Below are 91,924 nucleotides of genomic sequence, written 5' to 3'. Positions count from 1 at the left end.
GAACTTTACTGACGGCAGCTTGGAACTTTACCGGTGGCAGCTTGGAACTTTACTGGCGGCAGCTTGGAACTTTACCGGTGGTAGCTTGGAACTTTGCCGGAGGATGCTTGGAACTTTGCCGGAGGATGCTTGGAACTTTTCCTCCGACAATTTGAAACTTTGCTGACAAGTTATAAAGGAAATATTTTAATAATATTTATTCATCATATTGGCTTAAGTCAAAGGGATATTTAAATAATATAAACTGGTTTGTTCGATAGCCTTGGTTACTATGAGTAGGGGCGGTGGGATAGGCTAATGTTAATAATCCATCTTTAACAAGTGGAGATAGGTAATCACGCCCTAATGACTTAGGATGCCGATCTAATAGTTTAGAGAGATCTCGCATAGTTAAGTAATTGCGCATTGCAAGAACTAAAATCATAGACATTACTTGTGATTTTTTTAATTTGCGCTTATTTGCTTCTCTTAATTCTTTCGATATTTCCATTAGTTCAGCCCACCTGAATTCTTTTCGAAGTTCTTTAGCATCACTAAGGGTAGAAACTAAATCTTTAGGATTTGGGAGGTCAAAATTAAACTTTTCACCTTTGATGAACTCGTAAAAGGTTTTAGTCTCTCCCTCTTCATTCTTAAAGAAATTCTCTAAATTACCTAAAAAATGCTCACCTTTAGCTTCCTCAATAAACTTACTCATCTCTGATATTTTAACATCTAGTAATTCAATTTTATCAACATTTTTTGAATCATTGCGTTCAATAATTAATTTTTTTAAATTTGATTCTTCTGTTTCTATAGTCTCTAATAAAAATGTTTTGAATCGTTCCTGATAGGATTCAAGAAAATTGTCATTAATAAAAATATCATAAAAATACTCTCGTTCTATAGGTTGCCCATTTGGTAAGAGTTCGTCATCAGAGTCACTTTTTAAATCTTGAATAGTTGATTTAGGAAGATTAAAGAATGTTTTTAATCTCTCAATACCTTTCTCGCTATTAGGTGTTACAAGTGAGTGGATAGGTGAAAAATAACGCTTATTTCGAGGGGTGCCATCTGAATTTAATATACCTAATTTTACCAATTTAGCTAACGATAGAGTTATTTTTCTGCTCTCTGCTGGAGTTTTTTTTCGTAGACTTTCGTGACTAATCACTTGATTTGTAATTGACTCAGATACTATAAAAATTTCTAGTTGATTTAATTTAGATATGTTTTTTCCACAAACTTGGTTTACCTTATCTAGAACATGTCGTGGGATCATTGTTTCTGTATACAACTCTAGGGTTGTAATATTTTGTTCTCTTTCTTCTTTTAATTGAGGTTCAGACCAATATTGTGATTTCCAGCCACTAAATATTTTGGGCAATCCGGAGCCAGCTCTTTCTCCTAGTCCAGCCATTAAGAACATTTGATGTAGATATTTGTTACGGCAATCACTTAAACCGCCACTTTTTGCAGTGGAGAGCGGTATTCTAATATTTCCAGGATTTCTAAAATAAAATAGCCCATTCTTTTTAACTATTTTAATTGGTGTCTGACCACTGTAATTTGCATGCACTAAAGTGTTTACCAATGCCTCTCTTAATGCCTCATGTACAGGGCTTTCTTCCGTTCTATATCCATCTTTGTCAATATTGAATGGAACTTTCAAATCTTCAGTTAGTCTTAAATATACTTTTTTATAAAAATCAAATATATTCCCAGACCAAGTACCATCAGGGATTATCCTATCAATCCAACGGTCATTAGAGTCGTCTTGCTCTTGGTATTCGATAAAATAATTAGGCATAGCTTCTTGTATTGAAGACCACTTTCCAAACATCAGTAGCCCTGCAGTTGTTAATCCCTCTTCTCCTGTTTTTCTGTCTTTTCTCCAGCCATTCAATGCCTTTACAAATTCAAAATCATCATATTCTAGCCAAATATGGTTTGGCTTTAATCTTGATAGAGAAGTTCGAAACGATTGTAGCGTTTTATGGTCTAGGTCATCGATAGTAAACCCATGGTGAATTTTATCATCTAGGGTATCTTTATTTTGTTCCGCTAACATAAGTTTTACATCAGTTTCACTGCATTTAATGTCCCCTTCATTTAAGCGAATGTAAGTACCGGAAAGTGGATTCCCATTAATAAATACAGGTCGCTGTTTTGTGTCTGCTTGGGGGATTTCAATGATAATTATATTTTTATCATCTATTTTTTCTACACAAACGTGAGAGTTATCTAAAAGATTTATACTAACTTTTTGCTTGTTATTTAGAGTATTAAATAAATCTTTTTTTACCTTTTCAATATCGTTTATACCTACTGCTAAAAATGAGCCTTTTTTTTCTTTGATGCCTAAAAACACTCTACCGCCATAGGTGTTAGCCATTGCAGAATAGGTTTCCCAAAAATCATGCGGTACCTCACCATTTCCATCCTTTCCTTGAGCTTGCTTACACTCAATGTCTACGCCTTCTACAATATTTAAAATATTCTCTATCGGATTCATACGAAACTCTTTTTGAAATAGATAATAAGAAAATGTGCAATGTATATTACTAAATTCACTTGAATAGTAAAAATTATCAAAATCGAGTTTGTACAAAGTAAATTTAAGTTTGGCAAATTTCACTATTTTTGATTACAAGTAGCATAGTTGCTCACAAAATATTATTACTCAAAATAACCTCACAATTTCGCATCAAATTGCACAAATTTAGCCTTAACTTATTTTCTGCTTGGTACCTGTACTGGTGCGGGTTTTGGTGATCGGCACAACTGCACAAAAAAGCACACCTTTTGTGTGCGGGCGAGGCGGGGGAGCAATCGCGCGCTTTGGGTTGTAGGTGGGGTAGTTTTTTCGCACGTTTGAGGTATAAAAAAAGGCGCTTTTTTGCGCCTGTGTGGGGTAGGTTGATGCGTTTTAATTTAAAACGAGGCTAGCTATAGGTAATAATTGAAAGCAGTGTGATAGCGTACAGCTTGATACAGAGGATAAGTATTTTTATCTCGTTATCACTTGCTACCCAGGGCATCTAACAAAGCGTACGTATTGAAGCGTACAACCTCTTCGCCTAGCCATTCATTGATTGATTTCAAGCTTTCAATGATGGGGGATAATTCATTGATAGAAAATACTTTAGCGGCTTTTTCTATATCACCAAAGTTACTTGAACCACTTGGTACGATACCCATAAGTTGAGGGGGCACGCGGTGCATGGCGAGCAAGTCATCGCGGGTTGTATCTTTCACGCTCATAAATTCATCTTTTGCCGCAATTTGGCTAAATGGTAATATTTGAATCCCGTCTTTCTTACCGCCGGCAGCGTAGACAAAGAGATTTTTAAACGCCCCGCCTTGCCGTGATTTCTGCAACGATTCTTTTAAATCATTGACACCGTTGGGATCGGCGAGGGTGTCATTAAGATAAACAATCACACCGGCGTGCGAACCATTTTCATAATAGTTAACACGAAAGGTTGTGGCTGAACGGTTGAGGGTGGCAGAGATAAGGCCGGCGAGATATTCAGGCAGGCCGTATACTTCCTGGTTAATATCGGGATTGATTAAGTGAAAGACATGACCGCGTTTAAATTCGTGAGCGTCACGAAAGTTTTGGACGAAAAAATAGTTATCCAGGTCAACACCACGGCGAGTATATTTAGCCGGCGATCGTTTTAGCTGCAGTAAACCGCCCAAGCGATTAATGCGCTTCTCAAAATAGGCATTACCGAACACCAGGTAATCCAATACATAAGCGCTCATTTCTTTATAGGTCAGTGCCTTATGCGGAATAAAGCAACTCATTATCACATTACGCTTAAAAAATAGCGGTGATTGGTGATGCACTGCAGAATGAAAGGCGCGCGCAATACCGTAAAAATCCAGTGGCGTTTCGTACCATCTACCGTTTTTAGCACACTCCATGCAATCAAGCAGATCATAGGCGCCCATAATGGGGATAGGGTTATCAAAAGTGAACGCGGCACATTGATTTTCGGGGGGTAAATTTGTTGTGTTGGTGACAACGGGTAATTCAGTTTCCATTTAAAACTCCGATATGCAGGAACCTTCATTTGCAGTTTCACTGCCAATAGGTTCGCCATATAAAACATTCATGATTGACCAGGCAATGTCACCGTGATCAACGCCGCGTGTTCTTTCCGATACGTAGGTAACAATGCCGCCGGGGGTGATTACCTTTTTAATTGTCATAAACGATGAGGCAATGTGTTGTGCGCCCGCATCATATTCAAGGCGACCATTACGGATTAACATTTGTGTTTTAAGGACCATTAACCGTTTAACTGGTGCGGAGTAACCAATCATAGTTGCCGCTGGATAGAATTTTTTAACCAATTCATAGACGGCTTCACCCGTCCCGCCAGTGCCGTCAACCGTGATCCCGATAACGTTATAGCGCAGGGTTAATTTTTTGATTTCTTCAGCTTGTTTTTCAAAGGCCATACCACGAAAACGCAGGGCTTCAACGACTCGCCATTTACCTCCCGTGACTGCAGGTGGAGAAAGAACAGCAATCCCTAAGCCGTCACCATTGCCACCGGTGCCTGTTGGGTCAGCACCGATATGTACCGGTTTATTGCCAAGAGGGCGGTTGGTATACGGTTTCCAATCAGGCCAAACGTCACGGTTATACCCGTCAACACCACGTGCAAAAAGCTCGTTGTAATCAAAGGCCCGTTCACCGGCTTTAACAAACTGGCAGTTATACAGGTTTTCAAAATCATCAGGGGTATTTTCACTTTCGATTTCTTCCAGGGAAACCAGGTCAAAACCAGAGTTAAGCGCATCATGAATCGTAACGATTTGCCGCCAGATGTTATCACCGCCTAATTGCCCGTTTTTTAATGATTTATGGCTGGTATCAATGAGAATTTTTTTACTTTCAGCGCGTGCATTATTGAAGAAATCCCCCGTCCAGAACGGATAGGCTTCATGTTCTTCTGACGAGGGTGTCGAAAAGTAAGTACGGCGCAAACCAATTTGCGTTGCCATTGCTGCAGCGACTTTACGCAGCTCCATAAAATTCGCTGTCCAAAAGAACTCATCAAAATGGAGATCGCCAGTGTATGACTGTGCAGTAGCCGCCGATGTGCCAAGGAAAAACAGCGTTGCACCATTGGCTAAAATAATTTTATCGCCGCCTTTTAATTCAACACCGACAAGCCGTGCGAGGGCCTGAATAAAAACTTTAAATTGCAATGCCTGGGCGCGGCTAGCCGATAGAAATATTTGGTTATTACCTGTTTCTAGGGCATGAATTAATGCCTCCCTGGCAAAATACCAAGTCGCCCCGATTTGCCGTGACTTTAAAATCATCCGGTTACGGCGGTGTTTCTGTTTGTACCATTTCTTTTGATGCTCATAGAGTGAGTCCAGCACGAGGTCTCGCAATTGGTCTATTTGTTCATCGGTGAAATGGTTTTTCGGGGTTTTCGGTTTCTTTTCTGTTTCGTGCTGCTCATTCGATTTATTAAAGCGTTCTAGCTGACGCCCTAGAAAATCAATGACTTTGAAATCATGAGCGGTCAAATTCTCTTTTGACATTAAACGCAATATACGTACGTGGGTCTCACCGCTAAGGCGTTGCATTACCTCGGTTTCATCCCATTTATCGCGCCGGCGCCACGAATAAATAGTGTTCGCACTCACATTTAAGTGAGTGGCAATTTGTGAAATGCTGTAGGCCTGCCAGTAGAGGCTTTTCGCTTCCTGTCTCGGATCGCGTAATGAGTCTGTCATCATGTATCAACTTTCCCACATCGCGCGCGTAGTCCTCCACGGTTTTAACTTGTCACATTGACACGACAAGGCAAAGGTTTTGAATCATAAACAATCACTTGCGAAGATATAAGTACACAAAATTGTCGCTATCTTCGGAGTGAAAACCCAATGTCAAAGGACAATAAAACACTGAAAGTCATCGTCTGTACGGAGGGCGGAACGCTTAACGGCTTTGCTGTATCGCGTGACCAAATCCAGCAGATGGCGGACAACTACAGCCCGCAGCTTTATGCAGCACGTATTAATTTAGAACACATCACCAGTATTTTCCCTGATAGCCAATGGCGCCATTTTTCCATGGTTGATTCAGTTCGTGCAGTTGAATTGGAAGATGGACCATTAAAAGGAAAATTAGCCTTAGAAATTACTGCGACCATTGATCCCGTAAAAGACGCTGGATTATTAGCGCTTAATCAAAGTGGTCAAAAAATATTTTCCAGTATCGAATTTTTACCGGATTGCCCGAATGATGCAGCAAAAGGGGCCTATCTCACAGGTGTTGCATTAACAGACACACCAGCAGCGTTTGGTACGCAAGTCATCAAACTGAGTAACCGCGAACGTGGCTTACCAGTTGATGCCAATAACACTTATACGGCATCACTGGAAACCGTTGTAAAGCTCACTGCAGCGGCAGTGAAAGATAAAACTGATAAACAGTCATTATCAGAGCAATTCTTGGATGGACTAAAGAAAGTATTAGGTATTCAGCGTGATACAGCATCACAAGAAATTTCCGCGCTTAGAGAGGGAATTAACCTCACCGCAACGACATGTGCCAATGCATTAAAAGAAGTGGAAACTCTCACGGCGAAAAATGAAGCTCAAGCGGGTGATATCAGCAAGCTTACGCAGGAAATTGAAGCGCTGAAAACGCAATTGAGTAACACAGATGCGGGCGGTGAACAACGTCAACTTTCCACCGGTAACGGCGGGTTTGTTCAGTCTGAGTATTAATTAAACCCGACTATTAAGGAATGGCCTCAATGTCATATACACCACAAGTACAAAAGGCTTATTTATCGTATTTGGATAATCAAGCGCGTCTAAATAACACCGTAAGAACGGATGATAAGCTGCAGTTTTCTGTTGAACCGTCTGTTCAGCAAAAAATTGAAAAAGCGGTAATGGAAAGTCACCCATTTCTAAAAGAAATCAACTCATTCGGTGTCACAGAGCAAAAAGGCGAAACGATTTTAATCACTGTTAATAAGCCTATTGCGGGTCGCAACACCTCGACAAATGATCGCCGTGAGCCACAGTCGGTTCATGATTTAACGGCAAATCGATATTCATGTGAGCAAACCAACTTTGACACCATGATTTCTTATACGCAGTTAGATGCCTGGGCGGGTCATCCAGAGTTTCAGAATTTGATTAATCAGCAAATTTTACAGCGTGAAGCTTTAGACCGCTTGATGATTGGTTTTAACGGTGAGAAATGTGCGCTGAAATCTGACCGTAACACTTACCCATTACTGCAAGATGTCAATATCGGTTGGCTGCAATTAATGCGTGAACGTGCACCACAACGCGTGATGAAAGGGATCACCGTAACCTCTCGTGATGAGGACGGGAAAATTATCACAAAAGGGCAATATGCCAATATTGATGCAGTTGTTTTCGATGCTGTTAATAGTTTGCTTGATCCGTGGCATAGGCAGGCAGTGGGGCTTGTTGCAATTGTTGGTCGCCAACTGGTCACACAGAAAAACTTCAAAGTTATCAATCAGCACAGTCAGCAAAATCCAAATATGGAATTGCTCGCCGGCAATGAATTGTTAAAACTCAGTGCCCTGGGTGGCATCCCAACGGTTCAAGTGCCTTATATGCCTGATGGTGCGGTGTTTATCACCACCATGAAAAACCTGTCGTTGTACTGGCAGAAAGGCAAGTTAACCCGCTTTATCAAAAATGAACCGGAATATAACCGTATTGCAACTTACGCACAAAGCAATGACGGTTATGCGGTTGAAGATTACGGCTTAGGTTGTCTGATTGAAGATATTACCTTTGCCGGTGCTAACAGCGGCGAGTAACAGTATGACCACCGGTGTCATTGTGGCACCGGTATTTTTCACGGGGAACATGCAATGGAACAACTTACGCCGGCGCAAAAACATTGGCGCCAAGTTATGGCAGAACGCCGAGGCGATGAACATACAGCCGAAGATATGACGGCATACGAACAAATTTTACACCGTTTACGTCATGACCAAACACGCCTTAGCCATATTCAAGGTACGGAATTTAAGGTTGAGTATAAAAAAACAATACTTGAACAGTATGAGCCTTGGATTGATGGCGTGCTATCGGCTAACACAGGGCAATCAGATGAAGTATTTACAACTCTCCTTGTTTGGCAAGTTGATTGTGAAAATTATGACCGTGCGCTTGATATGGCTGATTACGTTCTCGCCTATAACTTGCCGTTGCCAGAACGTTATAACCGCACACCGGCAACGATGGTGATTGATGAAATTTGTGATAGAGCACTGACGCTGTTTGCTGCAGGTGTTTCTAAAGAAAAATTAATTTCTATCAATGTATTACAGCGCTTATGTGACCTAACTAAATCATACGATGTGCCTAATGAGGTTCGGGCAAAACTCTATAAATCATTGGCTTATACATTGCGTTTAAATGATGACATTAACGACAAGTCACGCGCGGTTGAGCTGATGCAAAGCGCATTGTTACTGCATGAAAAAGTGGGTGTTAAGCGTGATATTGAGTTACTGCAGCGAGAAATCAAAAAAGCCACAGTAAAACAAGATGATGCCCCAACGCAAGAGCCTGAAAATAGCGAAAAGCCAGAGCCTAAAAAGGCGGTAGCGAAGAAAACCACCACGAAAAAGACAACAACGACACGGAAAAAAGCCGCGTCTTAACCGAATGCACCCCCGTGTGCCACGGCGGCACGATGAAACAGGGTAAATAACGTTGTTTCATCGTCCACCGCCGTTTTTTATTGAGGTGACAAATGAACGGGCTAGTTGCTAAAAAAACCATTGCACCAACGGATGAAACCATCGATATCAATGACCAGGGCGAAACAGTTAAAACCATTCCTTTTTACCCTGAGATTAAGCTTTCGGATCTCCGCTGGGCGATGCGTATCAATGGCACAGTCACAACAGCCAGGCTAAAACACGCCACCACGAATGCGGTTATCTATGTCAATAATTTATTAAGTCACTGGCAAAGTCAGCAATCGGTTGATGCATTGGAAAAAATCCCGTCACCGCCGGTGAATAACGAAACCAATCATACCTTTTTGTATCGTCATGCGGTGTACAGCTACACAAAAGCATACTTGATTGAAAACTATCGTGATATTGACACCACGCGAGATGGTGAAAAGCACGCTGAGGCGCTGAGCACTCAAATTGATGATTTAAAACGTGATACCCAAAATGCAATCCGTGATTTGACCGGAGAGAAACGCATGATTGCGGAGTTAGCATAATGAAAATTCAGGCGCATCAAGGCGATACCGTAGATTTGTTGTGTTTCCGATATTACGGGCGAACACACGGTGTTGTTGAGCAGGTTTTAGAAACTAACCCTGGGTTGTGCCTGACAACTGAATTAAACGCGGGTCAGTGGGTGGATATGCCCGATATTACCGAGCCTAAACAGAAAGACATTATTCAATTGTGGGATTAGGGATGGACGAATTTTACAGCGAACTTCACAGCAAGCTTACTTACTTTTTCGCCACCGTTGGCGCGTTCTTTTCTGGTTTCACACTTTATGAAGTTGGCTTTCTATTTGGGCTCATTGTCAGTGTTGTTTTGGGTGTTCTGAATTATTTACTTAATCGCCGTTCACAGCAAAAAAGGACGGAAATATGGGCCGATTATGTGAACACCTTAAAAACACAAAGTGAGCTCGGCAATGCCACCGAGTCAGTTAAAGAATTTATCACAGCACCTAAACAGGATTTGTAATGCGACAAAATAACGTGAACTTATTCAGTAAAGCCATGATTGGCTTGTTATTAGGTGGTGCTGGCGCAACTGCAATCCTTGACCAATTCCTTGATGAAAAAGAAGGGAACTTGCTGACGTCTTACCAAGATGCGGGCGGTATTTGGACTATATGCCGCGGTGTTACACGAATAGACGGTAAACCCGTACAAAAAGGCATGACGATGACCGATGAGCAGTGCGCCAAAGTTAACCGTATTGAAGCGGAAAAGGCGGTTAACTGGGTGTTGCATAATGTCAAAGTGCCATTAACAGACGCGCAAGTCGCCGGTATTGCCAGTTTCTGCCCCTACAATATCGGCCCTGGTAAATGCTTTACTTCGACATTCTATAAAAAGCTTAATAGCGGCGATAAAAAAGGGGCTTGCCAAGAAATTAAACGTTGGATTTTTGATGGTGGTAAGGATTGCCGCCAAACAAAAGGCCAGAAAAACGGCTGTTACGGGCAAGTATTACGCAGGAATCAAGAATCAGCGCTAGCGTGTTGGGGGATTGATGATGAATAAAAGCGGTCTTTCAACATACCTTATTATTGGGTTGGCCTTGTTGGTGATAGTAGGCAAATGGCACTACGACAAAAAGATAGCGGTACAAACGGCAATGCATGAAACAACCATCACCGCGATAGCCCTTGAGGCTAAGATGCACAGTGATGCAGTGATTGAACGTATGAAGTCAGCACAACGTACCGCCGCTGAATTAGATGTGGAATATTCAGGAAAACTTGAGCATGAACTTAATGAAAATGATCGCCTTCGTCGTTCCCTGGCTAATGGTGATAAGCGGTTGCAGTTCGCCAAAGCCGACCTTGCTACCTGTAAGTTGTCAGCAAGTCGAAATACCAGCAGCGGCGGCGTGGGCGATGGAACCGAAATCCGACTCTCTACAGAAGCTGAACAGCTTGTTCTCGATATCCGAGCCGGAATTATCAGTGATCAAGCCAAACTAGATTATTGGCAGGCCAGAGCGATAAGGCTTGAAAAACAATGCAGGTTAATACCATGAAAAAATTTTTCTGTGTTGCTGCAATATTGATAGCTATGTGTGCTCTTTGGGGATTTAGTTTTTATATTTCAATAGATAACACATGCAAGATTGACAAGCCGAGCCTAGAAAAACGTTGTGTTAGAGCAATTGAATATTATCGGGGGCGATGATGTTAAAACCTAAGTTATTAAGGGAGTTTATCGCAAAAAGCGATCCCTTTTTTCAGCAAAGTGCCGAAGCACTTGAAGTCTATGTGACCGAGGGGCAAGTCATCGCCACCGGAACGGCAAGCAATTCATTTTTGTATCGTTACAAATTGAATGTATTGGCTATGGACTACCCGAACCCCTTGGATAATTTAACGTTGCCAGTAATGAAGTGGGTTCGTGAGCAACAGCCTGATTTGATATTCAACCCAGATAAGCGCGAAGCCGGTATTCGTTTTGATGCCGATATTTTAGATAACGATACCGCCGATATTTTGATTGTTTTACAAGTAACGGAACGTGTCACCGTTGACAGTTCTAGCGGTAAGGATGTGATCACACACTTACCAGAACCGAAATTTCAACCCAAATAACGTGGGGTAAATCGTGAGTAATGAAAATTCACTATTTGCACAGCTAGATGATGAATTATCACGGTTGCTTTCAACAACAAGCCCCGCTTATCGTCGCCGGTTATCTGCCAGGCTGGCAAAAGCGATCAGAACAGACCAACAAAAACGGATTCGTAGCCAAAAAAATCCGGATGGGTCAGCCTACCAGGCACGAAAAACAAAAGTATTACGTTCAAAGCAAAGTGTTGAATTTTTATATAAAGGCGAGGTTCGCCGGTTGCGTAGTTGGCGCAGTACGAAAGGCCGTAATGGTCGGATGATAAAGGGATTTGATGAGGAGCGCGGCGCGCTAAGGTCATTCTATCGTAGTGATATTGACCGATTTTTAGCGATTAATTTATCAGAAACACGGCGCAGCACAAAGCGACCTGATCCCATGTTTCAACGGTTACGTACCGCCAGATTTTTACGGATGCAATCCACACCAGCCGCTGCCGTTGTTGGTTTTCAAGGCCGTGCCGCCGCGATTGCAAGGCAGCACCAATACGGACTAACCGGAACAATTAACGAACTGGCAAAAACGCAGTATCCGCAGCGTGAATTATTGGGGTTATCACCTCATGAGCGAGTGGGATTACTGGAAATCATTTACCAGGATTTAATGAGTGCAAAATGAGCATTACTGAACTTGAGCGCCTAATTTCAAACATTTTTCGGGTCGGTATTGTTGAAAAAATCGACCTGGAGAAGAAAGTGTGCCGTGTGAGAACGGGGGAAAATCTCACCGATTGGATCATGTTTGGTGCAGACCGTGCCGGCGCGGGTCGTTCTTGGTGGGCGCCAAGTGTCGGTGAGCAAGTATTGATTGGGGCCATTGGCGGTGAATTGAGCACTGCATTTATTTTGTGCTCGTTGTATAGCGTTGATCATGATGCGCCAAGCCATTCGGCAGAGGCTATGCACAAGACATTTAGTGATGGTGCGGTGATTGAATATGAGCCAGCCACGGGGCAATTATCTGTGACCGGTATTAAAAAAGCCGTCGTTAATGCCAGTAATGCAATTGACGCAACGGCACCAACCGTCACGGTTAATGCGAGTAGTCAAATTAATTTAAATACGCCAAAAGTCGTGTGCTCAAACAATCTAACTTGTACCACGTTGAATGTTGAAAAAGGCGGTGAAATGACCGGTAACTTTAATCATAAAAATGGCAGCATTAAATCGAATGGCATCACTTTGCATGACCATAAACATGGTGGTGTTGAGCGCGGCGGCAGTCAAACGGATGGCCCTCAATGATGTATAGCGGATTTGACAGAAACACAGGGCGGCAAATTAATGATGATGCACATATTTGCCAGAGCATTAATGACATTTTAATGACGCCGGTTGGTTCGCGAGTGATGCGCCGCGAATACGGTTCGCTTTTGATGGAATTGATTGACCAGGCAGATAATAAGCCACTGCGTTTAAAAATAATGAGTGCATGTTATATGGCGTTATTACGTTGGGAACCTCGCGTGAGTTTGCAAAAAATTGAAGTAAAACAAAATGAAAAGGGCGTTACAACGCTTTATCTGCAGTGCATGAAAAATGACGGTCAACCACTAATGACAACTATCCCCGTGAGGTAAGCCATGCCAACCATTGACTTAAGTTTATTGCCGCCGCCGGATGTTGTGGAATCACTTGATTTTGAAATTTTATTTGCAGAGCACAAGGCGGCATTGATTGAAGCAACGCCAGAAGAACAGCGAGCCGCTATTGTACGAACATTAGAATTAGAGTCTGAGCCGCTAGTTAAGCTATTACAAGTCAACTGTTATCGCGAATTGCTTTTACGGCAACGTGTGAATGAGGCGGCTAGAGCTTCAATGGTCGCGTTTGCAACAGGGGCAGACCTTGATCAGTTAGCCGCCAATAATGGCGTTAAGCGCTTGGTGCTATTTGCTGGTGATGAAACTGCTATTCCACCTATTCCGCCGGTGTATGAATCTGATTCTGATCTCCGCGTGCGTATACCAGGTGCATTTGAAGCGTTAAGTGTAGCGGGTCCAATTGGCAGTTATGAATATCATGCCCGTAGCGCTGATGGTCGTGTCGCCGATGCATCCGTAATTAGTCCAAAGCCGGCTTATGTCACTGTTACGGTGTTATCCCGTGAGGGGAACGGCACCGCACCGGTTGATTTGATTGAAAAAGTGAATGTGGCTTTAAACGATGAAGATGTTAGGCCAGTGGCTGACCGTGTGACCGTCCAATCGGCAAAAATAGTGAATTACGAAATTGAAGCCGTGATCTATTGCTATCCGGCTCCTGAATATGAACCCATCACAGAAGCGGCAGAGGCGCAATTAAAGCGTTATACCACACAACAACACCGGCTAGGCCGTGACATTGTACTGAGTGCTATTTATGCAGCCTTGCACGTTCAAGGTGTTCAGCGGGTCGAAATTAAGAAACCTACCGCCGATATTAAATTGGATAAAACGCAGGCCAGCTACTGCACCAATATTAATGTGATGTTAGGTGGTTCCGATGAGTAGCCAATTGTTGCCTGTTGGTTCATCAAAGCTGGAAATTGCAGCGGCTGAGGCTTGCGCTCAAATTGAGAAAGTCCCTGTTCCTATTCGCGAATTGTGGAACCCTGATCTATGCCCTGTACATTTACTTCCCTATTTAGCCTGGGCGTTCAGTGTTGACCGTTGGGATAAAAACTGGACTGAAAAAGCCAAGCGTGACGCGATTAAATCCGCGATGTTTATTCATAAACACAAAGGCACGATTGGCGCATTGCGCCGTGTTGTTGCTCCTATTGGCACGTTAATTAATGTCGATGAATGGTTTGAAGATGGTTCAGAAGTGGGCACGTTCAAACTGGATATTGCATTAAGAGACACGGGGATTGATGAAGAAACACACATTGAATTAACCAATATCATCAATGATACCAAGCCAGTAAGCCGAAAACTCACCAATATCACACTGCACTTAGAAACTGAAAGTGTGATTAATGTTGGTGCTCTGGTCGAAGATGGGAGTTTAACGACAATTTACCCTTATTCACCTGAGTGCATTTATTTGGATGCCATTCAGTCTATGGCTGTTTCATTATTTGGTGGCGACATTTTATCTGTTTACCCGCCGCAGCCCCCTCAAATTATTGTCACAACGCATTCATATAGTGCTGTTGCTTTATATCATGCTGACGTTATGGAGATCTCTAATGTCTAAACCGTATTATTCTATTTTAACTAATATAGGCGAGAACTTAGTCGCTAAAGCAACCGCATTAGGAACTAAGTTAGATTTGACAACAATGGCGGTAGGGGATGGGAATGGAAAATTACCTGCGCCAGACCCTGCACAAACAAAACTAATTAATGAGAAGCGCCGCGCCGCGGTTAATTCATTGGAGATCGATAAAAATAATCCCAATATTATTATTGTTGAACACATTATCCCCGAAACGGAGGGCGGTTGGTGGGTGCGTGAAATTGGGTTATTTGATTCTGAGGGGAATTTAATTGCAGTGGGTAATTGCCCTGAAACCTACAAGCCGAAGATGATTGAGGGCTCTGGACGCACTCAAATCATCCGTATGATGATAGTTGTCAAATCGACAGAGTGTATAGAGTTAAAAGTAGATCCATCTGTTGTGCTGGCAACAAGAGAGTATGTTGATAATATTGAAAGTAATATTAATTATAAATTTAATGAATTAGAAGAGCTAGAGTCATCTAAGGGTATTTTGATTAGTAAAGTTGAAGGTATTGTACTTGATACTACTACAGATAATAGAAATGCAATTTTTAGCTCAAGAGAACAAGTTTATATTCCGCGTGGTATAACTGTGCGCTGTAACCTACTTCCAGATGATGATGTGACTATCTTTAATGGAGAAGGAAAGTTGCTTACTCGTGACATATGGGGTAATGAGCATATTTTTGATGTAGCGCTCGCAACGGACAGAACCCAAAATCATTCTGTTAAATCGCGGGTCAATTCAATTTTATTACAAAATAAAAACCCTAGAGTTGGGTTGGTGGGCGACTCTATAAGTGAAGGAAAGGGTAGTGATGAGTGGAAGCAAAACCCCATAGATGAAAATGGGAATCTAAAATCAATAAATTATGATCACGATGCAGAGGGAGGGAAGCAAGGTTATTTTTCAGTGTTTAAAAATGCATCTAGACATGCGACTGGGTTAAATCCAAACCGTGTAATTGAAACATGTAATGCGTCATCATCGGGTAAAAAGTTAATTGATAATTGGGCTTATAAAAATATAGATTATGGTTTTTTTCAGAACAGCGCATACAAAAATAAAATACCAGATGTTGTTTTGTTGGCCATGGGCCACAATGATGTTATTACGTCAGAAGAGTTAGTTAACAAGTATTTAGATGAATTTGATAAGTTTATAAGAAAATGTTGGGGGTACGGCTCTTACGTCGCATTGATATCAAACTCTATGTGTTCAGTTCGAAATGATAGTACCGAGGCATTTAAAGATGCAGTTTGTAAAAAGTATGGCATCGAATGGTTTGATATAGGCTCAGCTCTAATTGATTATGCATACAACGGGAGAGCGAGTTTTTCAGATATTTTTTATGAAGGCCCAAAAGATCAAGATTATGACTTTACGCACCCTAAAGTAATAGGCCATCGTTTTATGGGATATCAACTTATTAATTTGATATTTGACACTCGAATAACAACAATAACTAGTGATGAAATTATTACCGGTTTTAGAACTGCTAAGCACATAAGTTATGACGCTACTAGCCGTGAAGCGTTCAATACAATAACTCTAAATGATACGTCTGAAAGATTTCTAATCGATTTTGGCGGGGTTAGTCGATGCACTGCACCAAAAACACCAACTTTTGATTTTATTATAGAAAATAAAGTGATTGGAGGGGCATTAAATATAGTTATACCTTTGCCGTCCCCGCATAATAAGCCTGCATCAGTCATATTAATGAATGCGAACGGTACTTATCAAAACACTGTCAGTGGCGATGATTCCAACTTGACTGGCTACTATGTCATGCGTTTGATTGATTTAGACTACGGCCCAAATATTATTAGGGTCTATTATACAGGAACATCATCAACAACAGGTTATGCACCATTTTTATCGGTATCAAAGACGGTTAAAACATCATGTTGTAACCAATATTATTCAGACATTCGTAAAGATGAACTATTACCTATCACAAATGTTGATAATAAATCAAGCTATTACAATGATAAATACGATTATTCAATTGGTAATAGGGTTGCAGATAGAGTCTCAGATACATTCAGAGGGTACGTTAATTTTCATGCAAAGTATGTGAAAGGTATGAGGATCTGGATTGCGTATAAACCTGATGTATCATACAGAAATGGCTATTATGCTGAAATTTTGGACGAAAAAACAATCATAGTAAAAAAAGCTGAGGATGATAGTAGCGTAGCAACACTAGATAATATTAATACATCAGATGGGTCAGTAAGATTCCAAATAAAATATGATGGGAATAAATTATTTATGTTATCAAATGCCGTTCAATCAGTAAGCTTTCCAAGACGTGGAGGACTTATCTATTTAGAGAATAAATCAGATTCAGCCATTGCCGACTACTGGATTAATGTGGCATCAAATTTTATAAACTAAACGTGATGAAAAATAGTTAAGGGGCTTTCGCCCCTTAACTATTTATAAACTAAAGTGAAAGTATATCGTTTAAATCCATGCCAGCTAGTTTCTCTCTTGAATCCTCATTAACCCTGGTCAACGTGATCGTAAATTCAATTCGTTTGGCTTTACCGTCACCGAAAAATAACGTCCTGCCCTCGCTCATACTATCCATGACATACATACCATAAATTAAGCCTGTACCCTCAATCAGTGGGTAAGGGCGCCCGCGATAAGCGGATGTGCGTAATAGTTCCAGGGAAATATCACCGCCGGTCACTTCGGGTACCAATACACCGGTTAATGTGATCTTATCTTCACCGGCGCCAATGTATTGATACGATGCCGAACGACCAATAAGGTCATTTTTGGCATAACGCCAATTCATCGAACGTTGTAAGTTTTGATACGGTATGGTTTCCAACATAAAAACAAACATACCAAAAATCATCATCATAATGATTATCCTATATCGGTTAAGAGAGAACGCCGGCGCGTATCAGTTTCACGTTTAAGTTTTTCCAGTTCCTGGCGAACAATGGAGGCGATACTTTTGGCATCTTTCATATCAACACCGTGAAAATGGAATTCGTATTTATCCCCATCCTGCTTAATATCTTGCTTAACAGGGCGCTGCATTTCCATTTTAGCCGGCGCAACGTCAGAAGCTGCGAGCACATTAGGTACTGATACCCCGCGCACGGTTGGGTCTTGGTAAAGCCCATCGACTGCTTTAATGGCAGGGAAGTTTTTAAAAACAATTTCACCCAGTTTATTTGGGTCCCGTACTTCTTTATCGGGCGTAGAGATACCGCCACCACTAGAACCTTTGTTTTTGGCTTCGCCTGGGTTGTAAACATCTGTTCCAAATTCAGGTGCTTTTACTTTTGGTGGTGTGATATTGCCGTTTTCGACATTCTCATTGTGTTTCGCCGTTTCTTTGCTTGTTTTGGTTTGCTCCTGGTTTCCTGCTTTGATAACGGCGGCAATACCCTGCAGCGGAGAGCTAAACGAATCCATAACAGCTTTAGTTTCCGCTGTTAGTTCAACCGGCTTCATTTTATTAATCTGGTTTACCGTGTCATTGGCAACCTGCGGCGCCATGCCTAGCGCTTCAAGTATCCAGTTAATCCCTTTGGCAACCATCGTTATTGGTGTCATTAATGCAGAAATGGCGAAACCAACAACTTCACCAAAGGTTTTGCCCGCCTCAGTACAATCTTTTAGTGCTTCATCGGAGGCTTTAATAGGCGCAAATAATTCAGATAACCATTGCCAAACTTTTTTAACGGCTGACCAGATAGCATCAAAAATAGGAGCAACGGCAGAAAATGCGCCGCTGAACGCCTCACGGATTGGTGCAAGGCCTATCATGAGTCCATCAAAGAAACCACCAAAGAAAGCCTTAATGTGATCCCAATACTTGTAAATTGTGAGCGCAGCAATGACCAGAGCGGTAACAACTAAGCCAATTGGACCAAACATTGTTGTTAATGCAACACGTGCAATAGAGCTACCGATTTTTATCACATTGAAGAAATTAGAGAATGCACCTTGAGCACCTAATAGGCCTTGCCCTCCCGTTAAGAGTGTGAGGCTTAAACGCAAGGCAGCAAATGGGAGCATTACTGCAGCGGCGCCAATTGCCAATGTTCCTAATGCTGCAGTCAGGCCAGCAATGATTAACCCTGCTTTTATCAACATAGAAGTTAATTGCGGGTGCGCTTGCATCCACTTGCCAATACTGGCGACAGCGTTGGTTATGCCTTGGGTCAAACTACGTAGCGGGGAATCAACGCTTTCTTGCATTTGAATGCCGAGATATTCCCAGGCGGATTCCAGTTGTTTCAAGTCACCTTTTAAGTTATCAATTTTTATTTTTGCATTTTTATCGGCTTCGCCAAGTGCCCCTTGGTTGGCTTTGAGAAGTTCGTCATATCGCCCGCTGAGAGTAGCATCAATGACGGCGCCCATACCCACCATCGCCTCTTCACCGAAAATGTCTTTTTTAATGCGGATCTGGCTAGCCTGGTCATATTTTCGCAGCGCCTTACCCACATCTTTTAAAATATCGCCGGTATCACGTAATTTACCGTTGGCATCCTTTACAGAAACGCCTAGGGCGCTCATAGCGGCTTGCCCTTTGCCTAATGGGGCTACGAGTCGAGATAAGCCCGCTCGCATGGATGTACCCGCCATAGAGCCACGAATACCGTTATCAGCCATTGTACCCGCCATTGCTGCCATGCTTTCAAGGCTAACGCCAAGTTGTGCAGCAACGGGGCCCGCATACGTCATCGTTTCGCCGAGCATTCGTAAGTCAGTATTGCTTCGGGTGAATGTGGCGGTAAGGACGTCTGATACACGGTTCATTTGGTCAGCATCAAGTTTGAACTGTGTTAGAACGTTAGAGCCAATGTCTGAGGCTTCGCCGAGATCCATATCACCGGCTAAACCCATATTTAGAACACCAGGCAAAGCGGATTTAATGGCCTCGGGGGTAAAACCTGCCATTGCTAGAAACTTTTGACCGGAGGCAACATCCGTTGATGTATAAGCTGTACTTGCGCCAAGTTCACGCGCTTGTTGGCGTAGCATCGCCAGTTGAGGCGAATTTTTATCTAGTCGGGTGAGGGCTTGAACACCTGACATACCCTCGTCAAAATCACGACCAGGTGCCATGACGCGCGAGGCTGCATAAAGCGCCCCGCCACCAGTAGCAACCGCAGTTGCACCGCCCATTGCTAACTTATTACGGGCTTCTTTGGCTTTTTGATATTGAGATTGTGCGCGAGTTACAGCCGTAAGCCGTTGCCGCTGCATGTCAAGTTGTCGGTTATATGCTTCTGTTCGTCTAGTGATTTGGGCGGTAGCGTTATCGCTATTGCGAATAGAAATACCGTGTCGGTATAGCTGTGCTGCAGTCGCTTGTAACTTTCGTTTTTCACTATCCAGTGAGCGGCCTAGACGGTCACGGGCAAGCCTCGCTTGATCGAGTGCGCGTTTTTGTTCTTCGGTACGTTGATTTAATGCGGGGTAACTATCACGTAGTGCCTTAACTTTCGTTTTTGCTTCTTCATACGCCGTATTGTTGCGTTTAACAGACTGTGACAGTCGGTCAAATGTACTAGCTTGGCTTGCCAGGTTTCGAATACTGTTTTGTGTGGTCCTGATTTGAGAAGCAAAACCGGCAGCGCTGCGTTGTGCAGCACTAACCGGTGATGTAAGACGATTTACGGCGCTGAGAGATACCCGAATGTTGAGATTGCGATCTGTCATTCGTTTTGTCCTATGCGAGCCGCCGCGAGCCTATGCCACTTTATCAATTCTGAAATTGTCATTTCATCAAAAGAAGCCGGAGGCCAGTGAAACACCATCGCAATATCGGCGATGATGTCATCAATATCGATTGCGGGTATTTCGGGGATTAGTTTTCCTGTGCGTCCGTCTCTTCGAGTGGGGCACTCGGCGCTAAAAAAGTGGCGACCTCATTGGCTAACTGAGCAAAACAATCAATTGGCATTGAGGCAATGTCATGTTCCGTGAGGCGAGGTTGAGTGACGCGAGGTAACAGCGTGATCAGTGAGTTAACATCACCGGTTGCGACTTCCCACAATTTTAAACCACGCAATGCACCCGCTTGGCGCATTGTATCTGTGATCGTGACTTCTGTAATTTCACGTCCACCTTGGATTTGTACAGGGCTATTAAATTTAACAATAGACATTATTTATTCTCCAACAAAAGAGGGTATTAGCGCCAAGCATGACGCTATCAAAAATCAGTGACCAATATTGGCGCGGTGCTCGGCAAGGCGGTCTGTACCGCCAACAATCCATTTCATATTGAGCAAATCAATCTCAATAAGCGTTTCACCATCTGCAGTGATCTTGCAGTAGGTATTTTTCAGCGTGTATTTATGCTGAGTGTTATCACCCGCTTTTGCGGTTCCCTGGTCAAGTTCGTTGAAGCGTCCACGGGTTTGAAGCTCATAAGCCGTGGTTTCACCCGTTGAATCATCGTAGTAAGAGCCAGCGAAACGGAACTGTGTACCGTCAATCGTGCCGCCCCAATCTTTGATAAGTTCAATATTTAACCCACCCATCGTGATATCCATATCTAACGCGCCAGCTTCAAAACCGAATTGCGGTGCAATGGCGCCGAGCATTCCCCCACCTTGGTAATCTTCCGTTTTTAACGTAAGTTTCGGGGGCGTGACCTCTTCTACTTGTCCAAGGTAGGTTTGACCATTAATGAAAAGGTCAAACAGATAGAGTTTTTTAGGCATTCCCATGTGTTACGCTCCTGAGCCTAATTGGTCGAATACGGCGAAATACTCATCGGTGAAGGTCTGCTCTAATCCAAGACGCTCAAGCGGTGGTACTGGCGTGTATTTATATTTAATGATGGCGTGACCATCACGTAATTGGGTTGTTGGGTTTGCCGATGGGTCATACCAGCAATTAAAACCAAGTAGGCGACCTTGTGTAACCAGTTGATCCCCTTTCTTTTGAATGCCGTCAATCACATCTTTTATCAATGATGGAGTGAGTGGCTTATCAACATACGCAAAATGCGCCTCTGCGATCATTTCAGCTAAGATTTGCGCCGTGCGGGTATATACTTCAAAAACATAAATATCTTCATCGCACGTACGGTTGCCCCAAAAACGATAACCTTGGTACTTAATTAAGGTGGTGATGCCTTTTTCGTTAAGGTCGTTTGAGTCAGTGTCTTTGTCTTGCAGTGACCAGTAAACATCAGCAGAGATGCCGAGAACGCCATTAACCGGCACGTTAGAAAGTGATTTATGCCAACCTTGCTCATCATCAATACGAGCACGTAAGCCTGCAGCAATAGCCGGTGCCGCAATCACTTCATTTTTACCTGTTTCAGTGTTGAACCCTAAGTAATCAGGGTAAATCACCATGACTTCACGCTGACTAAAGTCTTTGCGGTATTCTTTCGCCTCTGAAATGGTGACGCAGCCATTTGCAGAAACATAAGCAAACGCTTTGAGTTTTTCGGCAAAGATAGCCATTTGCAGCGCAACGGGTTTAGTGTCTAGCCAAGGTGCAATAAGAATGCGTGGCTGTTCATCCACTTTCGCTTTAGCAGTTAACCAGGCATACATACCGGTATAACGTCCGTCAGCACCATTACCACCAATCACAAGCTGGTCTTGTGTTTTTGTTTCGCCATTTTCGGGTTTAACGTTGGCAGCATCGGCAACACGAACTACAACCACTTTAGGGCTACACTGGTCAGAAATCGCTTTGAGCGTTTTATACAATGTGCCGGTTTTACCTGCTTTACCTAACACATTATTAATACGTGTAATTAATACGGGCGTATCGAGAGGAAACAAGCTTTCATCCGCATCATCACCCGTACACACAACACCAATGGTTGAGGTGTTTAAGTCACGAATTAATGTGGTGAGTTTTGTTGTCTCTTTGACTTCCACGCCGTGATGATAAGTCATAATTGAGCCTCACTAGAATAATATCAGTCACACTATTGTCTTAATAAAAACCTGTAAAATCATGCAGTTTGACTTGTCACATTCACACGACAAGGAAAAGCTATACCAACTCGCGCGCGCGATGTGGGAAAGTGTCGGCATGCGGGGAGGAGTTTATGTTTGAACAATATTTTGATTCTGAGTTAGTGAAGCAACCGGCGTTTGATATCACGATAGGCGGTAAGCAAATACTGAGTTTAAATGATCGGTTAATTGGCCTGACGATAACCGACAATCGCGGGTTTGAAGCTGACACGCTGGAAATCACCATTGATGATACTGACGGAAAAATAGAACTGCCGCCGCGTGGTGTTGAGGTTAGTATCGCGATTGGTTGGTTGAGAGAGCCATTGATACACAAAGGTATTTTTACCGTTGATGAAATCAGTCATAGCGGGGCGCCTGACCAGGTGATCATCACAGCCAGGTCTGCAGACTTTCGCCAAGAATTTAACGTTAAACGCGAATATAGCTGGCATGATATCAAAGTCGGTAAAGTTGTGAGTGCTATCGCGGGGCGCTATAACTTAACACCTGCAGTCAGTAAACAGTTAATTGATATTGAAATCGACCACGCAGACCAAACAAACGAGAGCGATATTAGTTTTTTATCCCGTATGGCTGAAATGCTCGGGGCCATTGCGACGATTAAAAATGGTAACTTACTGTTTATTATTCCTAACCGTGGGCTAACACAAAGCGGAACGCCAATACCCGAAGTGGTGATTAAGCGTGATGTGGGCGACAAGCACAGCTTTCGAGTCGCAGACCGTGACGCCTACACTGGCGTTAAAGCCAATTGGTTAGATTTGAATTTTGGTAAAAAGCCCGCAACGAGTGTTAAGCGCAAAAAGAAAAAAACGACCAAGCCCCAAAAAGAGAAAAAGGCGAAGTCTAGCAGTAAAGAGGGCGAGTATTTAGAAGGGGCAGAAGGTAATGTTTACGTGTTGCGTCAGACCTATAAGACCGAAGAGACCGCTAAACGGGCAGCAGCGGCAAAGTGGTTAAAACTGCAAAGAGGCGCTGCAGAATTTAATATTACCCTCGCAAGAGGGCGCGCCGATTTATACCCAGAAATGCCAGCGGCGGTGGTTGGTTTTAAAACGGTTATTGATAGCCACCGGTGGATAATTTCCCGCGTAGTGCATCAAATCAGTGATAACGGATTTCAAACACAATTAGAATTAGAGTTAAAAATTGATAATGACAATATGGTAGACGGTGATAATTCAGCCAATTGATATAACGTGTTATAATTAGGTTAGGCAAACCCAAGAACCAAGGCTTTACAATGGCGTTTAATTGTCCAAAATGCGGCGCCGCATCTTACACTCGTACGAGTGAGCCAGTAACCGAAGAAACAAAACGCAGTTATCACCAGTGTCAAAATGTTTTATGTGGCTGTACGTTCACGACATTACAAAGTGTCGAACGCTATTTAACGATACCCAACCCTCAACCGTTACCGGCTGATTTTAAATTACCTGGTGATGCATTTCCGAAAAGTCACTATGGCGAGAATCAACTTTCGTTGTTGATATAGAAATAACCCCTCATGAGAGGGGTTAAGATTTTTATTGAGGAATAACCTCTAAAATATCGCCTGTCGCTAAATCCACCTTAACCTTTATATTTTCTTTAACAATTGCACCGTAGGAATTTTTACCTTTGAAAATGGTACTAACGACTGCATAAGGCGGCTTTGCATCAAAAACAAATCGGTAATCCGTTTCATCGTGCTTGTAGCTGCTGTCATCATCCATATTATTTTTAATTAATTTTTCGAGTGGCCTATATGCACCACTAAACTTACTGAAATTTGACATAAAAGTATCAAGGTTTACTCGGTCATTTAGTGACTTTGGATCGCGCATAAAGTCAGCATAACACCAACCTAGAGTATCATTAAGGTTTAGGTCAGGGGATTTAGTGTAAGAAATTTGACTAATACAGTTATAAAAGAGGTCGGTATCTTGCGGGTTTAATTGTTTGTGTTCTATGTAGTTTTTGATAATTTTCGTGCGGTCCTCTTTGTGCTCCATTTTATACTTTGATAAAGTTAACTCTTTATATTTAAATGGTTTTTCTTTTGTTATTTCAGGTTCTTTTTTTTCTTTGGTCAAACTAGATTGATCATCTTCTCTTGTTGGAACCGCCGTACTAGAGGGTTTTGGGTATAATATGGAACCCAAAATAGCAGCACCAATAAAAACAGCCAAGTAGACAAGCGATGACATTTTCCTGTTTGGCATGAAAACCAGTTTAGGTTTTATCAAACCTAGGATGAATGCGAGAAATCCAATAGATGATATTGCAACAATGATTTTTTCCATTTGTTCACCGTATGTTTTAAGTAAAATCTAGCATATGGTCATGTATGAAATTGAAAATAGCAAGCCGCTCAAAAAAAAGCGGCTTGTTGGTCAATAATGGTCGATGTGGACGGAACGTGGACAGTGAAAATTATAAATCTTTATATAACAATTGATTATGATTCAATAACGAACACCATCCCTGTCTTTTATAGCCCCTGCTAGGGGCTTTTTTTTTATCGCAACACTCGCTTTTGATTTATAGTTGTTAGCTATAGTTAGCAATTCAATCAGGGTCGCTATGATAAAATAACGTATCCATCAAAAGCAGGGTTCACCTTATGATTCAGATATTAACAACACAAGATTATCGCAATATGCCTTGGAAAAATGGCCAAGGTTCAACCCTTGAAGTGGCTCGTAGTCATGGTGAGGGTTTAGATGACTTTGATTGGCGAGTGTCGATTGCTGATGTAAAAACGGCGGGGCCATTTTCTCATTTTATGGGGCGGCAGCGTATCATTGGTGTACTAGAGGGGGATGGGCTTATTTTACATGTCGATAATAATGCGCCAGTTGCACTAAAATCTAAATCATTCTTTGCTTTTTATGGTGAAAGTGACGTACATGCCGAACTAATTAACGGCCCCATTCGTGATTTTAACTTGATTTATAACCCTGAAAAATATGCCGCTCGGTTACAATGGGTTAATTCAACGTCAGTCAATTCTTGGCATAGTGATGCCAACGAAATTTTAATATTTAATAATAGCCATAGTTTAAATATGGAAATCAATTTAGAAAACGTTTATTTAAATCAATCTGAAACCTTATTGGTTAAAGGGAATGAGCGGGTCTTGAATTTTAGTCTTGAACAAAATAAGGAAAGTGATTTTTGTATAATTGAGTTATTTATTAGGTAGTTGCAATTTATGATGACTCTATATTTGCATATTTTCTGTGAATTAAATGTTTAAAGTGTTATTTGTCAGAATAATGTTCTGACAAATTTACAATTTTAATAAAAACATTATCAAATTCATATATTGAATAATTATGGCTTTATTCCTATTGTTATTTTCCGCAGAATTTATAGGCTTTAGCATTACTAAAAAATATAATACTTATATATTCTAAAGGAAAAATGTTCTATGAAAATGAAGGCACTTGTGGCGGTCGCTGTTTCTGCTGTCATCTTAACGGGCTGTAAAAACTTAGACCAAGGGATGCTGACTAACTCTGGTATGCAGTTATTCCAAGCAGCAACATTGAGTGATTCAGATGTTAAACAGCTAAGCGATCAATCTTGTAAAGAGATGGATGCACAAAACAAAATTGCTCCCGCTTCTAGCAAATACGCTAAACGTTTAGATAAAATCGCAAAAGCACTAGGTAATGAAGTTGACGGTACTCCAGTAAATTATAAAGTTTATCTGACTAGCGATGTGAATGCGTGGGCGATGGCAAATGGCTGTGTCCGTGTATATAGCGGCTTGATGGATGTTATGAATGATAACGAAGTCGAAGGCGTTTTAGGCCATGAAATGGGCCACGTTGCATTAGGTCATACACGTAAAGCTATGCAAGTTGCATACGGTGCCGTAGCAGCACGTACAGCAGCTGCATCAGTGGGTGGCGTTGCAGAACAATTAAGTGCATCTCAATTGGCTGCTCTAGGTGAAAAACTGGTTAATTCTCAGTTCTCTCAACACCAAGAAAGCCAAGCAGATAACTTCTCTTATGACCTGCTGAAAAAACGTGGCATTAAGACGGAAGGTTTAGTGACTGGTTTTGAAAAACTAGCCAAAATGGGTAGCCAAGAGACAAGTATGTTTGACTCTCACCCACCATCAAGCGAACGTGCGCAAAATATTCGTGACCGTATTGCGGCCGACAAAAAATAATTATTAATTTTGTCTACTCAGTGTAGCGGCGTAAATACATGCCGCTACACCTTTGTTATTCCCTGCTGTTTGTCTTAGTATCGCTGTCCTTATATTATTTGATGATATAAATCAGAACTTACCCCGTTGTACTCTTGTTATTGACTCTCTATCTTAACCAATTAACGATATTCAGTTTTTTTCGTAATTTTGCAGTTTTACTTGTGATAAAACGCTAGCAAGGAAAAAAGATGGAAAAAGTGCAGAAAATTTCTCTTCTCGCGAAGGGAATGGGCATGTTGTTATCGGGAACTTGTCGTTTATTAACAGGCGTTCGCACTCGTTGGGTGGGCTGCCAGCCATCAATGACCCCCCGTATTTATTATGCAAACCACTCAAGCCACCTTGATGGCCTAGTTATTTGGTCTGGTTTACCCCCTCTTATGCGCCATTTTGTTCACCCTGTAGCGGCGAAGGACTATTGGGATAAAACACCTTTTCGCCGCTATCTTGTTAATAAAGTCTTTCGTGCAGTATTGGTGGAAAGAAAAGGGGACAAACCTGCACAAAATGCTATTTTGCAACCGCTTGAGTCGGTATTGGATGCTAAGCATTCTTTGATTTTATTTCCTGAAGGGACAAGGGGTGATGGCGAAACGTTGAGCCAATTTAAAAGCGGCCTTTATCACCTTGCGAAAAAATACCCTGACGTTGAAGTGGTTCCCGTGTATTTGGAAAACTTAAATCGGGTATTACCTAAAGGCACCAAACTTGTTGTTCCAATAATTTGTTCTGCAATGGTGGGTCAGCCATTGGCACCTCTAATGGAAAATGAAAATAAAACGGTGTTTTTGCAACGCGCAAAAGCAGCACTTGAGGAGTTGATGCCATGAGTATTTGGGACAGTGAGCTCGTTTTATTATTATCTGGTGTATTTGGTATATTAGTGTTTGCGAGTGTGATCGGCGGCATTTTAGCTTATCGCTATTCTGGTGAGAAAAGTAACCCAACCATTGATAACTTAAATGCGCGTATACGTGCATGGTGGGTTATGTGCATTATCTGTGTGCTTGCCGTTGTGTTAGGTAATATTGGTGTGGTGATCTTATTTGCCTTGATATCATTCTTCGCACTAAGAGAGTTTATTACGTTAACGCCAACACGTAGAAGTGACCATGAAGCCCTATTTTGGTGCTTCTTCGTGTTCATTCCGTTGCAATACTTGCTTGTTGGTATTGAATGGTATGGGTTATTTTCGATTTTTATTCCTGTTTTTGTCTTTTTGTTTTTACCGACCCGAATTGCCTTAGCTGGGGATACTTTTCATTTTCTTGAACGTACCGCTAAAATTCAATGGGGAATGCTAGTCGCTGTTTTCTGTTTAAGCCATGTTCCTGCTTTGTTGATGTTAAATATTGAAGGTTATGAAGGGGAAAATGCAAAATTATTACTTTTCTTGATCATCGTGACGCAGATTTCAGACGTGCTTCAATATGTATTTGGCAAACTGATGGGTAAGCACCCTATTGTGCCAAAACTAAGCCCAAACAAGACGATAGAAGGTTTTGTCGGTGGCATTTTATCTTCTGTGTTGATCGGGATATCCCTTTATTGGGTGACACCTTTTAGCTGGTGGGTTGCCGGGCTGATGTCATTGGCGATCACGATTATGGGGTTTGTTGGTGGTTTATGCATGTCAGCGATTAAGCGGGATAGCGGAATTAAAGATTTCGGCGCTATTATTGAGGGGCATGGGGGGATGTTAGATAGAATTGACTCACTGTGTTTTGCTGCTCCAATTTTTTTCCATTTAACGCGATATTACTATACATAAAGGTATTTCGTTTTCGTTTTTGTTCGTTTATTCAAAAGCACCGTAAGGTGCTTTTCTTTTGTTTGACAGATACAGCATAGGATGAATTTAAGTGTTATCATCAATACTTAATTTTTATTTCAAACTAAGATGCGATCTAGGGCTATAGCTGGTTAGTCTAGGGCATTACATTTATTTAGTGCTGAAATATTTACCTATTGGGGTCATCAGCTAGAATTATGTAAACTAGATCACAATAAAGCATAAAAGCTTGATGGAAAGCAGAGGCATAATCACCTATTTGCCGTATTATTTGCTAGGTGAATCAATTCAGCTTTGTAGTTAAACGCAGTTAGCACGAAAAAATTAAGTAACTCAATGAGTTTATAGATTTGCAATTTTATATTCATTAATCAGAGGTCATCATGGTCAAGCAGATTAAAAGAATTGGGGTTTTAACGAGTGGTGGTGACGCACCGGGCATGAATGCAGCGATCCGCGGCGTGGTACGCGCAGCGCTAGGCGAAGGCTTAGAGGTCATGGGTATCTTTGATGGGTACCTCGGGTTGTATGAAAACCGAATGAAACAATTAGACCGATACAGTGTGTCGGATATGATTAACCGTGGTGGTACTTTTTTAGGTTCAGCACGTTTCCCACAATTCCGTGATGAAAAAGTGCGCGCTGTTGCGTTTGAAAATCTGAAGAAAAACCATATAGATGCATTAGTGGTTATCGGTGGTGATGGTTCATATTTAGGGGCTAAGTCACTGACAGAAGCTGGTTTCCCATGTATTGGCCTGCCGGGGACAATCGACAATGATGTCGCGGGTACGGATTACACTATCGGTTATTTTACTGCGCTTGAAACCGTTGTTGAAGCGATTGACCGCCTACGTGATACCTCAACATCCCATAAACGTATTTCTATTGTTGAAGTGATGGGGCGCTATTGTGGTGACTTAACGCTATCCGCAGCCATTGCCGGCGGTTGTGAGTTTTTGGTATTACCAGAACAGGAAATGGCATTTGACCGTGAAGAGCTGTTATCAGAGATTAAACGCGGCATCGAAAAAGGCAAACGCCATGCGATTGTAGCTATCACTGAGCACGTTTGTGATGTTGGTGAATTAGCAAAATATATTGAACAAGAGACGCATCACGAAACACGTGCGACGGTTCTTGGCCATATTCAGCGCGGTGGCTCCCCAGTGGCTTATGACCGTATTTTAGCTTCTCGCATGGGGGCTTATTCAATACAGTTGCTGCTTGAAGGCTATGGCGGGCGTTGTGTTGGTATCCAAAATGAGAAATTAGTACACCATGATATTATTGATGCTGTAATGAATATGAAAAGGGTCTTCAAGAAAGACTGGTTCGATACAGCGAAAAAATTGTATTAATCCCTCTGTAATTGCAAATCTCTCCTGCATGGTTGGTTTCTACTGTGCAGGTTTGATGCTATTTTTCGCCCTAGACAGCTAGGTTGTTGAGTTAATATTCGTTTTGTAGTCTTGTTGCGACCCGCTTGTTTTTTATTCTACATATTCCCCATACGCATAAGTTTTTCTTTTTAATTATTTCTCGTAATTGATTCTATCTGTCAGCCTCTTCCTTATCTAAAACTTGATGGGGTAAAAGATGACGCATTCATGGCAGGTGACAAAGTCTCGATTGGCAGCAGCGTTGCTATTAGTATTAACTACAGGCACTTGGGCGAAAAATATTCAGTTGTTGAATGTATCTTATGATCCAACCCGAGAGTTTTATCAACAATATAATCAGGAGTTTAGCGATTATTGGAAAAATAAAACCGGTGATAGTGTGACTGTTCGCCAATCTCATGGTGGGTCAGGTAAGCAAGCGATATCGGTGATGAATGGCTTAGAAGCAGATGTGGTGACATTGGCATTAGCTTATGATGTGGATGCTATCGCGCAAAGTGGCCGTATTGATAAAGACTGGGCCAAAAAACTTCCTGATAACTCAGCTCCTTATACATCGACTATTGTTTTTTTAGTCCGCAAAGATAACCCCAAAAATATCCAAGATTGGGATGATTTAATTCGTCCGGATGTTTCTGTGGTGACGCCTAACCCGAAAACATCTGGGGGGGCTCGTTGGAATTATTTAGCCGCATGGGGCTATGCCTTAGATAAAAACCAACAAGACTCTGAAAAAGCAAAGCAATTTGTAAAGCGGCTCTATCAAAATGTTGAAGTATTAGACTCCGGCGCTCGTGGTGCAACGAATAGCTTTGTTGAGCGTGGGATCGGTGATGTATTGATAGCTTGGGAAAATGAAGCGTTACTCGCTATCAATGAATTAGGGGAAAATGGCCAGTTTGAAATAGTGACACCCAGCATTTCTATTTTAGCTGAACCAACAGTCGCTGTGGTGGATAAAACCGTTGATAAACGAGACCGCAGAGTTGTTGCTGAAGCTTATTTAGCCCATTTATATTCCTTACAAGGGCAGGAAATCGCTGCGAAAAACTATTATCGCCCACGAAATAGTGAAGTTGCTAAAAAATATCGTCAGCAGTTTCCTGAGCTTAAATTGCTGACCGTCGATGAAAGCTTTGGCGGATGGCAGGCGGCACAAAGCACGCATTTTGCCAATGGTGGGGTGTTTGATGAAATTATTCAGCGTTAATACGTTTTATATTTCACACTGTAGTGCTGTTGGCTACGTTGATTAACCACTGGTGTATGCATCTAGGGGATGCTTAGCGCGAACTATTTTGAGTCTAACTAATAATCAGTGGGATATCATTCCTAGCCTGTGAGGGGCAGACTAGGAATGAGGTTAATTTATTGCCACTGATATTTCACACCTAATTGGCCAAGATAGAAGGTTTGGCGGTTGTTGCTTCCAGAGGTGATCCCTGCATTTTTAGGGTTTTCCCAAGTGCTTGGCTCAACGGCGAAGCCACCCCAAAGAGTGAGTTTTGGTGTTAAGTTATAGAAAACTTGAGTCCCGACGCGATAGCCATCCTTCACTTTTTGCGTTGTACGTTTGTTACTATCATAGTTATGTTCATTTAAATAGTAGCGAAAATAGGGCATAACGCTCCAATCTTGGTTGAGTGTTATTGGGAAGTAGCCGCGAATTTGGTTTTGTTCCCACGTCTTATTGAAGTCTTTATCCCATGTCCAGTCGGTATACATATACACTTTTGCGGTTGCAGAATCATTGATTTTATAGACTAAACCGTGTTCAGACTCCCACTCATAACTATTCGCTGCATGGAAATTATCGTAGTGGTATATCGCATCCCAGAAGTTAAATGCCCATTTGTCGTTAAAGTTATAGGTTCCACTAGGCATTAACCAAAACATGGTATTCGATGGGCGTGCTTGTGTACCTGGTGCAGAATCATTTGATTCTTTTCGGTAAGTTACATTTAAGTTGAACTGCCCAATATCACTTGAATACATTTTTCGCGTTGCACCAATTTGTGTACGGTTACGAATAAACGAATCTTTTGAAGTTGAAAAGTCGTGGTTATAGCTACGTAATGATTCCTTGTGCTCAAGGAAAAAGCTCCATTTTGACTCTGGGTTAACTAAAAATAGCTGGCCTATCATGCTGGTTTTATCAAAAACTTTGCGATCATTAGTATTATGGTGGCCTTCAAATTTTTCGAGTTCCATATATACGTTAGAAGATATTCGCCAATAATCATTGTTTACTGGCTCTGCCGCAAAAGCAGATGCTGTTAGCCCAGATAGTGCGGTAAGAAATAAACCATTCAGTGAAGTTTTCATTTTAACCCTTTATTTTTTTATGTGTTTTTTATTTTTAGTGCCGTTATGACGGACGTGAGTATCTAGCCTTTATACCGTGGAGGTATAAAGGCTAATTTGTTAATAAGAATTAATATGTGGTGTGGTAGTTTTCACCATGACCATAAGGGAATAGGATTTTGTCCCCTTGTGGGTTTTTGATATTGACGGGGAGCAACCCTTGAGGTGGGTTTAGAGGTTGTGCAGCGCGGTTAGCAAACAGCGTACGTAGCCCGCTACGGATATTAGTTTCCAACGAATTGCGGTTATTATTAGTCACATCGAAGCCAGTGATCCCATAAATAGCAATGTTAGCTTTAACATCATTTAAATAGGCAATGTCATATGGATTACGTGAAGAAATAACAACAAGCGGTATATTTGCGTTATTAGCAGCATCAATAATTAGCTGAGCATTTGTTGGGGTATCTTTCAGGTTATAGGTTGTCAGTAAAATTAAATCTTGTTTTTTAACGATATCTCTAGCCTCGCTTTTTGATAGCGTATTTTCATTTAGTTTTATTACATTGTCGCTGCTATTAATGATTACGTCTGTTTCTTCCGCAATATCACTTAACTGTTTCTGGATTAACGCATTACGTGGTTTTTCATCAGAAATAACTAAGATACGGTTTTGAGGTTTTAGCTGGTAGGGCAGAATATTATCATTCTTAATTAATGTAATTGCTTGTTCAGAAACCATATTTTCTAGGTCTTTATGGCTTTTAGACGCTACAATTTGTTTAGCCTCAGTGAGGTTAATAGGCTGCGCCGTAATTTCTTGTTGAAGTTTTTTCAAGACGACTCGTTTCGCCGACTCATCAATACGTTTTTTTAACTCAGGGTTTTTCGCCGCTTGTGTTTCTAAGTAACGATACATGTTATCTAGGCGTGTAATTGCTTCTGTATCCCACATCTTTATTGGCATTAATACAATATCGGAACCCGCTAACAGTGATGTTTCGACGGCCCAATTCATGTCAAAGTTGTCAGCTATTGCCCCCATGTCCATTGCATCAGTGATAATTAGCCCATCATACTTTAGCTCATCGCGTAAGATACCGTGTAAAATAGGTTTGGATAAGGTTGCTGGGGTGCCAACTTTTTTCCCCGCCAACGTTGTGATTTTATGGTCATCAAGGGCAGGGACAATAATATGAGCGGTCATGACCGCATCTGCGCCATGTGCTAAAGCATATTTAAATGGGGCGAGTTCAGTAGAATGCCACGTTTTTGTATCAGAATTCACCACAGGTAAATCAACGTGGGAATCGGCGGAAACATTACCATGTCCTGGGAAATGTTTAATAGAAGTCAGTAGGTTATATTTATGTATCCCTTTTATATAGCTGGTGGACAATGTTTCAACTAGGTTTTTATCATCAGAATATGAGCGGACACCAATCACAGGGTTATTTTGGTTGTTATTAATATCAACGACAGGGCCAAAGTTGATGTTAAACCCAAGGCTAGATAACTCATATCCGTGGATCATCCCTGTCAGTTCAGCAAGTGCCGGGTTACGAGTCGCGCCTAAGGCCATATTTCCCGGCATTTCAGTCCCAACTCTCAAGCGTGTTACATATCCGCCTTCTTGGTCGGTACCGATAAATAAGGGTAAATTACTACGAGATGATTGTAATTGATTAATAAGTTCAACGGTTTGTGGTGTATCTATTAAGTTTTCACGGAATAAAATAACAGACCCTAAATGGTATTGGTTGATCACTTTAGAGACTTCATCATTCATAGCAAGGAATGGGGCTGGGTCACCATTGCTATCGTTATTCCAATATCTGAAATCCAACATAAATAACTGGCCGATTTTTTCTGCTTCAGACATGTTATTAACGATTTCTTCAGCTGATTTTTGTTTATTTTTCCATAAATCATTGAGCTGGGCTTGTGTCATTGGGTCGGCGATTGACCATGCACTGAAAAGGCATGCAGCCAGTAAGGTAAGCTTTTTCATATTATTTTCTCTAGGTTATTTTTCGAGGAATAATAAGTGCCAAAATTTATTTATGATGTGAGAAAAATCACAGTTGATACTATTCTTCATTTTAAGGTAATGGGAATAGCGAGGAAATAGTGACTTAGATATAGCAGATTCATTTGTATGATATTAAACAATAATTATCCCGGAATAGTTTATTATTACCTGGAATAATTTCATTTTGGTATTATTTCGTTGTGTGACCTAAGCCTTAAATATGGTTAAATAGTATATATATCTTTGTATCTTGTTTATGCTTTATTGTTTCATCGGGCAATTTAGTTTTTATTTGATTTAATTTTATAAAATTAGTAAATGGCGAGCAAAAATATTAAAGCCACATATAAAAGCAACGTGGCTTATTTTTCTGTAAAAAATAACTAAGCCCTATGAATTAAGGGTTACCAAGTATATTTTACCCCAATTTTTCCAAGATAGAGTACTTGTTTATTATTATCGCCAGAGGTGATGTCATTCTTTTTAGAATATTGCCATGTAGTGGGTTCGTAAGCGGCACCTCCCCATAACGTTAATGAGGGAGTAACATGGTATTCCACATCAGCACCAATTCGGAAACCATTTTTAGCTTTTTGCGTTAAGTAATGGTTTTCATCATAAGTGTGTTCGCTTAAATAGTAGCGAAAGTAAGGTGTAAACTGCCAATTGTCATTAAGAGTAATGGGAAAATATGCCCGAAGCTGTGACTGCATAAACCGGTCACTGAAACTGTTATCCCATAGTTTATCTATATAAACGGTTAGTTTGGCTTTCAATGCATCGGAATGTTGATAAGTGAGACCATATTCTGTTTCTGCTTCATAACTATTGGAATTAAAATAGTTACTATAGTAAAGATAAGAAAGCCAAAAATTAAATGACAAATTATCGTTAAAATAATAGTTACCTGATGGCGTTAATGCATATAAGCGATTTGATGAGCGAGCTTTGGTGCCTGGAGCAGAGTCATTGGATTCTTTACGATAGCGGAAGCTAAGGTCGAGATCAGATTGTTTTGATTTAACCAATTTCTTTGTGATATCAAATTGGGTTCGGTTGCGAATATAAGCGTCCCGAGATGGGCTAAAATTACGCCCATGGTTTCTTAATGATTCCCTGTGTTCTAGAGCAAAATGCCAGTCTGATGCGGGGTTGGTTAGCTTTAATTTCCCAACAGTGCTGATTTTGTCGTAGACTTTATTGTTGAATGCATCACGTTGACCGCGATATTCTTCTATTTCTAGATAAACATTGGTTTTTATATGCCAAGCATCCTGTTTTTTTTCAGAAAAGCAAATAGTCGGGAATATAATTATGATGCTATAAATTAGACTAACTATATATTTCATATTTATCCTTTATGATGAGATGAATAATCATTGTTGATTTTTTAAGTTGGATAAATCTGAATTATATTTTATTTTTAGTCTACTGTTATTATTTGATTTATGAGGAATGATATTTGTAATGGAAAAGAGTAATGATATTTAATTAATTGATTTTAATGGTTTTATTTTTACTTTGTTTATATTTGAATGTTGTCTTAATTATGCTATCTGGTTTTTCTTAATCATTTGTTTATTAATTAATTTGAAGATTAATTTTAATTGTTTTAAATTTAAATAACTTCAGGTTTTAAATCTAAAGCTATATTTTATTATGTGAACAAAAAGTATTATAAAGTATTTAATATATTCCATTAAATATAACTATTATCTAATAAAAAACCGCCAATAAATGGCGGTTAAGAATAAACATGAATAACCTAATAAGGTTATTTAGTTTTTTTCGCTTCAGCTGCTGCTTTTACAATGACTGCAAATGCGTCAGCTTTTAGTGATGCACCACCAACTAAAGCGCCGTCAATATCTGGTTGAGTAAATAACTCAGCAGCATTACTTGCATTCACAGAACCACCGTATTGGATGATCACTTGCTCAGCAATTGCAGCATCTTTTTTCGCAATATGAGTACGGATAAACTTATGAATTGCTTGTGCTTGGGCTGGAGTTGCGGATTTACCAGTACCGATAGCCCAAATTGGTTCATAAGCAATTACTGCACCTTCGAATGCTTCTGCGCCTAATGAATTCAGTACAGCATCGATTTGGCGAGCACAGACTTCTTCAGTTTTACCTGCTTCATTTTCTGCTTCTGTTTCACCAATGCACAGAACTGGGATTAAACCTTGTTCTTTTAATACAGCGAATTTTTTAGCAACAAATTCATCACTTTCATTGTGATAGGTACGGCGCTCTGAGTGACCAATAATAATGTACTTGGCACCGACATCTTTCAGCATTTCAGCAGATGTTTCGCCTGTGAATGCGCCAGACAGGTTAACGTCAACGTTCTGTGCACCTAATGCAATACGGCTACCTGCCAATGCATGTTTAGCTTGAGTCAGGTAGATTGCTGGTGGCGCAATTGCTACATCGCAGCCATCAACGCTGCTAAGTTCATTACGCAGACCTGCGATCAGGTCATTGACCATATGGGTGCTGCCGTTTAGTTTCCAGTTACCCATTACCAATGGATGTCGCATGTTGTTTCCTCCAACCAGAGAGTTTGAATGATTAATCAATAAGTTATTCATTACGCGCTGATGTTGTACGCGCAACGTGACAGTTTTGTCGCCATTCACCTTTCGTATTATAAGAACAATAGATGATAATAGCTTTGCTTTTTATCATGCTTATTCTGAGAGCGTGATCACTATCCGTTTAGGGCGTTTGTTGTTCTAGCTTAATCGGTTCAACAGCAAAAGTAAGCACATTATTGTCACTTTTTACTAAAATATACCTCAATACCCCGAAGCGAGCTTCTTCAGCCCGGTTTGTGTTTTTGTCTGCCATAATTTTATTTAATGCCTCAGTGAGTTCAGGAGCTTTATCAAGTGGGACATCGGGGGCAAATTGGTGGATAATTGCGATGGTATAGCGTTCCATTAACTGTTGGTTTGCTTGTGCTTCTTGGCTATTTTCTGCGGGGAGTAGCGTAATTTGTAAGCTCTTAATTTTTTCGCTTCCACGCTCTAAAACCGCGGATGAGTATATGTATTGGTTTATACGAGAAGCTGCCCGAATATAAGGTGCGGAAATGTCTTGGCTGGCAATCACTTTATATTCGTGAAGATATAAATCTTTATAAGTTTGGTTAAATTGATTGCGCAATTTAGGAATGGTGAGGTCAAAAGAAGGGGAATCAGGAGCTAAATAGGCGACTTCAACGTCGGTATCTGGCATTGTTGGCACTTTCTGAGCCAAGACCAATTGTGGCACACTAAGCGCAAAAATGGTTATGATGGCGTATATAGAACGAAATAAGGTTTGGGGCATTTTTTTGACACTCATTCTTTGGGTTTTCATATTGTATCAGGATTATAGGTAATGACATTACAACAATGGGCTTTTTCCTTCAAAGGTCGTATCGGTCGCCGGCCATTTTGGGTAGGTATTGCCGCCACTTTTATTTTAATAACGGCTGTTGCACTATTACAAAATGTATTTTTATTGCCTGAAATATTCTCTTTAGTTTTCTTTATTGTATTACTTTATCCCCTAGCAGCGATTTTTGTGAAGCGTTTACATGACAGAGGTAAGTCAGGGGGCTGGTTCGGGTTAATCGTACTCGCATTTGCCCTGTTTTCGATAGATGTCAGCCAATTTGAGCCGATATGGCAATGGGGAATAGGCCGTTTTTTACCTTTGCTAATTACCATGATCATGGTTTTAGATTGCGGCGCTTTTTTGGGAATGGAAAGTGCGAATCAGTATGGTGAGAAAACAGAACCCGTTGAGTATCTATAGCGTGAGGCTATGGAGCCAAAACTACCCTGAGCATCTCTCAGGGTAGTACTTTTACATGATTGCTAACGTTGCGGGTCTATTGGGCCTGTTTACCAGTATTGTTCACTAGAAATATGGCCGGGTTTTCGGCGTAGGTGCTTAACCATCCCGTGGCTATTTTTCAGCATTTCGCGCGTATCTCTTACCATCTCAGGGTTACCACATAACATGACATGGCAGGTATCAGGAGAAAGGGTTACACCCACTGCATTCTCTAGCGCATGGCTTTCAATGAGAGCGGGGACACGCCCATGGAGAGAGTTTGAGCACTGTTCACGGCTCACGACAGTGACAACCTTAACTTTCCCATGAAATTGTTGTTCTAAAGCTTTCATGAGAGGCAAATAGCTTAAATCTTTTGCAAAACGTACTGCATGTAGCAAGATGATATTATCAAAACGCGCTAAGTCTTTACCTTCTTGTAAGATGGATAAAAACGGCCCGATGGCAGTTCCGGTTGAAAGCATCCATAAATTTTTGCATTCTGGTATTTCATCCAAGACAAAAAATCCGGCAGCTTCATCCGTGATTTGTAAGGTATCGTTAGGCTTTAATTTTGCAAGTTGTGGGCTTAATTTCCCTCCAGGAACAATCACAAAGTAAAATTCAAGCCGGTTATCGCTCGGTGCGTTAACGTAGGAATAGGCTCGTTGAACTCTTTCTCCCTCGATTTCCAGTGCTAATTTAGCGTATTGTCCGGCTGTAAAAGGTTTAATTGGCGCCTCAATGACAAGGCTAAATAATGCATCAGTCCAAAATTTGGCTTCAATGACTTTCCCAGTTACCCAATTTGCCATAAATTCCACCTCTTAGTATTTCAAAATAAACTAACTAAAACGACATATTGATTACATGAATTAGCTAGGGAATGGATCATTAGGATTTAATACTAAATCAGTTCACTATTTATGCTTATCGATAATGTGTCCCAGTGATTTATTCTTAAATATGGCTTATTTTCAATTTCAATGTACAGTTATCTTGACAGTGTTGGCGAATATTACTGCCATTGTTAAATAAACTAAAATGTACTGCTACTACGAATAAAGGGTAATTTTTGTTATCTTAATCACAGTAGGACAAAATCTGTTGTTTGTTATTTACCTGAAGCAGGTTTAAAGCGCAGAACAACAATTAAATATTGATAATTTAATGTCTAAATAGTCGCTGTATTATTTTTAAATAATACAGCGTTATTGTGTGTCCGGATTGTCTATCCGGGGTTTTGATATATTTGAGAGAAAAATGAGAAAGCTGGAACATTTCAATCTGTTATTAATGTTAATTGCATTAGCGGCTGTCGGCCAAATGACACAAACTATTTATGTCCCTGTGATAGCTGAAATAGCGGTGTATTTTAATGAGCCTTCCGGGGCTGTTCAGCAGGTAATGGCCGCTTATTTATTTTCTTATGGTTTTTCACAGTTATTGTATGGTCCGTTGTCCGACCAAATTGGCCGCCGACCTGTTATTTTGTTCGGTTTGACAATTTTCTTATTTTCCACCATCTTGGCGATTTTTGCTCCAACCTTGACGACATTAACAGTTGCCAGCGGTTTACAGGGGCTAGGTACTGGCGTAGCTGGTGTGATGGCGAGGACCATGCCGCGTGATTTATATAAAGGCACTGCGTTGCGCTATGCAAATAGTTTATTAAATATGGGGGTATTAGTTAGCCCATTATTGGCACCCATGTTTGGTGGTATATTAGCCCATTTTTGGGGGTGGCATGCCTGTTATATTTTCCTGTTTATCTTAGGTGCATCAGTGTTATTAAGTATGTACCGTTGGCTACCTGAAACCCGCCCAGTTTCGCCTGAAAAACACAGAATGGTTGATTCATACCGAGCGCTATTATCAAACGGCTCATTTTTATCGTATTTAGCAATGCTGATAGGCGCGTTAGCAGGGATAGCCGTGTTTGAGTCGAGTAGCGGTGTATTAATGGGGGGAGTTTTGGGGTTAAGTAGTATCACCGTGAGCATTTTATTTATTCTGCCGATCCCTGCCGCTTTTTTTGGTGCTTGGTATGCAGGGCGTGAAGGAAAAACCTTTTATCACCTGATGTGGCACGCCGTATTAATTTGCCTGCTGGCAGGTATCATGATGTGGCTACCAAGTTGGTTTGGTATTATGAATACATGGACATTGTTGGTGCCAGCCGCCGTCTTTTTCTTTGGTGCTGGGATGCTATTTCCTTTAGCAACAACGGGGGCAATGGAGCCATTCCCTTATTTAGCGGGTGCTGCCGGAGCGCTGGTAGGGGGATTGCAAAATGTAGGTTCAGGGGTTGCAACATGGATCTCTGCATTGTTACCACAGGATGGGCAGTTTAGCCTTGGGCTTTTAATGTTTTTAACATCCATACTGGTTTTATTGTGTTGGCTGCCATTAGCTAAACGGATGGGTCATACAGAACGAACTGTTTAATGGATAAAATAAAGTGGGAAACGATAGGTTGTCCCACTTTATTTGCAATCTTAGGCGGCAGTGTCGTTAGGTTTATTGGGTGATTAGGCGATTAAAGGCGAAACAATCTGCGTAGGTTGTGGCAGTATTGCTCCATGAAAAAGCGATAAGTTATCCTTTTGATCAATTGTTGATAGCAGCGCCGGTTGTTCTGCTATTGAGTTAAATTTGACTGGGCGGTCATAATTTACAAACGCGGTATTTTCTGCCAATTGGTCTATGCTGTTTTGGTAGAGCCAAATTGAGCTAGGTGCCACGTTATCCTGCAAGTGTTGGTCGATATACACTTTGATTCCAACTAATTCTAAGCCCGGGGTACTGTCGATGGTTCCGTTGATAGTCAATATGTCTTGGTCTACAGAAAGATACCAGCGTTCTTTTGGTGTATATTCTTCAATTCTACCCTGCTCATTATAAAGCTGTAGTGTTACCCAATATGTATGTTCGCTATTAGTTAGGCCAAGTTGTTTAATGTTAACCAGTTGATGAATATGTACATCAGATAGTAAGTTTCTTTCTGAGGGGACATTAAGTTGGCGATTAGAAATAAAACGTTTATCTACTTGAATATCAAGGTGGTTAATCGGCTTAAATTCGTGTATGGCCAGTTGTATTTCATCCTCACCAAATGGGTCACTTAATGAAAAATCCTGTTGGTGTAATTGGCCGTTTTCGACCCAGCTAGCGCGTAGTTTACTATGTTTATCAATACGCGATAAATTTACCTGACCCGTCTTAGCATTAACCAAATCATGTTCGGTTGCAGACCAAAACAGCTTAGTGCCACGCCAATAATTATCTAGCTGTAATTTTTCTGGTAGCGTTTGCCCATTACTGTTAAAAAACAAACGATTTGCCAGTGATTCAGGGTTTTTATATTGAAAAATGATTTTTGCTGCATCTTTGTTGCCCGCTTCTTTAACTTCCAGTTTAACCAATTCCCCCTTGTCAGCAATTTTTAAGTTCAATTGGTTATCAAATATAAAAATATCTTTTGTTTCAGAGAGTAAGCCGTGGTGCGTTGCGTAAGTAACTTTGAATGAATAGTCCGAGTAGTCATCATCAAGAGATTTTGTGATGAATTCATCATGAGGGGTATTTATGGTGCTAGCGATTGTTTTGATGATATTCAGCCGACTATAAGGATGAAGGGTACCATCCGCCATTCGCGTAAATTGCCTATGTAGCCAATATATTGGGGTATCACGCTGAATATAGTGTTTAGAGTACTTGTTTTGATGAGCTTTTTGGATGAGAAAATCTTGGATTTTTGCTACGAAATAATCAGAGTGAGGAAGAAAAGCATCGTTATTGGCTAAGAGTTCCATAGACGAGGTGGGGTACATTGCTGGCTTGACCTCAGTAACATCACCGTTAACCGATAGCCGCTTATAGGTAATATACCGTTGCTGTTGTTGGTCATAGGCAATGTTTACCCCATTGCTATGCTCTTTAAATGGGTATACTTCTTTATTATTAGTATGCGGTAAGCCTAAGCCATGGCCATATATTTCATGCCATAAAATCCCCGAATCTGCCAATCCCCCGCCATAATTGGGTGAAGCTATCCCCAACAACCAGAAAAAAGCACCATCAGGTATTAAAGGCTCGATAGCGGAGTAATGAAATTCAAAATTGAATGAGGTTAATTTTGCTAATTTGAAGCTATTCATGTATGCCCAATGAATCTGTGAAGCGGTAAATTGCGGAATTACTTTGGGGTTATCATATTTAGGGTTTGACAGAATACGGGTGGTAAGGTAGCCATTAATATAAGGGTTTAGTGCTGGGGACTGCGAAACAGCTGGGTAACTATAGAGAGTAAAGTGTTTGATTGGTAGCCTAGCGGCGGCTTCTATCCCCCAACTTAGGGGGGAGTAGGTGTAAGTGCCATGCCCTTGTTGATAAAGGCTAGTAGTATGGATATGTGAGGTTATTGAGTGATTGGGTTTTACGTTTAATTGAAAATTACCATTTTCCTCGGTATAAGGCATAAGAATCGGGGTATTATCGGCTAAAATGCGAATTCTAACCTCCGGTTGTACCCACTCGCTTTTTAATGGGGCGGTATAGCTTTGATGATGCAAATCATTAGCAGGAACACTCATTTTTATGGGAATTGGTAATAACGTTTGCGGTAGCCTTTCGGGGCCCACTAACCTTACTCGGCCTAGTTCTTTTCCCTCCTTTGTGCTGACTATCGCGACAAAATCAGGTGATTTCGCGGAAGATTGACTAGTCACATCGACTTTAACCAATGCCCAACGGTTGGCGGATAAACAGAAATAGGGGGTATCTGGTGCCTGCAGGTGAGTCTGTGCGAGTTGAATATTATGTACTTGCATGTCATGGGGTTTTGGGTGTTTTTTGGGGCTGGGCTCATTATAGATAGGGTCTTGGATGGTAAAGGTTTTTTTCCCAGGGATGGAAACCAGTGGAGGGGCTTCCATTTGTAATTGAACGGATATTGGGGCAGAGATATCCCCATTTTTCATTACGGCAACAAAATCAAATTGCTCTACTCCGTGGTGATTAAAGTGATTATCTGGCTGGTATTGCCATTTCCCGGTTCTCTCATCTAGCAAAACGTCGCCAAATTGTGGTTTTTCAATTAACTGATACTCCACAATGTTTTCATCTGTAGGGAGATCGCCTGTGACGGCACCTACGATGAAAGGGTCTAATGATGATGTTGGGTTTTCAACAATAACAATAGGGAGGATTTGTTCTTGATAACCAAATTGGAGGAGGTCGAGCTTCCGGTTTTGTAAATCAGTAATATTTAACTGATATGTCTTTTTATTCCAGTTGACACGAATGTCACTATCATCAATGTGCTGGTGGATATAGTCTTGCAGGTATTGTGCAAATTGTTCAGGGGAGGTGAATTGGGTTTCTGTCAGTTTAAACTCTTCACGATAAATCTCAGTAATATGGCTATCTTTATCCGTGAGTTTTAGTGAAAGGTGTGTCCAGTTATTAATTTGGTCTTTATCAATGCTAATGGATTGAATAATTGCATTATCTTCTATTTTTTTATAAACGGTATTGGGAACATCAACATAGGGAACAGGCACGTTTCTTTTTAATTGAAATTGGGAAATGCAAATACCTTCTCCAACAATTATTATTTGGTTATTTTTATAGCTGACTTTTACTAATGGGTGGGATAATAGACTCAGTTGATGGTTGATCTTATTTTCAATTTCTTGGGCTAATTCAGGCCAAGAAGACCGTGATATTAATGCGATGTCATCTAATTTTAGAATTATATTTTGATGTTCACTGCTAAGGACAATTGAAAAATATTCTGATTGTTGAAGGGTTTCATCTGTTAACAGTATTGAGTTGATCGCTGAATGAGGTAAGGAAACCACTTGTTGGAAGCCATGTGGGTTAAATGATGGTGTATTTTTGTTTGTTTTGGCTATGTCAGTCTTAGATTGGATATAGCTAAAGGCACTTTCTGGAATACGCTCTATTGGTGATTGCCCTGAACGATATAATAAGTCAAATTCAGGTGGTGATGTTTCTGTAATTGTCTTAATGCTAAAATTTATTGTGCCATTTTTATCTATATGCCCAAGGGAGATAGCCTGATGTTCATTCGAAGGTATAATATGAATGTCTCTTGGGCCTATGCTTAATGTCGCGCACTCCTGTAATAATGAAGTATCTAGGTATAAGGTCCAGTCACCTGAATCGGTAAACGTTATTTCCCCGCTATAATTCCAACCAGTTCGGTAAGTCTGTTCGGTAATTACCGAGTTCTGCTGCGAAAAATTGGAAATGATATGGGTATTTTTTTCAATATCATTTTTACCTTTAATTTGGTAAGTGCTAACTAATATTCCTTGTGGCGCATTATTTTCTTTTTCAGTTTTTGCACTGTTTTTATCATTAACATCAATTAATGAAAGCTCATTGATAAATTTTTTCATTGATGGAGAGGGGGGAACATCGTCATTTTCAATGATGAGTAAGCTACCGCCAGTCAATTCGAGGTAATGGCGTAGTAGCTCGACTTGTTTATCATTACTGCTAGATGAAACAACGACCGTATCATAGTGGCGGTGCCATTGCCCACTGGGTAATAAGAGGTCTGCGATTTGGTCTGCGGCACGTGCATCCCCCTCTTGCCATTTAGTTGGTGAATTAGAACTATCAACAAATAAATTATGGCTGGGGTGGAATTCAGAGCCTGAAAATTGAAACTGTTCAACGGTGCTCAGTACATAATTGGGCTTGTTTCCACCGGATAAACGCGGCGAATTCATTAACCAATTGAAAAAAGTAAAAGTAGCTTTGCTGGTGGTAGATTGGCGCGGGTTTTCTTTTAATCCACGAATTAAGTCAGAATCGTTTTTTATTATTGCTACTCGGCTGTTTTGTTTATAATAGCCAAACTGTAGTTTTTTTTGCTGTATTTGTTCTGAAACAAGCGTAGATGTGGTTAGTTTATATAAATAATTTGTAGGTTTCTTGAGGTGTTCCATACCCATTTTCCTTGAAAGAATAAGTAATAATACATGTAGTTCAAGGTGATTTTAGATAAACTCATATGGGCTTTCTAATTTATTATTAGTCTGATTATTGGCTTTCTATTTATTAGCTAATTGGTTTTCCCTGCCTTGTCTCACCATTCGAAAGTCAATAAATTGATTTTCCTCGTTTATTTTCAAAAACTATTCAGTTTACTGGCAAACACAATATATCAGTTAATCGTTTAAGGCAGTGCCGAAGCACCGCCTTAAAAAACAATAAAGTGTTAGTGGCAATAATTAACCACGGTCTTCCCACTCTTGAGCTCGTGCTACTGCTTTTTTCCACCCTTCATATTTGAAATTACGTTCTGTCGTTTCAATACCAGGCTTAAAGACACGCTCAATAGTCGCTTTGCTTTGTAGTTCATCAAGGTCATTCCAGAAACCAACGGCTAACCCTGCAAGATAAGCAGCACCTAATGCTGTACTTTCACGAACTTCTGGGCGTTCAACAGGGGTCCCGAGAATATCCGCTTGAAATTGCATTAGGAAGTTATTGGCGACAGCACCACCGTCAACACGTAGTGCTTTTAAACGTTCGCCAGAGTCTGCTTGCATTGCGTCAAGTACGTCACGAGTCTGGTAGGCGATAGATTCTAGCGTTGCGCGAATAATGTGATTACGGTTAGCACCACGGGTTAAGCCAAAAATTGCTCCTCGCGCATAAGGGTCCCAATAAGGGGCTCCTAACCCTGTAAAAGCAGGAACGACATAGACACCATTACTGTCTTTCACTTTAGTGGCAAAATATTCGGAGTCAGTCGCTTCATCGATTAATTTTAGCTCGTCGCGTAGCCATTGAATGGAAGCGCCCCCGACGAAAACCGCACCTTCAAGTGCATAGTTCACTTCACCTTTCGGACCACATCCTATGGTCGTTAGTAAGCCGTGATTAGAGCGTACCGCGGTTTCTCCGGTATTTAACAGCAAGAAACAGCCTGTTCCATAGGTATTTTTCGCCATGCCAGGCTTGACGCACAGTTGGCCGTACAGCGCCGCCTGTTGGTCACCCGCCATTCCTGAAATTGGGATACGCGTTCCACCTTTCCCCCCAATATTGGTTTGGCCATAAACCTCTGATGATGGACGAACCTCTGGGAGCATGGCGCGTGGAATATTTAGGGCTTTAAGAATTTTATCATCCCATTCTAGGTTGCGGATATTAAACATCATAGTACGGGATGCGTTGGTATAGTCGGTGACGTGGACACGGCCTTGTGTCATTTTCCAAACTAGCCATGTGTCAACGGTTCCAAACAGTAATTCCCCTTTTTCTGCGCGTTCACGAGCCCCTTCTACGTTGTCTAAAATCCATTTAACTTTTGTGCCGGAAAAGTAAGGGTCAACGACAAGGCCTGTGTTTTGGCGAATATATTCTTCTAGATCACGGTCATTTTGTTTGAGATGAGTACAAAAGTCAGCTGTGCGGCGGCATTGCCATACAATCGCATTATAAACAGGCTTACCTGTTGCTTTCTCCCAGACAATAGTCGTTTCTCGTTGATTAGTAATGCCAATCCCAGCGACTTCATCAGTTCGGATATCTGCTTTGGCAAGAACTTCAACTAAGGTCGAACTTTGTGATGCCCAAATTTCCATAGGGTCATGTTCTACCCAGCCTGGCTTAGGATAAATTTGTGTGAATTCACGTTGTGAAATACTAATAATATTTGCATCGTGGTCGAGTACAACCGCTCGTGAACTGGTTGTGCCTTGGTCAAGTGCGACAATATATTTTTTCGCAATAGTGGTTTCTGTCGTCATAATTTAAGCCTGTTCCGAAGATTTGGTGTTTTTAACGGATAACTTTTCTGTTTTGGTCTCTTCTTCACATACCATGCACGGTAGGTGGCGACCAATAAGTTTACGATAGGCGAATGCCCCTAGCAGACCACCAACAATAGGTGCTGTCAATGGTACAAGAAAATACGGTATATCACGGCCACCTGTGAGCGCGATGTCACCCCAGCCTGCAAGATAAGCCACAACTTTCGGCCCAAAATCGCGAGCAGGGTTGAGGGCGAACCCTGTTAGTGCACCAAATGAACCGCCGATAACTGCGATTAAAATACCAATTAATAGTGGAGCAAGTGGGCCACGAGGTACGCCATTACCATCATCAGTTAGCGCCATAATTAAACACACTAAGATGGCAGCAATAACCACTTCAATGAAGAAGGCATGAGGAACGCTGATTTGTGGTGCAGGGTAGGTAGAGAATACCCCTGCGGTAAATAAGCTTTCTTGTGTACCCCTAATAATATGGTGAACTTGGTCGTAATCGAAAAAAACGGGGGAATACATAGAGTAGACTAATGCTGCTGCAAAGAAGCCACCTAGCATTTGTGCGATGATATAAGGGATCACTTTGCGCTTATCAAAACAAGCGAATAGCCATAGTGCAAGGGTCACCGCAGGGTTTAAGTGAGCACCTGAGGTTCCCGCTGTAAGATAAACGGCTAAGGCAACACCGAAGCCCCAGATAATACTGATTTCCCAGAGACCAAGTTGCGCCCCTGCAATCCTAACTGCGGCAACACAGCCTAAACCGAAAAATACTAGCAGTGCAGTGCCTAAAAACTCTGAGATACACTGACCAGTGAGTGATGTAGTCGTCATTTGGCTCATATGTTTCTATCCTACGAAAATGAAAATTATTGTAATGTTTTTTTAGTTAAGACTTTCTAATCGAAAATCATTAGCTGTAAATTTATCGTTAAAGAACATAAACGAGAAATATCGAAATTGAAAAATGTGTGTTACATCACTAAAGCGAAAGAAAACAACCAAAAATAGTGACGAGTTCGACCTTTATGGTGTGATCTGACCAGTATTTTTTATCAATGGTTATTAGTATTCAGATGGAAGGAACTGGACACAGGGGATCATGCTACTTACAATCGTGTAAAAGCAGATAAGGGAGACCTAACAAATGTCATTTGAAGTATTTGAGAAACTCGAGTCCAAAGTTCAACAAGCGATTGATACAATCACGTTGTTACAAATGGAAATTGATGAATTAAAAGATAAAAATGGTGCACTAAGCCAAGAACTAGAAACGACAAAGTCAGGTACTGAGTCTTTAGTGAGAGAAAATGAACAACTCAAACAAGAGCAGCAAGCATGGCAGGAAAGGTTGCGTACTTTGTTAGGGAAGATGGAAGAAGTGTAATTTCTCGTCATACTTCGCGTTGTAGGGGTGTTGGCTTCGTCTCTTCGCCCTAGTCACATACTTATGTATGCTCCTAGGGTCTTATCGACTTTGCCGCCTACCTACAACACGAATTATTTAGAGAAACGTTCGTCATACCTTGCGTTGTAGGGGTGTTGGCTTCGTCTCTTCGCCCTAGTCACATACTTATGTATGCTCCTAGGGTCTTATCGACTTTGCCGCCTACCTACAACACGAATTATTTAGAGAAACGTTCGTCATACCTTGCGTTGTAGGGGTGTTGGCTTCGTCTCTTCGCCCTAGTCACATACTTATGTATGCTCCTAGGGTCTTATCGACTTTGCCGCCTACCTACAACACGAATTATTTAGTGTAATTTCTCGTCATACTTCGCGTTGTAGGGGTGTTGGCTTCGTCTCTTCGCCCTAGTCACATACTTATGTATGCTCCTAGGGTCTTATCGACTTTGCCGCCTACCTACAACACGAATTATTTAGAGAAACGTTCGTCATACCTTGCGTTGTAGGGGTGTTGGCTTCGTCTCTTCGCCCTAGTCACATACTTATGTATGCTCCTAGGGTCTTATCGACTTTGCCGCCTACCTACAACACGAATTATTTAGAGAAACGTTCGTCATACCTTGCGTTGTAGGGGTGTTGGCTTCGTCTCTTCGCCCTAGTCACATACTTATGTATGCTCCTAGGGTCTTATCGACTTTGCCGCCTGCCTACAACACGAATTATTTAGAGAAACTTTCGTCATACTTCGCGTTGTAGGGGTGTTGGCTTCGTCTCTTCGCCCTAGTCACATACTTATGTATGCTCCTAGGGTCTTATCGACTTTGCCGCCTGCCTATAACACGAATTATTTAGAGAAACTTTCGTCATACCTTGCGTTGTAGGGTGTTGGCTTCATCTCTTTGCTCTAGTCACATACTTATGTATGCTCCTAGGGTCTTATCGACTTTGCCGCCTACCTACAACACGAATTATTTAGAGAAACTTTCGTCATACCTTGCGTTGTAGGGTGTTGGCTTCATCTCTTTGCTCTAGTCACATACTTATGTATGCTCTTAGAGTCTTATCGACTTTGCCGCCTACCTACAACACGAATTATTTAGAGAAACTTTCGTCATACCTTGCGTTGTAGAGTATAAAAATAAGGGCTGCAATAATTTGCAGCCCTTATTTTTAGAATTTTTAACGGATTATGCGTCGATATTGTCATCTTCGATAAAACCGTCGTTCTCAGACGAGGTTAATGGCTCTTCAGAAAGAATAATGCCGGTATTATCCGCATACAGATAGTCACCAGAGAAGAAGGTGACGCCACCAAAATTGACGCGGACATCACTTTCACCAATGCCCTCATCAGGGCAACCTGCTGGCATAGCGGCAATAGCTTGGATGCCAAGGTCAAGTTCCATTAGTGCATCGACTTGGCGAACCGCGCCATAAATCACAATGCCTTCCCAATGGTTGTCAACAGCAAGCCTTGCTACTTCGGCGTCAATAAGCGCTTTACGGACAGAGCCACCGCCATCAACTAGCAGAATACGGCCGGTACCGTCTTCTTCCAGCAAATCATACAGTAGGCCGTTATCTTCAAAGCACTTAACTGTAATGATTTGACCGCCAAATGAAGTACGCCCACCAAAGTTGGAGAAAAGAGGTTCTACCACATTAACGCTTTCTTGGTATATATCGCAGAGTTCGGAAGTATCATAATTCATAGGATTTAGGTCTTTTTTGCTGCAAGAGGTAGCCAGTATATCCCTTTTGAACAGTACTTGGCAAAGTTACCCGCCTAAAAATAGGCGGGAAAAGTCAAAAAATAGGCAAATAATGATGATTACTTGCTCATCACCACGCCAATAGAGAATAACACGTTGGTGATCAGTGCCGCTTTTACCATATTTTCAAGTAAAGGGCGCATACCTTCTGGTGTGGGGTCGCTAAGAACACGGCGTAAATGGTTCATCAATACTGGCACCGCAAGTAAGAATAGCCAGCCACTCCAACCTTGTAAGTAAATCAGGTTGAAAAACACTAAACATAAAATGGCAACGATAATAATAATTGCGTGGTAAATGCGTGCACCCTGCGGCCCTAAACGCACAGCTAATGTATTTTTACCTGCTTTGATATCATTTTCGATATCACGCATATTATTAATGTTTAATACGGCAACTGATAGCAACCCGCAAGCTGTGGCGGGTAACAGGGTGATGATATTGAAACTATTTGCCTGTAAGTAGTAAGTCCCAATCACGCTTAGCCAGCCAAAGAAGATGAGTACCGATATATCCCCCAGCCCTAAATAGCCATAGGGTTTTTTACCAACAGTGTAGGTAATGGCCGCAACGATGGCAATTAACCCTAGGGCTACGAAACCGATAGCATCTTCGGGTTTTTCACACGCGACAATAATTAACAGTAACCCAGAAATACAGGCCGCCGTAATATTGATTTTTAACGCTTTTTTCATGTCAGCTTGCGTGATAACGCCTTTTTGCATACCACGTAGTGGGCCAATACGCTCTTCGGTATCAGAACCTTTTACAGCATCACCATAATCATTGGCAAGGTTAGATAAAATCTGTAATAGTCCAGCGGTAATAAGGGCTAAAAGCGCCACAGGCCATTTAAAGTTGCCTGTTAAATAGGTTAGAGCGGAGCCTGTGACAATCGCAATCACCCCGAGAGGGAGGGTTTTGGGGCGTAGGCTTTCAATCCAAGCTTGTTTACGGCTTATTGTATTTGGTGAGTTCATTTAATTACTTCACAGGTTCATACTTGTCATATTTCAAATTGTAGTGATCTTGGCTGTACTTTATTGCTTTAGTCACATACTCGTATAGGTTACTTGCTATATTCCAGCTACTTTAGTCACATCGGGCTGATGTTATTTTGGTTTTCTACAATCTGAATTATTTAAAGTCGTGTTCTTAAAAATTTAACTAGCCTATCGCAATGATAAATATTGTTGAATTTCAAAGCAGTAGGATTAATATTTCATAGAAAAAAGTGCAGCGATAAAAGCTGCACTTTAGTCGATGTATATTAAGGATACATGAAAACCTGATAATTAATAAGATTATAAAATAAATCTACTCAGGTCTTCGTCAGCAACCAGTTCGTCTAAGTGTTGTTTGACGTACTCAGCATCGATTTGGATAGTTTGGCCATTACGGTCGCTTGCATCGAAAGAAATATCTTCCATTAAACGTTCAAGTACCGTGTGCAGACGACGAGCACCAATGTTTTCAGTTGACTCATTCACTTGCCATGCTGATTCTGCAATTTTACGGATACCGTCTGCTGTAAATTCAATATTGACGCCTTCAGTTGCCATTAGCGCTTTATATTGCTCAGTTAAGGAGGCATTTGGTTCTGTCAAAATGCGGACAAAATCTTCAGTGGTCAGTGCTTGCAGTTCAACGCGAATAGGTAGACGACCTTGCAGTTCAGGGATTAGATCTGATGGGCTAGATACTTGGAATGCACCTGATGCAATAAAGAGAATGTGGTCGGTTTTTACCATACCGTGCTTAGTCGAAATGGTACAGCCTTCGATTAATGGTAATAAGTCACGCTGAACCCCTTCACGGGATACGTCTGGACCTGAGCTTTGACCGCCACGTTTACAGATTTTGTCGAATTCATCGATAAACACGATACCGTTTTGCTCTACGGCTTCAATAGCTTGTTCTTTTAGCTCTTCTGGGTTAACTAATTTAGCGGCTTCTTCTTCCACTAATAGTTTAAACGCCTCTTTGATTTTCATCTTACGAGGCTTTTGTTTTTGACCCGCTAAATTTTGGAACATGGATTGTAACTGGTTAGTCATTTCTTCCATGCCCGGAGGCGCCATGATCTCAACCCCCATTGGGGTGGCCGCAACTTCAATCTCAATTTCTTTATCGTCTAACTGGCCTTCACGTAATTTTTTACGGAATGTTTGACGCGCAGGTGATTGTTCATCAGTGGGTTCAGATTGACCCCAATTGTTTTTTGCAGGTGGGATCAACACATCTAAAATACGCTCTTCGGCCATTTCTTCTGCACGATAGCGGTTTTTTTCGATAGATTGTAAACGCACCATTTTGACGGCAGAATCAGTCAAATCACGAATAATAGAGTCAACTTCTTTACCCACATAACCGACTTCTGTAAATTTTGTCGCTTCAACTTTGATAAACGGTGCATTCGCTAATTTTGCTAAGCGGCGAGCAATTTCAGTTTTACCTACCCCTGTTGGGCCAATCATCAGAATATTTTTTGGGGTAACTTCATGGCGTAACACTTCATTTAACTGCATACGGCGCCAGCGGTTACGCAGAGCAATTGCTACAGAGCGTTTGGCTTTGTTTTGGCCAATAATATGATTGTCGAGTTCGCTGACAATTTCGCGTGGAGTCATTTCGGACATGCTAGCAATCCTTATGATTTTGAAGAAATTTCTTCAAAGTTGACATTGTGGTTGGTGTAAATACAGATGTCGCCAGCAATGGCGAGTGCTTTTTCGGCAATTTCTTTTGCGCTCAAGTCTGTATTTTCTAACAGTGCACGTGCTGCTGATTGCGCGTATGGACCACCGGAACCTATGGCAATTAAGTCATTTTCAGGTTGTACCACGTCACCATTACCCGTAATGATAAGCGAGGTGTGTTCATCTGCGACAGCGAGCAACGCTTCTAGCTTGCGTAGCATACGGTCTGTACGCCAATCTTTTGCAAGCTCAACGGCCGCTTTAGTTAAATGGCCTTGGTGCAGTTCGAGTTTACGCTCAAACAGTTCAAAAAGTGTGAATGCATCTGCGGTGCCACCGGCAAATCCGGCAATGACTTTGTCATTGTATAAGCGGCGAACTTTGCGGACATTGCCTTTCATGACGGTATTACCCATCGTCGCCTGTCCATCACCACCAATTACGACCTGGCCATTACGGCGAACACTTACGATTGTTGTCATGAGTTAGCCCCTGGTTTTATTACAAAAAGAATGCAGCTGGTTTTAATTTCCAAAAGATAAAATTCAAGTGGTAGCTGTTTAATTAGCTAGCACTTGAATTGTGTTGAAGATAAAAACAACCGCTCATGAGTACATTAAAACAGTACATGGGGTGGGAGGTTAGGATTTTCAACCCCCTGAAGCACGAAGAATGCAACCTGATACACCGACACCTGCTGCTCGGTCACGCATTTTCTCTGCGGTTGACTTGGAATAAGGGCCTAATACGATACGGTGCCAGCCACCGCCACTAGAGATACGGCTTTCAATACCTGAAAAGGCGAGTGTTGCTTGTACCGACTCTGCTTGTTCTGCTGTACGGAATGACCCGCATTGAACTAACATATTTTGCAGATTATTCGCTGGTTTTTTATCCGGTACATTTTGTGACGATGAGGGCGGTGCCGCTGGTCGAGATTCTACTTTCGGTTCGTTATTCACAACAGGCTTACGTTGAACTGGCTCTATAGGTTGAGCCGGTTCATTGATAATGACCTGAGACCGCGGCACTGGTTTACCGTTAGCAGGGATTTCTTGTAAGTTAGTTACCGGTTGGCGCCGGTCAGAATCGATTTGCTCTAATAATTGACGTTGTTCAGGTGTTAAATCTGATGGACGCAGAATATTAGTACCGGTATTAGGCTGCTGAGAGCTTGGTATATCAACACCGCGGCGCTCGAGTTCTTTAATATAGCGCCAGCGCTCTTCAGGTTTGGGCGGAAGTGTGCTGCCCGTAGGTGCAGTTGGTACGACAGATTGTGGTGGTAGGGTATCCTTTTTATTTTGGGTGATATAAAACAGGCCACCAACGAATAGCACGACAATCACCACAGCAACGACCAAAGTAGTCATTGGCAGTCCCTGTGCTTTTTTCGATTTACCTTTGCCTTTTTTACGAGCGGATGAGCGCCCTCGAGCTACATAATCTTTTTGTGCCACGCTATTAATTCACTAATTATTAATTGTTGTCGTCATTTGGCTTAACATGTTACTTAACCTGAGTGGCTTTGACTAGGGGCTGTTCATCTTTGCTGATGATTTTTACAGCGCGTTTTGGTGTTAAAACCAGCTACATGGTTAGGTTTAGTACAACCATGCTCGGTAAGCTACATAATTCAGAAAAATAGACCTTCGGGTTCGATTAAATGTAATTTTTCTCTGTGTTAAGCACTTCTTGCCTAGGTGACTGTGACTAGACGGTGAATCGCTCGCCTTGAGCAAAATACATTTAATACGAATAAAAATGTACCATTAAAGTTCAATAACCCCTAGCTTTTAGGCGCTTTTGTACTCTCTCTAATGATTAAATCAGAATCTAGGAGACGAGACCCTGGGGTGACATTGTTACCGTGGATCTGTTCTAGTAACAGTTGCATAGCATGATGGCCGATTTCAGTACGCGGTTGGTCGATAGTCGTTAATGCGGGTAAAGTGTATTTTGCTTGTTCTAAGTTATCAAAACCAACGAAAGAAAGGTCATCTGGGAGTTGTAACCCCATTTTCTTCGCTTGCCACATAGCCCCTATGGCCATGATATCACTGTGACAAAAAACGGCAGTTGGGGGTTCAGGAAGTGAAAGTAACGTTTTCATGGCTTCTGCGCCACCTTCGTGCGTAAAATCGCCGCGAATAATATAGTTTTCGCGTAACTTTTCGCCAGTACGCAACATCGCCTTTTTATAACCTTCTAACCGATACTCACTCAACGGCATATGAGAGGGACCTGCGATACAAGCAATCAGCCGGTGGCCTTGCTTTTGTAGGTAATGGGTCGCGTTAAATGCTGCCGTAAGGTTATCAATATGAACGGTAGGGAGCTTTAATTCAGGGGCAAACTCATTCGCCATAACAATTGGCGGTAGGTTTTTTTGTTCTTCAGTGGAGACATCAAAGGGGATATTAGAGCCGAGTAATACCATACCATCGATTTGTTTGGTAATAATCAGGTTAATAAAGGCATTTTCTTGTTTTTGTTGATGTTTGCAATCACCAATTAGCACAAAATAGCCTTCTTGTGCTGCAATTTCTTCGATACCACAAACCACGTCGCTAAAGAAAGGGTCACGGATATTCGGAACGAGTACAAGAATAGTTTTTGATTCATTGCGCTTATAACTTCTAGCAAGGTTGTGGGGGTAATAGCCAACATCCATCACGGCTTGCTCGACCTTTTGCCTTGTCTGCAAAGAAACCTTTTCTGGGTTCATCAAGGTTCTAGAGACTGTCGCTGTCGAAACGCCCGCAGCACTGGCAACGTCTTTCATTGTTGCCGTATTATTGTGTTTTTTACTTTCCACAACGCCTTCCTTAGATTGATTTAATCGTTTGCTTTTTTTTGAATGGCGAAAGCACGTCATTATTTATGATTAGAAGTTATTCTAATTGGTTTCACAATAATATCTGTTACCTAGTTTGCATAAAAAGTGTGACTTACGTCATTTTTTAGAGCTGCTTCGCAAATTTAAAAAAAATTTGAGAGGAAATTCCTAAAAATCGGCTGTTGAAACACAGAGATATCTAGAGATACTTTGTTCATGAGTATTCAAATTATTAATTTAAGGAATGAGGTTAGCAATCAGTCGGGTCGACGTCCACATTCCATTTTACTTTACGGCTTTCTGGCTGCTGAAGGATTTCAGGCAGTAGTTTTGCCATAAATTGCTGCAAATATAACCGTGAAGGGTGTTGGAGCAATAATTGCCAGCGGAATCGTCCACCTCGTTTGGCTTGAATCGACGGCGATGGCCCTAAAATCCACAGTTTAGCGTCACTTTGCGGGTGCTCTGCGATATATTGCCGTACATTTTGCAAAAAAAGGCGTGAATCTTGGTTATTGTGATCTTCGGAGCGGATCAAAATATGGTTAGTGTAAGGTGGTAACATGGCGATACGGCGCTCTTCCATTGCCTCTTTTGTGAAAGCGTCATAGCCGTTTTCAAGTAAATTGAGTAGCAGAGGGTGCTCTGGGTGGTGAGTCTGTAAAAAAACGTCCCCTTGCTTACCAGCTCGACCCGCACGGCCTGAAACTTGTACATATAATTGGGCAAAACGCTCAGCTGCACGAAAGTCACTCGAAAATAGTGCGCCGTCAACGTCTAATAGCGCGACTAAGGTAACATCTGGAAAATGGTGGCCCTTAGCTAACATTTGCGTGCCGATAAGGACCCTTGCCCCACCTTCGTGAACTTGGTTTAAATGTTGCTCAAGTTCGCCTTTACGACTAGTAGTATCACGGTCAATACGGGTCACTGGCGTGTCAGGGAAAAGCTCCGATATCCCCTCTTCAAGTTGCTCTGTTCCCATACCTACGGGCACCAAGTGGGTTGACCCACATTGTGGGCATTGGCGAGGGATCGGGCGTTGGCTGTCGCAGTGATGACAACGTAATTGGTGAAAATTCTGATGTAAGGTGTAGTAATGATCACAGCGTTGGCACTCGGCAATCCAGCCACATTCATGGCAAATCAGTGCCGGGGAATAGCCCCGACGATTTAAAAATAAAATCACCTGATTATTTTTCGCTAAATGTTCTTTAATATGTTGGATTAGTAAGTGTGATAGGCCATATTTTAAGGGTTGGCCTTTTAAGTCAATTAGATGTTGTACTGCAGGGTGAGCATTCCCAGCCCGAATAGTGAGGTTTAATTGACGATACTTATTTTGTTGAACATTAAAAAGGGTTTCCAGTGACGGTGTTGCGGTCCCCATCACAATCGGAATATTATTTTTTTTGGCGCGAAAGACCGCGAGGTCTCGAGCATGGTAACGCCAGCCATCCTGTTGCTTATAAGAGCTATCATGCTCTTCATCGATAATGATGATGCCTAAGTGGGCAAATGGGGTAAATAGGGCAGAACGAGTGCCAATAATAATTGCATTTTGCCCTTGTTTAGCTCGTAGCCAAACGGCTAAACGTTCACTGTCATTTAACCCCGAATGTAGAACATCTACAGGGGCATTGAAACGCTCACGAAAACGGCTAATGGTTTGTGGGGTTAAGCCAATTTCGGGAACGAGAACTAAAGCCTGTTTACCTTGGGAAAGCACATTTTCTAATACGCTTAAATAGACCTCTGTTTTACCGGAACCTGTGATCCCAGCAAGCAGCCATGGTGAGAACTCGTCATCTTGTGCACGGATCGCTCCGACCGCGGTGGCCTGTTCGCTGTTAAGGCGTAGCCTTTCGCCACATATTGTAAAGTTAGGTTGCCATTTTTCCGCAGTAGGCTGAACAGGGTGTAGTTCTATATAGCTTTTCTTTTTTAAGGCTTGTAAGGCACTTTCGCTGATTTCAAGTTCATTGACCTGATGGCGATACACAGACCGGCGACGTAAAAGGGCGAGTGCTTGCTGCTGCTTAGGTGAACGTTTTAGCTCATTAAGGTCAACCGCAAGGCCTAACTCAGTAACTTGCCATTGCCAAATAGGGGTGAATTCTGCGGCTTTACCTTGGCGCAGTAATGTCGGTAGGGCGTGGAAAAGAACCTCACCAATTGGGTAATGGTAATATTGGGCAGACCATAATAATAATTGCCAAACATCGTCAGGAAATAGAGTTTGCTGGTCAAGAACCAGTTCGATAGCTTTGAGCTTGTCTTCAGCAAATTCACTTTTATCGCTATGTTTAACCACAACCCCCAGTGCTTGGCGCTTGCCAAACGGCACCATGACACGGCTCCCAATGACGGGAAGCGCCATGTTATCAGGGAGGCGATAATCAAATGTGCGATTTAAAGGAACAGGTAATGCCACCTGAACGACGATCATAGCTGGATTTCCGTCTGTTTTTTATGCGATGATAATAATAAGAGCGGACTAGAGTAACACAAAATTTACTCGGTTTTCATTGCGTGATAAACAGAATTTCTGTATGATCCGCCGCCTTTGGTAGTTATTTTTGCCAATAATATTAAATTCAATCAACACGACGTGTGGTGTCCGGCGTTAGGGCTGGAATGGCGACACGGCCTTAATAGAGGTTCTCCCATGAAAAAAGGTATTCATCCTAAATACGAAGAAGTTACTGCAACTTGTTCTTGCGGTAATGTTATGAAAATTAATTCAACTGCTGGTCACTCGCTGAACCTGGACGTTTGTGGTAATTGCCACCCGTTCTATACTGGTAAACAGCGTGATGTTGCGACTGGTGGTCGTGTTGATCGCTTTAACCAACGTTTCAGCATCCCAGGTTCTAAAAAATAATCGAACTTGTGAAATGCAAAAAAAAGGGAAAATATATTTTCCCTTTTTTTATGGGTAGAATAAACCGTTAGAAGCGGTAAACCACACCAAGCATAATGTCATTGCTTCTGACTTTCACTTTTGATTTATCTTTGGCACCGTCAGTGTAAGAGCTCACCTCAGATTTACCTGCATCTAAGAAGCGGTAGCTTAAATCTAATGATAGATTGTCATTGATTGCATACTGTGAACCCAATCCTAAACTCCAAGCAAAATTACTATTAGTTTTTGATTTAGACGATGAACTATATTCGCTACCACCGGAATTCGTTTCAGAGTAGGAATACTGTGCTTTATGCTTAATGCTCGCTAACCCTAAGCCCACAGATACATAAGGTGTGAAATTAGTTTCATTTTTGAAGTCATAGTAGGCATTGACCATGAAAGTATTTAGCGTGATATCATTTTTTGCATCATCACTATCTGAATAGAAAGAACCATTGCCATTGTCCCAAGAGCTACTCGCTAGATTATATTTGGAAGATGCTTTCCCTCTAAGGGTTATATCGAGCTCAGTACGAAGAGGTAAAGAGGTCATATCATATAAGTCATAACCAACAGCAAGGCCGCCACCGAACACGCCTTTGGTTTTGCTTCCACCACTGGCACGATCATACTCACCAAGGTCATCAATACTTTCCCATTTTTGGTCGGAAAGTTTTAAGATTGATGTTCCCATTTTACCAGAAACATAAAAACCACTATTCGATGCCATCGCTACGCTAGAAACGACGCTTAAAAGAGATACTGCAATTATCTTTTTCATTAAAAATACCGTTTAGTTAGTTTATTGGAAATAAGGTTTTATTATAAGTCAAATTAAGCGTTTGATTTAAGATAAGTTAAAATTGGGTGAAAAACGATATGATTATCGTTATTTTTTGTTAATAGTTGATAATTAACGGTTTCATGGTGGGTTTATGGTGGTTGTTAGTATTTTATTTTGTTTAAACGCGGCCAATATTTAAGAACGCACTCTTTATGGGGTGCGTTTTAAGCGTATTTAGCGTTTTTTACACGGGGCTGGAGCATATTGTGTCTCTGCGGGGAAAGGGTTTGCTTCGCAGTCGGCTAATTCTTCCCGAACTTCAAAAATCGCAAAACCAATTACGCCAATATTCCGTTCGTCACCTTGAACATTTTGATTTACATAAGAATCTTCTGGTGCTGAGAAGCGAAAAGCGGCGACTTGGTCCTGATTCTTGCGGAAGCCTTCAATGGTGACCTCATGTTTGGGACGGATCAAATATCCATTATTTTGGTATGAACCTGCACGGCCATTTAGTACGTCAATACCATCAACGGTTGTGACCACTTCGTAGGTTCTATTTCTATCGGTATTGGCGATAGTCAATTGATAACGCTGTCCCTCTTGGGCGGGCAAAATATATTGTCCTTGGTTATTACGGTAAATTGGCATTTTACGGTCATTTCCATCAGTGATTTTGATCTCTATGGGGGACAACGGAATATAATTGATGGTTTGAACATGGCTTGGGACACGTTCACCACGGTAAAAGATAATGGCGGTGTCAAAAGGTGTGTTGGTTAAACGTGAGGCTTTGACCGTTTGTACAGCAGAATTAACATCTTCCCCCCATTTTGTCCCTAATTTTTTCGCTGATAAATCGCTATTAGCAGTTTCTTTATATTCTTTGGTATAACTAGTTGAGTGGTTTGTGCATCCTGCGGTGATGAGTAGTGCTCCACCGAGTAAGCCGATTAAGACCTGATTATATTTATTCATTACACTATCCTTAATAATTCTAATTATTGGGTGTGGTTATAGATTGGTGTGATGAAGTGTAGAGAAGTTGGGGAAATAAGCCTGCGGGCAATTCTGAAAGTGAACTAATTCAGAGAAATCTTGGTGTTAGGTGTGAGACCAAAGAAAAATTTTAGCGTGGCTTGGGATGAGCGATTAAGTGTAATCACCTTTAGATAAGATAAGAAGAGCGCTACGCCACTGGCAGGGAATACCTGTTTGCGACGTAGTGAAAAACGTATTGCATTACTGAGGCAAAAATTGAGTTAGTACTCCCACGTTTCTGGGTCGATACCTAATTCACGCATGATTTCTTTTGCCGCTTCAGGGATTTCGTCATTACGTTCTTTGCGTAAATCTTCGTCATTCGGCAGCGGTTGCCCCGTGAATGCGTGCAAAAATGCTTCGCACAGTAATTCACTATTTGTAGCGTGACGTAAGTTATTAATCTGGCGGCGTGTACGCTCATCAGTTAAAATTTTTAGTACCTTCAACGGGATAGATACTGTAATTTTTTTTACTTGCTCACTCTTTTTGCCATGTTCAGCATACGGACTGACATATTCACCATTCCATTCAGCCATGAGTTACCTTGGATATTTTCAGTAATAATTAAAAATAATATGCATATTCTTTTTAAGAGAAACTTATTCTAAGCTTCAAATAGGGCGTGTCTGCATATAAGTAAGAAGAAACTTGTACTAGTTTACCACAATTTTTCCTGTGAAATTAACCAGCTAAGTCTATTTGTGCTATTGATTATCAATGAGCACATAATCATTAAGGCTGATTATTCCATTACTTGATATAAACGTAAAGAGGTTTAGACGTCTAGATATGTTGACGTCTAAACATCTCATGGGTATGATTTGAGCAATCACAAATCAGGAGAAGCGTTTATGGCCTACAAACCGTCAACTATCGCAATTCATAATGGATTAAATGAAGATCAACAATTTGGTTGCGTTGTGCCTCCCATTTATTTGTCCAGTACCTATAATTTTACTGACTTTAACCAGCCGCGAGTTCATGATTATTCACGTCGAGGAAACCCAGGGCGGGATATAGTACAAAAAACATTAGCGCAGCTCGAAGGGGGAAGTGGGGCTGTAATGACGAATAGCGGTATGTCTGCGCTTCATCTGTTATGTACGGTATTTTTACAACCGGGTGATTTACTTGTAGCTCCCCACGATTGTTATGGGGGAAGTTACCGGTTATTTAATAGCCAAAGCCAGCGTGGGGCTTATCAAGTACAGTTTGTCGACCAAAGTGACGAAAGTGCATTGCAAAAGGCATTAGATAAAAAGCCTAAATTGGTGTTAATCGAAACACCGAGCAACCCACTATTAAGAATTTTTGATATACAGCATATTGCTCATTTGGCTCATGAGGCAGGGGCATTAGTCGTTGTTGACAATACATTTCTAAGCCCGATTTTACAGCAACCGCTTTCATTAGGGGCGGATTTCGTTGTCCACTCATGCACTAAATATCTTAATGGCCACTCAGATATTGTGGCTGGAGTTGTTATTGCCAAAGATGAAAAATGGGCAATAGAATTAGCGTGGTGGGCAAATAATATTGGTGTTACTGGAGGGGCTTTTGATAGCTATTTACTATTGCGAGGGATTCGAACCTTATCGCCACGTATCTTACAACAGCAGAGAAATACACAAGAAATCGTAAAGTATCTTAAATCACAGACTTTAGTGAAAAAATTGTATTATCCTGAATTGGAAGACCATCCAGGGCATCAAATTGCACTTAAGCAGCAAAAAGGTTTTGGGGCAATGTTAAGTTTTGAATTTGCTGGTGATGAATTACAACTACGTCGTTTTCTGAGCGCCTTGTCTTTATTTACATTGGCAGAATCATTAGGTGGTGTAGAAACCCTGATTTCTCATACGGCAACAATGACCCACGCGGGGATGTCCGCTGAAGCTCGAGCACAAGCCGGTATTACGGATAGCTTGCTGAGAATTTCGGTCGGGATTGAAGACCCTCAGGATTTAATTACAGATTTAGAGCAAGCATTTCAGGTTGCGGCACAACGTTAGCGGAGTTTTTTGATGAGTGTACTAACAGCGGTTGAGGTGGCACCTTGCCACCGCCAGTTACATAAGTTTGGAGGTAGTAGTTTAGCGGACGCGAAGTGTTATCAACGAGTTGCGGCTATTATGGCTAACTATAGCCAACCCGGTGATTTAATGGTGGTTTCCGCTGCGGGTAGTACAACCAATCAACTAATCAATTGGTTGAAATTAAGTCAGATTGACCGTATTTCGGCTCATCAAGCTCAGCAAATATTACGCCGCTATCAACTGGATTTAATTGAATCTCTTTTGCCAGAACCAAAAGCAAAAGAATTAAGCCAATTATTCATTCAGGATTTAGAACGACTCAGTGTTTTACTGGATAAGCCGAATAGTGATGTCACTTACGCAGAAGTCGTCGGTCATGGTGAAATTTGGTCTGCGCGCCTTATGTCTGAAGTATTATCTCAAGCTGATATGGCAAGTTCTTGGTTAGACGCGCGTTTATTTTTACGTGCTGAACGCGCTGCACAGCCTCAGGTAGATGAAATACAATCACGGTATTTATTACAACAACAATTAACTCAATTACCTAATCGACGTATTGTTGTTACTGGCTTTATCTCCCGTAACCAGCAAGGCGAAACCGTATTACTCGGGCGCAATGGTAGCGACTATTCAGCCACACAGGTTGGTGCGCTCGCCGATGTTGATAAAGTCACCATTTGGAGTGATGTTGCAGGGGTGTACAGTGCAGACCCTCGTAAGGTTAAAGATGCGTGTTTATTGCCTTTATTACGTCTTGATGAAGCTAGCGAATTGGCGCGTTTAGCGGCGCCAGTTTTACATACTCGTACCTTGCAGCCCGTTTCTGTCAGTAACATTGATTTGCAATTAAGGTGTAGTTACCAACCAGAGCAAGGCTCAACCAAGATAGAGCGTGTATTAGCATCAGGAGCTGGGGCTAAAATTGTCACAAGTCACGATGATGTTTGCTTAATTGAACTACGTATTGCTGCAGGGCGGGATTTCAAACAAATCTGTAAGGATGTGGACTTACTATTAAAACGGGTCCAATTACGTCCATTAGCTCTTGGTATTCACCATGACCGTGCATTACTTCAATTATGTTATACCTCAGAACTTGTTGAAAGTGCGTTGAATGTCTTAGAGGAAGCCGGGTTACCGGGGTCATTATCACTGCGTGAAGGTTTTTCTTTGGTTGCTTTAGTGGGGGCGGGTGTTGGCAAAAAACCCCTGCATAGCCACCGTTTTTATGAGGAGTTGAAGGGGCAGCCTGTTGAATTTATTTGGCATTCTGAAGATGCGATTAGCTTGGTTGCCGTATTGCGTACAAACCAAACTGAACATTTAATCCAAGGTATGCACCAAAGCTTGTTCCGTGCGGAAAAACGTATAGGGTTAGTACTCTTTGGTAAAGGGAATATTGGCGCGCGTTGGTTGGAACTTTTTGCAGCGGAGCAACCTAATATTTCTGCTCGTAGTGACTTTGACTTCGTGTTGGCTGGTGTGGTGGATAGCCGCCGTAGTTTATTAAATTATCAGGGGATCGACCCTAGTCGCGCTTTGGCATTTTTTGATGACGAGGCGGTGGAACATGAAGATGACAACTTGTTTTTATGGATGCGTTCTCACCCTTATGATGATTTAGTTGTCTTAGATGTTACCGCCAGTGAAACTTTGGCTGATAGCTATGTTGATTTTGCCAGCTATGGTTTTCATGTTATTAGTGCTAACAAAATTGCAGGGGCCGCACAAACAGCTCAGTATCGCCAAATTCGAGATGCATTTTCAAAAACAGGTCGTCACTGGCTTTATAATGCGACAGTTGGAGCTGGGTTGCCGATTAACTATACGGTGCGAGATTTAAAAGAAAGTGGTGATGCCATCCTGACGATTAGCGGTATTTTTTCAGGGACATTATCATGGCTATTTTTGCAATTCGATGGCTCGGTTCCGTTCAGTGAGTTAGTTGAGCAAGCGTGGCAACAAGGTTTAACAGAACCTGATCCACGTATTGACCTTTCTGGGCAAGATGTGATGCGCAAGTTAATTATTTTAGCCCGTGAAGCTGGTTACGATATAGAACCTAATGACGTACGTGTTGAGTCATTAGTCCCTAAACAAGCTCAAACCGGCTCATTAGATGAGTTTTTTGAAAATAGTGCTGTGATCAATGAACAGATGCAACAGCGCTTAGAAGCGGCACAGGAAATGGGGTTAGTACTTCGTTATGTTGCGCGGTTTGATGCAGTAAAAGGTAAAGCTAAAGTGGGTGTTGAGGCAGTACAACCGAATCACCCATTGGCTTCATTATTACCGGGTGACAATGTATTTGCGATAGAAAGTCGCTGGTATCGAGATAACCCATTAGTAATAAGAGGTCCTGGGGCAGGGCGAGATGTGACTGCTGGGGCTATTCAATCTGATTTAAACCGCCTTTCTCAATTGTTGTAATCATTGTTTAAATGTATTGGTGCTTTAAATGTAAATTTGGCACCAATACATCATGAAAATTTTTAATCTACAGCCTTCTTTTCTGTCTTTTTATTCTGATGATTTAATTCTTAAGCATTATTCATGTCTTAAAAGTGCTGAATCGACGATATATTGCGCTGAAACAATACTTAAATAAGAAAAATTAATAAAAATGAATCTGTAATTAAATTTCAGAAAAATCCCCCAAAGTCATTTTTTTCTGATATGAATATACATTGAAGGGTAAATTTAGCGGTCTGCATCACAAAATGATAATTCTAACGCAGCCGACTGAAATTTTGTTACAGGAAACAGGTAGCAGTCTGTTAACCGTGAGTCATGCGGGATGCATTCTGCCAGAAGCACAAGGTCAGGAGTCTCATGAATCAGCAATATTCCGCAATGCGCAGTAATGTCAGTATGCTAGGTAAGTTACTCGGCGATACCATCAAGGAAGCTTTAGGCGAAGACATACTCGATAAAGTAGAGTCCATTCGTAAGCTTTCTAAATCTTCCCGTGCAGGTAATGAAGTTCAGCGCCAAAAACTGCTGATGACATTACAAAACCTCTCTAATGATGAGTTGCTACCCGTCGCAAGGGCATTTAACCAATTCTTAAACCTAACAAACGTCGCTGAGCAATACCACAGTATTTCACCTCATGGTGAAGCGGCAAGTAACCCCGTCGCATTGAAAAATCTGTTTGGCCGCTTAAAAGAAAAAAGCTTTACTGATACAGACATTCAAAAAGCAGTTGAACAGCTTTCTATCGAATTAGTTTTAACCGCTCACCCCACTGAGATCGCACGTCGGACGTTGATCCACAAACTGGTTGAAGTAAACACCTGTTTATCTCAGCTTGATCATGATGATATTGCGGACTATGAGCGCAATAATATTATGCGGCGCCTACGCCAATTAGTCGCTCAATCATGGCATACCGATGAAATTCGTAAAATTCGTCCAACGCCAATTGATGAAGCGAAGTGGGGTTTCGCAGTGGTCGAAAATTCACTGTGGGAAGGGGTTCCTGCATTTTTACGTGAATTTAACGAACAACTCGAAGACTCGATTGGCGCTGTTTTACCTGTTGAAGCCAATCCAATCCGTTTCACGTCATGGATGGGCGGTGACCGTGACGGTAACCCAAATGTGACGGCGGATGTTACTCGTCAAGTTTTACTGCTAAGTCGCTGGAAAGCAGCAGATTTATTCCTAAAAGACATTCAGGTTTTAGTTTCTGAACTGTCCATGACGGAGGCAACCCCAGAGTTACGTGCATTAGCTGGAGGCGATGATGTGGATGAACCGTATCGCCAAATTGCTAAAAATTTGCGTAGCCAATTATTCTCAACATTAGAATATTTAGAGCGCCGTGTAAAAGGTGAGCAAGCCTTGCCTCCCGCCGATTTATTGACAGATAATGCCCAGTTATGGGACCCGTTATATGCCTGTTATCAATCGTTAATTGCCTGCAATATGAAAATTATTGCCAATGGGCAACTGCTGGATACCTTACGTCGTATTCGTAGTTTTGGCTTACAGTTGGTACGTATTGATGTCCGCCAAGAAAGTACTCGCCATACAGAGGCTATTGCAGAACTCACACAATATTTAGGGCTGGGGGATTACTCACAGTGGTCGGAAGAGGAAAAACAGCAATTTTTACTGTCCGAGCTGCAATCACGCCGCCCATTAATTCCACAAGATTGGCAGCCTAGCCCAGAAACACAAGAGGTATTTGAAACCTGCCGTGTTATTGCGAATGCGAAGAATGATTCGATTGCGGCTTATGTAATTTCAATGGCTAAAGTACCTTCAGATGTCTTAGCAGTTAAATTATTGCTTAATGAAACTGGTGCTTCAGTTCGTTTACCGGTCGCACCATTATTTGAGACCTTAGAAGACTTAAATAATGCCGAAAGCGTAATGCAAAAACTGCTCAGTATTGAATGGTACCGCGAGCTGATCGATGACCGCCAAATGGTGATGATTGGGTATTCAGATTCAGCTAAAGATGCAGGGGTAATGGCAGCATCGTGGGCACAATACAGGGCACAAGATGCGTTAATTAAACTGTGTGAAAAAGAAGGTGTGACACTGACCCTGTTCCACGGACGTGGTGGCACTATCGGTCGTGGGGGGGCTCCGGCTCATTCTGCATTGCTGTCTCAGCCTCCGGGGAGTTTAAAAGGTGGCTTGCGTGTTACAGAACAAGGGGAAATGATCCGCTTTAAATTCGGGTTACCACAAGTCACTATCAGTAGTTTAGCAATGTATACAAGCGCAATCCTAGAAGCTAATCTCTTACCGCCACCAGAACCGAAAAACGAGTGGAAATCGGTGATGGATTCATTATCGGATGTTTCTTGTGCAATGTACCGTGACTATGTACGTGAACAGCCTGATTTTGTTCCGTACTTTCGTGCTGCTACGCCTGAATTAGAACTAGGCAAGTTGCCACTAGGGTCAAGGCCAGCGAAACGTCGACCTACTGGTGGTGTTGAAACATTACGTGCTATTCCTTGGATTTTTGCATGGACACAAAACCGCTTGATGCTTCCTGCTTGGTTGGGTGCGGGCGCAGCACTGAAACATGTCATTGAACAAGAAGGCAAACAAAACATTCTTGATGAAATGTGGCAGCAATGGCCATTCTTTAATACACGTATAGCTATGTTAGAGATGGTTTATGCGAAAGCAGACCTATGGCTGGCGGAGTACTATGATCATCGTTTAGTGGAAGAACGTTTATGGCCGTTGGGGCAAAAACTACGTGATCAGCTGTCGGAGGATATAAAAAGTGTGCTAGCGGTTTCGAAAGACGAAGCGTTAATGGCGGACTTACCGTGGATTGCTGAATCTATTGCACTACGTAATGTCTACACTGACCCGTTAAACGTTTTACAAGCCGAACTATTACACCGGTCTCGCCAACAAGAACACCCAGACCCACGCGTAGAACAAGCGCTGATGGTCACTATTGCAGGGGTTGCTGCTGGGATGCGTAATACGGGCTAGGGGTATTACAGCCGTATTTAAGAAAAAAGCTGCCAATTCATTCGGCAGCTTTTTTTATCTTTATTTCATCTTACTTAGGGGAGTTACTATCTTGCTTATCATCATGCACTAGATGATAGGTAGAACGCGCTCTAGGGTGAATAAAGAAGTGGTTAACTGGTGCATTATGCGTTTTGATATGTACCATCGCCACATTGGTTTTCTTACCTTGTTTGCTATGGAATGCATAAATTACAAATGGCAGTAAGAAGATAATTATAAAGCTGACGGCAAGTAGCGTGACGTAAGTATTATCACTTGCTCCGCCGGGTAATGAGCTTGGTGGGAAGAATGAAACAATAAACGCTAAGATAGAAATAATAAACCCAGCGGAGGCAACAAGTAATTTAACACCTTTGCCACCAGGGATATTAAACGCTCGTTTCTTCTCAGGTTGCTTGCAGACTAAATGCATATAACCAAGGAATAACATAAAGTAGCTACAGAGATAAATAACGACCGTCAGTGCCAATGCAATAAGGAATGACATATTCCCGCCGCCGCCAGTATTGGTGAGGACGATAATCGCGACAGTTGTAATTAATAATTGAGAGACAACCAGTGTGACTGGGACGCCATTTTTATTCACTTTGGCGAAACTTTGCGGCAAAATTCCTTTCTGTGCCGCAACGTACATTCCTCGCGAAGGCCCTACAATCCATGAGGCTATTTCCGCTAAGACACCAAGCAATAATAAAGCTGCAATAATTCGCACTGCCCATTCAAGGGAAGAATTAAAGTGTGTAACAAGTACGTTGAATGTCTGAACTACACCGGCAGACAGGTTAATTTCACTATTTGGGATAGCAACAGCAACAGATAACCCGCCAATAGAGCTTAAACAAATGGCTGCTATCATCAGTAAAAACATGGCTGCTGGGTAGTCTCTACCTGGGTTTTTCATTTCGTTAACGTGGGTTGCGGAAGCCTCAACTCCCATATAACTCAAAATAAACGCAACAAAAACGACCAATGTCCCTATTTGGGTAAAATCAGGAATAAAGGTTTTTTCACTGATTTCAATGGCTAAAGGGGCACCGCTGGATAAATAACTAATGGCTAAAAACACTAAAATGAGTGCAGGAAGTAAAATACCTAAAAAGAAACCTACTTTAGCGATGGTCGCAGTATATTTGGTCCCGCCAAATTGAGTGAAAGCTAGCACCCATAAAATGACTAATGCCCCGATAGTTTTGGTTACAGGGTCCGTATTCAATTCTGGCCAATTTAGAATATAAGATAGGGCCCCTAGCACAAAGTACAGCATTGGGATAAAGCCAATAGCAATCTGTAGGTAACCAAATGAAATTGCAGCAAATCCCCAGCGCTCACCTAGTGTATTAGAAACCCATGCGAACACACCGCCTTCTTCCCAACCTTCCACTGTCGCCATTTCTGCGGCACATAATGCGACAGGAATGAACCATAACAATCCGCCTAACAATAGGAAAAAAACTAAACTAAAACCAGATGTTGCAAACGTTGGGTATTCATATACAGCCATTACCATTGAGGCTGTAATGGCAAAAAAACCCAGTAATGTGAGCTGTTTTGCGGCTGGAGCTGTCGTTGTTGTCGCCATACGAGTTCTCCTAAAGTCTATAAACAATCAGTCTTACAGGACTGATCCCAATAGAAGCCAAAGAACATGACATTCTTTGGCTAATAAATAATAGAGCTAATGACTAGCTAATTAACTGTGGTTAAAACCGCCGCCTTCATCTTCTGTTAGCGGTTTATTGACTGGGTGTTTTTCGAAATAATCTAGCGTGCGTTTAAAATCTTCAATTAACAATGCGGCTAAGTCTAAACTTACTCCGTGACGAACTAAGATACGTTGAACAACGAGGTCTTCACGGTTTGCTGGCATTGAATATGCAGGGACTTGCCATCCACGACTACGTAGTTTATCTGCTATGTCATAGAGGGAATAATTGCTGGTGGTCTCGCCTTTTTTCAACTTCCAAGCCAACGCTGGGATACCTTTTTGGCTATCACCATCGAAAATCATTTCAAATGGACCTAACTTTTCGATTTCGCGGGCTAGGAATTGCGCAGTTGCGTAGCAAGAATTATGAATTTTTGCATAGCCTTCACGACCGAGCCTCAGGAAGTTATAGTACTGAGCGATAATTTGGCCACCTGGGCGAGAGAAGTTAAGCGCGAAGGTTGGCATATTGCCACCTAAATAGTTTACATTGAAAATTAATTCTTCAGGTAAGTCTTGCGCTTCACGCCAGACTACCCAGCCTGCGCCTAATGGGGCTAAACCAAATTTATGTCCGGAAGAGTTAATCGATTTTACGCGAGGTAAACGGAAATCCCATTCTAAATCTGGCGCACAAAATGGTGCTAGGAACCCACCGCTTGCACCATCGACATGGATAGGAATATCTAAGCCCGTTTCTTTTTGTAACTTATCTAATGCATCATGAACTGCTTTAACAGGTTCATATTGGCAAGTAAATGTTACACCTAACGTTGGTACTACACCAATCGTATTTTCATCTACACGTTTAAGCACTTCCTCAGGGTTCATAATCAGGCGGTCGCCTTCAAGTGGGATCTCCCTGAGTTCAACATCAAAGTAGCGGGCAAATTTATGCCAACATACTTGAACAGGGCCACAGATCATGTTTGGTTTGTCTGTTGGCTTTCCTGCTGCTGCACGTTTTTTACGCCATTGCCACTTTAAGGCTAGCCCTCCAAGCATTGCTGCTTCAGAAGAACCGATGGTCGAGCAGCCAAGGGTATTTTCTGCATCTGGCGAATGCCAAAGATCCGCTAGCATATGTACACAACGGTTTTCAATTTCGGCAGTTTGTGGATATTCATCTTTATCGATCATATTTTTATCGATAGATAAGTCCATTAAGTCACGAATTTCATCATCTACCCAAGTTTGGCAGAATGTTGCTAAATTTTGACGTGAATTACCATCTAACATTAATTCATCTCGCACTGCACTAAATACATTGCGAGGTTCTTGTTCTTTTGATGGAAATTTAGTTTTTGGTAATGATTTTGATAACTCTAATGACGCATAAACGTCATCCATCCCATTATATTTTGGATTCAATGAACGATTACTCATATTTTAATTTCCTCAATAACCAAGTGGTAATTATGTGATATTTAATATTGAGAGCAATATTAAATATACGCGCTCTTCTTTAAATATCCAAAGATTTAAACTAAAAAAAATTAATTGAATAGCCATTATCTTAATTAGAATGAAATTAAGGTTATAACTATGGCAGATGGGGGGAAGTAATATATTTAATATTGGTTAGGTGTCTTTTTAAGTCATGTATACTCTGAAATTTTAGCTGCTTAACTCATCATGAGTGAAAATTTTGGGGTTAACTTCTGTAAATTTATTCTTTATGAGTTAGTTTGTCGTTATCTGATGATGCTAATTAGTGTTGGGTTTTTATAACATATTAAATGGATTACATATTTCATAATTGTGATGATTATTAACGAATAATTCAAATTTAGTTTTCATTAAATTTAAATTTAATGTGATGCTCTAAAAAAGATTTAACGCTAAATTCCCCCTTTCTGCTTTATTTTTATATTCATTTTGTTGGATATAAACGCCAGAATGTATTATACCTTAAATAAGTCAGGTTAATTTATTAAATATCATGGGTTTTATTCATCGTAATTATGGTAATAGGCAAATATATTATTTGATAAGGCTGCTAACATGTTAGAAAAAAACACAAATCCTCGCGCGTTTGCTTGTACATCTCTGGCAATCACAGATAAAAATAATTACGTTTATCACGGTAGAACATTAGAGTTCTCTTCAGATGAACCTGAGTCAATTTTAACTTATTACCCGAAGAACCATATTTTTCAGCGTAAAGCCCCTGATGGCTCTTTAGGACTAAAGTATAAAGTGAAGTATCCTTTTATCGCAATTACTGCACCAGTGAGTATTTTAGGGGAAAGGGATGTTCTTGAGGGCGTTAACTCCGGAGGGTTAGCTTTTAGTTTAAATATGATCACAGATTCTGAATTAGCCCCCCTTAACCCCAAAAAATATACTAAAGCAGTACCGATTGCATCAATTGGTGAGTGGGCATTATCTCAATACGCCACAGTCGCTGAGTTGAAAAAAGCGATCCCTAAAACGGCATTTTGGTCACAAAAATTATTACTGCTGCGTAATATGCCAAGCCCTTTTCATTATGCTTTTTATGACAGAACGGGGGCGTGTATCGTGGTTGAAGTATCAAAGGGGGTTTTGCACGTTTATGACAACCCAACTCGCTGTATGACGAATGGCCCTGAATTTCCTTGGCATCTCACTAACCTTAATAACTATACCCAACTCTCAAATGTTGATGTGTCATCAAGCACGTTAGGTAATATGAAACTCTCCCAGCCTGATAGTGGTATCGCTCTTGCTGCAGTGCCAAATGCTGACACCTCTGTTGGGCGGTTTGTTCGGGCAGTTTATTATTCAACTTACTATCATAAAGTATCAGACCCCAATGTTCAGCTCGTAGAATTAGGGCACGTCATGAATAAATTTGACCGGCCTAAAAATGCCTCTGTTGATCCATTATTAGGGGAAGATGATATCTTCAAGCTTTACCTAACCGAGTTTTCAGTTTGGACAGTATTGACTGATTTGCAGCGGGGGATACTCTTATTTAGAGGGTATAACAATTTAAATTATCAAAAATTTACGATAGAACAATTTGAGAATGAGCAACAACCCGTATTCATTCACGTTAATGTTCCTAACCCAGCCTTGGTTTAGTCTATTTATAGGGTGAGGGGCAACTAGCCCCTTTAATGAACTTATGTGCTGTAAACTCGCCCTTTAAGGCCTAACTCCTAACGTATGACAGATTGCATAAGTAAGTTCAGAGCGGTTAAGGGTATAAAAATGGAAATCTTTCACGCCTTCTCTGCTCAAAATTTTGACCATATCCATGGCGATTGACGCACCAACAAGGTTACGGCTTTCAGGGTCGTTGTCTAACCCTTCATACATTTTGCTCATCCATGCGGGAATGCGTACATTGGTTAATTTGGCAAAACGCTCTAACTGACGGAAATTAGAAACGGGTAAAATACCTGGGACGATTTCAACGTCGATACCCGTTGCAACGCAGCGATCGCGAAAACGGAGGTAGCTTTCAACATCAAAGAAAAATTGGGTGATTGCACGGCTAGCACCTGCATCAATTTTCTTTTTAAGGCTAATTAAATCTGCTTGGGCACTTTTCGCTTCAGGGTGAACCTCTGGATAAGCAGCGACTGAAATATCAAAGTCGGCTTCACCTTTTAATAGTTCAACCAAATCAGTTGCATACATATCGGGTTTATTGCTGTTATCGGGTAGGTCGCCACGTAGAGCTACGATATGGCGTATACCATTATTCCAGTAGTCACGTGCAATGCCTTTTAATTCATCACGGCTCGCATCGATACAGGTTAAATGAGGGGCTGCAATTAAACCTGTTTTATCTTTGATATCTTTAATAATGCTATGGGTTCGATCGCGTTCACCTGAGTTGGCACCATAGGTCACTGATACAAATTTAGGTTTTAAGGTTTTGAGTCTATCGATAGATTTCCAAAGTGTTTGCTCCATCTCTTCACTGCGAGGTGGGAAAAACTCAAATGAAACATTAATTTGGCCATCTAATTCAGCTAAGTTTTGATTTAGCGCTTCGCGCTGGTTTGCGTGAAAAAAACTCATACCCTGTAACCTCGCAATTTGCAGACTCATTATTATCTTTGTGAGTTATGATCTTTATAAATAATCACATCCATGTACGCGTCTATACGTTTAGACGGCTAAATAGAGATTACCGGATATTGGTCGATAGTCAACCCTTAAATTAAATATAGACGCTGAGGTTTTTTCAAAGGTAACAGGAAAAAAATTCATGATAAAAACGCATGGCGCTAAATATAGCCATGCGTTTTTAAGGCAATCATTGATTTTGTTTAGTAAAACAGAAGTGTTCTATCATTTGGCTAATTAGCTGACGAGTCGGTTCTATAAAACGCATATCAATAAACTCATCAGGTTGGTGTGCTTGCTCAATCGAACCTGGGCCAAGTACTAAGGTCGGGCACAGTTCTTGAATGAATGGCGCTTCAGTACAGTAATTTACGGTATCTGCTTTTTGCCCTAGTAACTGTTCAATCACAGCAACCATTTTGTGATCTGTTGGGCATTCATAGCCAGGAATTGGTGGATGCATTGATTCTATTGCTATACGGCCTGGCCATTTGGTGCTGACAGGCTCAAGGGCATGATTTAACATTTCATCCAGATCTTGCAATGTCAGCCCTGGTAGTGGGCGAATATCCATATGCAACTCACAACAGCCGCAGATACGGTTTGCCGCGTCCCCTCCATGAATGTGCCCAAAGTTCATAGTTGGGTATGGAATAACAAAAGCAGGGTTATTAAAACGCTCTTTCAATGTATTTCTGAGCGTCATCAAATGAGAAATCGATTCATGCATTAATTCAATCGCATTAACACCACGCTCTGGGTCACTGGAATGCCCTGATTGCCCAGTAATGCGAATGGCGTTCGATATATGCCCTTTATGTGCTCGTATAGGTTGTAAAGACGTAGGTTCACCAATAATAGCAAAATCAGGGCGTAGTGCTGTGTTAGCCGCAAAATAACGTGCACCTGCCATTGACGTTTCTTCATCAGCAGTTGCTAAGATATGCAGTGGGCGTTGGAGTTTTGTTAAATCCATATCTCTTAACGCATCAACAATAAAGGCGAAAAAACCTTTCATATCTGCGGTACCAAGCCCATATAACTTACCATCGTGCTCAGTCAGCTCGAATGGGTTTTTACTCCAACGGCCCTCATCGAATGGTACTGTGTCGGTATGGCCACATAACATTAGCCCACCGTTACCCTCACCGATAGAAGCGAGTAAGTTGTATTTATCACGTGTTTCCGGCACAGGTTGGATGTTAACCGAAAAACCGAGAGTTTCTAACCAACCACCTAAAAGTTCCACAAGGGCTTTATTGCTTTGATCCAAATGAGAATCAGTCGCACTAATCGATGGAGTGGCAATTAATTGACGATAAATCTCAATAAATGCAGGTAATTTAATATTCACTGTTGACAGCCTTTATCCATAATAGTATCAATATTCATGCACTTTATTTGAATAAAAATACACATTAAACTGTTTGGGTCACGAGTACAAGGTAGAAAGCATATGTTGAACACACTCATTATCGGGGCCAGTGGCTATACTGGAGCAGAATTAGCCGCTTATTTGCAGCGTCACCCTGAAATAAATCTTCAGGGATTAATGGTTTCCGCGCAAAGCGCAGATGCAAATAAACGTTTTTCTGATTTGCATCCTCAGTATAAGGGTATTATTGACCTTCCGGTACAGCCATTAACTGATGTTGCAGAGGCTGCGAAAGGTATTGATGTTGTTTTTCTCGCTACTGCACATGAAGTGAGCCATGACATCGCGCCTCAATTTCTTGATGCGGGTTGTGTGGTGTTTGACTTATCCGGTGCTTATCGCGTTCAAGACCCTGCGTTTTATACGCAGTACTATGGCTTTGAACATACAAATACCGAATGGTTAATGCAAGCGGTTTACGGTTTAGCTGAATGGCAGGCGGATAAAATTCGACAAGCTCAGTTAATTGCTGTTCCGGGGTGTTATCCGACGGTGTCTCAGTTAGCGCTGAAGCCATTAATTGATGCGCAATTACTGGATGACGCAATGTGGCCAGTAATTAATGCAACTAGCGGTGTTTCAGGTGCGGGCCGTAAGGCATCGATGACCAACAGTTTTTGTGAAGTTAGCTTACAGCCATATGGCATCTTTACGCATCGTCATCAGCCAGAAATTGCGACTCATTTAGGTCGGGATGTCATTTTCACTCCTCATCTGGGCAATTTTTCACGAGGAATATTGGCGACTATCACCTGCAAAGTAAAAGCCGGTGTGACCGCAGAGCAGGTTGGTAAAACTTTTAAAGAGGCATATCAAGGCAAACCGTTAGTCCGTTTGTATGAAAAAGGTGTTCCAGCATTGAAATCAGTTGTTGGTACGCCATTTTGTGATATCGGCTATGTATTGAAAGGGGAACACCTGATTTTAGTCGGTACAGAAGATAACCTGCTTAAAGGTGCTGCTGCACAAGCCGTTCAGTGCATGAATATTCGTTTTGGTTTTAATGAAACTCAGTCATTATTTTAATAAGGATCAAACCCATGCAACCCTTAGTGATTAAATTGGGCGGAGTGTTACTTGATAGCACCGAGGCACTTGAAAAGTTGTTTACGGCAATCCAAAGCTATCGCCAGCGACATCAACGTGAGCTAGTGATTGTTCATGGTGGTGGGTGCTTAGTAGATGAACTAATGCAAAAACTACAATTACCTGTCGTGAAAAAACAAGGGTTGCGTGTCACGCCTGCAGACCAAATCGATATTATTACGGGTGCCTTAGCGGGAACAGCTAATAAAACCTTGCTAGCGTGGGCGATAAAATATCAGTTACCTGCGGTAGGTTTGTCGCTGGGTGACGGTCAAAGTGCCATAGTGACTCAATTAAATGAAGAGCTAGGGCATGTTGGAAACGCAAAGCCAGGTAACTCTAATTTATTGAAATTACTTTTGAATTCAGGTTATTTACCAATTGTTAGCTCGATAGGGATCACCCCAGAGGGTGAATTGATGAATGTGAATGCTGACCAAGCAGCCACCGCTATCGCGCAAGCATTAAATGCAGATCTGGTTTTACTGTCTGATGTGAGCGGTATTTTGGATGGTAAAGGCCAGAAAATTGATGAAATGACGACACAAAAAGCCCAAAAATTAATTGAGCAAGGCATCATCACTGATGGAATGATTGTTAAGGTGAATGCTGCACTTGATGCCGCAACGGCCTTACAGCGCTCGGTTGATATCGCAAGTTGGCGTCATGCAGAACAACTTCCTGAGCTGTTTAATGGGACAGCTATCGGAACTCGGATCTTGGCATCATAAATGAGCCATGGAAATAAATATTAATTGAGCGGAATAGGTACGTTATGAAAAAGGGCATTAAAAAAATCGTATTAGCATACTCAGGTGGTCTCGATACATCGGCAATTATTCCATGGTTGAAAGAAAACTATGATGACTGCGAAGTGGTTGCTTTCGTTGCTGACGTAGGGCAAGACAGAGAAGACTTAGTCGGTGTTGAGAAAAAGGCTCTGCAATCAGGCGCATCTGAGTGTTACGTTGTTGACCTGCGCGAAGAATTCGTTAAGGAATATATTTACCCAGTTCTTAAAACAGGTGCGTTATACGAAGGTAGTTATTTATTAGGTACCTCAATGGCTCGTCCTATTATTGCAAAAGCCCAAGTGGAAATTGCCTTAAAAGTAGGGGCTGATGCGGTTGCCCATGGCGCAACAGGTAAAGGGAATGACCAAGTACGCTTCGAAAGCACCTATACTGCGCTTGCGCCGCAATTACAGGTGGTTGCTCCATGGCGTGAGTGGGATCTTCGCTCACGTGAGGCGCTGCTCGATTATTTAAAAGAGCGCAATATCCCAACGACTGCTAGCCTTGAAAAAATTTATAGCCGTGATGAAAATGCGTGGCATATCTCTACAGAAGGTGGTGTATTAGAAAGCACATGGAATGCAGCAAACCAAGACTGCTGGGTATGGACAGTTGACCCACAAGATGCGCCAGATGAAGCTGAACTGGTGACCGTGGGCGTGAAACACGGCGAGGTAGTTTCAGTTAATGGTAAAACATTATCTGCACTAGGTTGCCTAGAAACACTGAATACGCTAGGGGCAAAACACGGTGTTGGCCGTATCGATATCGTTGAAAACCGTTTAGTCGGCATGAAATCTCGCGGTTGCTATGAAACCCCAGGGGGCACCATTATGATGGCGGCTCTGCGTGGCGTTGAGCAATTAGTTCTGGACCGCGATAGCTACAAATGGCGTGAGCAATTAGGCTTAGAAATGTCTTATGTGGTTTATGATGGGCGTTGGTTTGCGCCATTACGCCATTCGCTACAAGCTGCGGCAGAATCATTAGCACAAGATGTCACCGGTGAAGTTGTTCTGAAATTATATAAAGGGCAAGTCACGGCAATTCAGAAGAAAGCGGACAAGAGCCTATATTCTGAAGAATTCGCCACATTTGGTGAAGATGAGGTATATGACCATAGCCACGCAGGCGGGTTTATCCGTCTTTATTCCCTGTCTTCACGTATCCGTGCGTTGAAAGAACAGAATAAAGCTAAGTAACCTATACTCGTCATACTTCAAGTTGCAGTGGCGTTGATTGTACACATTGACTTGTCGCTTAGCTGCACCTCGAATTATTGGGAATATAACAGGCTAGATCCCCGGCAGCGTTTAGTGCTGTCGGGAGCAAAACTTATTTTATCAATCAGGTAGGGATTAGTTATGGCACTATGGGGTGGGCGTTTTAGCCAGCAAGCGGATCAACGGTTTAAACAGTTTAATGATTCATTGCGTTTTGATTATCGCTTGGCGCAACAAGATATTATTGGCTCAGTCGCATGGTCAAAATCATTAGTCACCGTTGGTGTACTGACTGAGAGCGAACAACAATCTTTAGAACAAGCGCTAAATGCATTGTTAAAAGAAGTGCAAGATAACCCTGAAATTATACTGCAAAGTGATGCAGAAGATATTCACAGCTGGGTTGAAGGTAAACTGATTGATAAAGTTGGTGATTTAGGTAAAAAATTACACACAGGTCGTAGTCGTAATGACCAAGTGGCGACAGATTTAAAATTATGGTGTAAAGACCAAGTCGCATTATTATTAGAAGCGGTCACTGAGCTACAAAAAGCATTAGTCATCACAGCCGAAAATAACCAAGACGCAGTGATGCCAGGCTATACTCATTTACAACGCGCTCAGCCCGTGACATTTGCCCACTGGTGTTTAGCTTATAGTGAAATGTTAGCGCGTGATGAAAGCCGCTTAAAAGACACACTAAAGCGTCTAGACGTTAGCCCATTAGGGTGTGGTGCATTGGCGGGGACAGCGTATGATATTGACCGAGAGCAACTTGCCTCTTGGCTTGGTTTCGCATCTGCGACACGTAATAGTTTAGACACCGTTTCAGACAGAGATCACGTACTCGAATTATTATCTGATGCCAGCATTGGCATGGTGCATTTATCGCGTTTTGCTGAAGATTTAATTTTCTTCAATAGTGGTGAGGCAGGCTTCGTTGAGTTATCTGACAAAGTAACCTCGGGCTCTTCATTAATGCCACAAAAGAAAAACCCAGATGCACTCGAATTGATCCGCGGTAAATGTGGGCGAGTTCAAGGCGCATTAACGGGTATGATGATGACGTTAAAAGGGTTACCGCTTGCTTATAACAAAGACATGCAAGAGGATAAAGAAGGCTTATTTGATGCATTAGACACATGGTTAGATTGTATGCATATGGCAGCGTTAGTCCTTGATGGTATTCAAATTCGTCGCCCACGTTGTGAAGATGCAGCAAAACAAGGCTATGCAAATGCGACTGAGCTGGCGGATTATTTAGTAGCGAAAGGCGTTCCATTCCGTGAAGCGCACCATATTGTGGGTGAAGCGGTTGTTACTGCTATTGCTCAAGGTAAAGCATTGGAAGAAATGGCATTAAGTGATCTGCAAAAATTCAGTGATACTATTCAATTGGATGTGTATGAAATTTTATCGCTGCAATCATGCTTAGATAAGCGGTTAGCAAAAGGTGGGGTATCTCAGAAGCAGGTGGCGAGTGCGATTGTGGAGGCAAAAACAAGGTTGGGGCTTTAATCGGTCATTGTCACCAGAAAATGGGGGGTAGCATGACTACCCCAATTCCCATAACACAGTTCTATTAAATATATTTAACGGTTAGCATGCCTAGTTGTTTCTCTTCGTTAACCCAATTGTATGAATATTCATTTCTGCCATCATTAATAACCTTCCAGCCACTTTTTTGAGTAATATTATTTAGCTCAATACTCTCGGTGGTTAATTCTGTATTATTATTCATACAATGTAATTTAATCTGTGTCTCACTGATATCATTTGTACAATTCGGATGGACAATTGCGCCATAGAAATTAATGGTGCCAGAATCTTGATTCTGAGCGGCATAAGCACTAAATATACTAGAGGCTGTCATTAATAATAAAGCTGTTATTGAACAATGAAATATTTTTTTCGCCATTGAATTTTTCATAATAGAATCCTATAATTTAATTTTGTTTAAAATCAGTTTGTTATATTATCTTGGTTATTTAATAAAAAAGTCGTTTAATGATTATGCATGTTGTACTGATAATAGTGCATGGCCTTTATCTTCATTAGTCCATTTAAATAGGTAAGTGCTATGGTTATTATCTAATTTTTTCTACTCTGTGGGTTTTTGCTCTTTAGAGAAATTAATTTTGCTTGTTTCTGTTTTATTTTTTCATTATTAAAATAATTTAAATTTGTTTTATTATTGATGTCATAAGTACAGGGTGAAGCAAAAATAGCAGCTTTAAAATTAATTGTTGTTTGATTCTCTTTAGTTTATACATTTGCTGTGAATAATGAAGTAGCGACTAAAGTTAACGCTAATACTGAAGAGATATTTTTAATAGTCATGATATTAACTCCTAATTTAAAGTCTATATGGTTTGGTTGATTTTAATTTGTTCATGTCTTGCTATAGAAGAATTATAAAACGAAAAACGCGTTAAAGGTGTAAATGTGAAAATTCAAATGTGTGAAAATATAATAGAAATAGGGGATGTATAGAATCTATTCAGTTTAATGTTCTATAGTGGAATTTTTATCATCATCTATTAATTTGCCTTTTTGGGTTTTTAATGTTCTGAGTTTGTGGTTTTATCTCTCTTTTTGGTGGTTTAATCTGCTGTGGTTTTTTTGATAGTGACAGCGAGTAGAGCTCTATTTATATATAAAGTAGTCAGGTTACATTGAGATTTTGAATTAACTTTCAAACAGAAACTTACAAAGATTAATAATAAATGAAAACAAATATAACAAAATGTTTCTAAAAAAAGGCTAACCAAGCCCATTTTTAAACTTTTGGAGAGTAAAGCTACCTTGTTTTTCGAGTTATTTCGCTTAAAACTACATTGTGATTAATATAAATGTTTCAATATTACATCCAATTATATTGGAACTCTCCAAATTGATGTTTGACGTCTTTATTTTTGCTTGCTTGCCCTATTAGTTGTTGCTCATGTTAAGGCGCAATTCTTTTTTGTACTTACAAAAAGAGAAGGCTAAATGGGGTGTCTCTTTACTAAATTACATTGCTGATCTCTATTACGCCTTTTGTTGTTATTTGTTTTCAGCAGCTTCATTTGCTTACTTGGCCGTTTCAGCTCTCTTCAATACTCAGTTTTGTTATCATTAACATGCGGTATAGGGTATCGACAGTATGGCGACATTCTTTAATTATTTAATGAGGTATTTTTAACTTGTGAGGGGATAAAGTGTGGTAATAGTAGCATCCATAGTATTTTAGCTCCTCGTGTCATTATCACGGATGAAAGCTTTTTAGAAGCGACTAGACTGGATATAAACTATTATTTGGGGGAGGTTTGTTTATGTACTCATATAAAATTGAAGAAAGGTTTACTTTAATTTGATGTCATAAATACAATTTATAATTGTTTGATTCCTATTTTTTTTTGTGAAAAATGGAGGGAACAGAATTGAGTCATTTTATTTCTAAATGTTACTATTTATTTCAATGAATGGGTTATTTATGCTGAAATGGGATGAAACACGGTGTTTTTTAATATATCAATAGATATAACAAACTAATATCGATATAGTGATTGGTATTATCTATCTTTGGTTTGGCAAAGAATTCACGAAAGGAAATAGGAATATGAATATTCGAGATTTGGAGTACCTTGTTGCACTAGCTGAACATAAACACTTTAGACGTGCCGCGGATTCTTGTCATGTTAGCCAACCAACATTGAGTGGACAAATTCGTAAGCTAGAAGAAGAGCTTGGTGTTATGCTACTAGAAAGAACTAGTCGTAAAGTTCTTTTTACTCAACAAGGTTTATTACTCGTTGAACAGGCTCGAACTATTTTGCGAGAAATAAAAGTACTGCAAGAAATGGCCGCGTTGCAAGGCGAGAGTATGTCTGGCCCATTGCATATCGGTTTGATACCTACAGTGGCACCGTACTTATTACCACATATCATTCCTCAATTGCACCAAGCACACCCTAAATTAGAAATTTACTTACATGAAGCACAAACTCAGCAATTACTGGCTCAGTTAGATAGTGGTAAATTAGACTGTGCAATTTTAGCGGAAGTGAAAGAAACAGATCCTTTTATTGTTGTCCCTTTATTTGAAGAACCCATGAAATTAGCTATCTATGAAAGCCATCCATGGCATGGGCGTGACACCATTGAAATGGGTGAATTATCAGGTGAAAAGCTATTAATGCTAGAAGATGGCCATTGTTTGCGTGACCAAGCTATGGGCTTTTGTTTCCAAGCGGGCGCTAAAGAGGATACGCATTTTAGGGCGACTAGTTTAGAAACGTTACGCAACATGGTCGCGGCAGGAAGTGGGATTACACTATTACCTGATTTAGCGGTACCAAATGAAGTTTGCCGTGATGGCGTTTGCTATTTGAATTGTATTGAGCCAGAACCGAAACGTACGATTGTTTTAGTTTATCGTCCGGGGTCTCCATTAAGAGGTCGCTATGAGCAATTAGCAGAAACTATTTATAACTCGATGGATCACTATTATAAGAATCGAGTTTAGGAATAAAGCTCGCTAATTGTTTACATCTCAAAAAGATATGATGGTTGCCAGAAAAACAGGCAACCATAATTGCACATCACTAAAATAAGCGGTTTAAGCCATTTAATGCAGCGACACGGAAAGCTTCTGCCATAGTAGGGTAATTGAATGTGGTATTAACGAAATATTCAATGGTATTACCTTCACCTTTTTGTTCCATAATAGCTTGGCCGATATGAATAATCTCAGCCGCCCTTTCACCGAAACAGTGAATACCTAATATTTGTAGCGTTTCTCTATGAAATAGTATTTTTAAACTGCCGACATTCATCCCAGCAATTTGAGCTCGAGCTAAATGTTTAAATTGCGCTCGGCCAACTTCGTAAGGTACTTTCATTGCCGTCAGCTCTTGTTCTGTTTTACCAACAGAACTAATTTCAGGAATGGTATAAATCCCCGTTGGAATATCCTCAACTAAATGTGCATTACCTAAACTACCGCCGATTGCACGAGCTGCAATTCGCCCTTGGTCATAGGCAGCAGACGCCAGACTTGGGTAGCCAATCACATCACCAACAGCATAAATGTGTTCATTCGTTGTTCGGTAGGCTTTGTTGACTTTAACTAAACCACGGCCATCCGCTTCGATTCCTACATTGGCGAGACCTAAACCGTCAGTATTACCTGTTCTTCCGTTGGCGTACAGTAAACAGTCAGCTTTGACTTTTTTACCTGATTTAAGGTGAACAATGACCCCATCATCTAAACCTTCAATCTTTTCATATTCTTCATTATGGCGGATCACAATGCCACTATTCCAAAAATGATACGACAAGGCATCAGACATTTCTTGGTCAAGAAAAGCCAGTAGGTGATCGCGAGTGTTAATTAAATCAACTTTGACTCCCAATCCACGGAAAATAGATGCGTATTCGCAGCCGATAACCCCCGCACCATAAATAATGACATGGCGAGGTTCATGGGTTAGGTTGAGAATGGTATCGCTGTTATAAATTCGGGAATGGTTAAAATCTACGTCAGAAGGGCAGTATGGGCGAGACCCTGTTGCTATCACAATTTTATCTGCACTTAAAACATCGCAGCTTCCATCTGCATAGCGGACACTCACATGTTGCTCATCAATAAAAGTTGCTTCACCAGAAAACATTTGGCAACCATTACGCTCATAAAACCCTTGTCGCATACGCGTTTGTTGGCTAATAACTGTTTCGGCATGCCTGAGGATTTCAGAAAAAGAGGAGCTTAAGTTACGGGAATTATCACTATAAAGGGGGTTCTGGTTGAATTCGATAATACGGCTAACTGCATGGCGGAGGGCTTTTGAGGGAATGGTTCCCCAGTGGGTACAGCCTCCGCCGACATTATTATAACGTTCAATAACAGCAACGTTTTTTCCTTGTTTTACCAGTCCCATGGCAGCGCCTTCACCACCAGGGCCGGAACCAATGACTATTGCATCAAAATGGGTAAGTTGCATAAGGTAAGACCTGTTTTTAATACGAAGTGACTACATTATAGTAACATCAGTTGCTTCCTTAACCTAATTTCTCTTTTTCCATCGCCTTCTTTTGCATATTCAAAACACGGATTTATGTCTGTTTATTTAAACCCATTCGTTTGCCGTTTTGCGATAAATTAGAAATTCTGGGGGAACAATATCGAGTGCATTTTTGGTAAAACTATTTTTTCTTGTTCGGGTAGGGTGTAGTGGTGAAGATGATGGTTTCTATATAAGAAAACAGCAAAGATAGTAAGCGAAATTCTGAAAATGGCTAAATTGTAATAAAGAGTCGATTTTTGTCTCAACCAGATGAAGAAATTTCAGGTATGCTAGGGGGTGAATAGCACTCCTTATTTACATCTTTGATGTAATTATTAACGTTTAATGACATAGAAATTAGGATCACCGTGAGCAACACTATTGGCGTTAGAGCAAAACAAAAAGAAAAAACACGTCGTTCACTCGTCGAAGCTGCTTTTAGCCAATTAAGTGCTGAACGGAGCTTTACTAGCCTTAGTTTACGGGAAGTCGCTCGGGAAGCGGGTATTGCGCCAACTTCATTTTATCGCCATTTCAAAGACGTTGATGAACTTGGTCTGACAATGGTAGATGAGAGCGGTCTGATGTTGCGCCAGCTGATGCGTCAAGCACGGCAGCGTATTGCGAAAGGTGGGAGTGTGATCCGCACATCAGTCTCAACTTTTATGGAGTTTATTGGTAATAACCCAAACGCCTTTCGGTTATTATTGCGAGAGCGTTCCGGTACCTCGGCTGAGTTTCGTGCTGCAGTGGCAAGGGAAATTCAACATTTTATTGCTGAATTAGCGGATTACCTTGAATTAGAAAGCCATATGCCGCGTCATTTTACTGAGATGCAATCAGAAGCAATGGTGACAATTGTATTCAGTGCTGGTGCTGAAGCGCTTGATATAGATGAAGAAAAACGAAGAAAACTTGAAGAACGGTTGGTATTGCAACTAAGAATGATCGCTAAAGGCGCCTACTATTGGTACCGCCGTGAACAAGAACGACAGAATCAAACTGACCCAGACCTAACCAAATAATAAGGAGAATCAATGACGGATCAAAAAAGTTACGAAAGAAGTACATTACTGCTGGCACTTGTAATTGGGCTTGCGACTCATGGGACTTTCTCTACGTTGTTTAACTCATTAGTCGATTTTTCTTTTTTTCCCATTTTAACATTAGTACTCGCTGTTTATTGTTTGCACCAACGTTATTTACACCAAGCTATGCCGATGGGGTTACCAAAATTTGTTGCTGGTAGTTTCTTTGTTGGGATATTTGGCTATGCCGCGATTTTACGTGTTCAAAATCCAGAGGTTGGCTCAAATTTTATTCCCTCGACTATCATTGTGATTTTAGCTTTATGGATGTATGTCAGTTGGAAAGCTCGTAAAAAAGAACAACAAGAATTAGCGTTAGAACAAGAAATTGAAAATTAAAGTGAATTAATAAACTAAAAAACGCCGTATTATACGGCGTTTTTTGTCGCTGCTATTTTCTAACGGCGGGTTAATAACACACCGCTTTCCATATGGTGGGTATAGGGGAATTGGTCAAATAACGCTAGTTTTTCAATTTTATGGGTTTGGGTCAGTTCATTGAGATTATCGCATAAGGTTTCAGGGTTACATGAGATATAGACAATGTGGTCATAACCTTGAACTAGTTTTACAGTTTCTTTATCTAACCCACTACGTGGTGGGTCAACAAAAATGGTATTGCATTGATAATCTGCAAGTGAAATTCCTTCAAGGCGTTTAAATTCACGCACACCTTGCATTGCTTGAGTAAAATCTTCAGCGGACATTCGGATAATCTGCACATTTTCAATATTATTTGCTTCTATATTATATTGAGCAGCAGCAACCGACGGTTTGGCAATTTCAGTCGCTAATACCTGTTTAAAATTTTGCGCTAAAGCCAATGAAAAGTTCCCATTACCACAATAAAGCTCTAATAAATCACCTGTTGAATTTTTTGTTGCACCAATAGCCCATTCCAACATTTTTATATTGACCTGTGCATTCGGTTGAGTGAAGCTATTTTCTACTTGGCGATAAACCATATTTTTACCATTTACAGGTAAAACTTCATCAATATAATCATTATCTAACATGATTTTTGTCTTTGATGCTCTACCGATAAGCTGTACATCAAACCCTTTTTTAGTCAGCGTTTCTTTTAACGCCTTAGCTTCAATGACCCACTCTTCACCTAATTTTTTATGATATAGCAGTGAAACAATCAGCTTATTACTCAGTGTGGATAAATAATCGATTTGGAATAACTTGTGGCGTAGCAACTCATTGGGCTGAATTAATGGTAACAGCGTTGCCATCATGTCATTAATTAGCTGACTTGCGACCGGAAATTGTTCGATACGAATGCGTTCTTTCGTCTCTTTATCAAACATAATATGAAACAGGTCATCGCCTTCATGCCAAATTCTAAATTCTGCACGCATCCGGTAATGGGACGTCGGTGATGAAAAAATTTCAGGTTCGGGAGCATTAAAAGGAGCCATCATAGCTTTTAAGCGGTCAGTTTTCTCTGCGAGTTGCAGTTCGTAGTCTTCTGTATGCAACGTGTTTGGCATGTTTGGCCCCATAAAACAGTAAAAAATTCGTATCAGGGGCGAAATTGTAGGGCAAGTAGCGAAGATGTCCAGTTTTCATTATTCATCCGTAGACACTGATTGTTATTCCTCTTAGGATAATGCCTTGAGTGAGCAGGGAATTTGGTTGGAATCCAAAACTGACGCGCAACGGTAAAAGTCCGATACCTGCCACACATCTAATCGCTTCGTTGAATATTCGCGCGGATCTTATATTCAACCTCGCGGAATCTTAATTTAATTGATTTTCCGAGTGTAATCATAATGAATAATAAAAAGTTGCTGCCGTTATCGGCCGCTGCTCTGGCAGTGCTATGTAGTATTCCTTCTTTGGCAAGTGGAAATAGTCAATCTGATCAGCTAGTTGTGTCAGCAAACCGTTTTGAACAACCTATCTCTTCTATATTAGCTCCTGTTACGGTCGTGACCCGTGAAGATATTGACCATTGGCAATCTAATACCGTGGTTGATGTATTAAGGCGTTTGCCAGGTGTGGATATTGCGCAAAGTGGGGGAATGGGTCAACAAAGCTCACTATTTATTCGTGGAACTGAATCTCGCCATGTTTTGGTCTTAATTGATGGTGTTCGTTTGAATCAAGCGGGTATTTCAGGCTCATCTGATATGAGCCAAATTCCAATTTCTCTGGTACAGCGCATTGAATATATACGCGGAGCACGCTCAGCGGTTTATGGTTCTGATGCTGTTGGTGGTGTAGTGAATATTATTACTCGCCGTGATAACGATGGCACAACTTTAAATGCAGGTATTGGCTCACACAGTTACCAAAACTATAACGGTTCGACTCAGCAAAAGATTGGTGAAAATACAACCGTAACAGCTGCCGGAGCTTATACTCATACCAAAGGGTTTGATTTAGCGCCAAAAGATGTTAGCCCAAGACAATATGATAAAGATGGCTTCCTGAGTAAGTCATTATGGTTAGGCATTGAACATCAATTTTCTTCAGAAATATTAGCGTATGCAAGAGCGTATGGTTATGACAACCGTACAAATTATGACGTATCCGAGTATGCAGGATTAAGTGTGGATACCCGCAAGCTTTATAGCCGTACTTATGAAACCGGTTTGAAATATCATCAGGGTAAATATTCGTCATCATTGATGGGGAGTTATGGTTATTCAAAAGATTACAACTTTGATCCTAGAAAAGGACAATATAGTGAATCTGCAAATCTTGATGAGTCCAAACAGTACAATATTCAATGGGGTAATAGTTACCTATTAGATAAAGGTAATATTAGTGCGGGGGTTGATTATCAACGTCAAAGTATTGAGCCTAGCAGTTATGCGATGATCAGTGAAAAACAGACGTTAAATAACACCGGGATATACCTCACAGGGCAATATGCGATTATTGATTCTGTAACAGCAGAAGCCGCTATACGTTCTGACCATCACTCTGAATTTAATTGGCACACAACATGGCAATCGGGCCTTAGTTGGGAGTTTTATGAGGGTTATAAACTTATTGGTTCATATGCAACTGCCTATAAAGCACCTAATCTAACCCAATTATATGCGTATTCTTCATCGGCATACGGAACAACGCTAGGTAATCCGAACTTAAAACCTGAAGAAAGTAAGCAGTGGGAGATAGGGGTTGAAGGAACGACAGGACCACTCTTTTGGCAGGTCAATGCATACCATAATGATATTGATAACCTGATTGCATATAAAGCAGGTAATCCAATTAGCTCTTACGAGAATATTGGTGAGGCTGAAATTAAAGGTATTGAATGGGTTGGTGAGTTCGAAACAGGTGTTCTTCATCACCAAGTAACCTATCAATATATTGATCCACGTAACAAAAAGACGGATAAGATTCTGGAGAGACGGGCTAAGCAGCAAGTTAAATACCAGCTAGATTGGGCTATTGATAAAGTAGATATGGGGCTAACCTACCAATATATAGGCTCTCGCTATGATAATGACTATAGCCAATTTCCTTCTAGACGTGTAAAACAAGGCGGTGTTAGCCTTTGGGATCTCACAGCTGCGTATCCAATCACTTCACATCTCACAATTCGTGGTAAAATAGCTAATATGTTCGATAAAGACTATGAGACCGCGTATGGTTATCGCACCGCTGGAAGAGAATATTTCCTCACTGGAAGCTACAATTTCTGATAACACCCTATCTGTTCGCCCGACCATTCTAGTGTTTGACTCTGGAGTGGGCGGGTTATCTGTCTATCGTGAAGTCAAAAAAATGATCCCGAATGCCCACTATATCTATGCATTCGACAATGAAGCCTTCCCTTATGGTGAAAAAAGTGAAGAGTTTATTATTGATAGGGTCTATCAAATCGTAAATTCGATAGCTGCAAAGCATCCTTTAACGATCGCAATTATTGCTTGTAATACGGCAAGTACAGTCAGCCTTCCTAATTTAAGGGCCCATTTCTCCTTTCCTGTTGTAGGCGTGGTTCCCGCAATTAAGCCGGCTACCAAACTAACACGTAATGGTGTGGTTGGTTTATTGGCAACGAAAGGCACCGTAAACCGTGAATACACTAAAGAGCTGATCGATCGTTTCGCAACAGACTGCAAAGTGATTTCCTTAGGGTCTGCGGAATTGGTCCAACTAGCAGAAAGAAAGCTGCATGGGGAAACATTACCATTAGACGAAGTTGCTCAAACTGTCAGGCCATGGCTCAGAATGCCAGAACCCCCAGACACCGTTATTTTGGGCTGTACTCATTTCCCTCTATTAATAGAGGAACTAGAAAAGGTACTTCCCGATGGCACAAGGTTTATTGATTCAGGTTCTGCAATAGCAAGAAGAACGGCTTGGCTAATTAACAACCAAGCTGAGACGATGAATTCTGATGAAGACGATTTCGCATATTGTTTATTAATGGATGCCAACGTAAAAGACTTACAGCCTATTCTTGAGCTTGAAGGGTTCAAAACGCTGCAAAAACTAGCTATTTAAGTTAAATTTGATGGAAAGCTGAGCGAACGAAAAAAAAATGCAAAAAAAGGGTTGCCAGATTTTTCTGACTCCCTATAATGCGCCACCACTGACCGGGAACAAGACAACGCAAAGCGCGATGAACACTGAAACGGCAGCGAGAGATTCTGAAAAGAAAAAGCAAAAAATTGCTTGACTCTCACAGAGGAAAGCGTAATATACGCCACCTCGCGACAACGACCTAAGTTAATAAAGACTGAGTCGAATTTCCAAAAGAAATGTCGCAACGCTCTTTAACAATTTATCAGACAATCTGTGTGGGCACTCACAGGACACTATCAAAAAAATATTTGATTTTAAGTCTTGAAGAGTGACTAACACGTTAATTCATATATATGAACTAATAGGTAATCTGGTTTCTTCGGAAATCAGGCGACAGTAAACATTCTTTGAGCATCAAACACTTTTAATTGAAGAGTTTGATCATGGCTCAGATTGAACGCTGGCGGCAGGCCTAACACATGCAAGTCGAGCGGTAACAGGGGAAGCTTGCTTCTCGCTGACGAGCGGCGGACGGGTGAGTAATGTATGGGGATCTGCCCGATAGAGGGGGATAACCACTGGAAACGGTGGCTAATACCGCATAATCTCTTAGGAGCAAAGCAGGGGAACTTCGGTCCTTGCGCTATCGGATGAACCCATATGGGATTAGCTAGTAGGTGGGGTAATGGCTCACCTAGGCGACGATCCCTAGCTGGTCTGAGAGGATGATCAGCCACACTGGGACTGAGACACGGCCCAGACTCCTACGGGAGGCAGCAGTGGGGAATATTGCACAATGGGCGCAAGCCTGATGCAGCCATGCCGCGTGTATGAAGAAGGCCCTAGGGTTGTAAAGTACTTTCAGTCGGGAGGAAGGCGTTGATGCTAATATCATCAACGATTGACGTTACCGACAGAAGAAGCACCGGCTAACTCCGTGCCAGCAGCCGCGGTAATACGGAGGGTGCAAGCGTTAATCGGAATTACTGGGCGTAAAGCGCACGCAGGCGGTTGATTAAGTTAGATGTGAAATCCCCGGGCTTAACCTGGGAATGGCATCTAAGACTGGTCAGCTAGAGTCTTGTAGAGGGGGGTAGAATTCCATGTGTAGCGGTGAAATGCGTAGAGATGTGGAGGAATACCGGTGGCGAAGGCGGCCCCCTGGACAAAGACTGACGCTCAGGTGCGAAAGCGTGGGGAGCAAACAGGATTAGATACCCTGGTAGTCCACGCTGTAAACGATGTCGATTTGAAGGTTGTTCCCTTGAGGAGTGGCTTTCGGAGCTAACGCGTTAAATCGACCGCCTGGGGAGTACGGCCGCAAGGTTAAAACTCAAATGAATTGACGGGGGCCCGCACAAGCGGTGGAGCATGTGGTTTAATTCGATGCAACGCGAAGAACCTTACCTACTCTTGACATCCAGAGAATTTAGCAGAGATGCTTTAGTGCCTTCGGGAACTCTGAGACAGGTGCTGCATGGCTGTCGTCAGCTCGTGTTGTGAAATGTTGGGTTAAGTCCCGCAACGAGCGCAACCCTTATCCTTTGTTGCCAGCGATTCGGTCGGGAACTCAAAGGAGACTGCCGGTGATAAACCGGAGGAAGGTGGGGATGACGTCAAGTCATCATGGCCCTTACGAGTAGGGCTACACACGTGCTACAATGGCGTATACAAAGAGAAGCGACCTCGCGAGAGCAAGCGGAACTCATAAAGTACGTCGTAGTCCGGATTGGAGTCTGCAACTCGACTCCATGAAGTCGGAATCGCTAGTAATCGTAGATCAGAATGCTACGGTGAATACGTTCCCGGGCCTTGTACACACCGCCCGTCACACCATGGGAGTGGGTTGCAAAAGAAGTAGGTAGCTTAACCTTCGGGAGGGCGCTTACCACTTTGTGATTCATGACTGGGGTGAAGTCGTAACAAGGTAACCGTAGGGGAACCTGCGGTTGGATCACCTCCTTACCATTGAAGTGTTTTTGTGAAGTGCTCACACAGATTGTCTGAT

Annotated in this window: 77 protein-coding genes and 1 rRNA gene; 42 read left to right on the top strand and 36 right to left on the bottom strand. The window is 41.4% G+C overall.

Features of this window, described 5'->3' with window-relative positions; all coding sequences use genetic code 11:
- Positions 1-196: 196 nt before the first annotated feature.
- From ACIPUA_RS15290 to ACIPUA_RS15280, 3 genes are all read right to left on the bottom strand, one after another.
- Positions 197-2,494: an RNA-binding domain-containing protein gene (locus ACIPUA_RS15290; protein WP_449059848.1), complete on the bottom strand. Its 2,298-nt coding sequence runs from the start codon at positions 2,492-2,494 to the stop codon at positions 197-199.
- A gap of 506 nt (positions 2,495-3,000) precedes the next feature.
- A complete protein-coding gene (locus ACIPUA_RS15285) occupies positions 3,001-4,032 on the bottom strand; it encodes a phage portal protein (RefSeq protein WP_449059847.1) in 1,032 nt (343 codons plus the stop codon).
- Positions 4,033-5,751 (bottom strand): terminase large subunit domain-containing protein, encoded by a 1,719-nt coding sequence (locus ACIPUA_RS15280; protein ID WP_449059846.1) that lies wholly within the window; start codon positions 5,749-5,751, stop codon positions 4,033-4,035.
- A gap of 147 nt (positions 5,752-5,898) precedes the next feature.
- Between ACIPUA_RS15280 and ACIPUA_RS15275 the strand changes: the two genes are divergently transcribed.
- From ACIPUA_RS15275 to ACIPUA_RS15205, 15 genes are all read left to right on the top strand, one after another.
- On the top strand, positions 5,899-6,747 hold the full coding sequence (locus ACIPUA_RS15275) for a GPO family capsid scaffolding protein (RefSeq protein ID WP_449059845.1): 849 nt from the start codon (positions 5,899-5,901) through the stop codon (positions 6,745-6,747).
- Positions 6,748-6,776: 29 nt separating this feature from the next.
- On the top strand, positions 6,777-7,829 hold the full coding sequence (locus ACIPUA_RS15270; RefSeq protein ID WP_449059844.1) for a phage major capsid protein, P2 family: 1,053 nt from the start codon (positions 6,777-6,779) through the stop codon (positions 7,827-7,829).
- Positions 7,830-7,883: 54 nt separating this feature from the next.
- Positions 7,884-8,681 (top strand): phage terminase small subunit, encoded by a 798-nt coding sequence (gpM, locus tag ACIPUA_RS15265; protein WP_449059843.1) that lies wholly within the window; start codon positions 7,884-7,886, stop codon positions 8,679-8,681.
- Between the two features lie 92 nt (positions 8,682-8,773).
- Positions 8,774-9,259, top strand: a complete 486-nt coding sequence (locus ACIPUA_RS15260) for a head completion/stabilization protein (RefSeq protein ID WP_165880712.1) — start codon at positions 8,774-8,776, stop codon at positions 9,257-9,259.
- Positions 9,259-9,459 (top strand): tail protein X, encoded by a 201-nt coding sequence (locus tag ACIPUA_RS15255; protein ID WP_206085895.1) that lies wholly within the window; start codon positions 9,259-9,261, stop codon positions 9,457-9,459. The genes ACIPUA_RS15260 and ACIPUA_RS15255 overlap by 1 nt, the downstream gene beginning before the upstream one ends.
- A 2-nt stretch (positions 9,460-9,461) precedes the next feature.
- The gene (locus tag ACIPUA_RS15250; RefSeq protein WP_449059842.1) at positions 9,462-9,743 is read left to right on the top strand and encodes a hypothetical protein; all 282 of its coding nucleotides are present in this window, start codon (positions 9,462-9,464) and stop codon (positions 9,741-9,743) included.
- Complete coding sequence (locus ACIPUA_RS15245; RefSeq protein WP_377146329.1) at positions 9,743-10,288, top strand: lysozyme; 546 nt, start codon at positions 9,743-9,745, stop codon at positions 10,286-10,288. Before ACIPUA_RS15250 ends, ACIPUA_RS15245 begins: the two co-directional genes overlap by 1 nt.
- 43 nt (positions 10,289-10,331) lie before the next feature.
- Complete coding sequence (locus ACIPUA_RS15240) at positions 10,332-10,787, top strand: lysis system i-spanin subunit Rz (RefSeq protein WP_377146327.1); 456 nt, start codon at positions 10,332-10,334, stop codon at positions 10,785-10,787.
- 151 nt (positions 10,788-10,938) lie between these two features.
- Positions 10,939-11,349: a phage tail protein gene (locus ACIPUA_RS15235; protein WP_165880703.1), complete on the top strand. Its 411-nt coding sequence runs from the start codon at positions 10,939-10,941 to the stop codon at positions 11,347-11,349.
- 13 nt (positions 11,350-11,362) lie between these two features.
- On the top strand, positions 11,363-12,004 hold the full coding sequence (locus tag ACIPUA_RS15230) for a phage virion morphogenesis protein (RefSeq protein WP_449059841.1): 642 nt from the start codon (positions 11,363-11,365) through the stop codon (positions 12,002-12,004).
- The gene (locus ACIPUA_RS15225) at positions 12,001-12,630 is read left to right on the top strand and encodes a phage baseplate assembly protein V (protein ID WP_377146323.1); all 630 of its coding nucleotides are present in this window, start codon (positions 12,001-12,003) and stop codon (positions 12,628-12,630) included. Before ACIPUA_RS15230 ends, ACIPUA_RS15225 begins: the two co-directional genes overlap by 4 nt.
- Positions 12,627-12,965 (top strand): GPW/gp25 family protein, encoded by a 339-nt coding sequence (locus tag ACIPUA_RS15220; RefSeq protein WP_272579389.1) that lies wholly within the window; start codon positions 12,627-12,629, stop codon positions 12,963-12,965. Before ACIPUA_RS15225 ends, ACIPUA_RS15220 begins: the two co-directional genes overlap by 4 nt.
- 3 nt (positions 12,966-12,968) lie before the next feature.
- The gene (locus ACIPUA_RS15215) at positions 12,969-13,877 is read left to right on the top strand and encodes a baseplate assembly protein (RefSeq protein WP_449059840.1); all 909 of its coding nucleotides are present in this window, start codon (positions 12,969-12,971) and stop codon (positions 13,875-13,877) included.
- Positions 13,870-14,565, top strand: coding sequence for a phage tail protein I (locus ACIPUA_RS15210; protein ID WP_449059839.1), 696 nt, complete (start codon positions 13,870-13,872; stop codon positions 14,563-14,565). Before ACIPUA_RS15215 ends, ACIPUA_RS15210 begins: the two co-directional genes overlap by 8 nt.
- A complete protein-coding gene (locus tag ACIPUA_RS15205) occupies positions 14,558-16,996 on the top strand; it encodes a phage tail-collar fiber domain-containing protein (RefSeq protein ID WP_449059838.1) in 2,439 nt (812 codons plus the stop codon). Before ACIPUA_RS15210 ends, ACIPUA_RS15205 begins: the two co-directional genes overlap by 8 nt.
- 49 nt (positions 16,997-17,045) lie before the next feature.
- Here the strand turns inward: ACIPUA_RS15205 and ACIPUA_RS15200 are convergent, their stop codons facing one another.
- From ACIPUA_RS15200 to ACIPUA_RS15175, 6 genes are read right to left on the bottom strand one after another with little or no spacing between them, the layout of a single operon-like run.
- Positions 17,046-17,474, bottom strand: a complete 429-nt coding sequence (locus ACIPUA_RS15200) for a phage tail protein (protein WP_165880252.1) — start codon at positions 17,472-17,474, stop codon at positions 17,046-17,048.
- A 5-nt stretch (positions 17,475-17,479) separates the two neighbouring features.
- Entirely contained in the window at positions 17,480-20,296 is a 2,817-nt protein-coding gene (locus ACIPUA_RS15195) for a phage tail tape measure protein (RefSeq protein ID WP_449059837.1), read from the bottom strand.
- Positions 20,293-20,400, bottom strand: coding sequence for a GpE family phage tail protein (locus ACIPUA_RS15190; protein WP_264967369.1), 108 nt, complete (start codon positions 20,398-20,400; stop codon positions 20,293-20,295). The genes ACIPUA_RS15195 and ACIPUA_RS15190 overlap by 4 nt, the downstream gene beginning before the upstream one ends.
- A gap of 44 nt (positions 20,401-20,444) precedes the next feature.
- The gene (locus ACIPUA_RS15185; protein ID WP_272569569.1) at positions 20,445-20,744 is read right to left on the bottom strand and encodes a phage tail assembly protein; all 300 of its coding nucleotides are present in this window, start codon (positions 20,742-20,744) and stop codon (positions 20,445-20,447) included.
- A 54-nt stretch (positions 20,745-20,798) separates the two neighbouring features.
- Positions 20,799-21,311, bottom strand: coding sequence for a phage major tail tube protein (locus ACIPUA_RS15180; protein WP_449059836.1), 513 nt, complete (start codon positions 21,309-21,311; stop codon positions 20,799-20,801).
- Between the two features lie 3 nt (positions 21,312-21,314).
- Positions 21,315-22,502, bottom strand: coding sequence for a phage tail sheath subtilisin-like domain-containing protein (locus ACIPUA_RS15175; protein ID WP_449059835.1), 1,188 nt, complete (start codon positions 22,500-22,502; stop codon positions 21,315-21,317).
- Between the two features lie 155 nt (positions 22,503-22,657).
- Here ACIPUA_RS15175 and ACIPUA_RS15170 point away from each other — a divergent pair, with 155 nt between their 5' ends.
- The gene (locus tag ACIPUA_RS15170; protein ID WP_449059834.1) at positions 22,658-23,782 is read left to right on the top strand and encodes a phage late control D family protein; all 1,125 of its coding nucleotides are present in this window, start codon (positions 22,658-22,660) and stop codon (positions 23,780-23,782) included.
- Between the two features lie 50 nt (positions 23,783-23,832).
- A complete protein-coding gene (locus ACIPUA_RS15165) occupies positions 23,833-24,084 on the top strand; it encodes an ogr/Delta-like zinc finger family protein (RefSeq protein WP_112860265.1) in 252 nt (83 codons plus the stop codon).
- Positions 24,085-24,115: 31 nt separating this feature from the next.
- Here the strand turns inward: ACIPUA_RS15165 and ACIPUA_RS15160 are convergent, their stop codons facing one another.
- On the bottom strand, positions 24,116-24,874 hold the full coding sequence (locus ACIPUA_RS15160; protein WP_449059833.1) for a hypothetical protein: 759 nt from the start codon (positions 24,872-24,874) through the stop codon (positions 24,116-24,118).
- A gap of 320 nt (positions 24,875-25,194) precedes the next feature.
- Here ACIPUA_RS15160 and ACIPUA_RS15155 point away from each other — a divergent pair, with 320 nt between their 5' ends.
- The 6 genes from ACIPUA_RS15155 to ACIPUA_RS15130 all read left to right on the top strand — a co-directional run bounded on the left by ACIPUA_RS15155 (position 25,195) and on the right by ACIPUA_RS15130 (position 31,204).
- On the top strand, positions 25,195-25,776 hold the full coding sequence (locus ACIPUA_RS15155; protein ID WP_449059832.1) for a HutD/Ves family protein: 582 nt from the start codon (positions 25,195-25,197) through the stop codon (positions 25,774-25,776).
- Between the two features lie 228 nt (positions 25,777-26,004).
- Positions 26,005-26,757 (top strand): metalloprotease LoiP, encoded by a 753-nt coding sequence (gene loiP, locus ACIPUA_RS15150; protein ID WP_048605737.1) that lies wholly within the window; start codon positions 26,005-26,007, stop codon positions 26,755-26,757.
- Between the two features lie 230 nt (positions 26,758-26,987).
- Entirely contained in the window at positions 26,988-27,629 is a 642-nt protein-coding gene (locus tag ACIPUA_RS15145) for a lysophospholipid acyltransferase family protein (RefSeq protein ID WP_042846690.1), read from the top strand.
- A complete protein-coding gene (locus tag ACIPUA_RS15140; protein WP_042846689.1) occupies positions 27,626-28,570 on the top strand; it encodes a phosphatidate cytidylyltransferase in 945 nt (314 codons plus the stop codon). Before ACIPUA_RS15145 ends, ACIPUA_RS15140 begins: the two co-directional genes overlap by 4 nt.
- Positions 28,571-28,974: 404 nt before the next feature.
- A complete protein-coding gene (pfkA, locus tag ACIPUA_RS15135; RefSeq protein WP_042846688.1) occupies positions 28,975-29,952 on the top strand; it encodes a 6-phosphofructokinase in 978 nt (325 codons plus the stop codon).
- Between the two features lie 238 nt (positions 29,953-30,190).
- On the top strand, positions 30,191-31,204 hold the full coding sequence (locus tag ACIPUA_RS15130; RefSeq protein ID WP_042846687.1) for a sulfate ABC transporter substrate-binding protein: 1,014 nt from the start codon (positions 30,191-30,193) through the stop codon (positions 31,202-31,204).
- Between the two features lie 158 nt (positions 31,205-31,362).
- Here ACIPUA_RS15130 and ACIPUA_RS15125 read toward each other — a convergent pair whose 3' ends face one another.
- From ACIPUA_RS15125 to ACIPUA_RS15105, 5 genes are all read right to left on the bottom strand, one after another.
- Positions 31,363-32,319: an OmpG family monomeric porin gene (locus ACIPUA_RS15125; RefSeq protein WP_042846686.1), complete on the bottom strand. Its 957-nt coding sequence runs from the start codon at positions 32,317-32,319 to the stop codon at positions 31,363-31,365.
- 109 nt (positions 32,320-32,428) lie between these two features.
- Positions 32,429-34,309, bottom strand: a complete 1,881-nt coding sequence (locus tag ACIPUA_RS15120) for a glycoside hydrolase family 3 N-terminal domain-containing protein (RefSeq protein ID WP_449059831.1) — start codon at positions 34,307-34,309, stop codon at positions 32,429-32,431.
- 425 nt (positions 34,310-34,734) lie between these two features.
- The gene (locus tag ACIPUA_RS15115; protein ID WP_071548723.1) at positions 34,735-35,679 is read right to left on the bottom strand and encodes an OmpG family monomeric porin; all 945 of its coding nucleotides are present in this window, start codon (positions 35,677-35,679) and stop codon (positions 34,735-34,737) included.
- Positions 35,680-36,104: 425 nt separating this feature from the next.
- Positions 36,105-36,875 carry a triose-phosphate isomerase gene (gene tpiA, locus ACIPUA_RS15110; protein WP_042846683.1) on the bottom strand — a complete coding sequence of 257 codons (771 nt, stop codon included), beginning with the start codon at positions 36,873-36,875 and terminating at the stop codon, positions 36,105-36,107.
- Positions 36,876-37,053: 178 nt separating this feature from the next.
- Complete coding sequence (locus ACIPUA_RS15105; protein WP_449059830.1) at positions 37,054-37,683, bottom strand: DUF1454 family protein; 630 nt, start codon at positions 37,681-37,683, stop codon at positions 37,054-37,056.
- A gap of 36 nt (positions 37,684-37,719) precedes the next feature.
- Between ACIPUA_RS15105 and ACIPUA_RS15100 the strand changes: the two genes are divergently transcribed.
- Positions 37,720-38,139: a DUF805 domain-containing protein gene (locus ACIPUA_RS15100; RefSeq protein WP_042846682.1), complete on the top strand. Its 420-nt coding sequence runs from the start codon at positions 37,720-37,722 to the stop codon at positions 38,137-38,139.
- An 89-nt stretch (positions 38,140-38,228) separates the two neighbouring features.
- Here ACIPUA_RS15100 and fpr read toward each other — a convergent pair whose 3' ends face one another.
- On the bottom strand, positions 38,229-38,975 hold the full coding sequence (gene fpr / locus ACIPUA_RS15095; RefSeq protein WP_042846681.1) for a ferredoxin--NADP(+) reductase: 747 nt from the start codon (positions 38,973-38,975) through the stop codon (positions 38,229-38,231).
- Between the two features lie 448 nt (positions 38,976-39,423).
- Here fpr and emrD point away from each other — a divergent pair, with 448 nt between their 5' ends.
- The gene (gene emrD, locus ACIPUA_RS15090; protein ID WP_048605741.1) at positions 39,424-40,608 is read left to right on the top strand and encodes a multidrug efflux MFS transporter EmrD; all 1,185 of its coding nucleotides are present in this window, start codon (positions 39,424-39,426) and stop codon (positions 40,606-40,608) included.
- A gap of 83 nt (positions 40,609-40,691) precedes the next feature.
- On the opposite strand, the gene ACIPUA_RS15085 is transcribed toward emrD, so the two are convergent.
- The 3 genes from ACIPUA_RS15085 to ACIPUA_RS15075 all read right to left on the bottom strand — a co-directional run bounded on the left by ACIPUA_RS15085 (position 40,692) and on the right by ACIPUA_RS15075 (position 47,819).
- Positions 40,692-45,143: a hypothetical protein gene (locus ACIPUA_RS15085; RefSeq protein WP_449059829.1), complete on the bottom strand. Its 4,452-nt coding sequence runs from the start codon at positions 45,141-45,143 to the stop codon at positions 40,692-40,694.
- Between the two features lie 285 nt (positions 45,144-45,428).
- A complete protein-coding gene (glpK, locus tag ACIPUA_RS15080; protein WP_042846678.1) occupies positions 45,429-46,955 on the bottom strand; it encodes a glycerol kinase GlpK in 1,527 nt (508 codons plus the stop codon).
- Between the two features lie 3 nt (positions 46,956-46,958).
- Complete coding sequence (locus ACIPUA_RS15075) at positions 46,959-47,819, bottom strand: MIP/aquaporin family protein (protein ID WP_042846677.1); 861 nt, start codon at positions 47,817-47,819, stop codon at positions 46,959-46,961.
- 304 nt (positions 47,820-48,123) lie between these two features.
- Here ACIPUA_RS15075 and zapB point away from each other — a divergent pair, with 304 nt between their 5' ends.
- Positions 48,124-48,363 (top strand): cell division protein ZapB, encoded by a 240-nt coding sequence (zapB, locus tag ACIPUA_RS15070; RefSeq protein ID WP_042846676.1) that lies wholly within the window; start codon positions 48,124-48,126, stop codon positions 48,361-48,363.
- A 1,207-nt stretch (positions 48,364-49,570) separates the two neighbouring features.
- Here the strand turns inward: zapB and rraA are convergent.
- From rraA to priA, 7 genes are all read right to left on the bottom strand, one after another.
- The gene (gene rraA, locus ACIPUA_RS15065; protein WP_042846675.1) at positions 49,571-50,095 is read right to left on the bottom strand and encodes a ribonuclease E activity regulator RraA; all 525 of its coding nucleotides are present in this window, start codon (positions 50,093-50,095) and stop codon (positions 49,571-49,573) included.
- Between the two features lie 119 nt (positions 50,096-50,214).
- Positions 50,215-51,135 (bottom strand): 1,4-dihydroxy-2-naphthoate polyprenyltransferase, encoded by a 921-nt coding sequence (locus ACIPUA_RS15060; protein WP_042846674.1) that lies wholly within the window; start codon positions 51,133-51,135, stop codon positions 50,215-50,217.
- Between the two features lie 324 nt (positions 51,136-51,459).
- The gene (gene hslU / locus ACIPUA_RS15055) at positions 51,460-52,794 is read right to left on the bottom strand and encodes an HslU--HslV peptidase ATPase subunit (protein ID WP_042846673.1); all 1,335 of its coding nucleotides are present in this window, start codon (positions 52,792-52,794) and stop codon (positions 51,460-51,462) included.
- A gap of 11 nt (positions 52,795-52,805) precedes the next feature.
- On the bottom strand, positions 52,806-53,336 hold the full coding sequence (gene hslV / locus ACIPUA_RS15050) for an ATP-dependent protease subunit HslV (RefSeq protein WP_004265304.1): 531 nt from the start codon (positions 53,334-53,336) through the stop codon (positions 52,806-52,808).
- Between the two features lie 168 nt (positions 53,337-53,504).
- Positions 53,505-54,314 carry a cell division protein FtsN gene (gene ftsN / locus ACIPUA_RS15045; RefSeq protein WP_042846672.1) on the bottom strand — a complete coding sequence of 270 codons (810 nt, stop codon included), beginning with the start codon at positions 54,312-54,314 and terminating at the stop codon, positions 53,505-53,507.
- Between the two features lie 329 nt (positions 54,315-54,643).
- Positions 54,644-55,672 carry a DNA-binding transcriptional regulator CytR gene (gene cytR / locus ACIPUA_RS15040; protein WP_042846671.1) on the bottom strand — a complete coding sequence of 343 codons (1,029 nt, stop codon included), beginning with the start codon at positions 55,670-55,672 and terminating at the stop codon, positions 54,644-54,646.
- Between the two features lie 271 nt (positions 55,673-55,943).
- On the bottom strand, positions 55,944-58,142 hold the full coding sequence (gene priA, locus ACIPUA_RS15035) for a primosomal protein N' (RefSeq protein ID WP_042846670.1): 2,199 nt from the start codon (positions 58,140-58,142) through the stop codon (positions 55,944-55,946).
- 219 nt (positions 58,143-58,361) lie between these two features.
- Between priA and rpmE the strand changes: the two genes are divergently transcribed.
- The gene (gene rpmE / locus ACIPUA_RS15030) at positions 58,362-58,577 is read left to right on the top strand and encodes a 50S ribosomal protein L31 (RefSeq protein WP_004265313.1); all 216 of its coding nucleotides are present in this window, start codon (positions 58,362-58,364) and stop codon (positions 58,575-58,577) included.
- A gap of 67 nt (positions 58,578-58,644) precedes the next feature.
- On the opposite strand, the gene ACIPUA_RS15025 is transcribed toward rpmE, so the two are convergent.
- The 3 genes from ACIPUA_RS15025 to metJ form a co-directional block, all read right to left on the bottom strand.
- Entirely contained in the window at positions 58,645-59,382 is a 738-nt protein-coding gene (locus ACIPUA_RS15025; protein ID WP_048605758.1) for an outer membrane protein, read from the bottom strand.
- Positions 59,383-59,619: 237 nt separating this feature from the next.
- Positions 59,620-60,363 carry a hypothetical protein gene (locus ACIPUA_RS15020; RefSeq protein WP_042846668.1) on the bottom strand — a complete coding sequence of 248 codons (744 nt, stop codon included), beginning with the start codon at positions 60,361-60,363 and terminating at the stop codon, positions 59,620-59,622.
- 284 nt (positions 60,364-60,647) lie between these two features.
- Positions 60,648-60,965, bottom strand: a complete 318-nt coding sequence (gene metJ, locus ACIPUA_RS15015) for a met regulon transcriptional regulator MetJ (protein ID WP_004265315.1) — start codon at positions 60,963-60,965, stop codon at positions 60,648-60,650.
- A 315-nt stretch (positions 60,966-61,280) separates the two neighbouring features.
- Between metJ and metB the strand changes: the two genes are divergently transcribed.
- The 4 genes from metB to ppc all read left to right on the top strand — a co-directional run bounded on the left by metB (position 61,281) and on the right by ppc (position 67,937).
- Positions 61,281-62,441, top strand: coding sequence for a cystathionine gamma-synthase (metB, locus tag ACIPUA_RS15010; RefSeq protein ID WP_042846667.1), 1,161 nt, complete (start codon positions 61,281-61,283; stop codon positions 62,439-62,441).
- Positions 62,442-62,453: 12 nt separating this feature from the next.
- Positions 62,454-64,895, top strand: a complete 2,442-nt coding sequence (locus ACIPUA_RS15005) for a bifunctional aspartate kinase/homoserine dehydrogenase II (RefSeq protein ID WP_042846666.1) — start codon at positions 62,454-62,456, stop codon at positions 64,893-64,895.
- A 290-nt stretch (positions 64,896-65,185) separates the two neighbouring features.
- The gene (locus ACIPUA_RS15000; protein ID WP_155405705.1) at positions 65,186-65,329 is read left to right on the top strand and encodes a hypothetical protein; all 144 of its coding nucleotides are present in this window, start codon (positions 65,186-65,188) and stop codon (positions 65,327-65,329) included.
- Positions 65,298-67,937 (top strand): phosphoenolpyruvate carboxylase, encoded by a 2,640-nt coding sequence (gene ppc / locus ACIPUA_RS14995; protein WP_042846665.1) that lies wholly within the window; start codon positions 65,298-65,300, stop codon positions 67,935-67,937. The genes ACIPUA_RS15000 and ppc overlap by 32 nt, the downstream gene beginning before the upstream one ends.
- A 70-nt stretch (positions 67,938-68,007) precedes the next feature.
- Here the strand turns inward: ppc and gadC are convergent, their stop codons facing one another.
- Together gadC and ACIPUA_RS14985 are read right to left on the bottom strand one after the other, a co-directional pair.
- The gene (gadC, locus tag ACIPUA_RS14990; protein WP_048605761.1) at positions 68,008-69,558 is read right to left on the bottom strand and encodes a glutamate:gamma-aminobutyrate antiporter; all 1,551 of its coding nucleotides are present in this window, start codon (positions 69,556-69,558) and stop codon (positions 68,008-68,010) included.
- Between the two features lie 111 nt (positions 69,559-69,669).
- A complete protein-coding gene (locus ACIPUA_RS14985; protein WP_042846663.1) occupies positions 69,670-71,070 on the bottom strand; it encodes a glutamate decarboxylase in 1,401 nt (466 codons plus the stop codon).
- A gap of 618 nt (positions 71,071-71,688) precedes the next feature.
- Between ACIPUA_RS14985 and ACIPUA_RS14980 the strand changes: the two genes are divergently transcribed.
- Entirely contained in the window at positions 71,689-72,753 is a 1,065-nt protein-coding gene (locus ACIPUA_RS14980; protein ID WP_042846662.1) for a linear amide C-N hydrolase, read from the top strand.
- 63 nt (positions 72,754-72,816) lie between these two features.
- Here the strand turns inward: ACIPUA_RS14980 and metF are convergent, their stop codons facing one another.
- Both metF and argE read right to left on the bottom strand, forming a co-directional pair.
- A complete protein-coding gene (gene metF / locus ACIPUA_RS14975) occupies positions 72,817-73,701 on the bottom strand; it encodes a methylenetetrahydrofolate reductase (protein WP_042846661.1) in 885 nt (294 codons plus the stop codon).
- A 238-nt stretch (positions 73,702-73,939) separates the two neighbouring features.
- Positions 73,940-75,103: an acetylornithine deacetylase gene (gene argE / locus ACIPUA_RS14970; RefSeq protein ID WP_042846660.1), complete on the bottom strand. Its 1,164-nt coding sequence runs from the start codon at positions 75,101-75,103 to the stop codon at positions 73,940-73,942.
- 102 nt (positions 75,104-75,205) lie between these two features.
- Between argE and argC the strand changes: the two genes are divergently transcribed.
- The 4 genes from argC to argH all read left to right on the top strand — a co-directional run bounded on the left by argC (position 75,206) and on the right by argH (position 79,805).
- Positions 75,206-76,210, top strand: coding sequence for an N-acetyl-gamma-glutamyl-phosphate reductase (gene argC / locus ACIPUA_RS14965; RefSeq protein WP_129467214.1), 1,005 nt, complete (start codon positions 75,206-75,208; stop codon positions 76,208-76,210).
- Between the two features lie 14 nt (positions 76,211-76,224).
- Positions 76,225-77,001, top strand: a complete 777-nt coding sequence (gene argB, locus ACIPUA_RS14960; RefSeq protein ID WP_042846658.1) for an acetylglutamate kinase — start codon at positions 76,225-76,227, stop codon at positions 76,999-77,001.
- 44 nt (positions 77,002-77,045) lie between these two features.
- Complete coding sequence (locus tag ACIPUA_RS14955) at positions 77,046-78,266, top strand: argininosuccinate synthase (RefSeq protein ID WP_042846657.1); 1,221 nt, start codon at positions 77,046-77,048, stop codon at positions 78,264-78,266.
- A 162-nt stretch (positions 78,267-78,428) separates the two neighbouring features.
- Entirely contained in the window at positions 78,429-79,805 is a 1,377-nt protein-coding gene (argH, locus tag ACIPUA_RS14950) for an argininosuccinate lyase (RefSeq protein ID WP_042846656.1), read from the top strand.
- A 64-nt stretch (positions 79,806-79,869) separates the two neighbouring features.
- Here the strand turns inward: argH and ACIPUA_RS14945 are convergent, their stop codons facing one another.
- Positions 79,870-80,217 (bottom strand): hypothetical protein, encoded by a 348-nt coding sequence (locus ACIPUA_RS14945; protein ID WP_210790574.1) that lies wholly within the window; start codon positions 80,215-80,217, stop codon positions 79,870-79,872.
- A gap of 1,671 nt (positions 80,218-81,888) precedes the next feature.
- Here ACIPUA_RS14945 and oxyR point away from each other — a divergent pair.
- On the top strand, positions 81,889-82,794 hold the full coding sequence (gene oxyR / locus ACIPUA_RS14940) for a DNA-binding transcriptional regulator OxyR (protein WP_042846654.1): 906 nt from the start codon (positions 81,889-81,891) through the stop codon (positions 82,792-82,794).
- Between the two features lie 79 nt (positions 82,795-82,873).
- Here the strand turns inward: oxyR and sthA are convergent, their stop codons facing one another.
- Entirely contained in the window at positions 82,874-84,271 is a 1,398-nt protein-coding gene (sthA, locus tag ACIPUA_RS14935) for a Si-specific NAD(P)(+) transhydrogenase (protein WP_042846653.1), read from the bottom strand.
- A gap of 431 nt (positions 84,272-84,702) precedes the next feature.
- Between sthA and fabR the strand changes: the two genes are divergently transcribed.
- Together fabR and ACIPUA_RS14925 are read left to right on the top strand one after the other, a co-directional pair.
- Positions 84,703-85,359 (top strand): HTH-type transcriptional repressor FabR, encoded by a 657-nt coding sequence (fabR, locus tag ACIPUA_RS14930; protein ID WP_042846652.1) that lies wholly within the window; start codon positions 84,703-84,705, stop codon positions 85,357-85,359.
- Between the two features lie 12 nt (positions 85,360-85,371).
- Positions 85,372-85,761, top strand: a complete 390-nt coding sequence (locus ACIPUA_RS14925; RefSeq protein ID WP_042846651.1) for a YijD family membrane protein — start codon at positions 85,372-85,374, stop codon at positions 85,759-85,761.
- A 59-nt stretch (positions 85,762-85,820) separates the two neighbouring features.
- On the opposite strand, the gene trmA is transcribed toward ACIPUA_RS14925, so the two are convergent.
- A complete protein-coding gene (gene trmA, locus ACIPUA_RS14920; RefSeq protein ID WP_166685519.1) occupies positions 85,821-86,918 on the bottom strand; it encodes a tRNA (uridine(54)-C5)-methyltransferase TrmA in 1,098 nt (365 codons plus the stop codon).
- Positions 86,919-87,200: 282 nt separating this feature from the next.
- Between trmA and btuB the strand changes: the two genes are divergently transcribed.
- The 3 genes from btuB (at position 87,201) to ACIPUA_RS14905 (ending at position 91,881) form a co-directional block, all read left to right on the top strand.
- Entirely contained in the window at positions 87,201-89,087 is a 1,887-nt protein-coding gene (gene btuB, locus ACIPUA_RS14915; protein WP_449059828.1) for a TonB-dependent vitamin B12 receptor BtuB, read from the top strand.
- Positions 89,032-89,895 carry a glutamate racemase gene (gene murI, locus ACIPUA_RS14910; RefSeq protein ID WP_449059827.1) on the top strand — a complete coding sequence of 288 codons (864 nt, stop codon included), beginning with the start codon at positions 89,032-89,034 and terminating at the stop codon, positions 89,893-89,895. Before btuB ends, murI begins: the two co-directional genes overlap by 56 nt.
- Before the next feature lie 446 nt (positions 89,896-90,341).
- Positions 90,342-91,881 (top strand): 16S ribosomal RNA (locus ACIPUA_RS14905).
- Positions 91,882-91,924: the final 43 nt, after the last annotated feature.

This window comes from Providencia sp. AGC89 (genome assembly GCF_053543535.1).
The sequence above is the reverse complement of the archived record's forward strand: the minus strand, read 5'-3'. Positions and strand labels throughout refer to the sequence as shown.

What these genes read in the sequence shown, in the direction of transcription:
- ACIPUA_RS15290 (WP_449059848.1), bottom strand. Translation starts at nt 2,494, where the DNA reads ATGAATCCGATAGAGAATATTTTAAATATTGTAGAAGGCGTAGACATT.
- ACIPUA_RS15285 (WP_449059847.1), bottom strand. Translation starts at nt 4,032, where the DNA reads ATGGAAACTGAATTACCCGTTGTCACCAACACAACAAATTTACCCCCC.
- ACIPUA_RS15280 (WP_449059846.1), bottom strand. Translation starts at nt 5,751, where the DNA reads ATGATGACAGACTCATTACGCGATCCGAGACAGGAAGCGAAAAGCCTC.
- ACIPUA_RS15275 (WP_449059845.1), top strand. Translation starts at nt 5,899, where the DNA reads ATGTCAAAGGACAATAAAACACTGAAAGTCATCGTCTGTACGGAGGGC.
- ACIPUA_RS15270 (WP_449059844.1), top strand. Translation starts at nt 6,777, where the DNA reads ATGTCATATACACCACAAGTACAAAAGGCTTATTTATCGTATTTGGAT.
- gpM (WP_449059843.1), top strand. Translation starts at nt 7,884, where the DNA reads ATGGAACAACTTACGCCGGCGCAAAAACATTGGCGCCAAGTTATGGCA.
- ACIPUA_RS15260 (WP_165880712.1), top strand. Translation starts at nt 8,774, where the DNA reads ATGAACGGGCTAGTTGCTAAAAAAACCATTGCACCAACGGATGAAACC.
- ACIPUA_RS15255 (WP_206085895.1), top strand. Translation starts at nt 9,259, where the DNA reads ATGAAAATTCAGGCGCATCAAGGCGATACCGTAGATTTGTTGTGTTTC.
- ACIPUA_RS15250 (WP_449059842.1), top strand. Translation starts at nt 9,462, where the DNA reads ATGGACGAATTTTACAGCGAACTTCACAGCAAGCTTACTTACTTTTTC.
- ACIPUA_RS15245 (WP_377146329.1), top strand. Translation starts at nt 9,743, where the DNA reads ATGCGACAAAATAACGTGAACTTATTCAGTAAAGCCATGATTGGCTTG.
- ACIPUA_RS15235 (WP_165880703.1), top strand. Translation starts at nt 10,939, where the DNA reads ATGTTAAAACCTAAGTTATTAAGGGAGTTTATCGCAAAAAGCGATCCC.
- ACIPUA_RS15225 (WP_377146323.1), top strand. Translation starts at nt 12,001, where the DNA reads ATGAGCATTACTGAACTTGAGCGCCTAATTTCAAACATTTTTCGGGTC.
- ACIPUA_RS15220 (WP_272579389.1), top strand. Translation starts at nt 12,627, where the DNA reads ATGATGTATAGCGGATTTGACAGAAACACAGGGCGGCAAATTAATGAT.
- ACIPUA_RS15215 (WP_449059840.1), top strand. Translation starts at nt 12,969, where the DNA reads ATGCCAACCATTGACTTAAGTTTATTGCCGCCGCCGGATGTTGTGGAA.
- ACIPUA_RS15210 (WP_449059839.1), top strand. Translation starts at nt 13,870, where the DNA reads ATGAGTAGCCAATTGTTGCCTGTTGGTTCATCAAAGCTGGAAATTGCA.
- ACIPUA_RS15205 (WP_449059838.1), top strand. Translation starts at nt 14,558, where the DNA reads ATGTCTAAACCGTATTATTCTATTTTAACTAATATAGGCGAGAACTTA.
- ACIPUA_RS15200 (WP_165880252.1), bottom strand. Translation starts at nt 17,474, where the DNA reads ATGATGATGATTTTTGGTATGTTTGTTTTTATGTTGGAAACCATACCG.
- ACIPUA_RS15195 (WP_449059837.1), bottom strand. Translation starts at nt 20,296, where the DNA reads ATGACAGATCGCAATCTCAACATTCGGGTATCTCTCAGCGCCGTAAAT.
- ACIPUA_RS15185 (WP_272569569.1), bottom strand. Translation starts at nt 20,744, where the DNA reads ATGTCTATTGTTAAATTTAATAGCCCTGTACAAATCCAAGGTGGACGT.
- ACIPUA_RS15180 (WP_449059836.1), bottom strand. Translation starts at nt 21,311, where the DNA reads ATGGGAATGCCTAAAAAACTCTATCTGTTTGACCTTTTCATTAATGGT.
- ACIPUA_RS15175 (WP_449059835.1), bottom strand. Translation starts at nt 22,502, where the DNA reads ATGACTTATCATCACGGCGTGGAAGTCAAAGAGACAACAAAACTCACC.
- ACIPUA_RS15170 (WP_449059834.1), top strand. Translation starts at nt 22,658, where the DNA reads ATGTTTGAACAATATTTTGATTCTGAGTTAGTGAAGCAACCGGCGTTT.
- ACIPUA_RS15165 (WP_112860265.1), top strand. Translation starts at nt 23,833, where the DNA reads ATGGCGTTTAATTGTCCAAAATGCGGCGCCGCATCTTACACTCGTACG.
- ACIPUA_RS15160 (WP_449059833.1), bottom strand. Translation starts at nt 24,874, where the DNA reads ATGGAAAAAATCATTGTTGCAATATCATCTATTGGATTTCTCGCATTC.
- ACIPUA_RS15155 (WP_449059832.1), top strand. Translation starts at nt 25,195, where the DNA reads ATGATTCAGATATTAACAACACAAGATTATCGCAATATGCCTTGGAAA.
- loiP (WP_048605737.1), top strand. Translation starts at nt 26,005, where the DNA reads ATGAAAATGAAGGCACTTGTGGCGGTCGCTGTTTCTGCTGTCATCTTA.
- ACIPUA_RS15145 (WP_042846690.1), top strand. Translation starts at nt 26,988, where the DNA reads ATGGAAAAAGTGCAGAAAATTTCTCTTCTCGCGAAGGGAATGGGCATG.
- ACIPUA_RS15140 (WP_042846689.1), top strand. Translation starts at nt 27,626, where the DNA reads ATGAGTATTTGGGACAGTGAGCTCGTTTTATTATTATCTGGTGTATTT.
- pfkA (WP_042846688.1), top strand. Translation starts at nt 28,975, where the DNA reads ATGGTCAAGCAGATTAAAAGAATTGGGGTTTTAACGAGTGGTGGTGAC.
- ACIPUA_RS15130 (WP_042846687.1), top strand. Translation starts at nt 30,191, where the DNA reads ATGACGCATTCATGGCAGGTGACAAAGTCTCGATTGGCAGCAGCGTTG.
- ACIPUA_RS15125 (WP_042846686.1), bottom strand. Translation starts at nt 32,319, where the DNA reads ATGAAAACTTCACTGAATGGTTTATTTCTTACCGCACTATCTGGGCTA.
- ACIPUA_RS15120 (WP_449059831.1), bottom strand. Translation starts at nt 34,309, where the DNA reads ATGAAAAAGCTTACCTTACTGGCTGCATGCCTTTTCAGTGCATGGTCA.
- ACIPUA_RS15115 (WP_071548723.1), bottom strand. Translation starts at nt 35,679, where the DNA reads ATGAAATATATAGTTAGTCTAATTTATAGCATCATAATTATATTCCCG.
- tpiA (WP_042846683.1), bottom strand. Translation starts at nt 36,875, where the DNA reads ATGCGACATCCATTGGTAATGGGTAACTGGAAACTAAACGGCAGCACC.
- ACIPUA_RS15105 (WP_449059830.1), bottom strand. Translation starts at nt 37,683, where the DNA reads ATGAGTGTCAAAAAAATGCCCCAAACCTTATTTCGTTCTATATACGCC.
- ACIPUA_RS15100 (WP_042846682.1), top strand. Translation starts at nt 37,720, where the DNA reads ATGACATTACAACAATGGGCTTTTTCCTTCAAAGGTCGTATCGGTCGC.
- fpr (WP_042846681.1), bottom strand. Translation starts at nt 38,975, where the DNA reads ATGGCAAATTGGGTAACTGGGAAAGTCATTGAAGCCAAATTTTGGACT.
- emrD (WP_048605741.1), top strand. Translation starts at nt 39,424, where the DNA reads ATGAGAAAGCTGGAACATTTCAATCTGTTATTAATGTTAATTGCATTA.
- ACIPUA_RS15085 (WP_449059829.1), bottom strand. Translation starts at nt 45,143, where the DNA reads ATGGAACACCTCAAGAAACCTACAAATTATTTATATAAACTAACCACA.
- glpK (WP_042846678.1), bottom strand. Translation starts at nt 46,955, where the DNA reads ATGACGACAGAAACCACTATTGCGAAAAAATATATTGTCGCACTTGAC.
- ACIPUA_RS15075 (WP_042846677.1), bottom strand. Translation starts at nt 47,819, where the DNA reads ATGAGCCAAATGACGACTACATCACTCACTGGTCAGTGTATCTCAGAG.
- zapB (WP_042846676.1), top strand. Translation starts at nt 48,124, where the DNA reads ATGTCATTTGAAGTATTTGAGAAACTCGAGTCCAAAGTTCAACAAGCG.
- rraA (WP_042846675.1), bottom strand. Translation starts at nt 50,095, where the DNA reads ATGAATTATGATACTTCCGAACTCTGCGATATATACCAAGAAAGCGTT.
- ACIPUA_RS15060 (WP_042846674.1), bottom strand. Translation starts at nt 51,135, where the DNA reads ATGAACTCACCAAATACAATAAGCCGTAAACAAGCTTGGATTGAAAGC.
- hslU (WP_042846673.1), bottom strand. Translation starts at nt 52,794, where the DNA reads ATGTCCGAAATGACTCCACGCGAAATTGTCAGCGAACTCGACAATCAT.
- hslV (WP_004265304.1), bottom strand. Translation starts at nt 53,336, where the DNA reads ATGACAACAATCGTAAGTGTTCGCCGTAATGGCCAGGTCGTAATTGGT.
- priA (WP_042846670.1), bottom strand. Translation starts at nt 58,142, where the DNA reads ATGATCGTCGTTCAGGTGGCATTACCTGTTCCTTTAAATCGCACATTT.
- rpmE (WP_004265313.1), top strand. Translation starts at nt 58,362, where the DNA reads ATGAAAAAAGGTATTCATCCTAAATACGAAGAAGTTACTGCAACTTGT.
- ACIPUA_RS15025 (WP_048605758.1), bottom strand. Translation starts at nt 59,382, where the DNA reads ATGAAAAAGATAATTGCAGTATCTCTTTTAAGCGTCGTTTCTAGCGTA.
- ACIPUA_RS15020 (WP_042846668.1), bottom strand. Translation starts at nt 60,363, where the DNA reads ATGAATAAATATAATCAGGTCTTAATCGGCTTACTCGGTGGAGCACTA.
- metJ (WP_004265315.1), bottom strand. Translation starts at nt 60,965, where the DNA reads ATGGCTGAATGGAATGGTGAATATGTCAGTCCGTATGCTGAACATGGC.
- metB (WP_042846667.1), top strand. Translation starts at nt 61,281, where the DNA reads ATGGCCTACAAACCGTCAACTATCGCAATTCATAATGGATTAAATGAA.
- ACIPUA_RS15005 (WP_042846666.1), top strand. Translation starts at nt 62,454, where the DNA reads ATGAGTGTACTAACAGCGGTTGAGGTGGCACCTTGCCACCGCCAGTTA.
- ACIPUA_RS15000 (WP_155405705.1), top strand. Translation starts at nt 65,186, where the DNA reads ATGATAATTCTAACGCAGCCGACTGAAATTTTGTTACAGGAAACAGGT.
- ppc (WP_042846665.1), top strand. Translation starts at nt 65,298, where the DNA reads ATGAATCAGCAATATTCCGCAATGCGCAGTAATGTCAGTATGCTAGGT.
- gadC (WP_048605761.1), bottom strand. Translation starts at nt 69,558, where the DNA reads ATGGCGACAACAACGACAGCTCCAGCCGCAAAACAGCTCACATTACTG.
- ACIPUA_RS14985 (WP_042846663.1), bottom strand. Translation starts at nt 71,070, where the DNA reads ATGAGTAATCGTTCATTGAATCCAAAATATAATGGGATGGATGACGTT.
- ACIPUA_RS14980 (WP_042846662.1), top strand. Translation starts at nt 71,689, where the DNA reads ATGTTAGAAAAAAACACAAATCCTCGCGCGTTTGCTTGTACATCTCTG.
- metF (WP_042846661.1), bottom strand. Translation starts at nt 73,701, where the DNA reads ATGAGTTTTTTTCACGCAAACCAGCGCGAAGCGCTAAATCAAAACTTA.
- argC (WP_129467214.1), top strand. Translation starts at nt 75,206, where the DNA reads ATGTTGAACACACTCATTATCGGGGCCAGTGGCTATACTGGAGCAGAA.
- argB (WP_042846658.1), top strand. Translation starts at nt 76,225, where the DNA reads ATGCAACCCTTAGTGATTAAATTGGGCGGAGTGTTACTTGATAGCACC.
- ACIPUA_RS14955 (WP_042846657.1), top strand. Translation starts at nt 77,046, where the DNA reads ATGAAAAAGGGCATTAAAAAAATCGTATTAGCATACTCAGGTGGTCTC.
- argH (WP_042846656.1), top strand. Translation starts at nt 78,429, where the DNA reads ATGGCACTATGGGGTGGGCGTTTTAGCCAGCAAGCGGATCAACGGTTT.
- ACIPUA_RS14945 (WP_210790574.1), bottom strand. Translation starts at nt 80,217, where the DNA reads ATGAAAAATTCAATGGCGAAAAAAATATTTCATTGTTCAATAACAGCT.
- oxyR (WP_042846654.1), top strand. Translation starts at nt 81,889, where the DNA reads ATGAATATTCGAGATTTGGAGTACCTTGTTGCACTAGCTGAACATAAA.
- sthA (WP_042846653.1), bottom strand. Translation starts at nt 84,271, where the DNA reads ATGCAACTTACCCATTTTGATGCAATAGTCATTGGTTCCGGCCCTGGT.
- ACIPUA_RS14925 (WP_042846651.1), top strand. Translation starts at nt 85,372, where the DNA reads ATGACGGATCAAAAAAGTTACGAAAGAAGTACATTACTGCTGGCACTT.
- trmA (WP_166685519.1), bottom strand. Translation starts at nt 86,918, where the DNA reads ATGCCAAACACGTTGCATACAGAAGACTACGAACTGCAACTCGCAGAG.
- btuB (WP_449059828.1), top strand. Translation starts at nt 87,201, where the DNA reads ATGAATAATAAAAAGTTGCTGCCGTTATCGGCCGCTGCTCTGGCAGTG.
- murI (WP_449059827.1), top strand. Translation starts at nt 89,032, where the DNA reads ATGGTTATCGCACCGCTGGAAGAGAATATTTCCTCACTGGAAGCTACA.